We start from the raw sequence: 115,062 nt of genomic DNA, 5'->3' as shown, positions 1-115,062 counted from the left end.
CTTTTTTATATGTATCAAGAAATGATATCGTAAATCTCAATTGCAACCATGTCGATATTATCGAATTGATACACTTGAGGTTTTTCACCTTGTTGATACACTTCTAACTCATACATTTCACTTTTATCGAAAAATTTCACGCTACATTTGCGCTCACCGTTCACTTCAAAATAGCGTTGTGCTACTTCACCGCTTTCAGCTTGTTCTTGTAGACTAACAAGTCGAGTTAAAATTCCTTGGAGTAGAGACATGAAATCTCTCCTTTCTCTGATCTTCCTACCAATAGGTTTTACAGCTATACTCATTCTATCCGTCATAACAGAAAAAATGTTCCACACTCTAGGATAAAGGTTATTGGCCAGAAACTCAACTAAAAATTTGTCGAAATGCGAAGGAAAAAACAGAAAGAACATATTTCCCCTTCTTTATTGCGGTTTTTATATTGGAAGAATATAATAAAAAACAGAAAAAAGGAGGAATTACAATGAAAAAAATTGAGGTTTATACACAACCCGATTGTCCGCCATGTGTTATTGTAAAAGAATTTTTGAAGCATAATAACGTTGCATATGAAGAATTTGACGTAAAAAAAGACGCTGCTGCTCGCAATCGTCTTTTAAACGACTATGATTCTTATTCAACTCCAACAGTCGTAATTGATGGCGAAGTAGTTGCAGGTTTTCAAATTGAAAAGTTACAAAAACTACTCAATATAGAATAGGAATAGGTAAATACCTATTCCTATTCTTATCCCGCTATTTGTAGGTAATAAAACTCCCACCCAAAATTTAGCTACAGCAAAGAAGTTAGATGGAAGAGTAATCCCTCCCACTGATTAAAAGTTTCACTTTATAATTGTTGCAACCTTTTTATTTCAGTTAAAAGTTCCTGACTTTCATGATATCCTGCTAACTTCCATTTATCTTGATCCCTTTTCAATGTTACAATTTGATATTGTCCACTTTTTGTCCGCTCATATACATATAAATTTTTATGTTCTTCATCATACGACATTTTCGTTTCTGAATTAAAAGAAAACGGTGCTTCTTTTGCCGGAAGTAAATATTCACCACTTTGTTTATCACTTCTGCTATTTTCATCTGTAAATACTTGAAGGAAATTATCTGTAAAATACGGTGATAACATCTCTATCATCTTATTCATCGGCAAATTCTTCCCACGAATTGAAAATTGGGTTTCATAGCCTTTTTGTATCGTTGTAAATACTTCTTTCCGATCGACTTCCACTTCCTCTTTTCCTAAAACAGTCGTAACACTATAACCAACTAGAAAGGCAACACATACAAATAGAACAAGCCATATTCCATATTTCCTCATTTTTTCACCTTCCTTTTAAAAGAACTTGTCTTTGTAGTATTCATTGTAACAATGATTATGCAAAGAAAGGACAGGTTTCGTTCGTAAAATCTTTACAACGATAGACAGCATTTTCATCACCATTTTCACTATTACCAATTTATGATAAAAACAAACAAAAAATGCACGAATCTCTTCGTGCATTAAAATAAAACATCTTCTTCATATAAATATTCATAAGATAAATCTATAAATAAAAAGTTGTCATCATCAATCGGGAAAGAAAATGTTCGTACCATTTCTCCCGTTTCAATATCTGCATATAAATCTGAAAGCCTCGCCTTATTCTCAAAACGCATTTTCATGATATTCTCGAGAAAATACGGACGCCAACTCCAGTTCTTCATATAATAATCCGGCATCACAATCCATTCTCCATCTTTTTTCATAACATTTCCTGATTGCTGGAAACCATCTTCATTACAAATAAATATACGAAAACTACACTGTGATACACTTTGACTAAATTGTAATAACCAATCATTTATATCTTCATTCTTTTTTTGTTTTGATAAAACATCGCCAATGCGATCGCGTAACATCTCTGTTAAATTATAAATTTTTTGTAACTTCTTCTTTTCATGCTGAATAAACTGATGACATTCATTACCAAGTCGCTCTTTCAAAACATTCGTTTCAATAAAATCAGGTAAACATTCTTTCAAATAATTACCTTGATAATATCTTCCGCCGTTCTTCCAAGCATATTGCAGTTGATAAAAAGCATCTATTTCTTCATATAACAAAGTTGCACCAATTCTTCTAGCAAGTAATGATAAAGAATATAAAATATCTTGATAAGATTGTAAAAGTGCTGTTTGCCTTAAGTTCGTTAAATCTACTTTTAAAATATCAGGTGCTAACACGCTAATACGCTCTAAATTACTTGTGCCCGTTCCGACTTTATTAATTGAAATTTGAATACCATATGTACGATAATACATAAGCAAATGATTAAATTGCTCTATATCTTCTTTACATTCATGCTCTGTAATCTCTAAAACAATTTGTTTTAAATTTAAACCTTGTTCTTCATACCTCAATAAAAGTTGAAGCAAGCTTTCATCATCATCATTCATTAATACATTAGCATTCCGATGTATAAATAATAATAATTTTTGATCGCTTTCTAAATAACGATTTAAAGCTTTTTCTACTATAATATTATCCGCTTCCAGTTGAAATTCACTTGGAATTGAATCATCGTGAAAGAAAGAAGCTAAACTTTGTATGCCCTCTTCTGTTTGAATACGTCCTACTACTTCGTATCCAATTACAGTATGCTCATCAGCACTAAAAATAGCTTGATAATAAGGAAGGACTTTATCCAAGTTACTCATTACATCTAATGCATCTATCAACGTGCTTCCCTCCCTTTACTTTTCAAAAATTATAACATGATATTTACGGAAAAATAATAAAAAATCCCTTCAGTTTTCCTGAAGGGATTAGAGGGGTAAAATGCTAAGGGGAATTAGCAATTCTACTATGAAGAAAAAAGAGGTCTTAAATATAACGTATATATGACCTCTTGTAAACACTTTTCTTTCATATGTCACAATTCCGTCACATTTAACCATAAAAAATGAATCAAACATTCATTTTTTTATCCCTTTTAAAATGGATATTGATGTAAATGTTGTCCTCCATCCATTGTCATGCAAGTTCCATTTATGTACGCAGCTTCATCTGAACATAAATAATAAGCTAGACCAGCGATTTCTTCTGGCGTACCCAGCCTTCCAAGAGGAACACTTTGTATCGTACGCTTAGCCATTTCTTCTGAAATCCATAATTTATCAGCACCGCCCGTACGTTCAATTGGTCCTGGCGCGATAGCGTTAACTCGTATTCCATATTTACGTCCCCACTCAACAGCGAGCGTCTTCGTCATCGCTAATACTCCTGCCTTCGCTGCAGCCGAATGAATAACTCCTGGACCAGCATCCCATGCATATGTTGCTACCATGTTAATGATATTCCCTTTTATCCCTTTTTCAATCCAATATTTTCCAACAGCATGGCTACAGTAAAATGTACCGTTTAATACAATATTAATGACTGAATTCCAACCATTCACGGATAAATCTTCTGCTGGACAAATAAAGTTTCCAGCTGCATTATTTATTAAAACATCAATTCGACCAAACTTCTCATCAATCTGTTCAATCATTTTCTGAATGTCATCCGTATTTCTTACATCCATTTGTACAGGTAATACTTGCCCTGGAAATTGTTCAATTTCCAACTTCGTTTCCTCTAGTTTTTCCTTCGTACGTCCTGTAATAACAACTCGTGCCCCTTCTTTTGTAAAACGAGTCGCCATTCCTTTTCCCATTCCACTCGATCCACCTGTTATAATAACTACCTTTTCTTTCACATACATCCCCTCCAAAAAATGAATACATATTCATTTTATCACTTTATTTAATAGAAATCTTTATATTTTTAAAGTTTTCTGATATTTTAACGTAAAGAACTTTCTTTTCATTCATTTTTTTTCGTAATCTATACTAATTTTTTATTATGTAAAGTATATTTTTAAATAAACTGAAAGGAGATTTGAGTAGCCTATAAATGGAATAAAAACCTTGAGGTATACTCATATTTTTATGAAGCATATTACAAGAAGAACTTTTTTGAAAATTGGTATGCGTACTTGTCTCTATTCATTTATAACCAGTAGCATCGGATACTACTATGCTAAATATATAGAGCCCCATTTCATTTCTTTTACACAGCACACATTAAAATCACAACTCATCCCAAAAAGTTTTCATGGTATGAAAATTCTTCAATTCAGCGATTTACATCTCGGATACTATTTCTCGCTCCAGCATTTATCTCAAGTTGTTTCTAAAATTAATGCTGTAAATCCAGATATTGTCCTTTTTACTGGAGATCTCATTGATAATTATCAAACGTATACTGACACTCCTTTCGTCGCATCCATTTTAAAAAATATACAAGCCCCCTTTGGTAAATTCGCTATTTATGGTAACCATGATCACGGTGGATATGGAACTGAATACTATGAGCACATCATGCGTGAATCAGAATTTGAACTATTGCTCAATAGTGAAAAAAGAATTCGTCTAATGGATAATAGTGAAATTTCTATTTTCGGTCTCGATGATATACTACTAGGCAAACCAAAAATAGAGAAAACATTACAACATGCACGGCAAAATACTTATAACATCGTTCTTGTTCACGAGCCAGATATCGCACCGCAAATTTCCAAATATCCAATCAACTTGCAACTTTCTGGTCATAGCCATGGCGGACAAGTACAAATCCCTTTTTTAGGAGCTATTATTACACCATCACTCGCCAAAGACTATATTGAAGGCTTCTATACGATGCAGGATTTAACCCTCTATGTCAATCGAGGCCTCGGAAGAACACGTGTTCCATTTCGTTTTATGTCAAAACCTGAAATCACAATTTTTACACTCCAACATTCGTAATAATTCGCCTATTTTCTTACATATCCTTTCTTGTACGCGCTCATCCACGTTTTGTTTACCATATGATAAAAGTGAGTCCAATAAAGGAGGTATGTTCATGTATCCATATTATCAACCAATTCCAGTCCGTTCAGCACCTATTGGTCCAGTAGGCGACTCACGCTTCTTCCCGTTTTTTGGCGTTCCCTTTCTAGCTGGAATTGCTGGTGGATTGCTCGGCGGAGCATTAGCTTTCGGCCCTCGACCATTTTATCCACCTTATCCACCACCTTTCCCGCCGCCAGCACCTTATCCTTGTTACGGTGGACCATGTCAGCAACCATACTATTACTAAGTTAAAATAACGATTCTTTCAAATGTTATTCTCTCAACGAGCCACCTCATTACACGCTTATAATAAAACTATTGTTTCTACCCATCCTTCCATTTTTGGAGCATATGAGTAGAAAAAAGTAAAAACCTCTTATGGACATAAGAGGTTTTTACTTTTTTCATTATTCAGCGTCTGTATTTTGATACGCCATCTTAAACAACTTCACTTGGCTATCAATTTCTTCTGTACTACCATTAATAACATAATAGTAATCACCATCTTTATTTTGTTCACGTGTCTTCACATTATCAGCTAATGTAAGCTGTAAAATCGCCTTAATTCGTGCCTTCATTTCAATATCTAATATCGGGAAAGATATTTCCACTCGCTTCTCCATATTTCGCGTCATCCAATCAGCTGAAGATAAATATATTTTCTCCTCTCCATTATGATGGAAATAATAAATACGGCTATGTTCTAAATATCTTCCCACAACACTAACTACACGAATATTTTCACTTACATTTGGAATACCAGGTCTTAAACAACATGTTCCTCGAACAATGAGCTCTACCTTTACTCCAGCTTGCGATGCTTCGTACATTTTTTTTATTAACGGTTTATCTGTTAATGAATTCATCTTAGCGATAATATATCCATTTCCATATTGTCTATGATAACGGATTTCTTCATCTATTAAATCCATAAACTGCTCTCTTATATCAAATGGAGCAACCGATAAATGATGAAAATGTGGCTTTGTTGTATAACCACTTAAATAATTAAAGAAATTGGTTGCATCAACCCCAAAATCTTTTCTTGATGTAATATATCCAAAATCAGTATATAACTTCGCTGTTGCATCATTATAATTTCCAGTTCCGAGATGTACGAACCTTTCGATTTTTCCGTTTTTTCTTCTTACAACTAACGTAATTTTACTATGAGTTTTCAAGTGACTTACACCGTAAATAACATGACAGCCTGCCTGTTCCAATTCTTTAGCCCAATGAACATTGTTTTCTTCATCAAACCTTGCCTTTAATTCAACTAATACCGTCACTTGTTTTCCCTTTTCAGCCGCTATTTTTAACGCCTGAATAATCGGTGAATCACCACTTACACGATATAACGTTTGTTTAATCGCAAGTACATTCGGATCGTCTGCCGCATCACGGACAAAATCAACTACCGGCTGAAATGATTCAAAAGGATGATGTAATAAAATATCATGCTCAATTGCTTTTTCAAATACATCTTCTTCATCACCTAAATCTTGAGGCGGTTGCGGAATAAGAGCCGGATATACAAGATGTTCATATAAAGGAGCTAGTTTTTTATATAAAGAAAACAAACATGTTAAATCTAATGGACCATCCATTATATATACATCTTCATCTTTTACTTCCAGAACCTCATATAATAACGCTAATACTCTTTCATCAATGTGTTCTTTCCCAACTTCTAAACGAACAGCAGCCCCCCACTTACGCTTTTTTAATTCTTTTTCAATTACCTTTAATAAATCTCTCGCACCTTCTTCATGAATCGTTAAATCTGCATTGCGTGTAATACGGAAACGAGTAACAGATGATACTGTATATCCCGTAAATAATTTATGAGTAAAGCTACTAATTACGTCTTCTAATAAAATAAATTTATGCTTTTGCCCTTCGCTCGGTAAAATTATGAAGCGCTCAAGTAATGAAGGAACTTGTACAATCCCTAACTTCGTCCTGTTTTCTTCTTCCGCTTGCTTCTCATCATATAAAAGAGTAGCCAAATTCAAACTTTTGTTTAATAACATTGGAAATGGGCGATATGCATCAATAGCTACAGGAGTTAACACCGGGAAAATTTGCTCGTCAAAATACTCTTCTATAAATTCTCGCTGCTCTTTCGTCAAATCATTGAATGTTAAACGTTCAATTCCCTCTAACTCAAGCGCTGGTAATACATAATTTTTAAATGTATCATATTGTACTGTCATTAGTGCATGGGCTTTTATCGCAATTTTATTTAATTGCTTTTTTGGTGTTAAGCCAGCTTTATTTTCTGGCTGATTAAATCCAGCACTCACTTGATCCTTTAATCCCGCTACACGTACCATAAAGAATTCATCTAAATTCGAACTAAAAATACTAATGAATTTCAATCTTTCCAAAAGTGGATTATTTCCATCTTGCGCTTCTTGTAGTACACGTTCATTAAATGCTAGCCAGCTTAACTCTCGATTATTGTAATAAGCTGTATCATTTAAATCTACTGCATTCCCCTTCGATAATTCCATTCTCTTCACACTTCCCCTTGAAACTTTTTTACTATAATTTAGTTAATTTCATTTTATCAAATTACAATATTACAAAGTGTAAATTTTTCGTAAAGACATCCGTACAACCTAATGTTTTAATTCAAATAATAAATTAATATTCGTTTTTAATACTCTTTCTAACTGTTTTTTTTGTTTTTCAGCTTGCACTTTTTCTGCTAATGCAGACTGTTCACATAAAACTTTAAACGTTAATCCCTCTTCGCTTTCTGTTATAGATATGGTATCAACAAGCGATCGTTGCCTTACATTTAAAGCAGCTGAAAATTGTAAAACAGCTCCTAATAGGCGGATTTTTTTTTGTTCACTTTTATCAAACCAACCTTCAAATGGAGATAAATGTTGTTTAAATAGCATTTTTGATTTATAAGATGCAATAAGTGCTAACCTCACTCTATCTTTATGCATCATGCCATCAATTGTCTTATTCGCTAATAAATAAAACGTATGTAAACGACTCGCTTCTTCGTCTATATATTTGCCTATATTAAATACTTTCGCTGCTTGATGGAACACTTCCCAGTCTTTTACTGACATAGAAATAAGCCCTATTTCCTCAAGTTGTTTGCAAATTAGTCTTCCATGTTTAATAAGTTGAATAACAAATTCCATGTCCATTTCGTATTCATATGATAGTAAATGCAAACTTTCTTCAACTACGTTCGGATAATATGAAATCCCCAAATCTTTTGTCAACTCTTCATAGAAAACACCTTCTCTTAACCCTTTTCTACTTAATACAAATGCCGGTGCCTCTATAACATTAACAAGTGTATGAAATACTTCAACCGCTGGAATAATCGTATCTGCTCGATCTTTTGCCAATCCTTCCAATTTCTGAAGTTCTATGAACGACAATTTTTCTAATTCCTCTTTTACACTTTCAATATCTTCTTCTTTCATCTTGTATAAATGTAATCCTGCTATAGGATAACATATTAAATTCTGATGGATTTTTACTAAGTTCCTAGCACTACCACCAATTGCAATAAGAGGCAATTTCTTATTGATTAACCATGGTAACGTTCGAAATTGAGACTCTAAATACTGTTGCATTCCCTCTAACTCATCTTTAATAGGAATATCACCTTTAATAAATTGTTGCTTTAAAGAAAGTGCCCCAAAAGGAAAACTATGGTACTCTAAAATCTCTCTATTTCTAAAGTATGTAACTTCCGTACTTCCCCCACCAATATCTACCGTTATTCCTTCTGAAAACGATGTAGAATTCATAACCGCCAAGTATCCGTAACGCGCTTCCTCATACTCTGATAATACTCTAAGAGTAAAGTCTGTTTGTCCTTCAACAAGCTTTTTAATTTCCTCTTGATTCTCCGACTGTCTAATTGTTGCTGTTGCAACACAAAGTACATGATGCAACTGATGGAATCTTGTACTTTCTTGAAATTGAAATAATGTCTGTAATAATACTTCTATTCCCTCTTCATTCAACACACCATCAATTAAGTAATTCCTTAACCTCGCAACAACTTTCGTATTTTCAATCTCTTTATAATAACCTCCATTTTGCTTTTCATAAATAACTAAACGCATTGTATTAGATCCAATATCTATAATGGCATACTGTTGTTTTAATATTTCTTTCAAACTTCTCACTCTTTCATTATCAAATTTCAAAAACATATTCTATTACTATTATACAAAATAGTTGTTTTTTGTAACAATATTGCTTTAATATTGAAAATATATACAATCACTTTTTGCGTATAATAAATACCTATTTTATTTATGGTATAATAATGAAAAATTGAAAGGAGATTCAATATGAAACCTTCACAACCACAATCTCAATTACAAAATCAACATTCTATTAATCGACTAGCTCAATCTATTTTCGTTGTGAATCGTCATGCTAAAGCAGCTACTAATCCTAAATATTTATACTGGTTAAAAAAGACAGCTTTAGAACGTTTGATTGCTGAAAAAAAAGCAATTAAAGAAGGATTACATTTTTCTAGAAACCCACGTTTTAGCCAACAACAATCTGATGTCCTTATACGTTTAGGCGATTATTTTTTCCACATCCCTCCTACGAAAGAAGATTTTCGAATTCTACCGCATCTTGGTCATCTTGAATCCTCCTATCGAAATCCGAAAACAACCTTATCATTAACAGTAGCAAAAAAAACACTTCAAGATTATATTGGTCCTGAAGCATTAAAACAAGAAAAAAAATTAAGTGAACCTGTTCCATGGTATAGTCGTACTTATACAAAAAAATAAAACAGTTTGGCCTACACTTGGCCAAACTGTTTTATTTTTTCTCTTCTTTAATTTTAATATTTGCTTGTTTATAAAAAGCTACTTTTTCTGTATTATAAGACTTTGTGAATTCATTAAATTTATCTTTTTCTGACTCAATATCCTTATAAGACTGATTTACTACTTTTACTTTTTCACTAATATCTTTTAATTTAGTACCTTTATCTTGTAACATTGTATATAACTCTTTTTCTTGTTTTAAAGATTTGTCATAGCTGTCATACATTTTATTAAATGAATCGTGTCGTTTCTCATACGTGCTTTTCACTTTATCAGCTTGATCTTTCAATTTCTTATCTTCAATTTTCTTCACATACTTATCAGCTGACTTCACTTCTTCTTGCGCTTTATTTAAAACTTCTTTTTCTTTTGTAAGCACTTTTTCTCGTTCAGTTGTATTTTTCACTGCTTGATTCAGTTTTTCTTTAACAGTTTGATTATTATCTTTTCCTTCTTGCACAATTTGGTTATATAATTCTTGTCCTTCTTTCTCTAAAGTCTCAAGTTTTTTTGCATCTTCAAACATTGTTTTTTCTTGTTTAGCAGCGTTTTCAAACGCTACATATAATTCTTCTTCTGGTTTCGGACCGAAACAACCGGCTAATAAAATCATTGATAATGCAGTTACAATTGCTAATTTACTATATTTCAACATCTCTTCCTCCTACTTATAAACGACCATCGTGTAATATAAAAAAGTTATAAAATATGTAATTGTTCTATACACTCGCATCTTTTTTACGAAGATCATTAATATTGTTTGTACAAATTATTACTTGATATTACATTCTTCTTTTTGAATTATTTAGCAATTCCATATCCATCTTTAAGTATACTACTTCGTGTTTTTTAAGGCCTGTTCACACTATGTATTACTTTAATGTCCACGGAATTTCACCTCAGTCTTAATAAGACTATAATAATTCACCTGATAAAAGGTGATTACTCCGCTCTCACGTCTATCATTCCCTTTCCAGCTTTTTATCAATTAATCTCTTTGTTCATTTTACACAGTACAATCGATGTCTCGCAACAACTTACAAATATTCTTTTCATTTCCTAAAAAGGAAAAGTGTAGAGCTTGCTTTCCTCTACACTTTTAAAATAAAACACACTGTGCAAATTGCATTGGCATTACCATCATAATTATATGCTTATTTCATATATTTTTAAAGACTTTTATTACAAACGTGGCGTTTTTTGTAATAAAAGTCAAAAAAATGTTACAAACAAAACATCTTCCTATCATATATCTTCAAATCAAAGCTTCACTCATTTTCTTGCAAATTTCTATACTGGTACAATTGATTTTGCGACTTTCTCAACAGTTCTTCAAACGTTTTTCCTTCTACTGGATAGCTAGCTGCTCCAAATAAAAGAGTGACACTGAGTAAATCCCCTTCTATTTCACTTTCAATATTTTTCATTAATCGTTTTGTTATTGTTGATGTTTCATGACCATTATCAATTGCTACAATAACATACTTATTTTCATCCCACTTTGTAACAACATCGCCCTTCCGAATTGTCTTTACAATGGTATTCTCTAATTTTTGTACTAACACTCCCAATTTTTTTTCTTGCAACGTGTCTTTTAATCCTTCCCATTCTTTTACAGAAAGAATGTACACTGTAATATTACGAGAATCTCTTTCAGATAAAGCAGCTACTTTCCCAAAAAAATCAACAACAAAATCGTTGCTTGCCATTCCTCCTACTTCCACATCCATACGCTCGCTCGCTCTTTTATCGTACCAATGTCCAAAATAATAACTTAGTATCATTTGCAATATATAAATAATAAAGACGGTATAAAATGATCGTGAATCTAGTTTTGCAATTACATCCTGAAGTGCAATCCATTCTGTAACTGCCACAGTATTACCAAGCAATAATCCACTAATTTTCCCTTTATGTTTCATACTTTTCCCCCTTTTATACCAATATATGTTTCTATATCAATAATGTTTTTCTACAAAATAAAAAATGTACATATCCAATGTACATTTCCGCTTAAGCTTGTATACCTTTTCTACTCTATTTCATATATATAATATATAACTTTTATAGAAAGGAGTAATCTATATGCTACAAAAAGAGAATCTATCAGATGCTATGCGTTTACTAGCTGGTTTTCTATTATCATTAAAATTATTATTTACCTCTTTCGGCATACACTTTATTACAAACGATCAAATCGACGCTATTGTTAATGTTGTTTCATTTTTATTTATTCTATACTTTGGCTACAAAAATAACTATGTAGGAAAAAAAGGAGTGGAGCAAAAGAAAATACTCAAAAAACACAACCTTCACTAAAAAAGGAACCTTTTGTACAGGTTCCTTTTTATCATTGACGCACAACAACTTCATTTGTTTGCAATGGGCCATATGATACCTCTTTGTCTTGAAATGTATATGTAGCCTGAAAGAATACTTGTTTAAGAGCTTTATCTTTATTAGCTTTTATTTTACAACGTAGTTCCACCTTCTCATTTGGTAACAAATCATCAATTCGCCATCTTACAAGCTGGAATAAAAACTCACTTATCCCCTTATCAACTTTTAAAGAATTAGGAATATAAGCAAAGTAATCTCGAATCATATGACTTACAACAACTCTCGAAATCATTTCTAACCCTTTATTTTCCACTTCAATTCGCATAATAAGTATGTCGTTTACATCATAGGTCAATTCATACGAAAATTGTTCTGTATACATACTACCAATTTGTAATGTAACGGCTATTTGAGGAGGTTCGTTTTCCTTTTTCGATCCGTCAATCCACAATACTGGTTGTAGCGGTATTGAATACTTTCCTGTATCCGAAATTCTTCCCCATATTTTCATAATATATATTCACCTCATTTCAGATGTACCATACACACAATGAATTCCCCAGATTACTAAAGTTTGCTACAAGCAATGTTTAATATTTCTCTTCCTTTTATCCTATTCGACAATATGAAGAAAAAACCATTTTTGATCTATTAACAGAAGGTGTTCTTAATGAAAATTTTTTACAATTTACTTTATGGCAATATTCAGTATGGCTCACTTGCTCTCCACTCATATGAAAGAATATTTTGGCGGAAGAAAAAGTTTGCCTTATAGTCAAATTTGACTATAATATTCTTTATGGCATATTAGTGCACTTATGGAAAAGAAATTAAAATCAACTATACATTTAAATTTTTATCCACTGCACTCAAAACTTAATATAGTTTACTTATTTCTAAAGGAGGGTTATATTTGGAAACTCAACCATTAAAAAAAGACACCAACAAGACAAAATTTGTTGTTGCTGGTTTACTGCTTGGTATATTAATGGCCGCAATGGATAATACAATCGTTGCAACCGCAATGGCAACAATTGTTGGAGACCTAGGAGGATTTGATAAGTTCGTTTGGGTCACATCAGCTTATATGGTAGCAACAATGGCAGGGATGCCTATCTTCGGGAAACTTTCTGATATGTACGGACGGAAACGTTTTTATATTGGGGGCCTCATTCTTTTCTTATTCGGTTCTGCGCTTTGCGGAACAGCTTCAAGTATTGAGCAATTAAGTATTTATAGAGCTATTCAAGGTATCGGTGGTGGTGCCCTTATGCCTATCGCCTTCACAATTATGTATGATATCTTCCCACCAGAAAAACGCGGGAAGATGACAGGACTATTCGGTGCTGTTTTCGGGACATCTAGTGTATTCGGTCCTTTATTAGGTGCTTATATTACAGACTATATAAGTTGGCATTGGGTCTTCTATATCAATATTCCATTAGGACTTATCTCCTTTTTCTTCATTACTAAATACTACAGTGAGTCTCTAGAATTTAGAAAACAAAAAATTGATTGGGCTGGTGCTATTACACTTGTCATAAGTATTGTTTGCTTAATGTTTGCATTAGAACTTGGTGGTAAGGAATATGCCTGGAATTCCACTGTAATTATTGGCTTATTTACAACAGTAGTTATTACGCTTATTATTTTCTTCTTTGTAGAACGAAAAGCAACCGAGCCTATTATTTCGTTTCATCTATTTAAAAAACCTTTATTCGCAGCTAGTCAAGGAGTTGCCTTTTTCTATGGTGCCGCTTTTATTATCTGTACAGTTTATATTCCAATCTTCATTCAAGGCGTTCTTGGAGGTTCCGCCTCTAATGCTGGATTAATTTTAACACCAATGATGGTCGGTTCTGTAATTGGAAGTCAAACAGGAGGACAATTAGCTTCTCGAACAAGCTATCGTAACATTATGATGGTATCTGGTGTCTTCTTCGTTCTTGGTATTTATTTATTAAGTACTTTAACAATGGACACACCTCGTTTACTCGTAACACTATTTATGATTCTCGCTGGGCTTGGTGTTGGCTTCTCATTCTCAGTATTAAGTATGTCCTCTATTCACAAGTTGGAAATGCGGGACCGTGGTTCGGCGACATCAACAAACTCATTCTTCCGATCACTCGGTATGACTCTTGGTGTAACGATTTTCGGTACAATTCAAAATCATATTTTTACAGATAAACTAAACTCTGTATTCCCCCCTGAACTAGCAAAATTAGCTCCAAAAGGCGGAGACACAAGTTTCTTATTATCACCAGGCGCTACCGCCAAAATTCCTGCTGAAATATTAGCGGGTATTAAAGAAGCTCTCGCTACATCTATTGCGAACACATTCTTCTGGGCACTCATCCCGGCTGTACTAAGTATTATTTGTATTTTACTTATGGGAAATGAACGCCTCTTTACAGGTCCTAAAAAGAAAGAAAAACAAAAGCAAGTTAGTTAATATAAAAAAGAAGCGGCATATCCCTTTATGAAAAAGGATATGCCGTTTATAATATGTATAAAGTGAAACTTTAATCAGTGGGGGCATCCCCCCACTGATTATTAGCCCTCACCAATCGGGCTTTTACGGGCAGTTAATGCGGGATAAAGTTTTTATATACAGGAGTTGAGACAGCATGAGCATGAAATTAGTCATTCTCGGCTTGCTACTCGAAGGAGATAAACATCCATATGAAGTGCAGCATATTATGAAAGAACGACAAATGGATTGTTACATTAAATATGCTAAAGGATCACTTTATTACGCCTTCGAGCAATTAGAAAAGCAAGGCGCAATTCATATTACAAATGTAATTAAAGACACAAATCGACCTGACAAAACGATTTTTCATATAACAGAAGAAGGTAAAAAACTATTTCACACTTTACTATTAAAACAATTCGAAGCCAAAAACCAAATATATAAACCTATTTATTCAGCCTTATCTTTCGCTCACTTTAGCAATGATCACGAATTAGTTCCTATTTTAGAAAAAAAGAAAAACGATACTCTTCAATATTTACATACTATGCAAACGATATATGATTGTAATAAAGGAAAGGTTTCACGTGCACAACTATATATTCTGCAAAGTGTAATTGAGCATATTACAGTTGAATTACAATGGCTAAACACCCTCCTTAAAGATGCTATAGCAGGCCGACTTTCAGAAGTTGCTATAGATGAAAATTGAGCTATGAAAGAAGACATCCTACTTCTTTCATAGCTCAATTTCTCTTTTTATACTGTAATATTATTAGTTAATCCAGAATAAAAAGTCATAATAATAAGAAATAAAAACTTTTGAATTTTCTTATTTTAAAACAGTAGACAAAATTCCAAAAATTGTGTTAGAATTTGTTTCAATATCATATCGCTTGTTAAATTCCTTTCAAAAGGAAAATAGGTACACGAAAGTTTCGTTTCGTGTTTAAAAGGGAAGCTTGGTGAAACTCCAACACGGTCCCGCCACTGTAAATGCTGAGATTTCTTTTTAGTGCCACTGTGAAAACGGGAAGGTGAAAGAAATTATATGAAGCATAAGTCAGGAGACCTGCCTGTTTTAACAACACTGATAGATTCACGGATGATGATGAGGTGTTAAAACAAAAAGGAAGGCTTATTTTCTATGCCTTTATACTTTTTGTTATAGGTATTTCCTAGTAAACGGAAGTGCTTACTTTTAATTAGGGAGGAATTTGAAATGGCAATTCAAACAAGTAACTTAGGTTATCCACGTATCGGATTACAACGAGAGTGGAAAAAAACATTAGAAGCTTTTTGGTCCAATAAAATCAATGAAGAACAATTTTTAACAACAATGAAAGAAATCCGCCTTCAACACGTAAAAGTACAGCAAGAAAAAGGGATTGAACTCATTCCAATTGGCGACTTTACATATTACGATCACGTTTTGGATACCGCTTATATGCTAGGATTTATCCCATCACGTTTTTCTGAGTTTACATCTTACCTTGATGTATATTTCGCAATGGCGCGTGGCTCTAAAGATCACGTAGCTTCCGAAATGACAAAATGGTTTAACACAAACTATCATTATATCGTTCCTGAATATGAAGAGGGATTACAAATCTCTTTAAAAGATAATCGTCCACTTCGCTTATACGAAGAGGCAAAACAAGAATTAGGCGTAGATGGCAAACCTGTTATTTTAGGACCATATACTTTTTTGAAATTAGCTAAAGGCTATACACAAGAGCAATTTGCTACTATTTTAAAACAGTTAGTTGCACCATACGTACAACTGCTTTCAGAACTACATGCAGCTGGTGCACCAGCCATTCAAGTTGATGAACCGATTTTTGCTTCTTTAACGAAAGAAGAAGTTCAACAAGCAAAAGAAATTTATGAAGCTATTCGTAAAGAAGTTCCAAATGCGACTCTTCTTTTACAAACATATTTTGATAGCGTAGAAGAAAACTATGAAGAAATTATTACATTCCCGGTATCCGGTATTGGATTAGATTTCATTCATGGTAAAGAAGGTAATTTAAATGCTATTTCAAAATATGGATTCCCAGCTGATAAAACTTTAGCTGTCGGTTGTATAGATGGCCGTAACATTTGGAGAGCTGACCTTGATGAAGTCCTTGAGCTATTTACAACGTTACAAAAACAAGTCCAAACGAAAGATATCATCGTTCAGCCTTCTTGTAGCTTATTGCATACACCAATCGATAAAACAGAAGAAACTCACTTATCGACTGAGCTGTTTGATGCGTTAGCATTTGCAAATCAAAAATTAGAAGAGTTAGTTCTTATTCATTCCGCTCTCACTCAAGGTACAGAAAGCATTAGTAATGAGCTGGAAACATATCGAAACGTACATCATACAATTCGTTCATCTGCTGCACGTAACCGAGAAGATGTCAAAGCAGCACGAACAGCACTAAAAGAAGAAGATTTTTCACGCCCTCTTCCATTTAAAAAACGATACGAATTACAGCAAGTTGCCCTGGAGTTACCGCTATTACCAACAACGACCATTGGTAGCTTCCCGCAAACAACTGAAGTTCGTCAAACGCGAAAAGAATGGCGTAACGGCGTTATTTCAAATGAACAATATGAACAATTTATTGAAAAAGAGACAGAAAAATGGATTCGTTACCAAGAAGAAATTGGTCTTGATGTCCTTGTACATGGTGAATTTGAAAGAACTGACATGGTCGAATATTTTGGTGAGCGCCTTGCTGGTTTCTCATTCACTAAAAACGGTTGGGTACAATCTTACGGTTCCCGCTGCGTAAAACCACCTGTTATTTATGGTGATGTAGCCTTTATTAACGGCATGACTATTAAGGAAACAGTTTATGCACAAAGCTTAACGGAGAAAGTTGTAAAAGGAATGTTAACCGGACCTGTTACAATTTTAAATTGGTCCTTCGTTCGAAATGATATTCCAAGAAAAGAAGTTTCGTATCAAATTGCACTAGCTCTTCGTCACGAAATTGAACTACTTGAATCTTCCGGAATTAGAGTAATCCAAGTCGATGAGCCCGCACTTCGTGAAGGAATGCCACTAAAAGAAAAAGATTGGGATGCTTATATTACATGGGCAGTACAATCCTTCCTTTTAGCAACTTCTTCTGTAGCAAATGAAACACAAATTCATACTCATATGTGTTACAGTAACTTCGAAGATATTGTTGACGCGATTCGCGCATTAGATGCAGATGTAATTTCTATCGAAACATCAAGAAGTCACGGAGAATTTATTGATACTTTAAAACATACAACATATGAAAAAGGCATCGGCCTAGGTGTATATGATATTCATAGCCCACGTGTACCGAGTAAAGATGAAATGTATAAAATCGTAGAACAATCTTTACAAGTATGTGATCCTAAATATTTCTGGATTAATCCTGATTGTGGTTTAAAAACGAGAAGAACAGAAGAAGTTATTCCAGCTTTAGAACATATGGTGCAAGCAGCGAAAGATGCTCGTTCCCTTTTAAAAACAAACGCATAACAAAAATGGGTTATCCTTTTCTCAGGATAACCCATTTTTTATTCTTTACTTTCAAAAAAGAATTCGTATTGTATTTTATATAATTCATCATCCGTTGGCTCTTCAAGAGGAATTGCTTGTAATACAACTGTATACTCACCATTTGGAATAGGTATTTGAAATTTATTAGAAAGAATACTCGTTATAACGATACTTTCATTTTCAACTGTAAAAGGAACCGTAATCGTTCTAACTACTTCTTCTTTTTCAATATGTTTCCCTGGGGTCACTTTCACTTCACAAGTATAATCAGAAAGCGCTTCAAAAATAACAGTTCCATCTGCCTTAGCATAACCTCTTTCAAAATCTTCATCAGTCCAATCTACATAAGGCTGCTCACCGTCATAGTTCATCAACATTAATTGCGAATAAGAAATCGTTAACTCCATAGTTCCCCTTCTCCTTCATTATGAAATATACAACTACTACTTCACTTCAAATTTTACTCGCGTACCATCTGGGTATTTATCTAACTTATTCCCTACCCAAGAGCCTGCTCCGCGGTTATCCGCCGGACTTATATATTCAATATGTGCTCCTTTTCCGCCTTCCTTGCACATCGCCATTGGCCATTCATCACGATCATACCCTTTTTTTGATGGATATGGTGCTAACGACAATTTCCTTCTATCTGCAGCACCACCACGATCGATTGTACAAACTTCTGAATGCCCTTCTTTTATAGCATCCGTAATATGTTTTCCTGTCTCTGGATAACGTTCTTTCGGAAATTCTAACACTTGATCATACGTATTCGTTTTCTTTACACTTGTTTCCTCTGGCACAAGTACTTCATAAACTGCTACTAAAATAGACAGAATTGCGATAATTGAAATGATAATACCTTTTAATTGCTTCATGTATACCTCCATGTTTCTACCAGTTTCTTTTCCTCCGTTATTATAACAAACTTCTTCTGTATATGTTTTCAGACATTATTGCAGCTCTTCTTCGCTATTCCGCCAAAAACTCTCATTTTTCTTCATCTTTTCACTAATGCTGTAGAAAACTAATAACCTTCCGACATTCTTTTTCAAAGGAAGTCCTCATAAAAGATTGAAATGATATATACGATACTTTTTGGGGAGGAAATATTATGGAAGCTACCTATAAAACGAAAGATGTCACGAATAAAACAGGCATCCCAAAACATATAGTTCGCAAATATAGTCAACTGTTAGAGGAACATGGTTATATGATTTCCAAAACAGCTGATGCTCGTATTTATAAGCTGGATGATTTAAAACTATTGAAATCTATTCATGAAAGAGCTGCTACACTGCAAGAAGATATTTCAGAAACGATACCAATTATTTTAAAAGAAAAAGAGGCCCCACCTGTACCAGTTATACAAGATAAACAAGAAATACAACCGAAAGAAAAAGAAGATGGGCGTAACTTTGAGGAGTTCATGTTAAAACTTGAAATGCTCGCTCAATTAAATGAAGCAATTATTCATCAAAATTCTACTCTAATTACACAAAATCGTTTAAAGGATGAGAAACTAGACGAATTGATGCAACAAGTTTATGTAAAAGAAGGCTCTCAAGAAAAAATGCTTCAAGAGTTAGTCGATCACGCCGCTCAAACAGATGCATTGCAAAAAGAAAAGATGGACTTATTAATGAATCATATGTATAAACGAGAATCCAAACAGGAAGAAAAAATGAATAAACTTGTTAGTCAAATTTATAACAAGGATAGTAACCGTGATGCACAGCTTATGCAAGTTATTCGAGAAATTCAAGAAACAAAAAGAATGGTTGCTGCCTCAAAAGAGCAAAGCTTCTTTCAATCATTTAAAAGTTTATTTAGCCGAGCAAAACAAGAAAAAACAAACGAATAAACAATATAAAATAAAAAGTTACCTTCCATCGGTAACTTTTATTCCTTATTTTGTACAGCTGGTAATATAATAATTGCTTCAGTGCCTTTTCCGCTCTCACTCTTATATTCCAATGTACCATTATGCGCTTGTAAAATACTAAATGTTACCATAAGCCCTAATCCTGTTCCTTTTTCTTTTAAAGAATAATATGGTTGCCCCAGCCTTGCTAACTGTTCTTTCGTCATACCAACACCACTATCTTTAACTCTTATTATGATTGTTTCGTCTTTTTGAATAGCTGTTACTTTTAAATATCCTTTATTTCCTTGAATTGCTTCAATACCATTTTTAACAACATTCATAATAGCTTGCTTCAATTTTGTCTTATCACCAATCGTATAAAGACTTTCTGAAATTTCAACTTGTAAATATACACCTTGCATCGCTGCAAATGACGACATAAGAGTGGTCATTTCTATTAATTGGGCTGATAAACAAATGTGTTCTTTTTTCTCAATTTGCGGCCTTGCTAAATTTAAGTAATCTGAAATAATTTGTTCCGCCCGATCCAATTCAGCTAATACGAGACGCATATAATCCTTATTCTTCACATCTTCCGTGCTTTCTAGCAATTGGATAAATCCACGAACAACAGTAAGGGGATTGCGAACTTCATGTGCCACACTTGCTGCTAATTCACTTACAATATTAAGTTTTTCTGATTTTTGCATCTCTGTACGTAGCAATGCATTTTCATTTAAATATTCAGTTAAATACACCTGAAATACCATTGTCATGACCATGATAAGCGAGGCAAATATAAATCCGCTATATATTTGCGAAATATACGGTGTAAATCCTGTTTCCAAAAGAACATTAATCATGCCTAATACTAAAGAAACAAGCACATAAAATGATGAAATCATAAATGCTAAAATTAATTTCTTATCCTTTGAAAAAAGAGACCATTTCTTTGATAAAAATAGCGGAACTATCAATAGAAATATTACTTCTAAAACTGGAAGAAAGCTCATTCCCTTTAGTAACCATTCATATGCAACAAAAATAACCGCTGGGATTAAACCAACAATCCCACCATATAAAAAACCACTGACAATTGGAATGGGGTGAAAGTTATACCCACACACATTGCCAAAACAAATAGAGTATGTCATGGAGAGAATGAGCGTAACGCTAGATAAAAACATAATAAAGTAACGATTTGGCTTCGGAGGCATTTCTTGATAGCGATTTAAACGAATCGCTTCATATAAAAATAGTGGCAAAATTATGATGGCAATTTGAATCAACAAATCACGGATAAGCTCCATAACCTCTCATCCCCTATATGTATTTTGATATGATTATATCATTTTATAGGTGTATTTGTTTTAAAATTTTGATTTTTCTTAACATATTTGTTAATTCTTTGTTAACAGCTCATAATAATTGTTACAGATTTTCGAAATGATTGTAAACCCTGTACCAAATTTCCTTCATGCAGTATACAATGAATACGGATTACAAAGAAAATATAAAAATACTTTTTTAGACGGACAACTATAGCAAAATACAGCATATAATCCATACTATCTATGTTTACAAATAAGTGATCATTACTTTAGTAGGAGGAAGATAAATATGGCGGGTACTACGCTTGTTTTAAAAGAAGAAAATTTGGTTGTTCTAGAAAATGTTGAAAAATCAGTATATGAAGAGTTACAGCATAAAGCGGGAGAAGAAAACTGCACATGTGCTGTGAACGAATCAGTTGTTCACCTTGGCAAGGTATCCTCTGTACTCTGGAATGAAGATGAAATAGATTGGGAATACGGATATTAAAAAGTCGCTTATAGCGGCTTTTTTTCTCTTTTCTCTCTCTTTCTAAATAACATATACAAAGCGTAATCATAGAAAATATGATAAAATGAACTTAATTTTCAAACGGAAGAAAGGGAGATACAATGGAACAATTCATTAACCCTAGAGTGAAGGACATCCAAATTTCTGGAATCCGTCAATTCTCTAACATGATTCAAAACTATGATAATTTGATTTCTTTAACAATTGGACAACCCGATTTCCCTACACCTTCTCTCGTGAAAGAAGCGGCTAAACGGGCTATTACAGAAAACTATACAAGCTATACACATAACGCTGGTTTACTAGAATTACGCAAGGCAGCTTGTAACTTCGTAAAAGATAACTACGATTTACATTATTCACCTGAAAACGAAACCATCGTTACAATCGGTGCTAGCGAAGCAATTGATGTTGCATTCCGAACGATTTTAGAGCCAGGAACAGAAGTAATTTTACCTGCTCCTATTTATCCAGGCTACGAACCTATTATTCGATTATGCGGTGCAACGCCTATTTTTGTAGATGTTCGTGAAACTGGATTTCGTTTAACAGCTGAAGCGCTTAAAAATGCTATTACAGAAAAAACAAGATGTATCGTACTACCGTATCCTTCTAACCCAACTGGTGTAACTTTATCCACCGAAGAATTAAAAGATATTGTAGATGTTTTAAAAGATAAAAATATTTTCGTCCTTTCAGATGAAATTTATAGCGAGCTTGTATATGAACAAAAGCATACATCTATCGCCCATTTCCCAGAAATGCGTGAAAAGACAATTGTCATTAACGGTTTATCTAAATCACATTCTATGACCGGCTGGCGTGTTGGACTTTTATTTGCACCAAGCTATTTAGCAGGACACATATTAAAAGTTCATCAGTACAACGTAACGTGCGCTACTTCAATCGCTCAATACGCTGCAATTGAAGCATTAACAGCGGCTAAAGACGCACCTAAAATGATGCGCCACCAATATAAAAAACGCCGTGATTACGTATATAATAGACTCACTCAAATGGGATTAACAGTTGAAAAGCCAACAGGTGCATTTTATTTATTCCCATATGTTGGTCATTTGACATCTTCATCATTTGATTTTGCACTTAATCTTGTTAAAGAAGCAGGACTAGCTGTAGTTCCTGGAACAGCATTCTCTGAATACGGTGAAGGCTACCTTCGCTTGTCCTATGCGTATAGTATCGAAACTTTAAAAGAAGGCTGCGACCGATTAGAAGCCTTTTTAAAGAAAAAAGCTAAGAGTTAAACTCTTAGCTTTTTTTATGCATAATGATCACAAGTTTGACGTTTTAGTAATTTATGAGGAATAATGATACACTTTGCAGTGGATTCTGCATTCTCTACTTTATCAACTAATGCTTTTGCTGCCTCATATCCTAGCTGATAAATATTCACATCAACTGTTGAAAGTGGAGGGCTTGCAATTTCTGATAATAAAGCATTATTAAAGCTTACAATAGAAACATCCTTCGGTACAACGAATCCTTTTTTAGAAAGAGCACTTAACACACCAAGTCCAATTAAGTCATCCGTTGCCATAATTGCCGTCGGCGGTTCCTGCAGTCCCATTAATTCCTCAACGGCTTGTTGACCACTTTCCCTCGAAAAATCAAAATGTAAAATATATTCTTTTGGTAATACAATGTCTGCTAATTTCAAGGCATCACTCATACCAGCTAAACGATCTCTCGTTACAAGTAAATCTGATCCACCACCAATGAACGCGATTTGCTTATGCCCTAATGAAATTAAATATTCTGCCACTTCTCTTGCAGCTGTATAATTGTCATTATCTACATATGTAATTTCATCTTTTCGATCATATGGTTTTCCTATTAAAACAAACGGGAAATTTTGTTCATGTAAATATTGAATAATCCGATCATTCTCTCTTGAATATAAAAGAATAATGCCACCAATTTGGCGTCCCTGTACCATCTTTACGACACCATTAAAAATTTCTTCTTCCGTTTCACCTGTCGACATGTAAAGCGCATAACCTTCTACGTGTGCAAATGAACTAATCCCTCTTATAACTTCTGGGAAAAATGGATTTTGAAAAGCTTTACTTGCAGAACTTGGCATAACAAGACCAAGTGTCTTCGTCGTTTGGTTCGCAAGATTTCTCGCATTTAAATTGGGATGATACCCTAATTCACTCATCACTTTCCTAACACGGCGCTTTGTCTTTTCACTTATACTTGGATTATCAGCAATTACACGAGAAACTGTTGATGGTGCAACATTCGCTTGCTTCGCCACATCTTTAATTGTAACTGTCATAAAAATCCCCTCCTCTCATTTCTCTGCCATTTTTCATATATTTTATCTCGCACTCATTGCAAGTCATAAACTTTCATTTCTTATATCTTGCAAAACTAATCCTATTCTCCCTCTTCATGTATTGTAAGGGATATAGCTATTTTTTCCTATACTATAATATACTATTTATTTCACTTCTTTTCACATGTGATGTCAAATCTCTTTTCATCTCCCTATAAACTTATTTATAGGGAGATGAAAAGAGAAATGGGACGTAATGTCCCATTTTTCATCCTTTTGTACCTCCAGCTGTTAAACCAGAAATAAAGTATTTTTGTAGTGATAGGAATAAAATTGAAATTGGGATTGCAATTAACACAGAACCCGCTGCAAACGTTGTAAATTCATTACCGAATTTTTTCGCAACCATTTCATATAATCCAACTGCTAAAGTATAATTTTCTGGCGTTCGCAAAATAATACTCGCTAAAATGAAATCTGTAAACGGACCAATGAAAGTAAATAACGCTACAACCGCTACGATTGGCTTTGCAAGTGGCATAATGATTTGCCAAAAAATACGAAAATGTCCTGCTCCATCCATACGAGCTGATTCATCCAGTTCTTTCGGAATCGTATCAAAATACCCTTTCATAAGCCATGTATTCATCGGAATGGCCCCGCCTACATAAATTAAAATTAATGCAAGATGTGTATCAATTAATCCTGTTAATTGAGCTAATACGTATAGAGCAATTAACGCTGCAAAGTTTGGAATCATTTGCAGAATTAAAAATGTTAATAAACCATTTTTTCTTCCAACAAAACGATATCTCGAAAATGCATAAGCAGTAAAGCTAATTGCTAACACTGAGAAAATCATCGTTAAAACACTTACTTTTAATGTGTTTTTATACCATAGTAAGTAATTACTATTCTCTAGATCTAATAACTTACGATAATGATCTAACGTTGCATTTTGTGGAATAATACTTGATCCAGATAAACTATCACCCGGATTAAACGATGAGCCAATAATCCATAATAACGGATAGAAAATGATGGCACACATTACGAAAATAACTAAATAACTTAATGAGAGACGTAACATCTTCTGTCTTTTAATATTCATTTACATCATATCCTCTTCTTGGAATGATTTTGTTCTCTTAAATTGCCATAACGCAACTGTAATAACGATTAACGATAATATCATTGTAAGAGCTGCTGCTTTTCCGTACTGCGCTGAAGTCATCGTTAACTTATAAATCCATGAAATTAAAATATCCGTTCCACCTGCGTCTTGTCCAGCTACAGCAGGACCTCCACCGTTAAATAGATAGATGATACTAAAGTTATTAAAGTTAAACGTATATTGCGTAATTAATATTGGCGCTGTTGCGTATAACACTAGTGGCAATGTAATTTTACGAAACTGTTGCCAAGCTGTCGCTCCATCTACTGTAGCCGCTTCATATAATTCTCCCGGAATCGATTGCAGTATACCTGTTGTCATCGCAAAGATAAACGGGAACCCAAGCCACGTTTGAATCATAATTAAAGCAATCTTCGCCCAAAATGGATCTGTCATCCAAGCAATCTTTTCAATTCCGAATAAAGCTAATACTTGATTGTTAATCGCTCCGAATGTTTCATTAAACATACCAGAGAACACAAGAATAGATACGAATGCTGGAACAGCCCACGGTAAAATAAAGATTGTTCGAATAATCGCCTTTCCTTTAATACCGGGCTGATTTACGATAATCGCTAAGAAAATACCAAGCGCAACTTGTAATGTTGTTGCAACGAATGTCCAAATGACAGTCCAAGAGAATACACTTACAAATGTCTCTCTCCACATCGGTAAAGTGAAAATATCAATAAAGTTTTTAAAGCCCACCCAATCTACTAATTTAGCTGGAGGAGAATGATATAAATCATAGTTTGTAAATCCAATTAAAACTACGAAGATGATTGGAAATACGACAACAAAGATAAGTAGTAGAAAACCTGGTGAAACCATTAAATAAGGAAAACCTTGATCTAACAAATTACGGTATTGCTCTTTTACAGAATTTAACGGTGTTCCGATATCACGTTTCTTTCCATTTTGGTATGCATCATATAAGTTAAATGCATATATGCCGAGTCCAAAAGCGATAACGATAAGGGCCAAGATTCCTTCTACTAATAGAAAGACAGAATGGTCACGTGGAACTTCTGTACCAAGCGTTACAATACCCCATAATCCCATATTTAATAAATCAGCAAAGGCTACAATAAATGAACCTGTTAATACTAGAAAAATAAGACCTTTTACAAATTGTTTATTATACATTTGGCCCACGCCTGGAATGATTGATAACATGGTTGCCATTTTCCTATGCTTAGAATGATTCAACCCATTTGCTGGTTCCATAGATGTTTGCATGTTCCTTCCCCCTTTTTTCTTCCTACATGGAAGGGAGAGAATTCGTGCCTCTCATATTAGAGGCACGAATTTCACCTTATTTTTTCTTGTTATGATTTGCCTCAATATTACCTTTAATTTGTTTCACTGCACTATCAAGCGCCGCTTTTGGTGCCTCTTTATCTGTAACAACTAATTGAAGCGCATCTCCAGCTGGTTTCCAAACTTCTTGCATTTCTGGAATGTTTGGCATTGGAATTCCATTTTCAGATTGCGTTGCAACTGCTTTTGCAGCTTCGTTATCTTTAATAATTGGATCTTCCATTACTGATTTTACTGGAGGAATTTCTTTTGTTTTTTCAAATCGAATTTTTGCGTTTTCTTCATTTGTTACCCACTCAGTGAATTTTGTAGCTAAATCATTTTGTTTAGAGAAACTAGTTACATGCCACCCTTTAACCCCAACGAACGTTTTCATTGGTTGACCATTTGGTAATTTCGGCATTGGAGCAACGCCATAATCAATTCCGTTCTTTTCCATTGCTTGGAACGCCCATGGGCCATTCATGATAGATGCTGCTTTTCCTTCATTGAATAACCCATCAGCAGCAGGCCCACCTGATTCACCGATAATACCTTTCGGGAATAATTTTTCTTTGTACCATTTTTGAAGATATTCAGCACCTTGTACTGCTCCGCTATTATTTAATCCAACATCACTTGCATTTGGCTTTCCATCTTTTTCACCAAATACATAACCGCCCATACCTGCCATGAATGCATTAGCAAAGTAGAAGTTATCTCCTAATGCTAAAAATCCGTACTTGCCATCTTTCGTAAATTCTTTTGAGAAGTTAAACAGCTCGTCCATCGTTTCTGGCGCTTTTGGCATTAGTTTTTTATTGTAAATAAAGACTGGCGTCTCAATTGCTTTTGGTAAACCATATAATTTTCCGTTATATGTCTGTGCTTTTATTGATGAATCAGTAAATTTACTCTTTACAGCATCATCTGCTTTCACTTCAGAAAGTAAACCTTCTGTTACTGCATTTCCGATTTGATCGTGTGGCAATGTTACAACATCTGGTCCAGTCCCCGCTGGCCCATCAAGGCGTAACTTCTTCACTTGATCTGTCATTTGCATTTCAACAACTTTTACTTTTACTTTATATTTTTCCTCAAAGCTTTTCACTGCTGGTTCTAAACCAACACCTTTTTTATCATCTTCCCAAACAAGAAGATCATAATCTTTTTTCGCTTTACTTTCCTCTTTTTTCCCTGAATCTTTCGGTCCACATGCAGATAACATACCAATAGATAATGCTGAAACCGTTAATAATGATAATGCTTTCTTCATCCCAAAAACCTCCCTAAATTGTCTATGTACCTCAGTAACTGAAAACGTTTGCATTTAATAGTTTAATTGAAGCGCAAACAATATCTCAATTTACGAAAACGTTTGCGCTATTTGTCTATCATTATACATTCTTTTATTCATTTTGCAAATATTAATTTAAAAATTATGTCATTATACTCTTTATACATTGACTTTATATGAAATGAATACTACTCTTATAAGCAATATTAAAGCTATGAGAAAGGCAATCGTTTGCAATATAGGCTTTATTATTACACTTAAGGGAATACTATGTATAGAGATATTGAAAGGGGATTTTCTATATGTTTAAAGAAGCCATTTATCATAGGCCGAAAGATAATTATGCATACGCTTATGATGAACAAACAATTCACATCCGAGTACGTACTAAGAGAGATGATGTTCAATGCGCCGATCTTATTTACGGTGATCCTTACGAATGGAAAGACGGGAAATGGATATCATCAAGTACACCCATGAAAAAAACGGGTTCTACTGCATTATTTGATTATTGGTCCATTGCAATCGAACCGAAATTTAAGCGCTTACGTTATGGATTTGAATTAAAATCTGAAACAGACACTCTTATTTATGCAGAGCGAGGATTTTTTTCTAGCATTCCAAATGATGATGTTGGTAACTTTTTCTGTTTTCCATTTATTCATGCAGATGATGTATTCAAAGCACCATCTTGGATTAAAGACACCATTTGGTATCAGATTTTTCCTGAACGATTCGCTAATGGCGATAGTACGCTGAATCCAGAAAACACCCTTCCTTGGGGAAGTGCGAATCCAACTACAACTAATTTTTTCGGAGGAGATTTTGCTGGTGTTATTCAAAACCTTGATTACCTTGTTAACCTTGGCATTTCCGGAATATATTTCACACCTATTTTCAAAGCTCATTCAAACCATAAATATGACACAATTGACTATATGGAAATTGACCCACAATTTGGGACGAAAGAAACTTTTAAAGAGCTCGTTGAAGAATGTCATAAGCACGGTATAAAAGTAATGCTCGATGCTGTGTTTAATCATAGTGGATACTTTTTCGAGAAATTTCAAGACGTACTAGAGAATGGTGAGAAGTCCGCATATAAAGAGTGGTTCCACATTCATGAATTCCCGATTATAACCGAACCACTTCCAAATTATGATACTTTCGCCTTTACACCGTATATGCCTAAATTAAATACAGCTCATCCAGATGTAAAAGAATACTTACTTGAAGTAGGACGTTATTGGGTACGCGAATTCAATATAGATGGCTGGCGCCTTGATGTCGCCAATGAAGTCGATCACAACTTTTGGAGAGAATTCCGAACTGAAATAAAGACACTAAATCCTGAAGTATATATTTTGGGAGAAATTTGGCACGATGCCCTTCCGTGGCTACAAGGCGATCAATTTGATGCTGTCATGAGTTATCCTGTTACAAACGCTCTACTTTCTTACTTTGCTAACGATTCCATTAAAGCAAGTGAATTCACGAAGCAAATTACAGAATCTCTACATTCCTACTCTATGAATGTAAATGAAGCAGCATTTCATTTATTAGACAGCCATGATACTCCAAGAATTTTAACAACATGCAACGGAGATAAAAATAAGTTGAAATTGCTCTATGTATTCCATCTTTCTTTCATCGGCTCTCCTTGTATTTATTACGGGGATGAAATTGGTATGGATGGCGGCATGGACCCTGATTGCCGTAAATGTATGATTTGGGATACTAAAGAACAAGATCATGCATTATTTACCCATATACAAACATTGATTTTATTACGTAAAGAACATAAAGCATTTGGAGGACATGGTACTTTTCAATTCATCGAAACAAATGATGAACATAATTATATTTCTTATACGAAAACATATGAGGATGAAACTATCTTTTTCGTTTTAAACCCTACTAATAGTGAAGTTACAGTTTCACTCCCTCTTCATGTTACTGGTAAGAAAATAATTAACATTTATACAAACGAAGAATTTTCAGCGGAAGCAAGTGTATTACAAGTTACACTTCCTCCATATGGATTCTCCATATTAAAATGGTAATCCAAAAAGCCTTATGCCAAGTTTGAAGTGGCATAAGGCTTTTTCTTATTTCAATTTGAATACTATCGCTTCATACGGACGTAATGGAATGTTATCTATCGATCCGATTTCTACATCGTAATTGTGTATAAATAACTCTGATTCACTATAACCAATATCCTTAGGCATTTCAAATACACTTTCATCCGCAGTAAAGTTTGCAATGACAAGTAGTTTTTCATCTCTATATGTTCTTACATAAGCAAAAATAGAAGGGTCATTATCTAATATTAAATCATATGATCCATATACAACTATTTCATTATTTTTGCGTAGTTCAATTAATTTCTTATAGTAATAAAAAATTGAACCTTCATCTTGAATTGCTTGTTTCACATTAATCTCTTTATAGTTAGGATTTACAGTAATCCAAGGTTCACCTTTTGTAAATCCAGCGTGATTCTGATCATTCCACTGCATCGGAGTTCTAGCATTATCACGGCCCTTTATATAAATAGATTCCATTACTTTTTCTATATCTTCACCATGGTCTATCACTTTTTCTTTATACATATTTAACGTTTCAATATCTCGATATTCATTAATCGACTCAAATCGGACATTCGTCATTCCGATTTCTTCTCCTTGATAAATATATGGCGTTCCTTTCATCATATGAAGAACTGTCGCTAACATTTTTGCTGATTCAATGCGATACATTCCATCATTACCAAAACGAGATACAACGCGAGGCTGATCATGATTATTCCAATAAAGGCTATTCCATCCTGTATGCTCTAATGCTTTTTGCCACTTTGTTAAATTCTCTTTTAAAGTAAGAAGTGAGCATGGTTTTACATCCCACTTTCCACCTTCTCCTGAATCTAAATCCATATGTTCAAATTGGAATACCATTTGCAACTCTTTTCGTTCTTCTCCAGTATACAGTTGGGCTTCTTCTGTCGTTACACCTGGCATCTCACCAACCGTCATAATATCATAATGCGATAATACTTCTTCATGCATTTCATGTAAATATTTATGAATGTTTGGACCGTTCATAAAATGTTTATGACCTGAAACATAACCATCTTCATCTGTTTCAACAGCTGGTAGCCCTTCTTCTTTAGATATAAAATTGATAACATCCATGCGGAATCCATCAATTCCTTTTTCTAACCAAAACTTCATCATCTCATAAACATCTTGTCTTACCTTTTCATTATCCCAGTTTAAATCTGGCTGTTTTTTAGAAAACAGATGTAAATAATATTCATCCGTTATTTCATCATACTGCCATGCAGATCCACTAAAAGCAGCTCCCCAGTTGTTCGGTTCTTTCCCTTCTTTTCCAGGACGCCATATATAGTAATCTCTATATTTATTATCTTTTGATTTACGTGATTCAATAAACCAATTATGTTCATCAGATGTATGATTAACAACTAAATCCATCATCAGTTTCATATTGCGTTCATGCATTTCATGTAATAGCTCATCCCAATCTTCCATTGTTCCGAACTCGTTCATAATTTTACAATAATCGCTTATATCATAACCATTATCATCATTTGGAGATTCATAGACTGGTGATAACCAAATCACATCAATCCCTAATTCTTTTAAGTAATCTAGCTTTGAAATAATCCCTTGAAGATCTCCTATACCATCACCGTTACTATCCATAAAGCTACGAGGATAAATTTGATATACTACGCTTTCTTTCCACCATTGTTTTTCCATTATGCTACCCCATTTCATTCATTTTTCTCTTTTTTAAGGCGCAAACGTTTTCATTAATGAATGATAACAGATTCTATCTCAATTTAAAATAGCGCTTACAATTTTTATTGTTCTTTTTCTAAGAAAACATATGAAAATTACTAATAACTCTCCAATAAATGAAAACGTTTTATTTTTTTATTTATTTTTTGAATCTATTCGTTTATAATGAACTCAAAGAAAACGTTTGCATAATTATTTCTAGGGGGAAATACCATGGCAGAACTTAAATTAGAAAACATTTATAAGATATATGATAATAACGTAACAGCTGTAACTGATTTTAATTTACACATTCAAGATAAAGAATTTATCGTATTTGTCGGTCCTTCTGGATGCGGAAAATCTACAACATTACGAATGGTAGCTGGACTTGAAGATATTTCAAAAGGCGAGTTTTCAATTGATGGTAAACTAATGAATGATGTTCCTCCAAAAGATCGAGATATCGCAATGGTATTCCAAAACTACGCTCTTTATCCACATATGAGTGTATATGATAATATGGCATTTGGATTAAAACTTCGAAAAATACCAAAAGATGAAATCGATCGTCGTGTGAAAGATGCAGCAAAAATTTTAGGACTTGAACAATATTTAGATAGAAAACCGAAAGCATTATCAGGTGGACAGCGCCAACGTGTTGCGTTAGGTAGAGCAATCGTTCGAGATGCAAAAGTTTTCTTAATGGATGAACCATTATCAAACTTAGATGCTAAACTCCGTGTTGCAATGCGCTCAGAAATTTCTAAGCTACATCATCGCCTGGGAACAACAACAATTTATGTAACACATGACCAAACAGAAGCAATGACTATGGCTTCGCGTCTTGTCGTTATGAAGGATGGAAAAATCCAACAAATTGGAACTCCAAAAGAAGTATACGAAACACCAGAAAACATTTTCGTGGGTGGATTTATCGGCTCACCAGCGATGAATTTCTTCCGTGGTAAATTGACTGAAACCGATTTCGTTATAGATAATACTATAAAAATTAAAGTATCTGAAGGAAAAATGAAGATGCTACGTGAACAAGGCTATGTAAATAAGGAAATTGTTTTAGGTATTCGCCCAGAGGACATTCATGATGAACTACTATTTTTAGAAGCTTCGCAATCTACTGCCTTCACAACAAAAATTGAAGTCGCTGAATTATTAGGTGCTGAATCCATTTTATATATGAAACTTGGAAATCAAGATTTTGCAGCACGTGTAGATGCAAGACATACGTTTTCACCTGGTGACCAAATTAAATTAGCATTTGATATGAATAAAGCGCATTTCTTTGATAACCAAACTGAACAACGTATTCGCTAAAAAATTTATCTTTACTATACACATACAAAAAAACCGTCCACATATATTGAGGGCGGTTTTCATTATTATACTAGGGCTTCTACTGTATGAAATGATTGTCCTTTCGTGCTAATAATGCCGAAAATCGGTAAATCACTAAGCACCACTTCTTCTTGCTGTTTCATAAAAGATGACGTTAATTGTTTTATCTCTATCCAAACGTCATTAATACAAAGTACATTGGAATCGTTCTCTTGTTGGCGAGAAAAAATAGAATCTATTTTATATAAACCAGCATTTTGAAAAAGCATATCAATGCGACTGAATGCATTCAAAGTAATGCTAATAACGCGTTGCCAATCTCCTTGCTTTCCCATATCATAGGATACAAAAAGTGCTTCTCCGCCTAGATTCATAATTTCCTCCACTGTTGCTTGTCCACTCTCTTGATCAATGTCCGTCACAATAACTTTTGCGCCTTGTTTAGCCAACAAAAGAGCTGTATTACGTCCAATACCGATGCCACCGCCAGTTACGATAGCAACTTTTCCTGCAAGCTTCATTTTCATTACCCCTTCTATAAGTCTTACCGTCATTCAGTATACTCCTTTATAAGAATAATCTGCAAGCAAGAAAAATCGCTATTTTATTTGTGAACGCTTACTTTTTATCCTTCTTTTTTCTTACTATTACGCTGATCAAAAACTAGACCGATAAAAATGAGAATACCCCAAAAAATTATGCTACCTCCTGTCATTTTAACTTCCCCCTTATTATATAAAGTGAAATTTTACTCAGCTCCAATATAGCTTAATAAAGATATTATTTTTAATCATTATACAATTTCCTTAATTTTCAATCAATTATAAATAGAAATGACATATTTTAGCTTTTCCTTACTGTAAACATTCCCAATATACTTATAAAATCAAAAAGACCCTTTTATATATAAAAAGGTCTTTTTTCATTATACAAGACTTATTACTTTCGTTTTTGTCATTAAATCCTGAAAACCACAATTATCTTTGCGGAACAACATCATATATACATTACATATTAATGGAATTCCTAATAGCAATACGTTCGGTAATAACACTACAAAAAATCTTATAATTAATGTTTGCAACGTTAGCTTTTCACTCTTCAATGAAATTAATTTTATTCTCGTTACCTTTTTACCAAGAGTTACACCGTTCCAAAGAAAGGGTAATACAATAAAATATATCGCCATTAATATGAAAACTACTGCGAAATCATATCTAAAATCACCTAAGCTTATATTAAAGCGCTTAAACATAGCACTATAGTTTCCGGTCATAATAGCTACTACTGCACCATACATAACCGAGATTAAAAACATGTCAATTAGGGAAGCACCTATGCGATTCATTACAAGCGCTGGACGATGCATCTTTAACTTCATTTTATGTCGACTCCTTCATTTCCTTCTTTACCCGTCTCATCGTACCACTTCTAAAAAACATTGTAAACTAGCGTTTCTCTTACTTTTCTTGTACAATTTGTTACAATAGCATTATAAAGGAGGTTCCCATATTGAAAAAATGGATAATCCTATTCGTCGCCTTCCTATTAACTGGTTGTGCAGGAAACACAAGTCACTTAACTTATACGGTTAACGATGAATACGAACTCATACGTACTTCTGGAAATGCATTTGAACTTTTCCCCTCGCAAGATGCTGTATATGCCACACAATACATCCCTGCAAAAATTACAGACATTGCTTGGGATGATAAATACATTATTGCAAAACAAACTGAGGAAAAATCAGATCCAAATAACCCTGACGCAGCAATTGCAAATAGAAAAAGTGAACATTATTGGATTATTGACGTAAAGCACAATAAACGTTTCGGTCCCTACAATGAAAAGCAATTTAATGAACAAAAAGATGCGTTTAAAATTAAGGTGCCTTTTCAAAATGTAGATTTATACATAAAAGAAATAAAAAAACAGTCAGCATAATATTTGAATGCTGACTGTTTTGTCTTACATTATTTTAGTGAGATGTTAAACGTTTGTGGCTCTTTTACAACATCTTGTGTTTCTGAATCTCCTGCAAGTAAATCATCAGTTGTAAACTGAATATCCTTTACCTTGTCTTTTCCATCGTCAAGTATTAAACCAATAATACCATCTCTTGTTTCACCAGGCTTATAGTCTTCTCTTGATACATTTTTTGTACCAACTAACGTATCTTCGTCATATAAAAAGTTTTGAGTGGCTACTTTAAAATGTTGCTTACCATTAATCATAACATCATTCATAGAGAAAAATTGCATATTTTTATTTCCGCTATTCTCCACTTTATATGTAATCTCAACGTAACGAATTGTATTACTAATCTCTGTTCCACTTAGCGATGCATATAATTCTGCATCTTCTTGGCTTACTTTATCCCCTAATCTACGTTTTACTTCTTCAGGAGTTAGTGCCGTGTATACTTTCAATGTATTTTTTGCCTTTTCACTCATTTGTGATAAAGAGATTACTTTCACATCTTGTACGTAAATTTTCATTGGCGCTACTTCAAATGTTTGATTCACAGAATGCATCTGCTCTAACTTGAAAGTACCCCATCCTGTTTCTTTCACTTTTTGTCCTACTTTTTTCAGCTCACGCCCACCATATTCTTTCGTTTCAGGAATAGATTCTTTCTTCTTCGGTTCAGCTTTCTTTTCTTCTTGATGGAAGCAACCACTTAACATAAGAAGAAAACTACATAAAACAAAAATACTTTTCCATGCTTTCATCATTTCATTTCTCCTAACGCTATCATTCATGAATATAAAATTAGTCCCTTGCTTTGTAAACTATAGAAACAATGACAATTCCACAAAATGAACTTGTCAGTCCAGATACTATTATACCTCCAATTTGGAAAATATGAAAATAAGGATCTAAGAACGCATGCACGATAAATATAAAAGCTGTCACAATGATTATAGAAACCCAATACTTTCTTTTTTCTAAAGCTACAATCATATCTTTCCCTGTTTCATCTTTATACTTCCATAGTACGTATAATAGCAATAATAAGCCAACACATGTACTCCCATGTTGCATATATTTATACAATGGAATACTGCGTAATTCAATTTGTAACAATGGTATTTTCATAACGAAATAGCCTGTATTATGAGTAAATGCATCCCAAACGACATGCGTGAGCATACCGAATAATGCAGAATAGCAAAATACAAAGAATTCTTTCCAGGTATGTAGCCCCCACCTCTCATCTATTGCATATGAATAATAACCAGCAAACGGTTTAGGCAAATGCGTTATAAACGGCTTTTTTAAAATGTAATGATATATGTATGCGAGTAGAAATACAAGCGGTAAATTTAAATATAAGAACCCAAGCCATGTATGGCCAATAACACCATAGGGTCTAAAGTGTAAAAAATATTCAAAGTCAGGCGCCATACTACCTAATATAAGAGCCGTTACTGAAATATGTTTAGAATGCTTTTTCGCAAAAGGAAGAACTGCTGCTGGATGTGCAAATGTAAACGGCATACTTTAACTCCTTCTCACATTTTCAATAGAATACCATATATCATAACGAGAGAATGGATCTTCATGCAATATTTATTTTCACATTGGAATATGATAGTTTAAATGATATAATCCACATAAAATATTCAAAAAACAAGAAGGGATTCAGGTGTCATTAACACTTTTATTTGCTGCCTTTTTAAATTCAAAATCCGTTATGAATTGAGGTTTATATATTGATTGACGTACCCTTTTTACAAAATGTCACATTAAAAAAAGAAAATATCCCTAGTTTTTCCGCATATCCTTACTGTTTACCCGCTATTCGAACATTACAGTCACTAGCTTTCCATCCAAATGTAACATTCATTATTGGAGAAAACGGAACAGGTAAATCAACATTACTTGAAGGAATTGCAATTGCGTTAGGTTTTAATGCAGAAGGTGGAACGAAGAATTTCCGCTTTAGCACAAACGATTCACATTCATCTTTACATGAATACCTTCGAATTTCCAAAAGTTTCAATACACCAAACGACGGTTTCTTTCTTCGCGCTGAATCATTTTATAACGTTGCTTCTTATATTGATGAAATAGATGCTATAAAATCTTACGGCGGCGTTTCACTACACGAACAATCTCACGGTGAATCATTCTTTTCCTTATTTATGAACCGTTTTTCAGGACAAGGTTTATACATTTTAGATGAGCCTGAGGCAGCTTTATCACCGATGAGACAACTTTCCATGCTCATTCGAATGCATGAGCTAGCGGAACAAGGTTCACAATTTGTTATTGCGACGCATTCTCCTATTTTAATGGCTTACCCTGAATCTACTATATACTCTTTAACACAAGAGGGAATTCACGAATCCACATTAGAAGAAACTGAGCATTACCAAACGACGAAACTTTTCTTTGAAAATCGCGATCGATTATTCCATCATCTATTTAAGTCGTAAAAAAAGAAGCAGCAATAGCTGCTTCTTTTTTATAGTGCTTCTATAAATAAGGCAACCCCGATACCGCCACCAACGCATAAAGAGGCAATTCCTTTTTCTAAACCACGTCTTTTTAATTCGTGAATTAAACTTACTGTAATACGAGCCCCTGTACAACCAATTGGATGCCCAAGTCCTACGCCACTACCGTTTACGTTCACTTTTTCACGGTCTAAGCCTAACTCTTTCTCTACAGCTAAATATTGAGCCGCGAAAGCTTCATTAATTTCAAGTAAATCTGCATCTTCTAATGACCAATCTACTTTCTCTAATCCTTTTCGGATTGCTGGTGCTGGTCCAATACCCATAATTTTCGGGTCTACTCCAGCTACTGAATATCCAACAATTCTAGCTAACGGTTGTAAGCCTTTTTCTTTCGCTTTTTCTTCGCTCATTAATACTAGAACTGCACTTCCGTCATTCAGGCCAGATGCATTACCTGCAGTTACAGATCCATCTTTACGGAATGCTGGTTTTAACCCTGCTAATTTTTCCGCTGTAATATCTGCACGTGGATGCTCATCCTGCGAAAATACTACTTCTTTTCTACGTTCTTTTATTGTAATAGGAACAATTTGATCGTCAAAATATCCAGACTCGATTGCCTTCAGTGCCAATGTATGACTGCGAAGAGCAACTTCATCTTGTTCCTCTCTTGTAATTTCATATTGTTCAACTAAATTTTCCGCTGTTTCACCCATCATAATATGGTGAATCGGATCTTCTAACACTTCCCACACCGTGTCACGAATTTCTCCGTGCTGTAGACGTTGTCCCCAGCGGTGCTGTTTCAATGCATAAGGGCTCGAACTCATCGCTTCTACTCCACCTGCAACAACAACATCACTTACACCTAATTGGATTTGCATTGCAGCTGACATAATTGCTTGCATACCTGAAGAACATTGACGTTGGATTGTATATCCCGTAACTGTGTCAGGAAATCCTGCCGCTAATGCAGCTGTTCTCGCCGTATTTGCTTCATCAGTTCTTTGAATACAATGACCTAAAATTACTTCATCAACTTCATGTGGTTCTACCCCGCCTCGTTTTACAGCTTCCTGAAGTACAGGAACAGCTAATTCTACTGGCGTTACATTTTTTAGCGCTCCTCCAAAAGTTCCAATTGGCGAACGAACTGCAGCTGTAATAACAACATTATGCATTTTGTACTTGCCCCTCTCTTATGTACCCTAGTAAGTTTTTAGGTGAACTTCCATAAGATGTATATCTATAACTATCATACTATAAACATACTAAAAAATCAAAATATTTCATATAATAAAAATAGAAGGAATTAACCTTCTATTCTGTCAGTGCATATAAAAACTTTTGTAAAATTTTCTCTGTCGTTTCATTCAATTTTGGCAACTTATCTACTGGAAAATATCGGAGTTTCAACCCTTCATGATCGAGCTTTAATTCCCCACTCACATGATGTGCCTGATACAGATGAATGACATTGAAAATTTCATCGCCATTCGGATAACGGAAATATACTTCTTTTCCTGATAGAACACCAAGAAATTGCATTATTTTTGCAGTTAACCCCGTTTCCTCAAATAACTCTCTACGTGCAGTTTCTTCTGTCGTTTCGCCCAGTTCCATCGCCCCACCAGGTACACCCCAATTATATGTATCTGAACGATATTGAAGCAATACTTCTTGATTATCATTTAATATAATGATTGCTGATCCTACGAGAATAAGCGGCCTTGTACCAACGACTTTGCGTAACTCTTCAATATACCCCATATGTAAATCCCCCTTTCCCTAACCTCCCTTATCATAACAAAATTTTTCTCTTTTTGTTCATGTAATTTTAAAGAAAAAAAGAAGCTTTCGCCTCCTTTTTTTCACCTTTATTTCTTAAAACTTTCATATTTTACAGCTTCAAAAGCTTCCTCAATTTCATCATTACGATAATGGACATATGTAAAACGCCCCAATTCTACTAATCTTGCTATTTCCTGTAACGCTTTATGCTGCTCATATGTTTCTTTCAGCTTAATATGTACATAAAACTTCATTAAAGGATGTTCATATAAAGGTTCTCCTACCTCTACATATACATCTTCAACCCCTTGTACAACTCTTACATAACTCGCAAATTGATAAAGTGCTTCTCTGTCTGAAACGATTTTTAATGTATACATATATTCTCCCCCTTTCCTTTACTATATCAAAAAGACGACCACACCATGTTATAGAACTATGAAATTTTTTCGACTTGTCATCTATATATTCAATAAAGAAGGCGTTTATCCATACATGACATCTTTTTCCCACATATATTATAGGAAGAACTTTTTCATTTGAGGTGTTCCTTATGGATCCATACGTCAATATATGTATTTGCATTACTCCCGGCGCCGATATTTCTGATGACCGCATCGCAAAAGATTTAGCTGTTGCAGAATCAATTTGGCACCCCATTACATTTCAAATTCAAGAAGTAATTGTATTAAATGAACTTTTCCGTTTTTTTGACCGTGAAATCAGTTATAGAAATTCCATTCAAAGTCAAGAAAAGTTGGCATCCTTTTTCCAAACATGTGTAAATGAAGCTCCTGAATGCGACCTTTATATTTGTTATATTGGCAGTGATTATTTCAAAGAAACAGCAGTAATTGCCTGCGCTTACTCTTTAGCAAAACAACAGCAACTTACCGGCTATATTGTTTTAACAAATTCGGCTGCCCCTATGAAAAATATATATACGCTCGCTCACGAAATCGGTCATATTTTATTTACAAGACGTGTTCATGGAAAACTTACTCATGCAGATCCTCATTCTCCAACCGGCTCGGAGCACCATCCTTCTCCAACAAATCTTATGTATCCGATAGTCCCTCGTCCAGAAAACGTTCATATTCATTCCTTATTAACTGCAGAACAAAAAGCCCTCTCTTTACAAAGCTCTTTATTACAAAGAAAAAAACAGTAACCCTCATGTTACTGTTTAAAACAATTTATTCCGATCAAAAAACCAAATCCCGGCTGCTAGAAATAAAAATAGACAACTAAATATAAATGTAATCCCTCTAAAAATCCCTATATAATATTTCTTTGGAAATAATTTTTGATATATCCAGAGCAGCCGCTTTTTATTGAACTTCTAGTTCACACTTTTTCTTTCTTCAATTTTTAAAGACCATCTCATTAATCCATATATACTTCCATACATAAGTAAGATCTTTGCAATTCCCCAAAATACATTTCTTTCTTCTAAGTCTTTAAATAAGAACATAATTGCAAGAGGAACAATTAGTACCACAACACCTATCCAACCAAGAACATATACTTCACCAATAAGAAGTAATAAAAATATAGTTACTGCTAATATATATGTCTGCATTGTCGACAATTGTAAAATTGGCGTCCCATACCATTTATTCATAAACATTAATAACACCAATAATAAAATAGGTATCATCACTATTACATAAATAATTCCAAACTCTACTAATTTACTTTTAAAAGAAGAAATTCTAAACGCAACAATCGTTCCAATAATCGTAATAATTAAAACGATTGGATAACCAATTAACTGTACATTTGTTAATGTAAATTGTTGATTCGGATTTCCAAATAAAATATTTGTAAGTAACCAATATCCACCTATCCCAATTATCATTCCTAAGATACTTTTTATACTCCCGCTTTTATCCTTCTCCATCTCTTTCGCTAATTCTTCCGCATACTCTTTTGGTGAATCACCAAATATATCACTTACCGTCTTTCCCTCTTTCTCACCTTCTATTAAATGAAGCTCTGCATCTTCTAGAAAGGCGTCCACATCTTCTTCTTTAATTCCTTTTGTTATTAAATACACTTTCGTATCGATTAAAAACTTTTCCCCTTCTTTAGAAATCTTCATAATAATCCCTCCCTTATTAAACCGCTTCTCTTCTATTCGTCTTCATCATAATTTCAACGAAAATTAAAATAAATAAACTTCCATATAAACATATAATTTGAAATAACATTGGCACGAGATCTTCCGATGTAAATGTTTTAAACACTAACATAATTGAAAGTGGAATGATTAAATATAAATTTTTAAACCATCCTTCAAAATATATATTTATAGCTACTGTGATGATAAAAATCCCACCAGCCACTATATAACTTTGCACTTCGGTGAATGTGAGCATTTTTGTCGGATATATCACATCTAATATCGTAACAGCTCCTAATAAAAACATTGGAGTAATCATAACTAGAGACCACATAGAAAACCATGTTTTTGTAAAGCTTGTTACGAAGGTCATTTTGCGAAGTAGAAAATTAGGACCTATAACAACTAAAATAAATGAAAAACTATAACCGATACACTGAATAAGTGAAATCTGTAACATTCCGTTATTCACTATTAAGATAGAAGCAATAATCCAAAATGATACGATATTCATTACTGTAAAACCAATTTGCTTCCACGTTTCCCATCTATCCTTTTCCATTACCTTTACAAGTTCATTTGCATATTCTTTCGGTGAGCTTCCGAAAATATCTTCTACACTCTTCCCCTTACTCTCACCTTCTATTAAATGCAACTCTGCATCTTCTAAAAAGTTTTCAATATCACTTTCTTTTACACTCTTTGCCGTCAAAAATAATCTCATATCTAATAAAAACTTTCGTGCTTCATTTGATAGCATTATTTTTCCCCCCCTTCCCTTCAAGTAGACGTTCTACACTACTTTGCATCGTTTCCCAGCGATCCATAAATTCATCAAGTGCTTCCTCGCCTTTTTCTGTTAATGTATAATATTTTCTCTTTGGACCAGATGGAGATTCCTTCATTACGCTTGTTATTAGTCCTTCTTTTTGCATTCGTATTAATAACGGATAAATACTTCCCTCACTCGCCATTGTAAAACCATACTTCGCTAGCTTTTCACTCATTTCATAACCGTATATTTCGCCTTCAGAAATAATAGCAAGTAAGCATCCTTCTAAAATCCCTTTCAGCATTTGACTTGTCGACATAATTTAAATCCTCCTACTATCTTGTTTTACAAGATAGATAAGCGTAAGTATCTTGCTTTACAAAATAGTATAGCAAAGACTATTTTGCAAAACAAGATAGCTAACGATATTTTTTCCAAATGTTTGCAGGAATTTCATTGTAGCCTCTCTAAATAGTGCACTATGAAAACTTTATTATGAAGGGATGTTTTTCATCATGGTTACAAATCGAGTTGTCTTTTTAACTGGTGCTGCGAGTGGTATTGGTTATGAAATGGGAAAGGCTTTTGCAAAAGAAGGTGCAAAAGTTGTGATTACCGATCGGCTTGAAGAACGTGCAAAAGAAGCTGCTGAACAATTACAAAATGAAGATTTTCAAGCTATCGGTTTAAAATGTGACGTTACATCTGAAGAGGAAATTACAGCAGCAATTTCTCAAACAGTTGATCATTTCGGTTCATTAGATATATTAATTAACAACGCAGGAATGCAACACGTTTCACCCATTGAAGACTTTCCAACTGAAAAGTTCGAGCTACTAATTCAAATTATGCAAATTGCTCCGTTTATCGCAATTAAGCATGCCTTTCCGATTATGAAACAACAAAAATATGGTCGCATTATTAATGTCGCTTCTATTAACGGCCTTGTCGGGTTTGCTGGAAAAGCTGCCTACAATAGTGCAAAACATGGCGTAATTGGATTAACAAAAGTTGCCGCTTTAGAAGGCGCTACGCATGGTATTACTGTTAATGCCCTTTGCCCTGGTTATGTCGATACCCCTCTTGTACGTAATCAACTACAAGACTTAGCTACTACACGAAATGTACCACTTGAAAATGTTTTAGAAGATGTTATTTATCCACTTGTACCACAAAAACGCTTATTACAAGTACAAGAAATCGCTGATTATGCTATGTTTTTAGCGAGTGAAAAAGCTAAAGGTATAACTGGTCAAGCTGTCATTATCGATGGTGGTTATACTGCTCAATAAAAAATAAAGTTTGCTCAAGAAGAGCAAACTTTATTTTTTATCGCGAGGATCTTCGTACTTTAGTAATTGCCGCGGGAGTTTCTCAATTGCAACAATTACCCCATCTAATTTACTTTCAATACGGTGAAGTAAATATAATGTTACAACAATTGGAAACCCTACATTACCTATCATTCTGATCCATTCTTCCATCTTTCTCTCCTCCTTTCACTATATAAATAAGGAATAATGGACCATTTAGGCATAAAAAAACAAGCTATTAAATTTCAGCTTGTCTTTCAAATAATGTCAGAATTTCTTTTTTATAGTCTCCACGTAAAATCCCTTTCTCAGTAATAATACCTGTAATTAATTCATTCGGCGTTACGTCAAATGCAGGGTTATAAACATTTGTTCCAATTGGTGCTACTTGTTTTCCAAAGATTTTCGTAACTTCTGTTTCATCTCTTTCTTCAATAATAATTTCGGCTCCAGTTTCTTTCGTAACATCAAATGTTGACAGTGGAGCAGCAACGTAAAATGGGATATTAAAGTGCTTTGCTAAAATAGCTAAATTCATTGTCCCTATTTTATTGGCTGTATCTCCATTTGCGACAATTCGATCCGCCCCCACAATAATCGCGTTTATTTCTTTCGTTTGAATAGCATGAGCTGCAGTATTATCTGTAATAAGGGTCACATCAATATTTGCTTGCTTCAATTCCCACGTCGTTAAACGGCCACCTTGTAAAACTGGCCTCGTTTCACACGCATATGCATGTAAACGCACACCTTTCTCTTTTCCAATATAAAAGGGAGCTAATGCAGTTCCATATCTGGCAGTTGCGATACTTCCAGCGTTACAGATTGTTAAAATATTATCGCCATCTTTAAAACATGTTAACGCATATTCCCCAATATTTCGACACACCTTTTCATCTTCCTGTTGAATACGAAGCGCTTCTTCTTCTAATATTTTTTGTGCTTCTTTTATTGTAGTAATCTCTCGAATAGATTCTCTCATACGATCAATTGCCCAAAATAAATTGACTGCCGTTGGGCGTGATGTCCCTAAATAGTTACAGTCTCTATTAAACTTCTTTTGAAATTCTTCGATATGTAAAGTATTATATTTTTTCGCTGCAAGCGCCAAGCCAAATGCAGCTACAATTCCAATTGCAGGCGCTCCGCGTACTTCTAACATTATGATACTTTTCCAAACCTCTTCAATAGTCGTTAATGTTTTGTATTCTGTGCTATGTGGCAATTTCGTTTGATTTAATACCGCAATTGCATCACCTTTCCAACTTACAGATCTCGGAACAGTAACGATTGTACTCATGCTTTTACACCCCTTGAAACTGTCTGTTGAAATAATGTTCGAAACAGTTGAATATCAGCACTTTTAGATTCATATTTTATTAGTTCTTTTCCTAAGGATAGCGCTTGTTTCTTAGCTTGAATTCTTGTTTCTTTATTTTCTATTTCATCTAAATCTGCTACATGAGCTAAACCAATTGTTCTACGAATTAGTTCACATCCGGCAAATCCAACTGCATCAGTAAAGATATTTTGCAAAATAATTGGTAACCATTGTTTTTCTTTCGTATATGCTTCTATACCTTCTCCAATCCATAACTTTGTAAAAGTTTCTACAAAATAACTCCACGTCTTTTCTATATGGAAAAATAGTACACTTCTTTTTTCTTCTTCTCTAGATAAAGCATTTAATAATAGATTTGCAATAAATTGACCTATGTCAAATCCAAATGGGCCATATGTCGCAAATTCTGGATCAATCACTTTCGTTTCAGAAGGTGACGAAAAAATACTACCAGTATGTAAATCACCATGAATAAGAGTTTCTTTTCTTGTTAAGAACTTATATTTATATTGTGCTACTTTTAGTTTTAAAGTTTTATCACTCCAAAGTTCATCAACCACGAGCTGTAAATCTGGCTCATAATCATTTGTATCATAATGTCCAAACGGATCTGTAAACACTAAATCCTCTGTAATTTTACAAAGGTCCGGATTTACAAAGGTACCTTCTAGTACCCTCTTCTCTTCTGACTGTAAACCAAAATCTGAAGTATAAAATAAAACATGTGCTAGAAAACGGCCGATATGCTGGGATAAAAGCGGATATTCTTCTCCGTCTATTAATCCTTTTCTTGTAATTGTTAGTCTTGATAAGTCTTCTATTACCGTTATCGCTAACTCTTCATCATGACTGTACACTACTGGAACATAATCCGGTACATACTGCGCAAAAATTTGTAATGCCTTGCTTTCAATCGTTGCTCTTTTTATAGACAATGGCCAGCTTTCACCAACTACTTTCGCATATGGCAGTGCCTGTTTTATTATAATAGACTTCTCACCATCATCTAATTTGAACACGTAATTTAAGTTTCCATCTCCAATTTCATGACAAATGACATTTGCCTTCGCTTCAAAATAGCCATGATCTTTCGCATATTGTACAGCTGTTATTTCTGTTAATGAATAATATCCCATCGTCTTCTCCCCCTTTTTAAATTCAGAGGTTTTTCTAACACAGAAAAACCTCTTTTCACTAAGAAAGAGGTTTGAAGTTTATCTTCTCCCCTCTTATCTGCCAGAAAGTTTTACTTTCTGCTGGAATTAGCACCGTGCCTTTTGGCGTAATAAACGCCCCATTTCACAATGGTATTACGGTCGGTTGCTGGGCTTCATCGGGCCAAATCCCTCCACCTGCTCTTGATAAGAGTTATATAATTTTTTGAATTTTTAACTTTATGTTGAAGACTATACCAAGAATAAAAATCACTTGTCAACATTTTATTTGTATAATTCTGGACGACGATCCGCAAAAACTGGAATTCCTTTACGTACTTCTTTAATTTTCTCGAATACAAGCTCTCCAAATAAAATTGATTCCTCTTCATTCGCCTCTACTACAACTTCACCCCAAGGATCCACAATTAAAGAATGACCTGCAAACACATTATTCGGATCCTTTCCTGCTCTATTACAAGCAACAACATAACACTGATTTTCAACTGCTCTTGCTTGCAATAGCAAACGCCAATGTGCTAAACGAACTAATGGCCATTCAGCTACAACAAATAATACTTTTGCCCCTTTAACAGTATGGACACGCATCCACTCTGGAAAACGAATATCATAACAAATTGTTCCAGCGCATTCAACATCATCTAGCTTAAATTCGCCCGTACCATTACCAGCTATTAAATATTTATGTTCATCCATAAGCTGAAATAAATGTACTTTACTATATTCATTAACTAGTTCTCCTTCCTTGTTTACAACATACATTGTATTTGTAACACCTTGTTCCGTTTGCTTCGCTATGGAACCACCAACAATATGTACACCATATTGTTTCGACCATTCTTTTAACTTTTCTTTCGTTTCCAATCCATCCCTATCTGCAATTTCAGAAAGTCTTGTTAAATCATATCCTGTTGTCCATAATTCTGGTAAGACGATAACATCTGGCCTTTCCTTCATAGCTTCGCTTATTTTATTTTTAGCATTCTCAATATTTTTTTCTACATCTCCAAAAACAATATCCATTTGAATACATGCGACTTTCATTTTGTCAGCCCCATTCTTATTTTTTCTTTACAAAATATTGGAAAGATTATATCATTTGTCACTAGAATTGTAACAACTTTCAAAAGAGGTGGAAAGTATGAAATTATTTCAACCTTCTGAGATAGTAACATCATTGCCGACACAATTTTTCGCTTCACTTGTTGCAAAAGTTAACAAAGTCGTAGCAGCTGGTCACGATGTTATTAATCTAGGTCAAGGTAATCCAGATCAACCAACACCGCAGCATATCGTAAAAGCTTTACAAGATGCTGCAGAAAAGACCATTCATCATAAATATCCGCCATTTCGCGGACATGAAAGTTTAAAAGAAGCCGTGGCAACATTCTATCAACGTGAATATGATGTAGTAGTAAATCCAAAAACAGAAGTTGCTATTTTGTTTGGCGGAAAGGCTGGATTAGTAGAGTTACCAGTTTGTTTTACAAACCCTGGTGATACTATTCTCGTTCCAGATCCAGGCTATCCAGATTATTTATCAGGAGTTGCTTTAGCAAAAGCACAATTTGAAACAATGCCGCTTATTGCAGAAAATAATTTTTTACCAGATTATACGAAAATCGATGACTCTATTGCCGAGCGTGCAAAATTAATGTTTTTAAACTATCCAAATAATCCGACCGGTGCTACTGCATCAAAAGATTTTTTTGATACAACCATTAACTTTGCTAATGAACATAATATATTAGTTGTTCACGATTTTGCTTACGGCGCTATTGGATTTGATGGTCAAAAGCCCGTGAGTTTCTTACAAGCAGACGGTGCTAAAAATACAGGTATTGAAATTTACACTCTATCGAAAACTTTCAATATGGCTGGATGGCGTATCGCTTTTGCAGTAGGAAATGAAAGTGTCATTGAAACCATTAACTTATTACAAGATCATATGTATGTTAGTATTTTTGGTGCAGTTCAAGATGCTGCCCGCGAAGCACTATTAAGTTCACAGTCTTGCGTAATAGACCTTGTAAATAGTTACGAATCTCGACGAAACGCTCTTATTTCAGCTTGTCACTCAATTGGTTGGAATGTAGACATTCCAACAGGGTCATTCTTTGCATGGCTTCCTGTTCCAAAAGGATATACCTCTGAGCAATTTTCTGATATTTTACTAGAAAAAGCACATGTTGCAGTTGCTCCTGGTGTTGGATTTGGTGAGCATGGCGAAGGATATGTCCGCGTTGGTCTCTTGCATACAGAAGATAGATTACGAGAAGCCATTAATCGAATTGATAATTTGAATTTTTTCAAAAAGTAATTGACAACATAAAAAATATCTGACAAAATTCAGTTATCTTAAAAATTTAAACATTTCTAAATACTTCTTATCAAGAGCAGGTGGAGGGACGAGCCCGACGAAACCCGGCAACCGATCTACAATTGTAGACACGGTGCTAATTCTCGCAGCATTACGCTGACAGATAAGGAGCTGGTTGTAAAAAAACCTCTCCTTAGCTGAGAGGTTTTTTTATTTAACTAGGAGGTTATAACAATGAGCGGAATTATAGCGACATATTTAATTCATGATGATTCACATCACTTAGAAAAAAAGGCGGAACAAATTGCACTCGGTTTAACAATTGGCTCTTGGACTCATTTGCCACATTTATTGCAAGAACAATTAAAGCAGCATAAAGGTAACGTCATTCATGTTGAGGAATTAGCTGAACATGAACATACCAATTCGTATTTACGTAAAAAAGTAAAACGCGGAATTATTAAAATCGAATATCCGCTATTAAACTTCAGTCCAGATTTACCAGCGATTTTAACGACTACATTTGGAAAGCTATCACTTGATGGCGAAGTAAAATTAATTGACTTAACTTTTTCAGACGAGTTAAAAAAATATTTTCCTGGTCCAAAATTCGGGATAGATGGTATTCGAAATCTTTTACAAGTGCATGATCGTCCCCTTTTAATGAGTATTTTTAAAGGAATGATTGGACGAAACATTGGGTATTTAAAAACACAATTACGCGATCAAGCAATTGGTGGTGTAGATATAGTAAAAGATGATGAAATATTATTTGAAAATGCATTAACACCACTTACGAAACGCATTGTATCCGGAAAAGAAGTTTTACAATCTGTCTACGAAACATACGGACATAAAACGTTATATGCCGTAAATTTAACAGGACGAACTTTTGATTTAAAAGAAAATGCAAAACGTGCAGTAGAAGCTGGAGCTGATATTCTATTATTTAACGCATTTGCTTACGGACTAGATGTACTACAATCACTTGCAGAAGATGATGAAATCCCAGTTCCTATTATGGTACATCCTGCTGTAAGTGGTGCTTATTCAGCATCCAAGTTATATGGAGTTTCATCTCCATTATTACTTGGAAAGCTACTACGTTATGCTGGGGCTGACTTTTCATTATTCCCATCTCCATACGGAAGTGTTGCGCTAGAAAAAGAGGAGGCTCTTGCTATCTCAAAATATTTAACTGAAGACGATGCATTTTTCAAGAAGAGCTTTTCTGTTCCGTCTGCTGGTATTCATCCTGGTTTCGTTCCCTTTATTGTACGAGATTTCGGTAAAGATGTTGTTATTAATGCTGGTGGCGGGATACACGGACATCCAAATGGAGCGCAAGGCGGGGGTAAAGCTTTCCGTACTGCAATTGATGCTACTTTGCAAAATAAACCGCTCCATGAAGTAGACGACATAAATTTGCATAGTGCACTACAAATATGGGGAAATCCCTCTCATGAGGTGAAACTATGAGTATTCAAGTATTTTGTGATTTCGATGGCACGATTACAAATAATGATAACATTATGTCCATTATGGAAAAATTCGCACCACCAGAAGCCGAAGAAGTAAAGAATAAAATTTTATCACAAGAACTATCCATTCAAGAAGGTGTTTCTCAATTATTTCAATTAATACCTACTAATCTGCACGATGATATTATTCAATTTTTAATAGAAACTGCTGAAATCCGTAGTGGTTTTCATGAGTTTATACAATTCGTAAAGAAAAATAACATTTCTTTTTACGTGATATCAGGTGGAATGGATTTCTTCGTCTATCCACTCTTACAAGGAATCATTCCAAAAGAGCAAATTTATTGTAATGAAACAGACTTTTCAGCAGAGTTTATTACAGTTAAATGGCCTCATTCTTGTGATGATCATTGCCAAAATCATTGCGGATTATGTAAATCATCATTAATCCGTAAATTAAGTGATACAAATGACTTTCATATTGTAATTGGAGATTCTATTACTGATTTACAAGCCGCGAAACAAGCGGATAAAGTATTCGCTCGCGATTTTCTTATTACAAAGTGTGAAGAAAATCATATTGCTTATACACCGTTTGAAACATTTCAAGATGTGCAAGCTGAATTAAAACTTTTGTTGGAGGTGAAATTATGAAACAACTTTTTCGTCAATGGTATGACTTGAGCGAGATAAAAAAAGAATTAACAACACGAAATTGGTTCCCGGCAACAAGTGGTAATATTTCTATAAAGGTTAGTCATGAACCACTTACTTTTCTTATTACAGCAAGCGGTAAAGATAAAACAAAAACCACTCCAGATGATTTTCTATTAGTAGATCATGTAGGAGTTCCCGTTTTAGAGACTGAATTACGCCCTTCAGCAGAAACAATATTGCATACACACATTTATAACAATACGAATGCCGGGTGTGTACTTCATGTTCATACAACTGATAATAATGTCATCACAAATTTATATAGTGATGCAGTCACACTTCAAAATCAAGAAATTATTAAAGCTCTCGATATTTGGGAAGAAGGTGCAACAATTCAAATTCCTATTATTGAAAACCATGCCCATATCCCAACACTTGGAGAAAACTTCCGAAAGCATATACAAGGAGATTCGGGAGCAATATTGATTCGTAACCACGGTATTACCGTATGGGGCCGAGATAGCTTTGATGCAAAGAAGAGATTAGAAGCTTATGAGTTTCTATTCCAATTTCATATAAAACTATTATCAATTCAAGGAGGCGTTTCTAATGGCGCAAATTCGTATTCATGAAGTAAATACTCGCATTGAAAATGAAGTGGAAGTATCTAAATTTCTACAAAAGGAAGGCGTTTTATATGAGAAATGGAATATTTCTAAACTTCCTACTCATTTAAATGAAAATTATTCTTTAACAGATGAAAACAAAGCTGAAATATTAGCTGTGTTTTCAAAAGAAATTGCTGATGTTTCAGCACGCCGAGGTTATAAAGCGCATGATGTAATTTCACTTTCAAATAGCACACCTAACCTTGACGAACTATTAATTAATTTTCAAAAAGAACACCATCATACTGATGATGAAGTTCGCTTTATTGTTAGTGGTCATGGCATCTTTGCCATTGAAGGAAAAGACGGAACATTCTTTGACGTTGAACTTGAGCCAGGTGATCTCATATCTGTTCCTGAAAATGCAAGACATTATTTTACTTTGCAAGATGATCGCCAAGTTGTAGCTATTCGTATTTTTGTTACAACTGAAGGCTGGGTTCCAATCTATTAAGGTAGTTAGTTGAATAAAAGGACTTGGATCCCCTTTTCCAAACTTTTATTCACTCTACATATATACATCCTCCTATGGAACAGGCTTATTTCATTTTGAAATAAGCCTGATTTTTTATTTACTTGAAAGTACCATTTCATCACAAATTTAACACCTTGATTTTTTCAAGTACATTTTTTGAACATTTATTGAATTTTTTCTGAAAATTCTGTTTTATATGTGATATACTACAATTAACTAAGAAGGAAAAGAATATCGCAAACAGAGGGGGATAATCATGAGCTTACTTATCGCACTTATACTTGGAGTTACATGTGGAGCATTTCCTGTTATTTTAGGAGCTATTATGGAAGAGTTAGAAATTGGTGTTTTAGGATTTGTCGCATCTTGTGTAAGCGCTTTATTATTTGGTTTATTCGGCGCTATTCCTGTTTCAATTCTGTGTGCTTTTTATATAATACGCCATGCTCGTACAAAACAATTTGGTCCTAATCACATCGCACAAATTATCCCGTTCCCGGTTGAACGATGCCGCCGTGCTTCTAACTTATAATTATAAAAATTAAAGATGACTAAATAAATAAAAGTCCTCAAATGAGGACTTTTATTTATTTTCTTCTAGAAATTGAAACAATTCTTGTAGATGTAGGGCATCTTCACCATAGCTAACAGATACATGAAATATACCATCAATCTCAGCTTGCATATAAAGATCCACTCCATCACGATCATATTTCAATGCCAAATAAAACTCCATTTCTTCTAACATCTTTTTTGAGGTTCGAATTACATAATGCCCCTTCTCATCTCTTCCATATTCAAATTCTGGTTCAAAATCATATTTTTGTTTAAAAGCTTCTTTTTGTTTTTCATTGATTTGCATACAAGTAGCTCGCTGTAAAGTATCAATCATCTCATCAAACTTTTGAAAGTCCACCTCGTTTACCCCCTTATATATTTTTTATATAATACTTGTGTTCCACTATTTTCTTCGCCACCCTTAATTAACTCTTCATACAATTCTTTCGCCAAACTTAAGCCTGGAACTGGTAATTGTAATTTTTCTGCTTCCTCTAAAGCAATTTTCATATCTTTCATAAAATGCTTTACATAAAATCCTGGCTCAAAGTCTCCTTTTAACATTCGAGGAGCTAAATTACTTAATGACCAGCTACCTGCTGCCCCTGTTGAAATACTCTCTAACACTTTATCTGGATTCAGTCCAGTCTTCTTCGCGTAAGCAACAGCCTCACATACTCCAATCATATTGGAAGCAATCGCAATTTGATTGCACATTTTTGTATGTTGTCCACTCCCAGCCGGTCCTTGTAATTGAATGTTTGTTCCTAACTTTTCAAGTAAAGGTAAGCATCTATCATATATTTCTTTCTCTCCACCTACCATAATTGCGAGTTTTGCTTCTTTCGCGCCAACATCTCCTCCTGAGACAGGTGCATCTAACGTATATATTTTTTTGCTTTTTGCAACTTTATTAATACGTTTTGCTAAAGTAGGTGTAGATGTCGTAAAGTCAATTGCTATCGTACCTTCTTTTGCATGTTCTATAATTCCTTCTATACCAAAATACACTTCTTCTACATCATGTGGATATCCAACCATTGTCATTACAATATCAACTTGCTTCACTAACTCTTTTGGCGTATCACACCAATGTGCACCATCTTGCACTAAAGAATTTGTTTTTGCCTTCGTTCTATTATATACATATACTTTATGACCATCCTGCATTAAGTGATAAACCATGCTTTTTCCCATTACGCCAATACCAATGAAACCTATTGATAAAGTTTTATGTTCCATTTTCTCATCCCCTTTGTTCTAATAAATCATTTACCATCTTTCGGAACTCTTTATTAAAGTCATCATCCATACTATTTTTCACATTTGAAAATAACATAACAAAAGTTCCTTTTTCTTTATTAAAATTATTGAAAGTGTTCCAACCAGATAATACACCATGATTATGAAAATAATCTGGATATATATAAAAACTAAATGCATATTTCCGTTCCGCTGAAGGTGAAAACATTGTTTGTATACTTTGTTCAGAAAGAAGTTTTCCATTTATAATTGCTTCGTCTAATTTCTTCATATCTCCAACTGTCGTATACATCTCACCACAACCATATAGCCAATCCATGCCTAGCTTTTGTGCTGGTACAAGCTCTTGATTTTTTTTCACATAACCCTTTGTAAAATTTTTATCTCCAGGCACCATATTTCCCATGCCGGATTCATACATATCTGCTTTTACAAATATATTTTCTTTTATGTAATCTCCTAAAGGTTTTTTCGATATATGTTCTATTATATAAGCAAGCACCATATAATTATAATCTGTATATCTCCAACCTGTTCCTGCAGGAAATTCTAAATTTTGACGTCCAATCCAATTAATTAACTGTAAACGGGAAGCAGCATTAACATTGCCTTTTTCGTGTTCAGGTAAACCAGAGGTATGCGTTAATAAATGATATAGCGTAATATTTTTATTCTCTGGAAATGAAGGAATATATTTATTTACATTATCTTGAATATTCAATTTCCCTTGTTCTTGCAACTGTAAAATAGATGTGGCAACCACTGTTTTCGTAATAGAACCGATACGATATTTTGTCTGAGGCGTATTTTCAATTTTATTTTGAACATCAGCATACCCATATCCTTTATTCAAAATAACATGCTCTTTATCTGTTACCAAAACTGTTCCATTGAATTGCTTTCCGACTAAATATTGATCTAATTTTTGAGATATGCTAGCATAATCAATTTGTTGCTCTTCTTTTTCTTCTATATTCCCTTGTACTTCCGATTCAATAGTAGGATTCACTTTAGTTGTTAATACAGTGTTTTCCTTTATATTGGGGCTAACAAGAAAATAGTATACCCCACCGCCAACTATAGCAGACAGTGAAGCCATGACCATTACTTTTTTTATCATATTGATCCTCCATAATTCCTTAGCTAAAAATTGTCCCCCTATTCTATTATCAAACAATAAAAAAAAATCGCAACAATTTGTTGCGAAAAATTACATTTTTTCTTTTCTATACACACATACTTGATTCTTCCCATTTTTTTTCGCTTCATATAATGCAATGTCCGCTCGTTGCATTAATTCTTCTCTTGTAGTTCCTTGTTCATATAACGCAACTCCAAAACTAGCTGTTAACTTTGAAATTCCAGTGAATTGCTTTGTTTCAATGAAGAATCGTAATGACTCCGCAACTTGAAATGCTTCCTTTTCTACTGTATTTGTCACTAATATAATGAATTCTTCTCCTCCCCATCTTGCAAATACATGTTGCTGCTCCACTTTAGATTTCATAAGCTCTGCAAGTTGTATTAATGCCAAATCGCCAAAATCATGACCATATGTGTCATTAACTGTTTTAAAATTATCTATATCAAATAAAATAATTGCTATTTTCTCATCAGTACGTATTACCTTTTCCCATTCTACCTCTAGTATTTGTTGAAACTTTAAACGATTATAAATCTCTGTTAATGAATCTATCATAGCAAGTCTTTCTTGTTCTTGATAGATTTCATCTAATTCTGTAATTTCCGTGCACTTTACAATAAATCTTGATAAATCTTCTGGCAATGGTGTCGCACGTAATAGAAAAGTAGATACTGTCCCTTCATAATTTAACATCTTAATTCTTCTACCGCTTGATAAAGTATCGTCTAGCCATGTTATATCATGCGTCGTCGAGTAGTATCCATTTTCTCTAATAAAATGTTCAGCAAATACTAAATGTTGCTCACGATAGGCAAACAAATTTTCATATCCGAAAAACGTTAAAAAATTTGTATTACAATCAACAATTTCATCATCTTCTACTATAAATAATAAATCATTTTGAAAATCAAACATCGTTTGAAGCAGTTCCTGTTGCAAACTAACTTGCCTTACTAAAGAAAGTTGATACAAACTCTTATTCACTTCTTCTAACACTGCTTGCGGAGTTACAGGGGCTATTACAATATTACGTATTCCTAATGCGAGTACATCTGTAAATTCTTTTGTTATTTGTTGATCCCAAATGACAATAAATGTACTTTGCAAGGTATACATATTCTTTATATATTTTATTTGAGAATAATCTGTTACATACATAATTATAATGTGCGGTTTCGTTCTTTGAAATAATAATTCGCCCTCTTCAAAACTATTTGCTATAAACATACATTTTGGATGAATATTTTCTATCGTTTGTTGATGTTTACATCCATTTTCTATATAAAGGACATTTAACTGCAAATCTTGTAACACATTTTGGAAAACCGTATTCTCTAATAAAAAATGTAGTATGTTCATCACTAGTCTTCACTCACTTCATATATCTTGTTCTACTGAATTCCTCACAAACATTTTTAAAAGACTATTACCCAATAAACTTTAATTTGTGAGAGATACATATTAACAAGCTAATTGAGAATGTTATCTTCCCTTTTCACTCTATAAATTCCTTTTTTAGTGTATGATTATAGGAATTATATCGTTTGTATGAATGCCCTAGCTTATTTCTTAAAACTTGACAATTAAAATAAAGATATTATATTCTTAAATTCGATAACTTACAAAATGTAAGTAATATATATTGCGTTTTCCCGATAATTTTATATGCAATTTGGAGGATATATAATGACAAACGACAACTTTTTTAACGTTCTATATGAACGCACATCTACACGTGCATTCAACCCAAATAAAGAAATCTCATCTACAGAATTACACGAGATTTTAAAAGCCGCAGCACAAGCACCTTCCGCTTGGAACTTACAACACTGGAAATTCCTTGTTTTTCAAGGTGAAGATGTACAAAAACGATTACACCCGATAGCTTATAACCAACAACAAATTCTTGATGCTTCTGCAGTAGTCGCTATTTTAGGTGATTTAGAAGCTTATAAAAATGTTGAGCCAGTATATGGTCCAATTGTAGAACAAGGATTTATGAAAGAAGAAGCAAAAGAACGCTTAGCTAAAAATATTGAATCTGCATATGCTCGTGAACAATTCTCAAGAGATGCTGCCTTTTCAAATGCATCTTTAGCAGCAATGCAACTTATGCTTGCAGCTAAAGCGACTGGTTGGGACACTTGTGCTATTGGTGGCTTTAATCCACAAGCACTGACAGACGAATTTAACGTTTCATCTCGTTACGTTCCAATTATGCTTATTACAATTGGCGAATCAACTTTAAAAGGCCACCCTGCACCACGTATGAGCGTAGAGCAAGTGAGCGAGTGGGCAAAATAATAAAAAACGAAGGTAACTACGTTGCCTTCGTTTTTTTATTTCCTGTCATACTTTTGTAATATTACTACAAATCATTCGACATTTATACTTATGGAAAAGTATATTCTATTCCCTCCTCATAAGTAAACGTGACGTTTCGTGTCGAATTTTGTTAAGGTGTTGAAATATACCCGTGTATTTTTGTTACAATTGTGATACAATGATAACAAATAGATAACAAGAGAGGGATTTTCATTGAGTTCATACGGAAGCTTTATCGCACTTTTATGCTACATAGTAACTGTACTGCTTCTATATTTTATTGGTGATGCCGCAAACATCTCCATTTTACAATTCCCAAAAGAAGAAGCATTCCAATTAGAATCAGAAAAACATACTGCACGATCCATTGTACCACTACTCCTAGCTCTTCCTGTATATATCATCGTTTTATATAAAAGTAAAAAAGTGTAAAGGCTACCCATTTCATTTATTTCGGTGGTTTTTACATTTTTTTGTTATATTACCCCTATTTTAAACATCATTCCATACTAAACACCCAGCTAGTCATTTAAAATGAGAAAATCCCCTAGAAAAAATTCCACTCTCTGTCCAGTCACTTACTACCGAACTTACATAGATTATAAGTGTGAAGGGGGTGATGAGGATTATGTTTGGATCATTTGGATGCTGTGATAACTTTAGAGACTGTCATCATCATGAAAGAGAGCGCGACCATCGTGAGAAGGAGAGAGAGGTTAAGCCACAACAACCAGCTGTATGTAACGTACTTGCTAGCATTTCAGTTGGAACAGAGCTTTCTCTATTAAGCGTTAAAGGTGTTGGATCTTTCAACAATGTAATTTTTGAAGGTTTCTGTAACGGTGTTGCTCTTTTCTCTGCTTTAGCTCGTAATAACAATGACAAAGACAATAAAGATAACAACAAAGATGATAAGCACAATCAAAACCGAAATACTTTTACTGGTATTTTACGTGTATGCCCATCTGATATCGTTGCTATCGCTATCTAATTCTGTACCTTATCCTCTAGTAAGAAAATAAGATTTACTTTTCTCATAGAAAAAACCTGAGACCGATTTCAATCGACTCAGGTTTTTTTATTACTTATATGCTTTTAACTAGTTCAACAACTTCTTCAGCAGTTGACATCATTAATGCTTTTTCTGCTAATGTTTCCATTTCTGTTTTTGACAACTTGCTTAGTTGTGTTCTTGCAGGAAGAATAGATGTTGCACTCATACTGAACTCATCTAAACCTAATCCTAATAATAATGGAATAGCAAGTGAATCGCCCGCCATCTCACCACACATACCAGCCCATTTGCCTTCTTTATGAGCAGCATCGATAACCATTTTTACAAGACGTAAAATAGATGGGTTATATGGTTGGTATAAGTAAGATACTTGTTCGTTCATACGGTCTGCAGCCATTGTGTATTGGATTAAATCATTTGTTCCAATAGAGAAGAAGTCAACTTCTTTCGCAAATTGATCTGCTAATACTGCTGAAGCTGGGATTTCAACCATCATACCAACTTCAATAGAATCAGAAACAGTTGTACCCGCTTCTACAAGTTTCGCTTTCTCTTCTAATAAAATTGCTTTCGCTTGACGGAACTCATCAAGAGTTGCAATCATTGGGAACATAATTTTTAAGTTACCGTATACGCTAGCACGAAGTAATGCACGAAGTTGTGTACGGAACACATCTTGCTCATCAAGACATAAGCGAATTGCACGGTATCCTAAGAATGGGTTCATTTCTTTTGGTAAATGTAAGTATGGAAGCTCTTTATCTCCACCGATATCAAGTGTACGAACAACGACTGGTTGACCCTCTTTTACACCTTCAAGAACTGCTTTATACGCTTCGAACTGCTCTTCTTCTGTTGGAAGATTGTCACGGCCCATGTATAAGAATTCTGTACGGTATAAGCCAACGCCTTCTCCGCCATTATCGATAATACCTTGTACATCATTTGGTGTTCCGATATTTGCAACAAGCTCAACGTGATGTCCGTCACTTGTTACAGTAGCTTGGTCTTTTAATTTTGCCCATTCAGCTTTTTGCTCTTCAAATTTCGCTTTCTTTTCTTCAAACGAACGAAGAGTTTCTTCTGATGGGTTTACAATTACTTCTCCATCTAAACCGTCAATGATAACGATATCGCCGTTTTGGATTTTTTCCATAACAACTTTCGTACCAACAACAGCTGGAATTTCCATAGAACGAGCCATAATTGCAGAGTGAGATGTACGTCCACCGATATCAGTAGTAAAACCTTTTGCATACTTACGGTTTAACTGAGCTGTATCAGATGGTGTTAAATCTTCAGCAATGATAATTACCTCTTCAGAAATTGTACCAGGATTTGAGAAGTTAATTCCTAGTAAATGTGCAAGAACGCGTTTTGTTACGTCACGAATGTCCGCAGCACGTTCTTTCATATATTCGTTATCCATGTTTTCAAACATAGAAATAAACATTGATGCAACTTCATCCATTGCAAATTCAGCATTTACTTTTTCGCTATTTACTTTATCTTTTACTGGGTTTACTAGTTCTGGATCATTTAACACTAATAAATGTGCTTCAAAGATCGCAGCTTTGTCAGCACCTAGTTCAGCAAATGCGTGGTCTTTAATAGCTTCTAATTCAGTTTTTGCTTTCTCAAGCGCAGCGTCTAAGCGTGCAATTTCTGCAGCTTCGTTTGTAATTGATTTCTTTTCGATGTTAAATTCAGGATTTTCAAGTCTGAAAGCCTTTGCAATAGCAATCCCACTTGATGCAGCGATCCCTTGAATATTAAGAGTCATTATTCTCCTAATCCTTCGTTTTTCATAGTTTCTTCGATAGCTGCTAGTGCTTGAGCTGCATCATCACCATTTGCAGTGATTTTAATTTCTGCGTTTTGTTGAATGCCTAAAGACATAACGCCCATGATTGATTTTAAATTAACGTTCTTTCCGTTATACTCTAAGTTAATGTCAGAACCGAATTTGCTTGCAGTGTTTACAAGTAGAGTTGCTGGACGAGCATGAATTCCTGAGTCGCTAGTTACTTTAAAGATTTTTTCCATGATAATTTATCTCCTTTAAATTACAGTATTTTTTAGTTGTATAGACGTGAGTACTACACCATCTATTGTATATAATAGGCGATGTTCGGTCAACCACATCGCCTATTATAATTATAAACATTTTGCGTCAAATTCCTACTGAATGTCAATAATAGCGGTTTCGCCCTTCTTAACATTTCCATCTTTTTTCAATTCGACTTGTTGCCCTTGTTGTAAGTTTGTAAAGACAATTGGTGTAATGATAGATGGTGCATTTTCTTTTACAAATGCAAGATCTACTTTTAATAATGGTTGGCCTTGTTTCACCTTGTCGCCTTGTGCTACAAGCGCTTCAAAACCTTCACCATTTAATTTTACAGTATCAATACCAAAGTGGATTAAAATTTCTTTTCCGCCTTCAGATTGAATACCAATTGCATGTTTTGTAGGGAATACATTGACAATCTCACCATTAACTGGAGAAACTACTGTTCCTTCAGTTGGCTCAATTGCAAATCCATCTCCCATCATTTTTCCTGAGAATACTTGGTCAGGCACTTCTGTAATCGGTAAGATTTTCCCTTCAATTGGTGATACAATTGTTTCATTTTCATCAACTTTTTGAGGAGTTTCTTCCACTTTTACAGGTTCTTCTTTTTCAACATGAGGTGTACGGCCTGACATAATATCATGAATTTGTGATTTTAATGTGTCAGATTTCGGTCCGAAAATAGCTTGAATGTTATTTCCAACTTCAAGTACACCAGCTGCTCCAAGTTCTTTTAAGCGGTCTTTGTTTACATTCTTTTGTTCGTTAACTTGAACACGTAAACGAGTAATACAAGCATCTAAAGAAGCAATGTTTTCTTTACCACCAAGTGCTACTAATACTTCACGAGGAAGTTCGCCTGCTTCTGCTTTTCCTGCGCCGTCATTTGCATTTGCCACTTCACGACCAGGTGTTTTTAGATTCCATTTACGAATTGCAAAGCGGAATCCGAAGTAGTAAATAACTGCTAGTACAAGACCAACAATAATTACCCACCACCATGCTGTACGGCCTGGTAGTACACCGAATAATAGGAAGTCAATTAAACCACCAGAGAATGTCATACCAATTTTAACACCTAAAATTTGCATTGTCATAAATGATAGACCAGCAAATACAGCGTGAATTCCGAATAATACTGGCGCTACGAATAAGAATGAAAATTCAAGTGGCTCTGTAATACCTGTTAAGAAAGATGTTAATGCTGCAGAACCTAAAATACCTGCTGCTAATTTTTTATTTTCTGGACGTGCTTCATGGTACATTGCTAAAGCTGCTGCTGGAAGACCAAACATCATGAACGGATACTTACCAGTTGTAAATGTACCTGCTGTTAATTCTACACCGTCTTTTAACTGTGCCATAAAGATTTTTTGGTCACCACGGATTAATTCGCCAGCTGCATTTGTATACTGACCGAATTCGAACCAGAACGGTGAATAGAAAATGTGATGTAATCCAAATGGAATTAATGAACGTTCAATTAAACCGAATATAAATGCTGCGATTGTTCTATTTGCATCAATCATTTGATGTGAGAACGTGTTTAAGCCACCTTGAATGTATGGCCAAATGAAGCACATGATAATACCTACTATTAAAGAGAATGTTGCAGTTGCAATCGGTACGAAACGCTTACCTGCAAAGAAACCTAAGTATGATGGTAATTCAATGTTGAAGTATTTATTATAGCAATATGCCGCTACTATCCCGACGATAATACCACCAAATACTCCTGTTTGTAGCGTTGGAATACCTAATACGTTTGCATACGCTGGATCTGCAAATCCAATTTTTACTGGGTCTGCTCCAGAACTTGTTACTTTCACTAGCTTATCTACTTCTAAGAACACACTCATCGTTTTGTTCATAATTAAGTAGCCGACGAATGCTGCTAAACCAGCTACTCCGTCTCCACCAGCTAAACCAATTGCTACCCCAACTGCGAATAATAATGCAAGGTTAGCGAAAATAATATCACCAGATTGTTCCATAATTTTTGCAACCATTACGAACCAATCTGCTTTTAAAGCAGGAATAACATTTGTTAACTGTGGATTTTGAAATGCATTACCAAATCCAAGTAAAATACCTGCCGCCGGTAAAATCGCTACTGGAAGCATTAACGCTTTCCCGACTTTTTGAAGAACACCAAAGATCTTCTTAAACATGGAAACCCTTCCTCTCTTATCTATATTGATACCTTCCGACAAACGCCAAAAAGACATGAGGAAAAAAAGATAGAACGATAGCTATACAAAGGGTAGTATATCCCTTTCTCTAGCTTACATTCCTTACTTTTCTCCACTCATGCCTGATCGAATCAGTAACACGTGTCAAAAATAGGTTTACGTATAAGTTCACTATAATTAAGGCAAACGTTTTCGTTACTCACCTTAATGTGTTTGTCGAAATTTGTATAACTTTGCAATAGTTATTATACATAACTATTGTAAGCGATTCAATCATTTTTTTTAACGTTTTCATTTTAGACAAAAATATATAACTTTTTACACATGCTCTGCCTTTACTAAGCGTTGCAAGTGCATCGTTAAATAAATACTTTCAGCTTCATATACAGGTAGTTGCAACTCTTTTTGCATGACCTTAACTAGCTTCCAAGCCAAGTTATAGCAAACTGGATACTCGGCCTTTAATAAATCAGCAAAACTTTGTGATTCCTCTACTTTTTCTCCTTTTTTCACCCTCTCAATAGCATATTGAAGATGACGAATAAGACGTAAATAATGAATGCTCTCTTGATCTAATGTAATTTGTAAGTTTGTCTCAATTAAAGATACAAGTTGTGCAATGAGACGGGAGTTTTGATTAACTGAAGATAAATCAGAATTTGTAAGCGAACTGTAAATGTGAAGTGCAATAAAACCAATTTCTCCTTCAGGCAATGCAATTTGCAAACGAGAATTTAAAAGTTCTACAACACCTTCCGCAATTTCATATTCCTCTGGATAGAGCATTTTTGTTTCAACTAAAAAAGGGTTATCAATTGTAAGTCCTTGTTTTAACCTTTTAATCGCAAATGAAATATGATCTGTTAACGCAATATGAATATGTTCATTTAGTGGAGATTTCGCTTTCCCTTGAATGTACAGCATAATATCGTTCATCAATTCAATTAATTTTTCACTAATATGCGGCACTAATAATTTGTACTGTTCACGATCACGTTCATTTTTTAAGACAAACATTTTTTCGATTTGTTCTTGCTCCAAGACATCTTTCGCTTTTTTCCCAAATCCAATTCCTTTACCAATCACTACTACTTCCTCGTGTTCCGGATGGCTAGCAATGATGACATTATTATTTAAAACTTTTTTAATTTCTAGATAATTACTCATATAACACCACCCTCGTACTTAAATAGCCTACTTTTATGTTACAGAATATTCTTCTTTGTCGTCAATGTAAAACATCTGCCATTTAATAAAAATTCATTTTTTAGACATGTTTATATATGATGCGTATAATGTAAGAGCAACTGTACATAGAAAGGGGATAACAGCATGATTAAAATGTTTGTAAGTGATATCGATGGTACAATGATGCAACACGGAGGTCTTATTGACGAACAAGATGTTGCGGCACTGCGCAGCCTTGCCGAGCAAAATGTTATTCTTTGCTTCGCTTCCGGAAGACTTGATAATGAAATTGCAGACTTAATGAAAGCTGTAAATACAAATTTTCATCGTATTAGTGTAAATGGTGTTTTTGTATATACACATGAAAATAAACAACTATTATCTGCAACTTTTGATTCCAGCATACTTCCCGATTTGTTAGCTATGACGAATGAAGATCCTTATTTCCGTTATGTAAGTGATGAACATAATTATTACATTGAAGAGAAAACACCTTTTATTCAAGAACTTGAACAACAGGTAACTATGACTTCTGTTGAAGAACCAAACTTACTACAGAAAATTGATGATACAATTTTCCCAAATAAAATTTCTGTCGGTGGAACAAAGGAGAACTTACAACTCCTTCAGAAAAAAATTGATGAAAAATTCCACGGGAAAGTTAGTACTTTCATCTCTGCAGAACAATGTTTAGATGTAATGCCACCAAATGTTAGTAAAGGCTCTGCCATTTCTGTTTTATTAAATGAGTTTCAAATAAAACCTGAGGAAATTGCTTGTATAGGGGATTCTTATAATGACATTCCTATGTTTTCTTTAACTCCTCACAGTTTTGCTATGTCGCAAGCAGATGATGCAGTAAAAAATCACGCTCACTATGTAGTAAATCACGTCAAAGATGCTGTTAACCACGTAATTACTCATAATAAAAATACGACTCATTCCTTATAAGGATGAGTCGTATTTTTATTTCTTTACATGTTAACCATTTTCAATTCCACTGTACTTCACAAACTGAAATATACTATTTGTTACGTGCGATATTCGTAATAAATTTATAACGATCTCCACGATAAATACATTTCACGTACTCTAGCGGTACCTCACCTTCTGAATATGACCATTGACGCATGACAAGTACAGGCGCCTTTTTAGGAATATGCAGATGTTCAGCTTCATTTTCCGTCGCAACGGAAGCTTCAATTGACTGAGTAGCGCTAACAAGTTTAAAGCCCAGTTTTTTCTCTAAATGTTCATATAAAGATTGTTGCAATATCTCTTCGTTAATATCTTTTACAAGAGCTGGCGACAAATATGTCGTCTCAAAAGCAATCGGTTCATCATCAGCTAAGCGAATACGCCTCACTTCATAAACCGATTCCCCCTCCTGTATTCTTAACCGGTCTGCTATTTTAGCAGTAGCTGGAACTAGGCGGAAACTAAGTAATTGACTACTTGGATTCATTCCACGAGAAATCATGTCTTCTGTGAATCCCGTCATTCCTTGCAACTTTTGTTCCACTTTCGGAAGTTGGACAAATGTTCCAATTCCACGCTTCCGATATAAATAGCCTTGTTCCACTAAATTATTAATCGCCTGTCTGATTGTCATACGACTCACTTCGAACTTATCACAAAGTTCATTCTCAGATGGGATTTTATCTCCCGGCTTCCATTCGCCGTCCTCAATTAGCTGTTTCACCCACTCTTGAATCTGATAATAGATCGGAAATGGTGAATACTTGTCGATGTTCATCAGCAATCGCCTCACTGCATAAAGATAGAGCTTCTTGATCAGCGATTACGGTTACATTCGGATGACGTTGTAAAACTGTAGCCGGACACTCTTCACTATATTCACCTTGCAATAATTCTTTAACAGCTTCTGCCTTTTTAGAACCCATCGCAACAAGTAGAACTTGTTTCGCTTTCATAATGCTTCCAATTCCCATTGTAATCGCATGAGTTGGCACATCTTCTTCTTTTTCGAAGAAGCGAAGGTTTGCTTGGCGTGTAGATTCTGTTAATTCAACAATGTTTGTTGGAGAATTAAACGGTGTTCCTGGCTCATTAAATCCGATGTGACCGTTTTCACCGATTCCAAGAATCTGTAGGTCAACTGGGTTAGCAGCTAGAATGCTCTCGTAACGTTTGCACTCTTCCTCTAAATCACTTGCCATCCCGTTTGGTACATAAGTTTGTTTAAATGGAAGATGATCAAACAACTGTTCTTGCATGAAATAGTGATAGCTGTTTTTATCTTCATGTGGTAAATTTACGTACTCATCTAAGTTTACAGTGGTTACACGGCTTGTATCAAGTTTATTTTTTCGTATTTCTGCATAAATACCTAATGGAGAGCTTCCTGTAGCCATTCCTAATGTTGGATTTTCTTTTGTTTTTACAACTTCTTCAATTAATTTATAACCTGCTTCTGCTAATTCTTCTGGAGTTTTTACAACAAGAATATTCATTTAATTACTTCCCTTCCTTCATATGAATTCCTAAACGAACCGTATCATATACATGTAAATCTTCATTCATCACAACAAAGTCTGCATCTTTTCCTACCGCTAATGCACCTTTATTATTTAATCCAAACTCTTCTGCTTGGTTAACTGATGTCATCAGTACTGCATCTTCGATTGAACAACCTGTAAATTCAATTACATTTCGGAAAGCTTGATCCATTTTTAGGATACTACCAGCTAACGTTCCATCTTCTAATCGAGCACTACCATCTTTTACATGTACTGGCTGTCCGCCAAGCTCATATAATCCATCTTCAAGACCTTTTGCACGCATTGCGTCAGTAATAACACTTACTTTTTTCGGTCCTTTTAACTTATATGCTAATTTCACCATATCAGGGTGAATATGAATACCATCTGTAATTACTTCAACCATTACATCTGGATTTAATAACACATGACCAACAACTCCTGGTTCACGGTGATGTAATCCACGCATTTGATTGTATAAATGTGTCGCATGTGTAATCTTTCTATTTTTTAGTTGTGCATCAATTGCATCTGTATGCCCCATTGTGCCAACTACACCAGTTTCAGCAAGATATTGTTCAAACTCTAATGCTCCCTCTTCTTCTGGTGCATATGTTACTAATTTAATTAAATTCCCACTTTCTTCTTGCCATTGTTTAAATTGCTCAATATTTGCAGGAACGATATGTTCAAGTGGTTGTGCACCTGCACGTTTCTTTGAAACATAAGGTCCTTCTAAGTGAATATATTCGAAATGCGCTCCTTTTTCTTTTGCTTCTTTCGCAGCAGTTAGCGCTGCTTCAATTGCCTCTGGAGCTTGTGTCATTGTTGTTGGGAAGTAAGTTGTAACCCCTTCTTTTAACATTTCTTTACCTAGAGTTACTAACCCATCGCTATTTGCATCCATCGCATCAATATCGTATCCACCATGAATATGAACATCGATCATACCTGGAATTACAATCTTCCCTGTAGCATCAAAAACAGTTTCATTTTCTTGTGGTACATATTGAGCCATCAAACCAATTTCTTTAATGGTTTCTGCGTAACGAATAAATCCGTTTTCCACTATTTCTTGACCTGTGTAAATTTTGGCATTGATGACAATTTGCGTTTTCATTTTCATCGATCCTTTCCCATGAAATACCTACTTGTTATTATTACCTTATTCGCCTAGTTCCATCTTAATATATGCACGAGTAGTTGTCTATACATTCTAATGAAATTTCCTTTTTATTCAACAGAAAAGGAAATTTCTTACGTCCCTTATAATTATAATATATATTATTCATTTTTCCAAAAAGGGACAGTATCCACCCCTAATATAGAAATCACTTCAACAATGGCATTAACCCGCTAGATTTTAACATAACATGTTCACCATCTGTTTCTATTTCTACTGTACGTTTATTTGTTCTATATACCATTATACCGTGCCTTTTCAAGCGCTTTACTACACTTTGATGAGGATGTCCATACGGATTACTACTCCCGTACGACAGAATAGCAAACTGCGGTTCCACTTTTTTTATAAACGTTTCACTTGTTGAAGTATATGAGCCGTGATGCCCCACTTTCAAAACATCTGCATGCACATCAAATTGTTTTAATATTTCATTTTCTGTCCGTACATCCGCGTCACCCATTAATAAAAAATCCGCTTTTCCATATCGTACCTTTAAAACAATTGAGGATTCATTATTTTCATCTTTTGATTTCCCGTTGTTTAATACTTGTATAGAAACATGTGGATCCAGCGGTATATATTGTCCTTCCTTTACTGAAACGAAAGGTATCCCTCTTTTTTTAATATTATTCCGATACGTATGATAAGTAAGAGAACTATATGTTTTTCCACTATCTAATATAAGCGATACCGGCATTTGCTCTACAATTGGAATTAACCCCCCTATATGATCCATATCGGGATGCGTACTGACAATTACATCTAAATGATTAATCCCTTTCTCAATTAATTTCTGAATAATAACCTCTCCTGCTTCATAAGGTCCTCCATCAATTAACATTGTTTGTCCATTTGGCATTATAATAAGTGTTGCGTCACCTTGCCCCACTTTTAAAAAGCTCACTTTCATTTTACTAAGATGTTGCCGATGCATATGTAAAGGAGACGTAGTATGAATAGACATCATATACCTTTTAGCTGATGCGCTATTTAAAGAAAAACATAATAAAACAGAAGCTAATAATAGAATAATCCGCATACCTCTCATAACTCGTCTCCTTTTTTCATTTAGTATGGCACTGTAAATAATTGATATACAAAAAAAGCTTAGCAAAATGCTAAGCTTTTATTTCGATATCTCTTGTAAGGAACCGAAGAATAAATCAGCTTCATTCATTTGTTCATTCTCTTCAGAAAGCGGTGGTAAATCATCTAATGTTTTCAATCCAAATGTGTCCAAAAATTCTTTTGTTGTTCCATATAAAATAGGCCGCCCTGGTCCTTCTGCTCTTCCCATTTCTTTTATAAGTAAATGGGAAACCAACGTTTGTAACGCCTTATCGGTTTTAACTCCTCTAATCTCTTCCATCTCAGTCCTTGTGATTGGTTGACGATATGCAACAATCGCTAACGTTTCGAGGGCAGCTTGCGAAAGCGAAGCAGCTGTTGGTGTATCCATTAATTTTTGATAATATGAAGCATGTTCTTTCTTTGTAGCAAAACGATATACTTTTGCATACTGTACAATTTGCAAACCACGGTTTGCACCTTCACATTCTTGTTGCATTTCTTCTAAAATATTAATTACTTCATTCATTTCAATTTCAAGAACTTTCGCTATTTGTTCTGGATAAATCCCTTCATCACCAGAAACAAATAAAAGGCCTTCAATAATTGACTTTTGTTCTTTCCTATCCATTTCACGAGCTCCTTCCTTCTATTTTTCCATAAAAATACACATCAAAAAACCGAATCACAATCAATGCGTTCGGTTCAATACTTTTTCTCTTGTTCCAAACGATACATTAAAACATAGCATGAGATAAAATGTTTCTATCCCATTTTCACATACTTGCTCTATGCAGATTTATTAGAGCTTGATACGAAAATTTCATCAAAATTATGTTCTTGCTCAATTGTGATTTGTTGATTTTTCATAAGTTCCAGAACTGCTAAAAATGTTACAACCATTATTTCACGTTCATCATCAACAAACAAATCATAAAAACTTTGGCGACCACCCTTTATTTTTAACTGCTTTAAAATATCAGTCATTCGTTGTTCAATTGGTATTTCTTGACGAGTAATACGTGTTGTTACAGGTTTTTTTGCCTTTTTACGGCGCATTAATTTTTGAAATGCTGCTAGCATATCATATAACGTAACATCAAGAGGTAAACTTGTCTCCTCTTCTTGTTCCAACGATGTAAAGTCAATTGGCGGACGTGTATATAGCTGTGCTCTTTCTTGTTCTCTTTCTTTTAACTCAGTAGCAACTTGCTTATATTTCTTATATTCAATTAACCTCTCCATCAATTCTTGACGAGGATCATCTATAAAATCATCACCGTTATCAAGTACATCTTCTTCATGTTTCGGCAACAACATCTTACTTTTAATTTGTAATAACGTTGCGGCCATTACTAAATACTCACTTGCAACATCTAATTGAAGTTCTTTCATCGTATGCACATAAGATAAATATTGCTCTGTAATATCTGCTACAGGAATATTATATATATCAATTTCATAACGATGTATTAAATGTAACAATAGATCCAAAGGCCCTTCAAAAGCCTCTACTTTAAAATTATATTGCACAAAGCATCCCACCACATTTTTTCTATAACAACATAAGTATAGAGCATACTCATGTTCTATCCAACCTTTTTAAGAAATTTAATTAAAAATAGACCAATGCCTATGTCATCATGCGCACCACTTCATATGATAACAGTGTAGTAAGAACAATGTAGGAGGTCAAAAAACTATGGGTCACGTTGATTGTGGTTTTAGCGGTGGGTTCGCATTACTTGTTGTACTGTTTATTTTACTAATTATTGTAGGAGCAGCTTGCTTCTGCTAATATGAACAATAACGGCTAGGGGGAAACCTCCTAGTCGTTTATTGTTCATATTTCTATGATACACTTATATGTATAACCGTTAGATAGGGGCGAAAAAACATGTATCCTACCGAATACATACAATTTTTAATTCATTTCCATGGAGATTATGACTATTTTGAATGTCACGAAATACTAGAAGAGTACTGGAAGACAAAACCAAGAGGTAATCGAGATCATTACTTAGTTGGTCTCATTCAAATTGCAGTTTCTTTATACCACCAAAGACGTGCTAACTGGAATGGTTCCACAAAAATGATGAAAAGCGCAATCACAATTTTAGAAAAAAGCGGTGTGCCTTTACAACGTTTAGGAATTAATCAAGTACAACTTCTTTCCTTGCTCAATGAAAGATTGCAATCTATCCATAAAAAAGAACGTTTTGTACCTTTATTTTTACCCTTATCAGATCCATTGTTAGAGAAGCAGTGCATAGAGTTATGTCAAAAACAAAACCTCTCTTGGAAAGACTTGAATGCTATCCCAGGTGAATATATTATAAACAAGCACACTTTGCGTGATCGCACAGAGGTCATTACTGAACGATACGAACAATTACAAAAAAGAAAGCAGAGATAATAAACTACTTATCTCTGCTTTCACGAATGTATATTTTGTTCTAGCCCTTTACATTTTTCGCAAAAACTTGCCGTTTGCTCATTTCCGCAAATTGTAAACTCAAGAAATTTACTCTTTAACTCTTGAACCATCTTCGTCCCAATCCCCACATGACGGTGAGACGGGTTCACACTCAAATGCTGAATTTCTAATACATGATTCTCTTTTTTTACAATCCCCATTATTCCAACAAAATCTTCATTTTCTTTCCACAAATACAATTGCCAATCATCTTTTGCTTCATATTCTTTCATTGTCAATTGTAATGTTTTCACATCTTTTTCAGTTGGCATAAACGAAAGAAGCCCCATTGCAATTTTTTCATAACTTTTTTTAAAACGAATTAACATAACCCTTATCCCTTCTTACAAAAGTTACAAACTAGTAATCCCCTCAATCACTCTTTTCATATCACATTCATTTTACAATATTTTCAACAGAGTGAGAAGAGTCTAAAACAACTTGATAATCATACAAAGCGAAAAGAAGAAAGTCAAATCTATGTTTCAGCACTATTCCTTTAATAAATAGAGTTAAAAAAAGAAAATTTTATATGGAATGGAAAGAAACATATCATTCAACATCACTTCATTCATAGTTACTCTAAAGCAGCACAATTCTAGCAAAATTAATATAACAAAAAATATTTGTTGAAACATATAATGTAATGTAATGTATTCTATGTAATTTGTTAAAGGTTTGTTCTCACAAGCAATATATTTTAGCAACAACACTACTTGTATGATGAGCTGTAGAAGAAGTACTCGATTTCATTAAAAATAAAAAAGAGAGCAAAAGCTCTCTTTTTCCTTACCTTATTCTTCCCAAACTTTAACTTCTTTCATTACATCGCCTTGACGCATTTTTAATACTGTTTCAATACCGCTTGTTGCTTTACCGAATACAGTATGAACACCATCTAAATGTGGCTGTGGCTCATGAACGATAAAGAATTGGCTACCGCCTGTGTTACGGCCAGCGTGAGCCATAGAAAGTGATCCTACAAGGTGTCTATGAGGGTTTCCATCAGTTTCACATGGAATAGAGTAACCTGGGCCACCTGCACCTGTACCTGTTGGGTCTCCACCTTGGCTTACGAAGCCAGGAATAACACGGTGGAATGTAACACCGTCATAAAATCCTTGCTCTGCTAATTTTTTAAAGTTTTCTACTGTTTTTGGTGCTTCTTCTGGGAAAAATTCCAAGTCGATTTTTTCACCGTTTTCCATTAATATGTATCCTAAAGTTTTCATACGTATATGTCTCCTTTCAACTATCTCAGCACTATATTACCACATTCATGACTAGAAACAAAAAGAATCCGACAATCTAGATACTTCTTTTTTGAAATGTGGAAAAAGTCAGGTGACAAATAAGAAATATATACTATAATAACTTTGTTGCCCGAAAATTTTAGAAAGAGAAAGGGAGCGATTTTTCGTGAAAACGAAATTACTAGCTCTGCTATTAGCTGTAACGGTATTTATGATGCCAACAGCTTCGTTTGCAGACATCATCGAGGGAGAATCAATTGTTACATTAGGAGAGAACTTATCTGAACAACAAAAACAAGATCTGTTAAAAGAAATGAAAGCACCGAAAGATGCTACAATTATTACTGTATCTAATGCGGAAGAACATAAATTTCTAGAAGGCATTGTTCCAAAAGCACAAATTGGTACGAGAGCAATTTCTTCTTCTATGATTACATACACAAAACCAGGATCTGGTCTTATTGTACGATCAAAGAACATTAACTGGGTAACAGATGCAATGTACACTAACGCTTTGATTACAGCAGGTGTAAAAGATGCAGAAATTCAAATTACTGCACCTTTTAAAGTTTCAGGAACTGCAGCTTTAACTGGATTAATGAAAGCATACGAAACTGCGTCCAATAAACAAATTCCTGAAGAAGTTAAAAAAGTAGCGAATGAAGAAATGGTACAAACAGCCCAGCTTGGTGATAAAATTGGTGAAGAAAAAGCAGTTCAACTTGTTGCAAAAATTAAAGAAGAAATTGCAAAAGAACAGCCAAAAACAACAGAAGATTTACGTTCATTAATTAAAAAAATCGCTGATCAACTCGGCATTACATTGACAGATGAACAGTTAGATAACTTAGTATCGTTATTTGATAAAATGAAAAATCTTAATATTGATTGGAATCAAGTTGGTAGTCAATTAAACAAAGCAAAAGAACACGTTTCTGCCTTCTTAGGTTCTGAAGAAGGACAAAGTTTTCTAGATAAAGTGAAAGATTTCTTCTCAAGTATCATTGATTTTGTTAAATCTTTATTCAAGTAAAAAGAAGCCCGTCAGTGACGGGCTTCTTTTTTATACAAGTAACGGTAATTTCATAACAGCCTCTTCAACCGAACGCACTATATGATTTGCTTTCTCCTTTACATATGGATGGGCATGATGAAGAGTAAATGAATGCGGGGTTACTTCAAACATAGAAATATCATTGAAAGAATCTCCAATACAAGCAACTTCATTTGCTTCAATTTGCAAATGGTCCATTAATCGCTTTAGAGCACTCCCCTTACTCACCCCTCTTGGCATAATATCAACATAGCGTTTACCTGATATAAAAACTTCCGCTTCGCCTTGAAACGTATTTCGTAGCTCTTGATCTAACGTTACAATTTTCTCTTCTTCTCCAAAAACAAACAATTTTGCAGGGTGTACAGTCTTACCAAACTCTTCTTCTAACGCTTCAATTTCAGCAATATGCACGCCCATATACGCTTCAAAATTATGGTGATGTTCATTCTTCCTTTTTGTATATCGCTGCTCATTTCCACAAACAATATCCGCTAGTCCTTTTTTATGTATATATCGATATATTTCCTGGGCAACCGTATTTTCAAAACTCGATTCATGAAATAAATTCCCATCCGGAAGTAACATTGTCGCTCCATTTAAGCCAGTTGTGTAATATGGGAATGAAAACCTTTTTACAACTTCATCAATTCTGTGTGTAAAACGGCCAGAGGCAAAACAAATATTTGTCCCTTTCTCAGCTAACCAACACAGCGCACGTTCATCTTCTTTTTGCATATGATTCACATCGTAAACGAGCGTGTCATCTAAATCACTTACAAATAATTTAATCATGTCCTCTTCCCCTTCCATACACAATATCTACTCTAAGTGTACACAAAAAATGTTTGATTTTTGTTAAAAAATAATAAATTTTTGCTAAAAAAAAATAAACGGGTGTATAATCCCGTTTATTTTTGTCTTTTTACATTTTGAGGTCTTACAATACTTGGTCGTACTTTTAAACTAGACATCGTTGGACGGAGTAAAATTTTTGTTAACGCGCCCCAATCAAATGGTAAAAACGGCCATAAATAAGGTGTTTGTAAACTTTTTATAGACGTTAAAAATAAAATTAATATCGTCATACCAATTACAAATCCCATCTCCTGAAAGAGACCTGTCAAAATAATAACAAACAATTTTCCAACCTTATTTCCGAGTCCTAATTCATAACTCGGTGTTGCATATGCACCGATCATAGAAACCGCAACATACAAAATAACTTCTGGTACAAACAAACCTACATCGATTGCTATTTGACCAATTAATATGGCGGAAATTAATCCTGCTGCAGACGATAACGGCGTTGGAGTATGAATGGCTGCCATCCTTAAAAATTCAAGTCCGACCTCTGCCATTATTACCTGTAATAAAATTGGTAAATGCGTCATCTTAGTCGGTCCGATGAAAGCAAGATTTTCTGGTAAAAGAGTTGGGTCAAATACAAACACTAACCAAAACGGTAGTAAAAATAAGGAGAATAAGACACCTAAAAAGCGTACCCAGCGTAAAAATGTCCCGACAGCCGGATTTTGTCTAAACTCTTCTGCATGCTGTAAGTGGTGGAAATATGTTGTTGGAGTAATCATAGCACTCGGTGATGTATCTACTAGTACTAACACATGTCCTTCTAATAAATGATTTGCTGCTACATCTGGTCTTTCTGTATATCGAATAAGTGGGAATGGGTTATAGCTTTGCTTTACAACAAATTCTTCCACTGTTTTATCAGCCATCGTAATTCCATCGACATCGATGTTATTTAATTCTTGTTTTATAATCTTAACTAAATCCGGATTTGCAACATCTTGTACATACGTAATACAAATATCCGTTTGCGATCTATCTCCTACTCTAATCATTTCATTTCGAAGACGTGGGTCACGTATTCTTCTACGAATTAACGCTGTATTTACAACGATATTTTCAACAAACCCATCCCTTGCACCACGTACAACCTTTTCTGTATCTGGTTCTGTCGGAGTCCGCCCTGGATAACTACGAACATCTATTGCGAACGCTTCCGTTTCACCTTCCACAAATATAACGATGAGTCCTGATAATACTTGGAGCATTACCTCATCCATCGTTTTCACTTTACTTACTTGTTGATGAATTAAACGATTCTCTAGAAGCTTCACTGTATCTTCTTCTACATCCCTTATTTCATTTGTATCCACCGCTTCTTCTAAAATAGGGATAATATAATTCGTATCACAGAGTCCATTTACAAACAACACACCAATTTCTTTATTTAAAATTTGAAATTTACGAATGCCAACATCGTATGTAACACCCAGTCCAGCTGTTTGCTTTAAGTAATTTTCATTATCACTTATGAAAGATGAAATTGGGATATCCACTTTTTTAGGCTTCGTCATAAAATCCACTCCTTTCCAAAATTAATTGAATTGCTTTTTTTGTAATTGGTGATCCTCTCTCCCATTCATCATTTCCACACATCTTACCAATATCACCAATTCCAACGATGACAGGAACATTCAAATCGTCTAAACAATAAATTGTATCTCCGCTAATTCTGCCAATTTCACCATCTGGAAGTCCAAATTTATCCACACCATATTCGGTTAAGTTCCCGTTCCGATCTACATTTACATCTACGCGTGCCCATTCCCAATGATGCGTATTAGACGCTACTGCTAAAATGCCAAGCACATCAATTTGTTTATGGGTAGCCACATATTTTAAAGCCTTTTCACCAGATCCTTCTCCAATAAATCCACTGTCATCAAACATGACAAATACAGGGTCATATGGCGTTTGCATAATAAGCTCAACAACTTTTTTCCCTGTCAATTTGGTTGGATTACTTTGTGATGCTGAAATACACCTACCCCCAAATTCCTTCGTTAAAAGCTCAATTGTCCGCTTTGCATATTCATCTCCATCTGTGACCAAAACAACCCTTCGTCTCATTTGATTTATCCTTTCGGTTTACATATAAGTGCTATAAAAAATGAAAACAATATCGCTGCGGAAATGCCCGCAGACGTTAAACTAAACATGCCAATACCAATTCCTAAATATCCATGTTTTTCTGCTGCATGCATTGCTCCGTGCAATAGTGAATGTCCAAAACTTGTAATAGGGACTGTGGCTCCAGCACCTGCAAACTTTATTAGTTTATCGTACAAGCCAAATCCATCTAATATTGCTCCGATGACTACAAAAGTTGCCATTAAATGAGCTGGTGTTAACTTTGCGAAATCTAACAATAGTTGCCCAATTACACAAATAGCTCCACCTACAAGAAATGCGTATATAAAGTCCACAATTCACTCTCCTTTAACTCTCTCAAATACAACACCATGTGCAATTGTTGGAATCGTCTCTTTCTGTTGCATCATCATCGGGCTTAATAATGCACCAGTCGCAACGACAAAAATTCGTTGTAAATTCCCTTTTTGCATCTCGTGTAATAAATGACCATATGTGACAACCGCTGAACAAGCGCAACCACTACCACCTGCAAACACTTCTTCTTGACTTGATTCATAAATCATCAATCCACAATCATTGTATATATGCCCAAGATCATAACCTTCCTCAAGTAAAAGTTGTTTCGCAATCGGCGTCCCAACAGCTGATAAATCACCCGTAACAATCAAATCATAGTCATTAGCACTTCTTCTCAAATCTTCAAAATGCTGTTGAATTGTATGAGCTGCTGCTGGAGCCATCGCTGCCCCCATGTCCAAAGGATTTGTGATTCCTAAATCTTGCACTTTTCCGATTGTAGCCGCCGTAATTTTAATTGCACTTTTTTCATTACTAATTAATATAGATCCTGCACCAGTCACAGTTGAATTTGCTGTCCCTGGCTTTTGTCCACCGTACTCTGTTGGATAGCGAAATTGTCTTTCAGCCGTTGCATTATGACTACTTACTGTAGCTAAGACACGATTTGCAAATCCACCGTCTATAAAAGCTGAGCCAACTGCTAAAGTCTCCATAGACGTCGCACAAGCGCTAAACATTCCTAAAAAAGGAATACCCCACTTACGCGCAACATAATTCGCTGTCACTGTTTGATTTAATAAATCTCCCGCTAAAAAGAAATCAATTTGCGATGTTTTTATATTCCCTTTTTGCACTGCTTGTTGAATTGAGTCCGACATTAATCTGCGTTCGGCGAGCTCCCAATTTTCCTCTCCACAATGTAAGTCATCATATGAAATATCAAATTTTTTTCCAAGAGGGCCCTCAGCTTCTTTCGGACCGACAGCAGTGCCCGTTGCATTTACATATATATCATTTTGAAATACCCACGTTTGTTTTCCGGTCAACCTCATACTAGCCCCTCCTTTAAGACATAAAAATTTTAAAGGTATACCTTATTAACCCAATGATATATGCACCAACAACTCCAAATACAATCACACTTCCTGCCAATTTAAACATATTTGTAGCAATCCCTAGAACAACCCCTTCGCTCTTATGTTCTAAGGCAGCGCTCGCCATAGAATTTGCAAATCCTGTTACCGGTACCGCTGATCCTGCTCCAGCAAATTGACCGATTTTATCATATACACCACATCCTGTTAAAATCGCTGATACTAAAACAAGAGTTGCAACAGTTGGGTTTCCTGCCTCTTGTTCACTGAAGTGAAAATAATGTATATACAATTTCATCAATACTTCTCCAACTGTGCAAATGAGTCCACCTACAAGAAATGCTTTGATACAATTTAGTAAATAGTTTGGCTTTGGATGATACTTCTTCACTTTATTTATGTAATCATCCTTCAATTTCTGACTTGTCATTTATATACTGCCTCCTACCTTACGAAATAAATCCAGTGAAACAACGACCCTATTACTTTCCCAAGTACAAGAGCAACGAGTAAAACAATAATCTTCCCCTCTACCCCTACTCGTTTCGCTAAAATAGGTAGAACATTTAACACCTCTGTTAATGCCGCAGCAAGCATTCCGATGAACGTGCCACAAAATATCCCTAATATAACGAGCCAATATTGCGACGTTTGAAATGTAATATTTTTCAAACTGCACCAAGCCCCTGTTAACGTACCTGCAATGACCGCCCACTCAAAATATTGAATATGCTTTCCACTTCTCGTTAATTGAGCTAAACGGGGGATTATACCAAGTACAGCTAAAAATGCGACATATCCGCTACCTACCGCAATCCCTCCAGCTAAACCAATTAAAATAACAAATCCAGACTCAATCATCGGTAAGTTGTTTCATATTATCCTTGTTTTCATTAACGATTACATATTGATCAAGTGACTGTTGGTATTGAAACATCTCAACTTCTAGCGGACTTGGCTCTTCATTAATTCGTTTTTGAAATACATGATTAAAGAATAAAACCATTCCTAAGCCAAGGCCTAAAGAATAAGGAATTTGAAATAAAAGTGGTTGCGCATTAAATTCTCCAGTAATCATGTAATATAACCGTTGATGTACTTGTTGCATACTTACATCTTCATGGAAATAAATGATCGCAAGGGCCGCTCCAATGAAAAGTAACAACCATACAAGTCCGAAAAAAATTGGTTGTGCCTTCTTTTTTTCATATATAATTTCAACAAGAGTTTGTCCAGAACCGAGTAAATTAATTTGTACATGAGATGCTTTCTGTTGAATAATCTCAATTACTTTCATAACATCAATTACAACATGAGTCTTATCATGCACTGTTATTTTGTAAACTATCTCATTTTGTAACAACTCAACTACGGAAGAATCTCCGGCAAGTTGAGCAACATCACCCAGCTTTACTTCATAAGTAGGAGAAACTTTTAAACGATTGCGCATTTTAATATAAATCGTTTGTTCCAACTTTCATTCACCCCTTCACTCTTCCTCGTAGTTGTAGTATGGTTATTGAATTTTTTTCTAATACAATTTTTTCATAAAAAAACATCTGCACCATTTCGGTACAGATGTTTTTACTTATGCCTTTTTCTTAAATAAGTTTGCAATACTTAATGCAAGCCCTCCCCAAATGACTACGATTCCAATAACCATCATCATAATCGCTGATCCACTCATTATGAAACACCTCGATCTTTCCATTCTTTTTCAAGCTTTGCAGAATCCGAATGTATTTGTGCATCCCATTTCTTTAGACTAATAATTAGCGCAACAATAAGGAAGGCTACTGCTATCGACCAACCATACGTTACAACAAACTCAGTCGGATAATCTCCGTAGTTCTTTTTAATATTTTGGATTGTACCATCAATTAGCATATACCCTAACATAAGCGGAGTAATAACGAGTAAACTCACTCTCCAAAACGTTCCTAATTTAATGTCAGATACAAAGTTTGCATGATTTTGATAAACTGGTAAACGACGTAAAATGAGCCCTATCGTCACTACTTCCGCAAGTGCAATTGTAATTAATCCGAAATTATTAGCGAAATAGTCGACAACATCTAAGAACATAAGCCCACCACGTGTTGCAAAAGCAAGAGAAACTAACACGAGAAGGGTTCCCATAATTCCAATGGTTTTTTCCCGACTTAAACTGAATTTTTCAGACACAGCAGCAAAGCATACTTCCGCGAGTGAAATAAGTGATGTGATTCCAGCAACCGTTAACGATAAGAAAAATAATACACCAAACAACGGTGACATCGGTAATTCATTAATAATTTGCGGAAACACTACGAACGCAAGCCCAACGCCAGCACTTGCTACTTTATCAACCGGTACTCCCATATTATTTGCCATAAACCCAAGAGCTGCAAAGACCCCAATACCTGCTAATAATTCAAATCCTGAGTTTGCAAATCCAGTAATAAAGGCATTATTTGTTGTATCCGAGTTTTTCGGTAAATAACTAGAATAAGTAATCATAATTCCAAATGCTAAAGATAAACTAAAGAATATTTGACCATAAGCAGCAAGCCATACTTTCCCATCAAAAATACGACTCCAATCTGGTTTAAAGAATGCATCTAGTCCTTGCATAGCACCTTCCATCGTCACTGCACGAACGACGATAATAAGGAACATAACAACTAATAAAGGAATAAATATACGGTTAACCACTTCGATTCCTTTTTTAACTCCTTTAAATGCAACGCCAAGCACAATAATCCAAACGAGAGCTAACGGAATTAATACTTCCGGTACAAGTCCTCCAAATTGTCCTGGCTTATCTGCAACATGTAAGTACTCTTTAAATAAAAATGATTGCGTGTCTTTTCCCCATGCTCCAGTAATTGCAAAGTATGTATACGATATAGACCAAGCAATAATCACTGCATAATATGTTGAAACGATAAATGTTACGCACATTTGCCACCATCCAATAAATTCGGCACGCGGGCTAATACGGAAAAATGTAAGTGGTGCTGAACCACGATGACGATGACCAAGGGCAAACTCAAACGCTAACAATGAAATACCAGTCGTTAATAATGCAAATAAGTACGGTAAAAAGAATGCTCCTCCTCCATTTTCATACGCTGTATAAGGAAAACGCCATATGTTTCCTAATCCAACGGCAGATCCGACCGCTGCGAAAATAAATCCAGCTCTCGTTCCCCATTGTTGCCTCGTTTCCATGTTTCCTTCCCCCTTTATGACAAGTTCATACTTGGATTATATTTTAAATTGACTAAATTATCAATAAATTCTGTTAATTTTTTCGAAAATTAACATCTCTCTCCTATTAACGGCATAAAAAAATCGAATAGACAATTATTCGTCTATTCGATCTTTCATCTGTTTTAATATTTTCTTTTCAAGTCTTGAAACTTGTACTTGTGAAATGCCTATGCGCTCTGCTACTTCTGACTGTGTTTGATCTTTATAGTAACGCAAGTATACAATTAAGCGCTCTCGTTCATCTAGTTCTCTAATCGCTTCTTTTAAAGCAATTTTATCGAACCATTTCGTTTCAGATTGATCTGCAATTTGATCTAAAATAGTGATTGGATCGCCGTCGTTTTCATATACAGTTTCATGTATAGATGAAGGAGCACGGCTCGCTTCTTGCGCTAGAACAACTTCCTCTGGCGTTAGTTCTAGTGCCTCTGCCACTTCATTAATCGTTGGAGCCCTTCCGAACTCTTTCGAAAGCTCATCTCTCATCTTTCGAATTTTGTTCCCTGTTTCTTTTAAAGACCTACTAACTTTCACTGATCCATCATCACGTAAAAAACGTTGTATCTCTCCAATAATCATGGGAACTGCATATGTTGAAAATTTCACGTCGAAAGATAAATCAAATTTATCTACCGATTTTAAGAGCCCAATACATCCAATTTGAAATAGATCGTCTGGTTCGTATCCTCGATTAAGAAACCGCTGTACAACCGACCAAACAAGACGCATATTACTTTGAACGATTGTATCTCTTGCCTGTTGATCTCCATCTTGACTTTTTTGAATTAACGCTTTTAGCTCGTGGTCCTTTAACTGAGGTTTCTTCTTCTCATTTTTGACCTCTATGTCCATAGGCTATTCTCCTTAATTGCATAGAGCGTTACTATTTGATAAGTATTTTGTCAAATGGATTGTTGTCCCGAAAGATTCGTTTGAAATAACTTCTACTTCATCCATAAAATTTTCCATGATAGTAAATCCCATTCCGGAACGCTCTAATTCAGGTTTAGTTGTAAAAAGGGGTTGTCTCGCTTCATCTAAGTTAAAGATTCCAATCCCTTCATCTCGAATCGTGAGTTTCACCATTGCTTCTTCCAAAATTACAGAAATATAAACAATACCTTCTGCATTTCCTTCGTATCCATGAATAATTGCATTTGTAACCGCTTCTGACACAACTGTTTTAATCTCCGTTAATTCTTCCATCGTTGGATCTAGTTGTGCAATGAAAGCCGCCACTGTAACGCGAGCGAACGATTCATTTTGACTTAATGCTGAAAATTGAAGGTTCATTTCATTTCTCATCTATGCCACCCCCAACGTCGCGAGCGCGTGCGCTTCACTTTCTTCTAAGCGAACGATTTTGAATAAGCCCGACATTTCAAATAAACGCTTAACAGGCGGTGAAATTGCACAAACAACCATTTCTCCACCTAATCCCTTTACGTGTTTATATCGGCCTAATATAACACCTAGACCAGAACTATCCATAAACGATAAGTTCTCTAGGCTCAAAACAATATGATGAACACCATGTGTCTCAATCATATCTGTTACTTTCGTTCGCAACTCTTCAGCCGTATGATGATCTAATTCACCCTCTAGTCTCACACATAGGACGTCACGTTTCACTTCTAATTGCATGGAAAGACTCACACGATTTCCTCCTTATGCTCAAACTTTACTTTTTCACATACATAAAGATTTTCGTGATACAAAATAAGAATCCTTCCTGCTGACAAAAGAAGAACTATTTCGTCATAAAGTGAAACCTTTCAGCATTATTCACTTACATACGAATAGAAAAGCGGCAAAATATTTGCCGCTATTTTGATGTTGAAAACATCCCAAAACTTCTTTTAAATAACTCCCACCAGCTCGCTGCAGCAACATCTTCTTTTGCTACAATTGTTTGTTTTAATAAAACATCTTTATCTTTTTTAATAACAAGTGTACCAAGCGCGTCACCTTTTTTAATCGGTGCTTTTACTTTCTTTTCAGCAATTACTTCTTGTTTTACCTTGTCCATATTCTCGCCCTTCTTCATAAGAAGAGAAACATTATCTGATGCAACTAAATCTACTTTTTCTTTTTTCCCTTTCCCTACTTGAACTGTCTTAATTTTTTCGCCGCGCGTATACAATTTCTTTGTCGTATATTGTCCAAATGCATAGTCAAGAAGCTTCGTCACTTGGTTGTTCCGTTCTTTTGATGTTGGTGCTCCCATGACAACTGAAATGACACGCATGCCATTTTTTTGAGCCGATGCTGTTAAACAATATTTCGCTTCTGTCGTAAAACCTGTTTTTACTCCATCTACGCCAGGATAAAAACGTACTAGCTTATTCGTATTAACGAGCCAAAACTTTTTATCCGTATCTTCACGTAAATAATCTTCGTACTTACCTGTGTATTTACGAATAAGTGGATACTTCATCAATTCTCTCGCCATTATAGCCATATCATTTGCTGTGGAATAATGGTCTTTAGCCGGAAGACCTGTCGGGTTTTGAAAATGTGTATTTTTCAGCCCTAGATCTTTCGCCTTTTTGTTCATCATATTTACAAATCCTTCTTCTGAACCTGCGATATGCTCGGCTACTGCAACAGATGCGTCATTTCCAGATGCAATTGCAATACCCTTTAACATCTCATTTAGAGTCATCTCTTCCCCAGGTTCTAAAAAGATTTGCGATCCACCCATTGAAGCTGCATGTTCGCTCGCTCTAACTTTATCGGTCAGTTTTAGTTTTCCTTTTTCAACTTGTTCCATAATTAAAAGCATTGTCATAATCTTTGTCATACTAGCAGGTGGTAATTTTTCATTTGGGTTTTTATCAAATAAAACTTTACCTGTATCTTGCTCAATTACGATTGCTGACGACGCTTGTTCCGCTAACTTCGGTGTTGTTTCTTCTGTTTTCTCCTGCTTCGTTTTCTCAGATTGTGCGAAACTCACTGAAGTTCCAGAAAGCAATAACATGAAACAAACAAGTATTCCAAAAACTCGCTTCATGACTAACCCTCCATTCTATATCAGACCTATTTTTTCCAATTTACCCTTTTTTAATACCAAATTTTTCTAACATTTTCAGTTGACAAACACATTCATCCCCTATATTGTATTAATTGTATTACACGAAGTAGTACACTTAATACATATGAGGAAGGAGACATTGCTCTTGCATATTCAACTTGATCCAAGAAGCAACACTCCGATATGGGAACAAATTGTTCAAAATATAAAAGAACTCGTATTGAAAAACATGTTGGCTCCAAGTGATAAACTTCCTTCTGTACGCGAACTCGCTTCTTTACTCGTTATAAATCCAAATACAGTGAGTAAAGCGTATCAAGAGTTAGAGCGACAAGGAATTATTGAAACGTTACGAGGAAAAGGAACATTTGTATCTCAATCGATTACCCCAACATTAGACGAAAGGAAAATCGCTATGGTTGAAAAGCAATTTCATCAATTACTATTAGAAGCCTCTTATCTTGGTGTTACGAAAGATAAAATTCATGATTGGATAGATTCATACTATAAAGAGATTGGAGGGAATGCGGATGTTGAAAGTGACAAAATTGAAGAAAACAATTGATAATCAAACAATTTTAGACGATGTTTCTTTCACATTGCAAAGGGGGAGTATCATCGGATTACTCGGAAGAAACGGCGCGGGAAAAACAACTTTATTGCGAACGATGGTCGGTATTTTAGACCCAGACGAGGGAACTGTTACATATGAAGATACAAACATTCATCAGTTTCCTGAAATAAAGCAAAAAATTGTATATGTTCCTGATTCTACTAATATACTGAACGGCTATACGATAAAAGAAATCGTAAAGTTTTATAAAGAAGTTTATACCGCATTTAATGAAGCATATTTCTATGAACTATTAGAACGTTTTAACTTACCAAACAAACGAATTCGTAGTTATTCAAAAGGAATGAAAGCACTGCTTGCCATCATTTTAGCTGTTGCTGCACAGGCAGAATATATTATTTTAGATGAACCAACAAACGGGCTGGATCCTATCGTTAAAAGACAGATTTTACAGTTTCTCGTTGGAGAAGTTGCAGAAAAAGAAATTACCATTTTCATCTCCACTCACCATTTAGATGAAGTAGAACAAATTGCAGATACAATCATTATGTTAAAAGGACATACCGTATCTTCTATTACATCATTAGACGATGCAAAATCACAATTTGCTAAAATCCAAGTAGCCTATGAACGCTCATTACCTCAAAAACTAGAAAACTTAAGCAATATTAAAATATTAAACCAAACGGGAAAAGTATATACAATCTTAATTGAGGGAAATGTGGCAGCTACATTAGAAAAGTTTCATAAAGAACAGCCACTGCTCATTGAAGAATTAGCCATGTCGCTCGAAGATATTTTTATCACAACGTTTGAGGAGGATTCGCATGTTTCATAAAGCTTTATGGATAAGGCAATGGAAGCAAGGAAAATATATAATTCTATTATTTTGGTTAATTAGTTTATATCAACTACCTTATAAATATTATCAAGAAGCGCAAATGCAGCTAAAACAATCAAAAATGAAGTTTGATGACTATGCATATTACTACTCCTACTATTTTCATGCATCTGATGGTGCCGTCCTCTTTCAAGGATTTACTCTTATTGCACTTGCTTGTCTTTTAATTGGGTGGGAACGTAACAATCAATCAACTGATTTTCTCTTCTCGATGCCTTTTAAACGAAAAGATATTTTTTTAACAAAATGGTGGCTTGGTGTTTTGAATATTATTACAGTGCAAATTGTTTGCTGGCTTAGTATGTACGGAATAAAGAACATGTCGTTTCACAATGAGTATCAAATCTTTACTCCGTTCTATAGTTACTTTCTATATGCTACGGTTGTACTTATCGCTATTTATACATTCACCTTATTTATCGGAACCATTACTGGACATATATTCTCTCAAAGTAGTTTAACTATCATTCTATTATTTTTACCATACGGTTTTGGATTGTTAATTTCCGGATTCATTTATTCCCATACACAATGGTCTTTAGATGCAATGGGAGAAATAGAGCAACGTACTCATGAGTACTTACAACATATAGATATCATTTCACCATTAGAATCTTTTTCTATTACTTATGATTACCACCCGATAGAAACATTTGATAACTATGGCAATAAACTTTCTAGTGTACCACAGGACAATCCAATGGAGCATACTTTTGTACCTTCTCCTTGGACACTATTAACACCATTTGCTTACATCATTATCTTTTTATCAATGGCAACCTTTCTATACACACGTACACCAAACGAACAAAACGGAAAAATACTATTGTTTCCTAACTTGCAAAAATGGTTCATGATTTGCACTGTTCTATGCTTCGGACTGCTTGGCGGTAGAATATTAGGTGGACGAGATGCACTTCTGTCTTATTATGTTGGATTTTTCCTATTCGCTATCATAAGTTACTTCATTTTTACACGTCTATTAAAATTGAAGTTTGCTTTTGGAGGGAAATAAACATACATTAAGATGATGAATACATGTTTCAAAAAGCATTATAGATGTGAAACTATAAACACGGAACAATGGCATTAAGAGAAGCTGACAAAAGAAAGATGTTATGAATTATTTAACTCTTATATGAACTAAATAAAAAGGCATTGCACAAGAGCAATGCTTTTTATTTTATATGTCCCTATCTAAATAAAGAGGTTATTTCACATTCTCTCTCCTATCCCCATACACCATCTCTTCTTTCATCCCAAATCCATCACCATTTTGCACAATTTGCTCTGTCGGTGCAACTATACTTTCGGCAATTTTCCATTCCCCACGCTCTTTCACGAATACTTGTAGAAAATAGTTCATGCCATCTAGTTGATATGCATTTTGTTTTTTCACATTATAGTGAATCGCAATGTAGTACACTTGAATATTTTCTTTTCCTATTTTTGATACGTATTGCGATAATCTCGGTATATAGAGGGCCGCTTTCTGAAAAGATAGTTGCTTCGCTTTAACAAGCGATGAACTTGTTACATTACGTAATGTGTCCTGATTACGAATATTATCGCTATGGTGGAATAATACTGCGTTTTGCATAGAACGAACCCATAATTTCGAATATAAAACTGTATTATCGTTTTCAATATACTTCACTTCTTTTCGCACCACTTGGATAGGCGTATCTGCGTACGTGAATGTTTGAAAATAGAAAAAACCACCAAATAAAATGGTAAGTGCAGCAATATGTTTCATAATCTTTCCTCCGATCTTTTAATTAAAGTATCGGATTTTCAAAATATTTTTATTCAAAAGAAAAAGGATAGGAATGCTTTCGCTTCCTATCCTCATTTATTATAATACGCGGCCAAATAGTTCTAAGACCATTTCTATTTCTTGGTCGCTCCAACCTTTAAATCTCTCTTTATAATATTCTTTACGCACAGCTTCAAGTTTTTCAGTTACTTCTCTTCCGTGCTCTGTAATTTCTAAGTACACGATTCGACGATCTGAATTAGAACGTTTTCTTTCTACTAATCCTTTTCGTACGAGACGATCTGTAACAGCTGTAATATGACTGGAGGTTACGTTTACTTCACTCGCAATTTGCGAAGCCATCTGTGGACTCTTTAAAAATAACGCACGTAATACAGAAAATTCATTATATGGCATATGTTCTGCAAAACGTGTATTAATATCATTTTGTAATAAACGTATCATTTTTCGAAATGATGCAGATAAATCTAAAATCAGCGTTTCTCTTTTTTCGTTCAATAGCCTCGTCCCTTTTTTATCATATTTACACATATTATAATCTATAAATACCTATGTTGTATATGCTTTCTTTCCTCAACATTCTCATTTATGTAACTTTTTTCATATAAATTTCTTTTTTGTTCACACATATACATATAAAAAGGATGGTGATGGAAAATGCAGGGTGGAATGAATCCTTATTTACACAACGTACGCACTGCTAATACTGGTAAAGAAGCTACTATTACTGTACAAGGCGAAGGCATTGTCAAAGCAAAACCGAATGTTGTTATATTAACGCTTGGCATTCGAACAGATGATAAAAATGTAAAACAGGCTCAAGAAGAAAATGCAGTGCAATCCAAACAATTGCTGGATGCACTTAAACAGCTTGGTATTGCCGATAAAGATATAGAAACGATTTCTTATACGATCACTCCTCAATACGAATATGTAAATGATAAAGCATTGCTACAAGGATACCGCGTGGAGCATTTGTATGAAATTACCGTTTTAAATGTACAAAAAGCTGGGGAAGTATATGATATAGCCGTTTCAAATGGCGCAAATGTAGCAAAAGGTTTACGTTTCCGAGTATCTCATCCAAATAAATATTATGAGCAAGCTCTCATTCAAGCTCTGCACCAAGCAGTAGAAAAAGCTCGTGCTATTGCGAGTACATATAATTTAAATATTAATCCTGTTCCCCTCTCATTCGTTGAAGAATCTGCCCAATTACCAAGGGAGGTTACGTCTTATGCTACTTTACATGCACAAGCAGCCCCGCCCATTCAATCGGGTGAATTAGAAATCATTTCATCCATACGGGCTATTTTTACGTATTTATAACGAATTCTCTTTATAAGTAAACGTTATCATTTTACTTGTTGTAAAAACATGATGTTCTGATATAATAAAGAACGGTGAGCTCTTACAAAAGAGATATCACGGGTGGGAGAGGGATATGAAAAAGAAGGTTTAACATGAAAGGAATACTTGAAAGAACATTTAAATTAGGTTTACACGAAACATCACCAAAACAAGAAGTTTTAGCTGGAGTTACGTCATTTTTCACAATCGTATATATTATGATTGTAAATGCGTCAATCTTATCAGATGCTGGCATTCCTCTTGAAGCTGGAATTTTAGCAACTGTTTTTAGTTCATTTGTCGGATGTCTACTCATGGCATTTTGGGCAAATGCACCTGCTATTCTTGTCCCGGGTATGGGTGTAAATGCATTCTTTACGTACACAGCTGTGCATACGCTTGGACTAACTTGGCAAGAAGCATTGGCTGCTGTCTTTATCTCTGGTATTATTTTTGCAATTGCCGCTTTTACACCAATCGCTCGCGTGCTATCAGTATCAATTCCAAAGTCATTAAAGGAAGCGATTACTGTCGGCATCGGATTATTTTTAGCGTTTATCGGATTGCAAAAAGGTGGTTTAGTCGTTTCGAACCCAAATACTGCTGTGGCAATGGGGAAATTAAGTAATCCTGTCGTTCTTGCGACATTACTTACTCTTATCATTGCACTTGTATTATTTATTCGCAACGTACGTGGAAACTTTTTATGGACGATTGCAATAGGAACTGGTATCGCATGGCTATTTGGTCTTGTGGATACGAGTCAAGTGGGAAATAGTTCATTCTCATTCGCTAATTACGGTGATGTGTTTGGAGCTATGTCATTTGAGAAACTTTCTTCCTTACCATTTTGGATTGCAACATTCTCTTTAAGCATGGTGCTTATTTTTGAGAATATGGGACTTCTGCACGGTTTATTAGAAGATGATCGTAAATTCCCACGTGCTTACCAAGCCAATGCAATTTCAGCAATGACATGTGGTCTATTTGGCACAAGTCCTACCGTTTCAACAGTAGAAAGTGCCGCAGGTATTACTGCAGGTGGTAAGACAGGTCTGACGTCTATCGTTACTGGGTTGCTATTCTTTGCATCACTGTTTGCTCTTCCATTTGTCAAATTAATTCCTGATAGTGCCATTGCACCAATCTTAATTATTATTGGCGGTCTAATGATTACAAGCATTCAACAAATTCCTCTGAATGACTTTTCAGAAGGATTTCCAGCATTCTTAATTATCGTTATGATCCCGCTCACATATAGTATCGCTGATGGCATTGCGTTCGGATTTATTGCTTACCCTATCTTAAAAGTTGCTCTTGGAAAGCGTAAAGAAGTCGCACCATCTATGTATATCATTACATGCTTATTCTTAGCTATGTTTGTATTACATGCTATTGGTTAAGAAAAAACACCGAGGAAATCCTCGGTGTTTTTTTACTTAAACCATCCTTTTTTATAAAACCAGGCCATCATTCCCCCGCCAATTAGTGCCATGATAAGTAGACAAATAAAATAACTATATTGTCCACCAAGCTCTGGCATATGCGTAAAGTTCATTCCATATACTCCCGCAATAAATGTTAATGGCATGAAAATAGTCGAGAATACAGTTAATGTTTTCATAATGTTATTCATATGATGTGAGTTTAATGAAAAATAACTATCCCTAATATCTGCTGTTAACTCTCGGCTTGCCTCAATCATTTCTGTTAGTTTAAGCAAATGATCATGTATATCTTTAAAGTAAATTTCATGATCGCTTATACCGTAAAAACGAGTCGAATTTAAAATACGATATAATAAATCACGCATCGGAATGATTGTACGCCTTAGCTTTGATAAATCTGCACGTATATCAAATACCTCTTCTAATACACTTCCTGCTGTCTCCCCCGTTAAATTATCATCAATTGCATTTAAATGATCCTCAATGTAATATACAGGCGCAAAATAGTCATCTACAATTTGGTCGATAATTGTATGAGCTACGTGTAAAGGACTATTTTTAATACGCTTCTTTTCTCCAAGTGTTTTCCATACTCTTTCGATTGCATTGTTATGAGAAAAGTGGAAAGAAACAATATAACGATCACTAATAAATAAATCGATTTCGTGCGGTTCTAGTCCATCTTCCCCAAATGCATGAAGAACTAAAAAGTTATATCCATCGTAAAAATCAACTTTTGGCCTCTGTACATATTCTATACAGTCTTCAATTGCAAGGGGATGGAACTTAAAATGGTCTTGCAGAATATATGTATACTCTTCTTTCGTTGGCTTATATAAATCTAGCCAATACCATACAATATGGTCTTTCTTTGTTTCTTCTAGAGAAACATCATATAATACTTCATCTGTTTTTGTTACTGCACAAATTCTAATCATAATTTCACCCATTATTATTATAAACAAAAAATAGTAAAAAAAGCCAAGGAGAAATCTCCTCAGCTTTTTTTATTACTTCGTTACGATACCGTGTACTAAAGTTGGTGCATCTACGTGTTCTTTAGAGATCTTCATGTTCTCATAAATTTTCGCTTTTACATCTTCAACATTTTCGCGGTTTGCGTAAATTGTAACAAGAGATTCACCTTGCTTCACGCTATCGCCTACTTTTTTGCGCAGCATTAGACCAACTGCTAAATCAATTTCAGACTCTTTCGTTGCACGTCCTGCTCCTAAAAGCATTGCTGCTGTTCCTATTTCGTCTGCAACGATTTCTGATACATATCCGTCTTCTTTCGCTTCCACTTCAATTTTAAATTGTGCTTGTGGCAATTTAGAAGGGTCATCAACAACAGATGCGTCGCCGCCTTGCGCTGATAAGAACGTTTTAAATGATTCTAGCGCTTTTCCGTTGTTCATTACTTCAATTAGCTTTTCACGTGCATCTTCTAAAGATGAAGCTTGTCCAGCAAGGTACACCATTTGACTTCCAAGTGTTAAACATAGCTCTTCTAAATCTTTCGGCCCTTTACCTTGTAATGTATCAATTGCTTCTTGAACTTCTAATGCGTTACCGATAGCTTCACCGAGTGGTTGACTCATATCAGAAATAACTGCCATCGTATTACGACCAACGTTATTACCGATGCGTACCATTGCTTCTGCTAAACGTTTTGCATCTTCATCCGTTTTCATAAATGCACCTGCCCCAGTTTTTACATCAAGAACAATTGCATCTGCACCAGCAGCAATTTTTTTACTCATAATCGAACTTGCAATAAGCGGAATTGAGTTTACTGTTGCTGTTACATCACGAAGTGCATATAGCTTTTTATCAGCAGGTGTTAAGTTACCACTTTGGCCGATAACAGCGATTTTATTTTCATTTACAAGACGCATGAATTCATCGTTTTCAATTTCCACATGGAATCCTGGAACTGCTTCTAATTTATCAATTGTACCACCAGTATGTCCTAAGCCGCGTCCAGACATTTTCGCTACTGGTACATCTAAAGCAGCTACTAATGGACCTAATACAAGTGTCGTTGTATCACCAACACCACCTGTTGAATGCTTATCTACTTTTACACCTTCAATAGCTGATAAGTCGATTGTATCACCGCTATTTACCATTGCCATCGTTAAATCCGCACGCTCTTGATCGTTCATATCTTGGAAGAAAATTGCCATTGCAAGTGAACTTACTTGATAATCAGGAATATTACCATTCGTATATCCTTCAACAATAAAGTTAATTTCTTCTGTCGTTAATGCATGTCCGTCACGTTTTTTTGCAATTAGGTCCACCATTCTCATTGTGAAGTCACCCCTTCATTTGTTTTACGATTGCTTTTACTAATGCTAAGAAGTTAGCTTTAACACGTTCTGTCGTTTCAATTACTTCATCGTGGTGAAGTGGTTGATCTAAAATACCAGCTGCCATATTTGAAATACAAGAAATACCTAATACTTTCATACCAGCATGACGCGCTACAATTACTTCAGGTACTGTTGACATACCAACTGCATCTCCGCCAAGTGTACGAAGCATACGAATTTCAGCAGGTGTTTCATATACAGGACCTGTCATTCCTACGTATACACCTTCTTGTACTTTAATATTTAAGTCTGCTGCAACTTGTTTCGCCATTTCGCGAAGTTCTACTGTATATGATGTAGACATATCAGGGAAACGTACGCCCATTTCAGAATCATTTGGTCCGATTAATGGATTCGTACCCATGAAGTTAATGTGATCTGAAATTAACATAAGATCGCCTGGCTCAAATGATGTATTTACACCACCAGCTGCGTTTGTTACAACTACTGTTTCTACACCTAGTTCTTTCATAACACGAACTGGGAATGTTACTTTTTGCATGTCGTATCCTTCATAGAAGTGGAAACGTCCTTGCATTGCTACTACTGTTACACCTTGAAGTGTACCAAATACTAGTTGACCTGCATGGCCTTCTACAGTTGATACTGGGAATTCAGGGATTTCACTGTAAGGTACTGTTACTGCGTTCTCAATTTCGTCTGCTAATACACCTAGTCCTGACCCAAGGATTAGTCCTACTTGTGGTGTCTCTTGAAATTTCTCTTTTAAGTATGAAGCTGATTTTGTAATAAGTTCACGATTCATTTGTTTATCCCCCTATTTCTTTAGCTCGTTTAAGAAGCTTGTTCCGTATTCTGGCATTTTCACACCGAAGTTTTCTGCTACTGTTGCACCAATATCAGCAAATGTTTGACGAAGTGGTAACTCTTGTCCGCCTTCTTTCATGCTTGGGCTATATGCTAATAATGGTACATATTCACGTGTATGGTCAGTACCAGGGTGAATTGGATCATTACCGTGGTCTGCTGTAATTAATAATAGATCATCTTCTTTTAGTTTTGCGAATACTTCTGGAAGACGTGCATCATATTCTTGCAGAGCTTCTCCGTATCCTTGTGGATCACGGCGGTGGCCGAATAATGCATCAAAGTCAACTAAGTTTAAGAAGCTAAGACCTGTAAAGTCCATATTTAATGTATCTACAAGCTTATCCATTCCATCCATGTTAGACTTCGTACGAAGTGATTCAGTTACCCCTTCACCATCATAGATATCAGAGATTTTACCGATAGCAATTACATCGTAGTCACTATCTTTTAATTCATTCATTACTGTACGGCCGAATGGTTTTAATGCATAGTCATGACGGTTTGGTGTACGTGTAAAGTTTCCAGGTTCACCAACGAATGGACGAGCAATAACACGACCTACCATGTATTTCTCATCTAATGTTAATTCACGTGCAATTTTACAGATTTTATATAACTCATCAAGTGGCACTACTTCTTCGTGTGCTGCAATTTGCAATACGCTATCAGCAGAAGTATAAACGATTAAAGAGCCTGTTTCCATTTGCTCTTGACCAAGTTCATCAAGAATCTCAGTTCCAGAAGCTGGCTTATTACCGATAATTTTACGGCCTGTTTTTTCTTCTAATTCATCAAGTAATTCTTTCGGGAATCCTTCCGGGAACACTTGGAATGGTGTATCAATGTAAAGGCCCATGATTTCCCAGTGACCTGTCATTGTATCTTTACCAGTAGATTTCTCTTGCATTTTTGTGTAATATCCAAGTGGTTTCTCTACTTTAGAGATACCTTTCATTTCTCGAATGTTACCAAGACCTAATTTCACCATGTTAGGCATTTGTAACCCATTCATATGTTCAGCAATGTGACCAATTGTGTCAGATCCTAGATCACCAAATTGCTCAGCATCTGGTGCTTCACCGATTCCCACAGAGTCCATTACGACTAGGAATATACGTTTATATTTATTCATAACTGCGACCTCCTATAAGTTCAGTTCTACTTCTTGTAGTATGTTCAAAACGCTATAAAGTGAAACTGTTATCCAAAAGAATTCTCATTGTCAAACAGTACTTCTTTAAATCATTTTCTAACCTATTTCGTTTACTTGAAACGATTCAAAAACATTTCTAGTTTTTTCTAAGTCAGATGTCAGACATCTGATACTGATATCATAACATGTTTACGCTTTCTTTTTAATACATTTTCGTAGAATTTCTCATTTTCTTCACACTTCTATTGTAATCCATTCTGCAACGAAGTGCTAATTTTTTTATGATTTATTTCTTCATATTAAAAATAAAAAGTAGCTCTAAAGAGCTACTTTTTATTTTACTTCTACCGTTTCTTCTTTATGTTCATGCAATTCGCCTTTTCTTACATGTACTTTCACTTTGTAAGCACCGTTCTCTTTGAAAGTATGTTTCGTTTCATACTCTCCTTTATTCCCTTCTTTCGCTGGAATAAATTCGTGTTTTTCAACACCATCTTTCCAAATCTCTAGTTGTACTTCAGCACCAGTTAATGCTTCTTCTTTTTGCTTCAAATGAACTTTCATTGTAGATTCAGCATTTGCCTTTATGTCTCCAGCCATAAGATGGATCATTGTGTCACTTTTATGATCTCCATGTCCTGCACTGTGATCACTATTTTCTTTTTTCGCATCTTCTACTTTCGCATTTCCTACAGCAACTTTTACTTCTGGCATAACGTGCATTTCACGTGCATTTGTGTGAGCGATAATATGGTATACTCCATCCGTTTCGAATGTTTTCTCGACTGCATAAACACCTTTCCCTTTATGCTTACCATCTAACATCTCGTGTTTTTCGTCGCCATCTTTCCAAATTTCAAACTTTACATCATCAGCATCCGTTACTTTTTCTTTTCCTTGTGTAACAAGTGCTTGTACTTCTGTTTTTTCACCTGGTTTAATTTCTTTCGGATTTGTTTGGACTGCTACTTTTACAGCTTCAAGTTTCTGTTCTTTTTTCGGCTCTTCTTTGTTTGTATTACAGCCAGCCAATGCTAGCATCGCGATAAATAAAGTCATAATCAGTTTTTTCATCATCATTTCCTCCTTTATACTTTATTTAGTATAGAGGAAATACATTGTAATATTCCAGTCTTCTGCTGAAAACAATATACGAAATGTTTGTGAAGTTTCTGTGAAACAGTCTTCCCCTCTTAATCTATAAAAAAAGAGCATAGTAACTATGCTCTCGGATGAAACTGTTTATATACATCTTTTAATCTAGTTTTTGAAACGTGCGTATAGATTTGAGTCGTTGAAATATCTGCATGTCCAAGCATTTCTTGTACAGCACGTAAATCTGCTCCATTTTCTAATAAGTGCGTAGCAAACGAGTGACGCAACGTATGAGGTGTAAGCTCTTTTTCAATATTTGCTTCTTTCGCTAATCGTTTTAATATTTTCCAAAATCCTTGTCTTGATAATCGATTACCATGATGGTTTAAAAAGAGTGCATCTACTACTTTTTTCCCCATTAATTCTCTTCTTCCTTTTTCAATATACTTTTGAATCGCTTCCGTTGCTAAACTTCCTAGTGGAATAATTCTTTCTTTATTCCCTTTCCCTATGCAACGAACAAATCCCATCGTTAAATGTACATCTTCTAAATTGAGTGCAATCAATTCTGAAACACGAAGTCCTGTCGCATACAGTAACTCTAGCATCGCCTTATCACGAATCCCAAAAGCACTTGTCATTTTTGGTGTTTGAAGTAACGCCTCTACTTCATCAACTGATAATACTTTTGGTAATTTCCGTTCCCCTTGTGGCGTTTCAATATGTACGGATGGGTCGTGTTCTACCGCTCGTTCACGCAGTAAAAATTGGTGGAACGAACGAATTGATGCGATATGACGCGCCAATGTTTTCGAAGATTTTCCGTTCTCTTTTAAATACTGCAAAAAGTTAACAATGTGTAAACGGGTCACTTCATGAAAAGTTTTCGTCTGTTCCACATTTTGCAAATACTTTATGTAGCTTTTTAAATCCCGTTCATAAGATACTACTGTATTCTTTGCTAATCCTTTTTCGACAACCATATAATGAATAAAATCTTTTAATTGATCTTCCACTCTACACTACTCCCCATTTTCATAGAAAAACATCATTCTATTTACGAAAGCATCCTTTGCCGGTTCTTCATTCCCTGATACTTTTTCTACAGTCTCTTCTTTAGGTTTTTCATAACGATGATAGCTTTCATATTCTTCATTTATCCATAGTATAGCGAAATAAAACAAAATCGTACAACTTGTAAATAATAAAAATACTTTTATTCCATCAAAAGTTAATTTTAAAGCTCGGCGCATTGTAAATTCCTCCAAAATATAAGTTATTACAACATATGCCAAGCTTTCACCTATTTATACCTTATTCAAATAAAAAACCTCTTCCTAGATAAATAGGAAAAGGTTATTTTTCATCCGTTTCATTTTCTTGACAATTTTTACAAATCCCATGGAATGTTAAACGATGATCTTTCACCTTAAAGCTCCAGTCTCGTTCTACTTTCCTTTCCACTTCACCAAGTAAATCTTCTTGTATTTCTTGTACAGCACCACATTGTGTACAAATCAAATGATGGTGGAAACGCTGCGCACCTTCTTGGCGTAAGTCATAGCGTGAAACACCGTCTCCGAAGTTAATCTTATCGACAACTTTTAACTCAGATAATAGTTCTAAAGTTCGATAGACGGTTGCTAATCCGATCTCTGGCGACTTTTCTTTTACAAGGAGGTAAACATCTTCTGCGCTTAAATGATCTTCTTCATTTTCTAGCAGCACACGAACTGTTGCTTCACGTTGCGGTGTTAATTTGTAGCTCGCTGCATGTAATTGCTTCTTAATTCGTTCAATTCTTTCTTCCATTCGGTACTACTCCCTCCTCGCCACTCTTACACCATTATATCAGAAGAAGGGCTTCTGTCAAAAGAAAAAACAATAAAAACAAATTGATAATTATTCTCAAAAAGTATTTATTTTTTATTAATAGCCTCAACGACTTCTTTCATTAAAACTGGTGATGCGTAAGCCTCCACACTAGAAGCAAGTGCTAACACCACTCCAATTACGAGAAAGAAGCATGTATAACGGATTAATAATGGTAATAGTGGTTCGGTTATTTTTCTAATAAATTGATGCCTAATCATCCGTAAAGAAAAACTTGCAGCAATGGTTGTCATAACGAGAAAGACTGGAATGATAATTAAATTTTGTGGCAAAACAGATACAAATGCTAATAATAGTCCATTCCATCCATGCTGACTTACTAAAAAACCAACTGTAAATCCGACGACAACTCCTTTTACAAATAATAAAATAAAAATAAGTGGTAATCCAATAATTGAAATTCCTAAAATCCAAATAAATCCGATGTATTTTAATTGCGAAAAGTAACTTTCTCGAAACATTTCGCCCGCAATGGCAAATTCTCCTTTAGAGACTTGTCCAAAAAAACGTTGTAAATAAAATGATAAATCTTGTTTTTGATTGATTTGTAAACTATTCACAAGAATGGCTCCGAATATTACTCCCATCAATAATAAAACAGCGTTAAATATATATAATGAAGAGTTTTCCTGTATGTGAGACATTACACGGTCTTGCCAATTTTTTCGCCACATTTTTCTTCCCTCCGTTCACGCTCTTATTAAAAATGTATGAAAGAAAGAAAAAAGTATGACGAATTAGCATTGAAATTCCGCTCTACTTTGCTAAACTAAAAAGTAGAGAATAGGAGGGATTTCTCTTGAAACCATTATTATTAGATTTTCCAACATTATTTCAAACTGAACGCTTGCAAGTTCGTAAACCATTTCCAGGTGATGGTGCCGAAGTATATGAAGCAATCCAAGCTTCTCTAGAAGACTTAGTACCGTGGATACCAATTAACGCTGAAACAGAAGAGAGTGCTGAAGAAATTGTTCGCGAAGCTCACGGACAGTTTTTACTTCGTGAAACACTTGATTTTCACTTATATGATAAAGTATCTGGTACATTCATCGGAGCAATTACACTAAAGCCTGAAAACTGGGATATTCCAAAGTTTTCACTTCACTTCTGGCTACATAGTGCCTATACAAAACAAGGCTATATGACCGAAGCTGTTAAAGGTGCGATTCAGTTCGCCTTTGATAAACTAGGCGCTAGAAGAATTGAAATTCGTACTGATGCAACAAATATAAATGCATGTAGCTTAGCAGAACGTCTAGAATTCATTCTAGAAGGTACAATGGAAAATGATTTCCTAGCACCAGATGGTAGCTTACGTGATGCACGTGTATATGCAAAAATCAATTAAAAAACACTCGCCTTTGGCGAGTGTTTATCTTTGTAGTTGTAAATATTGTACTGCAAACATCGTCTTCGCATCATGAATACGAAGATCTTTCATAAGAGTAATCGCTTCTTCTAACGATACTTCCATTAATTCCACAAACTCATCTTCATCTAACTCAGCTTTATTTTCTTTTTTTGTCAAACCTGTCGCTTTATATACATATAAAATTTCATCTGCGAATCCTGGAGATGTATAGAAAGAAGTAATGAGCTCCATATTTTCACATACATATCCTGTTTCCTCTTCTAATTCACGAACTGCTGTCACCTCAGGTTTTTCACCGGGTTCTAACTTGCCGGCTGGAATTTCTATAATCGCCTTTTCAAGCGCTTTACGATACTGCTCAACAAGTACCATTTTCCCCTCATCAGTAATAGCAATAATAGCAACTGCACCAGGGTGATTTACAATTTCACGTTTACTCATTGCTCCATTTGGTAATACTACATCATCAACACGAACTTTTATAACTCTACCATCAAAAATTGGCTCAGTTTTTACTGTTCTCTCTGCAAGATTACTCATACTACTTCATCTCCCTGTTCTATTTCCTATTCTTTCCTCATACATTTTACCACATTGAAAGGAGCGTGATAGAAATGAAAGTTTATATTTTAACAAATCGCGTCACTTTAGTCGGAAAAGCATGGCAAATTCGCCATAAGCTAAAACAATATGGCAAAGAGTATACAACTGTACAAGAGTGGATTACAGCAAATAAAAAGTAAACGTTTGTCAACCTCTTTTCCCTTTCGTACAATAAAGGTAAGGAGGTTGAACTATGAAAAAACGTCAATTAGGAAACTCAGATTTATTTGTGACAGAAATGGGACTTGGCTGTATGTCTCTCGGTACATCTGAAACAGAAGCCCTGCGTATTATCGATGGAGCAATCGATTTAGGAATCAATTTTTTTGATACAGCAGATTTATATGATTACGGATTAAACGAAGAATTTGTTGGAAAAGCATTAAAAGGAAAACGAAACCAAATTGTTCTTACAACAAAGGTTGGAAATCGATGGACAGAAGAAAAAAACGGCTGGTCCTGGGATCCTTCTAAGAATTACATAAAGGCTGAAGTGAAAGAAAGTTTACGTAGACTTCAAACTGATTATATTGATCTTTATCAACTTCACGGCGGAACGATTGAAGATCCTATAGATGAAACAATTGAAGCCTTTGAAGAATTAAAAAAAGAAGGTATCGTTCGCCATTACGGTATTTCTTCTATACGTCCAAATGTCATCCGTGAATATGCACAACGTTCAAATATCGTTAGTGTACTAATGGAATATAGCCTTTTAAATCGTCGTCCAGAAGAATGGTTCCCCCTTCTGAATGAACACCAAATTAGCGTCATTGCCCGCGGGCCACTTGCAAAAGGAATTTTAACTGACAACAATGCAAGAAAAATAGAAAGAGTAAAGGAAAAGGATTATCTCTCTTATTCTTACGATGAATTACATACAACTCTAGCGAGTGTAAAAGAAACGATTGGAGAGCGCTCTTTAACAGGAACAGCTATTCAATATTGCTTACATAATAAGACTGTTGCAGCTGTTATACCTGGTGCAAGCTCTATTCAACAATTACAAGAAAATGTACAGGCTAGTAAACAAACACAGTTAACAACAGAAGAATATATACAGCTTCAGCAAATCGCTAAATGTGATACCTACGCTTTACATCGTTAAAAAGACGCTACCAGTATGGTAGCGTCTTTTTATAACGTATCATATTTATCAGGATTCGTTCCTACATGTAAATTACGATTTAACGTATTAATTTGAGTCATCTCTTCTTCCGTTAGTGAAAAGTCAAAGATAGAAAAATTCTCCTGAATGCGAGATGGTGTAACAGATTTAGGAATGGTCACAATCCCGCTTTGAATATCCCACCTTAATATAACTTGCGCAGGTGTTTTTTCATATTTAGTAGCAATGGCCTGAATAATCGGGTGCTGAAATACTTCTCCGCCTCTCATTAATGGACTCCATGCTTCCATTTGAATTTGCTCACCTTGACAGAAATTACGCAACTCAAATTGCGTCAACATCGGATGAAGTTCCACTTGGTTTACCATCGGCTTTATTTTGCAATTAGGTAATAGCAGTTCTAAATGATGTTTATGGAAATTCGAAACACCAATCGCGCGCACTTTACCTTCTTCATACAATTTCTCCAAAGCTCGGTACGTATCAACATACTTCCCTCTTACCGGCCAATGTATTAAATATAAATCTACATAGTCCATTTGTAATTTTTTCAAACTCTTTTCAAACGCCTCAAGTGTTTCCTCGTATCCTTGATCGTCGTTCCAAACTTTTGTTGTAATAAAGATGTCTTCTCTCGGAATTCCTGATTCACGAACCGCTTCTCCGACACCGCTTTCATTTTCATATACAGTTGCTGTATCAATCGAACGGTATCCAACTTCTAACGCTGTTTTTACTGCTTGTTTTACTTCGTCGCCTTCTTTCGCTTTATAAACGCCTAAACCAATCATCGGCATTTTTACGCCATTATGAAGTGTAGTTGTTGGAATGTGCACAGTCGTCTCCCTTTCATTATTACATTTTTTATAAGCCACTACTTTATTTGAACAAGATTCAACCAAAAAGTCAAAACATATGTACAGTTTACATAATAAATTTATACATATTCAAAAATAATGCGAACTCATTCATTCACGTTATTTTCTATCCATTTCTTCGCTTTTTCATCAACATTACGTTCAAACTCAGTTTTCCCTTCTGAATATAACGCACCATCATATGTATACTTTTCAGCTAATTCTTTCTTTAAAGTTGCATATGCCTCAGCTTCTTCACAATGAGCCATCATATAATCACGAAATGCTAAATGCCTTACTATCTCTGGATTTCCTTTTTCAAACACGTGTAAATGATACGAGCGTTTTTCTTCAGTTCCATGAATAAAATACCGGCGTCTTGGAATACCATTTTCCCCTTTTACGATGTAACCAAGCTCTATAAATCGTTCATTCCACCTATCTACTCTATCGATACTCTCTACTTCCATAATCATATCTATAATTGGTTTAGCTGCCAGTCCTGGCACTGACGTACTTCCAATATGATGAATTTTCACTGTTTCTGGCATCGCAGATTTTAATCTTTCAGCCTCTATTTGAAACTTTTCACCCCAATGATTTTCATGCGGAACAACTACAATTTTTCTCATTCTAACTCCCCTTTTCTTACAAGCTCGTCAAAAAAATGATCAGCGTTATTTCACTGATCATTTTCGTTATTATTTAAAGTCTTTCCAAGTAAGGTTACTTTCACTTAACAGTTCTTCAAATGATTTATTCTTTTCACGTTCTTTTTGTTCTTGACGCTTTCTTTCCAGTTCTGCTGCCTCTTTTTTCTCTTCTCTCACTTGCAATTCTTTCTTCTTACTCTTTAATTGCTGCATAAGTGAATCGTTTAATTGATCACCTAATGTAAGAGATTCTTTCTTTGGTTGATTCACTTGCGATTGTCTTTGCATTTGTCTTTGTTTCTTTTTCTTCATGCTGCTCACCTTTTACTTTTTTCTCCATTATAGTAGATACACCATGAAATCGACAACAAAAAAGGGACGTTACTCTATTATTCACTTTTTGTAAATATGTTAATTTTTCGAAAAAACTAAATTTTTATATAGATATAATCCTATGAATCTATTAAAATTATGTCGTATGATGTCAGATTATAAAAAAAGGAGAATTATATTATGTGGAAAAAAATCATTCCTGCTGTTGCCGTTTTAAGCACCATTACTTTTTCAACCGTATTCGCCGCTCCCCCATCTCAGAATCCAGCTGAACAAAACCGCTACATAGACGTACAAATGCTTGGTATTAATGATTTCCATGGACAACTAGATACTGTTAAAAAAATCAATAATAAAGAAGCTGGTGGCGCTGATTACTTAGCTACTTATTTAAAAGAACATAAAAAACAAAACCCTAATACACTTCTCGTACATGCTGGTGATATCGTCGGAGCTAGTCCACCAGTTTCAGCATTATTACAAGATGAACCGACGATTGAATTTTTAAATGACTTAAAATTTGATGTCGGTACAATCGGGAACCATGAATTTGATGAAGGCATTGATGAAATGAAACGCCTCATTTACGGTGGATATCATGAAAAAACAGGGAATTTCAAAGGTGCTAACTTCCCCTATGTAGCTGCTAACTTCTATAACAAATCAACTGGCCGCTTATTTTTACCACCATTTACTATAAAAATGGTAGATGGTGTTCCTGTAGGATTCATTGGGGTTGTTACAACTGATACACCAAATGTCGTTATGCCTACGATGCTTAAAAATGTACAAATTACTGATGAAGTAGAAGCAATTAATAAATCAACACAACAATTAAAACGCCTCGGCGTTAAATCTATCGTCGTTCTTGCTCATGTCGGTGGAACAACCGATGAGTCTGGGATAACAAATGGCGATCTTACTCGAATTGCAAATGAAACAGACTCAGAAGTTGATGTTATTTTCGGTGGACATAGTCATACGTATGTAAATGGTACAGTAAATAATAAACTAATTGTCCAAGCAAATTCATACGGAACGGCTTTCTCAGACGTGGATGTAACAATTGATCGTAAAACAAAGGATATTGTAAAGAAAAAAGCTGAAGTTGTTACAACGTATCATGAAGGTGTAGAACCTGATAAACAAGTAAAGAAAAAACTAGATCAATATAAAGAAAAAATCGCACCACTTGTAAATGAAGTAGTCGGAAAATCTACAGCACCTATCGACCGTAAACAAAATGATGCTGGTGAATCCACTCTTGGAAATTTAGTTGCCGATGCTCAGCGTCAAACGATGCAAACCCAAATCGCCCTCATGAATCCTGGTGGCATTCGTAATGACTTAGATGCTGGTGATATTACGTGGGGTGAGTTATACGGCATTCAACCTTTTGGAAATCAATTGATTAAAGTAGATTTAACAGGTCAAGACATTGGCGATATTTTAAATCAGCAATGGCAAAAAGGAACAACAAGAATGCTTCAAATTTCAGGTATTCAATATACGTGGGATGCAAATAAACCAAACGGTGAAAAAGTTACAAATATACGTTTAACAAACGGAGAAGAATTATCTCCATCTACAACGTATAGCGTAGTTGCAAATGCCTTCTTAGCTTCTGGCGGTGACGGATTTGTATCATTTAAAAATGGTAAAAATGCAGAAACTGGTCCAAACGACTTTGAAGCGTTAGTCGATTACGTAAAACAATTAAAAGAACCCATTCAGCCAGTTATTGATGGAAGAATTCAAAAAGTAAATTAAGTGTTTCTCTAATAATAAATTTCATTTTTCACACCATAAAGGATTTGTACTGATCCTCTATTTTATACGTAATATACATCATAAAAAGGATACTCGTTCTTCCAATGAACATAGTATCCTTTTCTTTAGTTATCAAAATGTGATGCTTTGTCAACTTCATATTGCTGTAAAAATTGTTGCAACGCTTCTTCTACAAGTTTAGATTTTTGAATTCCTTTCGATTCTGATATAAGGTCCAATCTTGCTAATATTTCTGTATTAATAGAAAAGGTTCGTCTCTTTTTCTCTGTACTTTTACTCACAATTGGTGCAATTACTTCTTCTCTTTTTCTTAATAACTCATAAATGCTTTGTAATTGCTCATAAATTAATAATTGATAATCTGTTTTCTCATATTGAAGGGCGGTCGCTTCTTGGAGTTGTAAGTGACGTGGTTCTTCTCCATCTCCTACAAAAATACGTTTCTTCTGCTCTCCATCATATTCATATCCAATCAATCTTAATTTCTTCGATAATGTATACGGGCTTATTTCAAGACGCTTTGCTATAATAGCGATGGATTCCCGTCTATTTAAACCATCTATAATTTCTCCAATCGTCACAATTTCCCTCCTCCCGTGTTGAAATGACACTAGTATGGTATGTTACAATGATTTTCTAACAGTATATGCAAAATGAATAGCCTGTGCGATTCATACGATTTCACAAAAGGAGGTTTTCAATATGCTTTTTCGTAGCTACACCCCTCAGTTCTATAACGAAAACAAACAACTCATTCCTAATAGTATCGCTACGATAGAAAGCGTTATGATTAATAATCGAAAACAAACTCTCCTTATGCGTGGGCAAAACGTAGAGCAGCCTATTTTATTATGCTGTCACGGCGGACCTGGGATGGCACAAATCGGATTTATTCGCCATTTTCAAAAAGAATTAGAGAAGCAATTTATTGTTATTAATTGGGATCAGCGCGGGGCTGGTAAATCCTTTTCAATGAAAGATTTCGGAGCAAATTTCACAATCGAACAATTCGTTTCCGATGCAAAAGAAGTGATTCAATATGTACTTAAAAGGTTCAACAAACAAAAACTATTTCTCGCTGGTCATTCTTGGGGAAGTATTATTGGGCTTAACATAGCACATCAATATCCAAAGTATATCCAGGCTTACATCGGTATTGGGCAAATTGTACATATGAAACAAAATGAAGAATTGCTATATCAACATTTAATTCATTCTGCCAAAAAACATGATCATAAAAAAGCATTAGCTTCCCTTTTAAAATTAGGCAAACCACCATTTTTAGATACGAGACGTCTCATTATTCAAAGAAAGTGGCTTGGCACATTTGGAGGCGCAATCCAAAACGGATCTTCCTTCTCTTTCATACGAAAAGGTTTCTTTTCTCCTGAGTATACGCTATTAGATTGGTTCAAGTTTCTCGCAGGAAATTTAAAATCTGGCGTTTTATGGGAAGAAATGCTGACAATCGATTTCTTTTCTTCTATCTCAAGTTTATCTATTCCAGTTTATTTTTGTTCTGGTCGCTATGATTATCAAACTCCTTATGCACTCGTTCAGGAATATTGCGATATTATTGAAGCGCCTATAAAAAAGATGATCTGGTTCCCAAATTCAGCACATTCTCCTGATTTAGAAGAACCAGAATTATTCGCCAATTCTTTGCAATCAATTAAACAAGAGCTAGCTTTTCAGCATTAGTAACAAAAGGCTCTTTTACATTTCATAGAAAACATTTTATAATAATATGTCGCAAGTATGTATAAACATAGCAAAATGTTTCATATTTACTTGTCTTAACAGAATAAAAATTTAGGGAGATTACATTTATTATGAACGCTGTACTCGTCGCAGTAGCAATTATGCTATTGCTTAGTTTGTTACGTGTCCAGGTCATTGTCGCCATCATTGTTGGAGCTTTAACAGGCGGAATTATCGGCGGACTCGGTATCTCAGAAACAATTAACACTTTTACAACTGGTCTTGGAAACAGTGCTCCAATCGCTTTAAGTTATGCAATGCTTGGTGGTTTCGCTATTTCCCTTTCCAAAACAGGACTTCCAGATGCTATGATTCAAACTGCATTAAAATGGATTGGCAATGAACAAGACACGAAAAAACAAGTTTATTCTAAAATACTTATTTTATTCATTATTTTAACGATGGCTTGTTTCTCACAAAATGTGATTCCTGTTCACATTGCTTTCATCCCCATCTTAATTCCAGCACTTTTAAAAGTATTAAATGAGCTGAAAGTGGATCGCAGACTTGTCACATGTATTATTACATTTGGATTGATTACTCCTTATATGTGGATCCCTGCAGGGTTCGGAAAAATTTATCATGACGTATTACAAACCAACGCTGCGCAAAGCGGCCTTACATTCGATGTCACACTTATTCCAAAAGCAATGACTATTCCAGCAATCGGTATGATTATTGGATTATGTGTAGCGGTATTCATTACGTACCGAAAACCTCGTACGTATGAAACAGAACAAATTCATACTACCGAAAATGAAATCGTTCCCTATACAAAACGTAGCATTACTTTCGGGTTATTATCTATCATTGCTACATTAACTGTTCAATTAACTACAGAATCAATGATTTTCGGTGCTTTAGCAGGTATTATCGTCTTATCAGTTAGTGGCAGTCTACCACTTAAAGAAGCAGATGCGATATTAACAAGCGGAATGCGTATGATGTCCTTTATTGGCTTTGTTATGATCGCTGCCGCTGGATTCGGCGCTGTTCTTCGAAAAACAGGACATGTTGAATCTCTGGTGCAAACGAGTGCACATATAATCGGAAATAACAAACCACTCGCTGCATTTCTTATGCTCGTTATTGGACTTCTCGTCACGATGGGAATTGGTTCATCCTTTTCAACCATCCCTATCTTAACAACCATTTTTGTACCTCTTTGCATTCAGCTTGGATTTAGTCCAATGGCCACAATTGCAATTATCGGTACAGCCGGAGCGCTAGGTGACGCAGGATCTCCAGCATCGGATAGTACCCTTGGACCAACATCCGGTTTAAATGCTGATGGTCAGCACCATCATATATGGGATACATGTGTACCCACTTTTCTACATTACAATATACCGTTACTTATATTTGGCTTTATTGCCGCAATTACATTATAAAAAGGTGCGTATAAAACGCACCTTTTACTTTTTTATTTTTCCTTTTAATTGTTGAAAAGCTACTTTTCCGTTATCTTTGACACTGCTTTCAATTGTCGATAGTGATGAACCTATCCATTCACACTCTATGCTCCCATTCGGTCCAACAATTTTTAATTTATTTGGTATATGTATATTTAGAAATCTCGCTGACCGAATTAACTCAATAGCAATCTGATCACTTGAGGCTACAATTCCATCTATATACGGATTGTTTTGCAATAATGTAATAAATTGTTTATTTGTATACCCTTGTACACATTCTTCTCGATAAGAGATTCCTTCATCCCAAACAGCGTCTAAAAACCCTGCTATATGATTTTCCATTTCTTCACTTTCTTCTCCCTCACCGAAATATGCAAGAAAGTGACACCCTTTCTCTTTTAATAAAGAAACAGCTCTCTGTCCACTTTCATAATAATTTCCATGTGATTGTTGCTCATCAATCACAACAAACGGAAATGGAATTTCTCCTATACTTTTAAAAACTGCTCTTGTCAAAATAACACCTGCAATATTATTTTGCTTCAGCATATGTATGTATCTATCTTTATTCTCTATATTACAAATAATGATTTGATAGCCTTCTTTATATGCTATTTCCTCAATACAATGTAGCAAAGTGATGTTTGATGGGTTACTTAAATTATCTACAAGTAATGCAATTATCGTTGAATTCTCTTTAAATAGTGGCTTCGCTGCACTGTTTGGCCTATAACGTAATTCTTCAATTGCTTCCTTTACTTGTTTTACTGTGTCCTCATGAACGTATCCTTTTTCATTAATAACTCGTGAAACGGTTGCGACTGAAACACCTGCCAATTTTGCAACATCACGTATAGTTGCCACATCGTCACCCCTTAATATGGTAATAGATTACAATTTTACGGTAACCTAAATTACACTCACCGTCAAGATTAATGACTTATATTTCTGAAAATTGTTACATCATTTCACTAAACGATACTCCAACTGAATTTCATGTAAAATTGGGATATTATCATATCCAATACGTGGAATTTCTTTCTTTATTTTTCGTGCCTCCTCTACCGCATTCACATATAAATTAGTCATTACAAAATTACGTTTTTGGTAAAATCGTAACGCATTCATATTATCATTTGTTGTAATAAGCCAGACCTGGCTGCACCGTTCTTCTTCTGCAACTTGTAATACACAATCCACAAGTTTCGTCCCTATTCCTTTTCTTTCTTCAAAGCTATCCAGCGATACAATTTCGCACATATTTCCGCTCACTTCATACGTTACAATTCCGATTATTCTGTCATCTAAGAGCGCAACAAAACCTGGCAACTCTTCTAACTGATGTCCCTTACCACGTGAAATCATCAATGAACTTCCCCAGTTCTCACACATGAACATTCGGATTGTTTCTTTCATCGCTGACGTAATTTTTTGTATATGCAGCATTTCCTATTTCTCCCCTTTTATATCATTGTGATACAATATAAGTGTATCACATGTAACGGTATTTGGAGGATGAGGTAAAGTATGAAACGTTTTTTTGCAGCATTGTTTACTATACTAGGTGCAATAACTGCCCTTGGGATTTTCTTTACAAATAAAGTGATGTACTTAAAGAAAAAAACAGAGGAAGAAGTACTCGAAAGAGAAACGAAAAAACATTTTCGTATAGAGGATTTTGATGCTCTTCATAAAGAAGAAATTCATATCCCTTCTCAATTCGGATACGACCTTCACGGATATTACATTCCTGCTGGTCACTCCAATAAGTTTATGGTTTTTTGCCACGGTGTAACTGTAAATAAAATAAACTCTGTAAAATATGCAAACTTATTCTTAAAAAGGGGATATAACGTCCTCATTTACGATCATCGTCGTCATGGTAAAACTGGCGGAAAAACAACAAGCTATGGATACTATGAAAAACATGATTTAAAATCCGTAGTTGACTGGCTAAAAAACCGTTTTGGCACCAATATTACACTTGGTATTCATGGTGAATCTATGGGAGCTGCAACACTTCTTCAATACGCAGGACTTTTAGAAGATGGTGCTGATTTCTATATTGCAGATTGTCCTTTCTCTGATTTTCACGGACAATTACAGCACCGTTTAAAGGTTGAATTCCATTTACCAAAATGGCCTTTATTACCTTTAGCAAACGCATTTTTGAAAGTTCGTGACGGTTATACAATTCGTGAAGTTTCACCAATCGACTGTATAAAAAATATTAACAATCCCGTTCTCTTTATTCATAGTAAAGATGACGACTATATTTTAGCTGATATGACAAAAGCGTTATATGAAGCGAAAGAAAATAATAAACAACTTTATATTGCAGAACACGGTGCACACGCTTGCTCTTATAACGAAAATAAAGAAGAATACGAAGCAGCCGTCGATCAATTTTTAAACACCTATGTGAAAGAAACAAAAAACAGGCTTGCATAAGCCTGTTTTTTATTGCGCTAAAACGTCTGTAACTTGTTCCATATTTTCAGAAATCCATTGCATTGCATCATCTAACGTTGGGAATTCTGTCGTTTGAAATGTTACTTCATCTTGAAGTAACCAAACATCCTTTGCCTCTTGCCCTACACCTGCAATGGACCAATGTAACAAACTATATGGATGATTATCATTCAAAAATGATGCCCACGTGCGCTCATTTGCAATATTTCGTAATGTATGTAATTGTTTATCCATCTCTCGTCACCTTACTCTAGTCAGTTATGAAAACTATTATAACACTCTCTTCTTTCTCAAACAAAGTGCTCTTTTTTCCCCGCTATTTGCGGGCAGTAAAACTCTCACCTCAAAATTCGGCTGAAACAAAGAAGTTAGGTGGGAGATTAACTGCCCCTAAAAGCCCGATTGGTTCAACTAATAATTAGTGGGGGATGCCTTCCCCACTAATTAAAGTTTCACTTTATATTGCCAAGCACTTCCCTTGATTATATGATGAAATTAAGCGTTTGGGAAGGAGGGATAACGTTGGCAAAAGTACAAATTAAAGTAAATGATAATGGCTCTTTTCGCGTTACAGGGGACGTGGAATTAGTCGACTCACAAGGGAATGTATTCCCAGCAAAACCGGCATTTTCTTTATGCCGTTGTGGTTTATCAAAAAATATGCCTTATTGCGACGCTTCGCATAAAGGTAAATTCGAGTCTGTTGTTAGAGCACCAGAGGCAGAATAATTTTACATGTGACATGCACATTTTTTTGTGCATGTTTTTTCTTTTTAGCAACTCCGTTATATCCCTTCTCCTTACAACATTTCTAATACTTTTATTTCCATTCCAGCCTGCATATATTTTCACACAATTCTTCACATTCGAATATTTTTTACTAGCCTTTTATTTTTTTTGTGCTATAATTTGAGCAAACAGCATCCTTCGGGGTCGGGTGAAATTCCCAACCGGCGGTGATGAAGTGAAAACTTCTAAGTCCGTGACCCGTTTTCAACTCGAAAACGGTGGATCTAGTGAAACTCTAGGGCCGACAGTATAGTCTGGATGGGAGAAGGATATGTTTCTAGTTTTTTATATAGTGAATACACTTTTATTTCAGTATGCATATTTTTAAAGATTCATTTTGATTCTTTATATATGTTTAATTTTCTATACTTATTTTTTATACTGAAATAAAAAGAGACAACTAGCGTTTAAAAATTCGATATTTTGCTAGGTTTTTTCCTTATGCAGAAATATCAATTATCGTTAGGTTTCTTTCCTATGCTTTCGTATTCAAACTATATTTCTAGAAATCACGTCTCCCAAACCCCAAGGATATTAAATCCTTGGGGTTTTTTGATTTTTTTAGGAGAGGTGAAGAAAATGACAGATCAAGAATATATGAGGATTGCCCTGCAGTTAGCAGAAGGGACATCAGGACAAACAAGTCCGAATCCTATGGTTGGTGCTGTTGTTGTAAAAGATGGAAACATCGTTGGTATGGGCGCTCATTTACGAGCTGGTGAAGAACACGCAGAAGTTCATGCCCTTCAAATGGCTGGTCAGAACGCCAAAGACGCTACCGTTTATGTAACACTGGAACCGTGTAGCCACTTTGGAAAAACACCACCTTGCTGTGAATTGCTCATTGAAAAAGGAGTTAAGCGTGTTGTAATTGCTACTCTCGATTGTAATCCGCTCGTTTCTGGTAACGGAAAAAGAAGATTAGAGGAAGCTAGAATTGAAGTAACTACCGGTATTCTTGAAGCAGAAGCGCTTTTATTAAATCGCTACTTTTTTCACTACATGAAAACGAAACGCCCTTTTGTAACAATCAAAACAGCAATGAGCTTAGATGGAAAAATAGCAACTGTAACTGGTGAAAGTAAGTGGATTACAGGTGAAGAAGCACGTGCTGATGTTCACCAATATCGCCATACACATGATGCAATTCTTGTTGGAGTGAATACAGTTATAGCTGATAATCCTCATTTAACAACAAGAATTCCAAATGGTGGGAAACATCCTATTCGCGTTGTTTTAGATACCCATTTACGAACGCCACCATCTTCTCATGTTATAACAGATGGTTTAGCACCGACATGGATTATTGTCGGTAAGGATGTAAAGAAAGCGAAGATATCTTCTTATGAATCTAAAAATATAGCTATATTCCAAATGGAAACGAAGTATATAGAAATCGAGGACCTTCTTTCCTTTCTTGGAGAGAAACAAATTCTTTCTCTATTCGTTGAAGGTGGCCAATCAATTCATGCAAGTTTCTTAAAAACAAATAATTTTAATGAAATTGTAACCTATATAAGCCCGAAATTAATTGGTGGGAAAGATGCTCCTACTTTATTTGGAGGAAATGGTTTTTCAAAATTACAAGATGCGCTTTCCTTGAAAATTCAAGAGATGAAACAAATTGGTGATGATATAAAAATCGTTGCGAATGCCCGAAACGAGGTGACGAAATGTTTACAGGAATTGTAGAAGAATTAGGAACGATAGCAAACATGCAACAAAGCGGAGAAGCGATGAAATTAACGATTCATGCAAAGAAAATTTTATCAGATGTTCACTTAGGTGATAGTATCGCGGTTAACGGTATTTGCTTAACTGTAACAAGCTTTACAACTACTTCATTTACAGTTGATGCAATGCCTGAAACGATGCAGTCGACATCACTTCGCATGCTTAAACCGCACTCTAAAGTAAATTTAGAGCGAGCAATGGCTGCAAACGGACGATTCGGTGGACATTTCGTTTCAGGACATATTGATGGCATCGGAACGATTTTAAATAAAAAACAACATTACAATGCCGTCTATTACAAAATAGCAATTTCTGATGAACTGCTGCACTATTGTTTGCAGAAAGGGTCCATTGCTGTTGATGGAACGAGTTTAACGATATTTGATATAGACGAATCTTCCATAACGATTTCACTCATCCCGCACACAGTAAGCGAGTCTGTCATTGGAGAAAAAAATGCCGGAGATATCGTAAACATTGAGTGTGACATGATTGGTAAATATATCGAACGCTTTATTACTAAACCTACAAAACGAGTAGGTTCAATGACTGAAAGCTTTTTACAAGAAAACGGATTTCTATAAGGGGGAAGAACAATGTTTCATCGTATTGAAGAAGCTCTAGAAGATTTAAAACAAGGTAAAGTCGTTATCGTATGTGATGATGAAAACCGAGAAAATGAAGGCGATTTTATTGCTTTAGCAGAGTACATTACACCAGAAACAATTAATTTTATGATTACACATGGCCGTGGTCTCGTTTGTGTACCGATTACAGCAGGGTACGCAGAACGTCTACAATTAGAACCAATGGTATCTCATAATACAGATTCACATCATACTGCGTTTACAGTGAGCATTGACCATGTTTCTACAACAACAGGGATTAGCGCTCACGAACGTGCAACTACGATACAAGAATTGTTAAACCCTGCATCAAAAGGCACTGATTTCAATCGACCTGGACATATCTTTCCATTAATTGCGAAAGAAGGCGGTGTCCTGCGTCGTGCAGGTCATACAGAAGCTGCTGTTGATTTAGCAAAGCTATGCGGTGCCGAACCAGCTGGAGTTATTTGCGAGATTATAAATGAGGACGGCACGATGGCACGTGTACCTGATTTAATAGAATGCGCAAAACAATTTGATATAAAAATGATTACAATAGAAGATTTAATTGCTTACCGCCGCCATCATGAAACACTTGTGACGAGAGAAGTGGAAATTACATTACCTACAGATTTCGGTACTTTCCACGCAATTGGCTATTCTAACTCATTAGATACGAAAGAACATATCGCACTTGTAAAAGGTGATATTTCAACAGGTGAACCGGTACTTGTACGTGTTCATTCTGAATGCTTAACAGGAGATGTATTCGGTTCACATCGCTGCGATTGCGGACCACAACTCCATGCAGCACTTGCTCAAATTGAGCGTGAAGGAAAAGGTGTTCTTCTTTATATGAGACAAGAAGGAAGAGGCATTGGGCTTCTTAATAAGCTTCGTGCTTATAAATTACAAGAAGAAGGATTCGATACTGTAGAAGCAAATGAAAAACTCGGCTTCCCTGCTGATCTTCGTGATTACGGTATCGGTGCTCAAATATTAAAAGATTTAGGTTTACAAAGTTTACGATTATTAACGAATAACCCAAGAAAAATTGCTGGCTTACAAGGTTATGATTTAGAAGTAGTCGAGCGTGTACCGTTGCAAATGCCGGCAAAAGAAGAGAATAAATCGTATTTACAAACGAAAGTAAACAAATTAGGACACTTACTAAACTTATAATTAAAGGAGAGATTTATTATGGTATTCGAAGGTCATTTAGTTGGTACAGGATTAAAAGTTGGAGTTGTTGTTGGACGTTTTAACGAATTTATTACAAGTAAGTTACTTGGCGGCGCTTTAGACGGATTAAAGCGTCACGGTGTAGAAGAAAATGATATTGATGTTGCTTGGGTTCCTGGTGCATTTGAGATTCCTTTAATCGCTAAAAAGATGGCTAGTAGCGGAAAGTATGATGCTGTTATTACATTAGGTACTGTAATCCGAGGTGCTACAACTCACTACGATTACGTTTGTAATGAAGTAGCAAAAGGTGTTGCGTCATTATCACTACAAATGGACATCCCAGTTATTTTCGGCGTATTAACGACAGAAACAATTGAACAAGCGATTGAACGCGCAGGTACGAAAGCTGGTAATAAAGGATATGAATCAGCTGTTGCTGCAATTGAAATGGCTCACTTATCAAAACAATGGGCATAAAAAAAGAGGCTGCGGCCTCTTTTTATTTTTTTACCTTTTTTTGTACATCTTTTATTAATTCATTCATCGTTTTTCCTTCTGTTTTTATATGAAGAGCTTGTGCTGTTCTCCATACATTCTCTCTTTTTTTCGCTTCTTCTATAATAGTAATTTCTTTTCTAACTTCCTTTAAATCTTTTCCTTCCGTTTTCAATCCAAAATGTTCAGCTTTCGTTCGAAAGTGTTGTTCGATTCTTTGTTGCATCTCTTTTTGTTCAGGATTTTCAGCAGCCTTAACTGGATCAGAACTTATTGCTTTTATTAAAATTAAACAAGTCATAATCGCTAATATGTATTTGTACATGTAAAATCCTCCAACCCAATATAAATTACATATTTACTATGTACAACTAGGGCTTGGAAAATTCGTCCACAAAAATTCTTTTTTTCGTTCAAAAACCAATAGCATCAAGCGTTTACAACTATTTATTACATTTTATTTACAAAAAAAGCAAACCCTTTTACAAGTTTGCTTTTTCATCTATCCTATAATGCACATTCTTCAATCTCAAATCCTAAATCTGCAATCATACCCCAGTCCGCAGTCGGCTCTTGTCCAGCTGTCGTTAAGTAGTCCCCGACAAAAATAGAATTTGCTGCAAATAAACCGATTGGCTGTACAGAACGTAAATTGATTTCACGTCCTCCTGAAATACGAATTTCTTTTGTTGGGTTTACAAAACGCATCATTGCCAGTACTTTTAAACATTCTACTGGTTTTAACTCTTTTTGCCCTTCAAGAGGTGTCCCCTTTACAGCAACAAGGAAATTACAAGGGATAGAATCTGCATCTATACGTTGTAATTCAAATGCAATTTCAGCACGCTCTTCAATTGTTTCTCCCAT

The 115,062-nt window shown here is 35.0% G+C and carries 130 protein-coding genes, 1 pseudogene and 4 riboswitches (1 of these 135 only partly in view); of the genes and pseudogenes, 47 read left to right on the top strand and 84 right to left on the bottom strand.

Annotation, left to right across the window (positions count from 1 at the left end):
• Positions 1-14 precede the first annotated feature (14 nt).
• Complete coding sequence (locus tag ACTFRH_RS16625) at positions 15-251, bottom strand: YkuJ family protein (RefSeq protein WP_000055151.1); 237 nt, start codon at positions 249-251, stop codon at positions 15-17.
• Between the two features lie 233 nt (positions 252-484).
• On the opposite strand from ACTFRH_RS16625, the gene ACTFRH_RS16620 reads away from it, so the two are divergent.
• Positions 485-721 (top strand): glutaredoxin family protein, encoded by a 237-nt coding sequence (locus ACTFRH_RS16620; protein ID WP_000717872.1) that lies wholly within the window; start codon positions 485-487, stop codon positions 719-721.
• A 128-nt stretch (positions 722-849) separates the two neighbouring features.
• Here the strand turns inward: ACTFRH_RS16620 and ACTFRH_RS16615 are convergent, their stop codons facing one another.
• The 3 genes from ACTFRH_RS16615 to fadH all read right to left on the bottom strand — a co-directional run bounded on the left by ACTFRH_RS16615 (position 850) and on the right by fadH (position 3,757).
• Complete coding sequence (locus tag ACTFRH_RS16615; RefSeq protein ID WP_001233807.1) at positions 850-1,338, bottom strand: DUF3993 domain-containing protein; 489 nt, start codon at positions 1,336-1,338, stop codon at positions 850-852.
• Positions 1,339-1,520: 182 nt separating this feature from the next.
• A complete protein-coding gene (locus ACTFRH_RS16610; protein ID WP_000564306.1) occupies positions 1,521-2,738 on the bottom strand; it encodes an EAL domain-containing protein in 1,218 nt (405 codons plus the stop codon).
• A gap of 254 nt (positions 2,739-2,992) precedes the next feature.
• Positions 2,993-3,757 (bottom strand): 2,4-dienoyl-CoA reductase, encoded by a 765-nt coding sequence (fadH, locus tag ACTFRH_RS16605; protein ID WP_000660917.1) that lies wholly within the window; start codon positions 3,755-3,757, stop codon positions 2,993-2,995.
• Between the two features lie 232 nt (positions 3,758-3,989).
• Here fadH and ACTFRH_RS16600 point away from each other — a divergent pair, with 232 nt between their 5' ends.
• Together ACTFRH_RS16600 and ACTFRH_RS16595 are read left to right on the top strand one after the other, a co-directional pair.
• Positions 3,990-4,847, top strand: coding sequence for a metallophosphoesterase (locus tag ACTFRH_RS16600; protein WP_002164159.1), 858 nt, complete (start codon positions 3,990-3,992; stop codon positions 4,845-4,847).
• A 97-nt stretch (positions 4,848-4,944) separates the two neighbouring features.
• Entirely contained in the window at positions 4,945-5,181 is a 237-nt protein-coding gene (locus ACTFRH_RS16595; RefSeq protein WP_000283738.1) for a hypothetical protein, read from the top strand.
• A 160-nt stretch (positions 5,182-5,341) separates the two neighbouring features.
• Here ACTFRH_RS16595 and ACTFRH_RS16590 read toward each other — a convergent pair whose 3' ends face one another.
• Positions 5,342-7,450, bottom strand: a complete 2,109-nt coding sequence (locus tag ACTFRH_RS16590) for a polyphosphate kinase (protein ID WP_000423549.1) — start codon at positions 7,448-7,450, stop codon at positions 5,342-5,344.
• Positions 7,451-7,558: 108 nt separating this feature from the next.
• The gene (gene ppx, locus ACTFRH_RS16585; protein ID WP_003302605.1) at positions 7,559-9,133 is read right to left on the bottom strand and encodes an exopolyphosphatase; all 1,575 of its coding nucleotides are present in this window, start codon (positions 9,131-9,133) and stop codon (positions 7,559-7,561) included.
• Positions 9,134-9,274: 141 nt separating this feature from the next.
• On the opposite strand from ppx, the gene ACTFRH_RS16580 reads away from it, so the two are divergent.
• Positions 9,275-9,733, top strand: a complete 459-nt coding sequence (locus ACTFRH_RS16580; RefSeq protein ID WP_000804864.1) for a YkyB family protein — start codon at positions 9,275-9,277, stop codon at positions 9,731-9,733.
• 31 nt (positions 9,734-9,764) lie between these two features.
• On the opposite strand, the gene ACTFRH_RS16575 is transcribed toward ACTFRH_RS16580, so the two are convergent.
• On the bottom strand, positions 9,765-10,427 hold the full coding sequence (locus ACTFRH_RS16575; RefSeq protein WP_000922485.1) for a YkyA family protein: 663 nt from the start codon (positions 10,425-10,427) through the stop codon (positions 9,765-9,767).
• Positions 10,428-11,040: 613 nt separating this feature from the next.
• Positions 11,041-11,694 (bottom strand): diguanylate cyclase domain-containing protein, encoded by a 654-nt coding sequence (locus tag ACTFRH_RS16570; RefSeq protein ID WP_000680819.1) that lies wholly within the window; start codon positions 11,692-11,694, stop codon positions 11,041-11,043.
• A 163-nt stretch (positions 11,695-11,857) separates the two neighbouring features.
• Here ACTFRH_RS16570 and ACTFRH_RS16565 point away from each other — a divergent pair, with 163 nt between their 5' ends.
• Complete coding sequence (locus ACTFRH_RS16565) at positions 11,858-12,091, top strand: SPP1 phage holin family protein (protein ID WP_000939449.1); 234 nt, start codon at positions 11,858-11,860, stop codon at positions 12,089-12,091.
• A 31-nt stretch (positions 12,092-12,122) separates the two neighbouring features.
• Here ACTFRH_RS16565 and ACTFRH_RS16560 read toward each other — a convergent pair whose 3' ends face one another.
• Positions 12,123-12,623 (bottom strand): hypothetical protein, encoded by a 501-nt coding sequence (locus ACTFRH_RS16560; protein ID WP_000708124.1) that lies wholly within the window; start codon positions 12,621-12,623, stop codon positions 12,123-12,125.
• A gap of 402 nt (positions 12,624-13,025) precedes the next feature.
• On the opposite strand from ACTFRH_RS16560, the gene ACTFRH_RS16555 reads away from it, so the two are divergent.
• The 3 genes from ACTFRH_RS16555 to metE all read left to right on the top strand — a co-directional run bounded on the left by ACTFRH_RS16555 (position 13,026) and on the right by metE (position 18,099).
• The gene (locus tag ACTFRH_RS16555) at positions 13,026-14,567 is read left to right on the top strand and encodes an MDR family MFS transporter (RefSeq protein ID WP_000449907.1); all 1,542 of its coding nucleotides are present in this window, start codon (positions 13,026-13,028) and stop codon (positions 14,565-14,567) included.
• Between the two features lie 175 nt (positions 14,568-14,742).
• Entirely contained in the window at positions 14,743-15,300 is a 558-nt protein-coding gene (locus ACTFRH_RS16550) for a PadR family transcriptional regulator (RefSeq protein ID WP_000062058.1), read from the top strand.
• A gap of 194 nt (positions 15,301-15,494) precedes the next feature.
• Positions 15,495-15,682, top strand: a riboswitch (cobalamin riboswitch).
• A 128-nt stretch (positions 15,683-15,810) separates the two neighbouring features.
• A complete protein-coding gene (gene metE, locus ACTFRH_RS16545; protein WP_001007627.1) occupies positions 15,811-18,099 on the top strand; it encodes a 5-methyltetrahydropteroyltriglutamate--homocysteine S-methyltransferase in 2,289 nt (762 codons plus the stop codon).
• Positions 18,100-18,137: 38 nt separating this feature from the next.
• Here the strand turns inward: metE and comJ are convergent, their stop codons facing one another.
• Both comJ and nucA read right to left on the bottom strand, forming a co-directional pair.
• Positions 18,138-18,527 carry a competence protein ComJ gene (gene comJ / locus ACTFRH_RS16540; RefSeq protein ID WP_000424030.1) on the bottom strand — a complete coding sequence of 130 codons (390 nt, stop codon included), beginning with the start codon at positions 18,525-18,527 and terminating at the stop codon, positions 18,138-18,140.
• A gap of 36 nt (positions 18,528-18,563) precedes the next feature.
• Positions 18,564-18,998 (bottom strand): DNA-entry nuclease, encoded by a 435-nt coding sequence (nucA, locus tag ACTFRH_RS16535; RefSeq protein ID WP_000811494.1) that lies wholly within the window; start codon positions 18,996-18,998, stop codon positions 18,564-18,566.
• 236 nt (positions 18,999-19,234) lie between these two features.
• Between nucA and ACTFRH_RS16530 the strand changes: the two genes are divergently transcribed.
• Entirely contained in the window at positions 19,235-19,984 is a 750-nt protein-coding gene (locus ACTFRH_RS16530) for a DUF3967 domain-containing protein (RefSeq protein WP_000388466.1), read from the top strand.
• Positions 19,985-20,022: 38 nt separating this feature from the next.
• Here the strand turns inward: ACTFRH_RS16530 and kinB are convergent, their stop codons facing one another.
• Positions 20,023-21,297, bottom strand: a complete 1,275-nt coding sequence (gene kinB / locus ACTFRH_RS16525; protein WP_000420360.1) for a sporulation sensor histidine kinase KinB — start codon at positions 21,295-21,297, stop codon at positions 20,023-20,025.
• A gap of 310 nt (positions 21,298-21,607) precedes the next feature.
• On the opposite strand from kinB, the gene ACTFRH_RS16520 reads away from it, so the two are divergent.
• Both ACTFRH_RS16520 and ACTFRH_RS16515 read left to right on the top strand, forming a co-directional pair.
• Positions 21,608-21,808, top strand: coding sequence for a hypothetical protein (locus ACTFRH_RS16520; protein WP_000929280.1), 201 nt, complete (start codon positions 21,608-21,610; stop codon positions 21,806-21,808).
• A 122-nt stretch (positions 21,809-21,930) separates the two neighbouring features.
• Positions 21,931-23,094, top strand: coding sequence for an aminotransferase A (locus ACTFRH_RS16515; protein WP_000434579.1), 1,164 nt, complete (start codon positions 21,931-21,933; stop codon positions 23,092-23,094).
• 14 nt (positions 23,095-23,108) lie between these two features.
• Here ACTFRH_RS16515 and malR read toward each other — a convergent pair whose 3' ends face one another.
• The 4 genes from malR to ACTFRH_RS16495 form a co-directional block, all read right to left on the bottom strand.
• Positions 23,109-24,131, bottom strand: a complete 1,023-nt coding sequence (gene malR, locus ACTFRH_RS16510) for a maltose operon transcriptional repressor MalR (RefSeq protein ID WP_000219050.1) — start codon at positions 24,129-24,131, stop codon at positions 23,109-23,111.
• Positions 24,132-24,399: 268 nt separating this feature from the next.
• Positions 24,400-25,242 carry a maltosaccharide ABC transporter permease MalD gene (malD, locus tag ACTFRH_RS16505; RefSeq protein ID WP_001022608.1) on the bottom strand — a complete coding sequence of 281 codons (843 nt, stop codon included), beginning with the start codon at positions 25,240-25,242 and terminating at the stop codon, positions 24,400-24,402.
• Positions 25,243-26,544 (bottom strand): maltosaccharide ABC transporter permease MalC, encoded by a 1,302-nt coding sequence (malC, locus tag ACTFRH_RS16500; protein WP_001194994.1) that lies wholly within the window; start codon positions 26,542-26,544, stop codon positions 25,243-25,245.
• A gap of 76 nt (positions 26,545-26,620) precedes the next feature.
• Positions 26,621-27,880 (bottom strand): extracellular solute-binding protein, encoded by a 1,260-nt coding sequence (locus ACTFRH_RS16495; protein ID WP_000709921.1) that lies wholly within the window; start codon positions 27,878-27,880, stop codon positions 26,621-26,623.
• A 323-nt stretch (positions 27,881-28,203) separates the two neighbouring features.
• Here ACTFRH_RS16495 and ACTFRH_RS16490 point away from each other — a divergent pair, with 323 nt between their 5' ends.
• Complete coding sequence (locus ACTFRH_RS16490) at positions 28,204-29,964, top strand: alpha-glycosidase (protein WP_000471789.1); 1,761 nt, start codon at positions 28,204-28,206, stop codon at positions 29,962-29,964.
• Positions 29,965-30,009: 45 nt separating this feature from the next.
• Here the strand turns inward: ACTFRH_RS16490 and ACTFRH_RS16485 are convergent, their stop codons facing one another.
• Complete coding sequence (locus ACTFRH_RS16485; RefSeq protein ID WP_003302590.1) at positions 30,010-31,686, bottom strand: glycoside hydrolase family 13 protein; 1,677 nt, start codon at positions 31,684-31,686, stop codon at positions 30,010-30,012.
• A gap of 255 nt (positions 31,687-31,941) precedes the next feature.
• Here ACTFRH_RS16485 and ACTFRH_RS16480 point away from each other — a divergent pair, with 255 nt between their 5' ends.
• Positions 31,942-33,042: an ABC transporter ATP-binding protein gene (locus tag ACTFRH_RS16480; protein ID WP_000818931.1), complete on the top strand. Its 1,101-nt coding sequence runs from the start codon at positions 31,942-31,944 to the stop codon at positions 33,040-33,042.
• Positions 33,043-33,107: 65 nt separating this feature from the next.
• Here the strand turns inward: ACTFRH_RS16480 and ACTFRH_RS16475 are convergent, their stop codons facing one another.
• From ACTFRH_RS16475 to ACTFRH_RS16465, 3 genes are all read right to left on the bottom strand, one after another.
• Entirely contained in the window at positions 33,108-33,617 is a 510-nt protein-coding gene (locus tag ACTFRH_RS16475; RefSeq protein ID WP_000218410.1) for an SDR family NAD(P)-dependent oxidoreductase, read from the bottom strand.
• Between the two features lie 71 nt (positions 33,618-33,688).
• On the bottom strand, positions 33,689-33,778 hold the full coding sequence (locus ACTFRH_RS16470) for a hypothetical protein (protein ID WP_000145637.1): 90 nt from the start codon (positions 33,776-33,778) through the stop codon (positions 33,689-33,691).
• A gap of 210 nt (positions 33,779-33,988) precedes the next feature.
• Positions 33,989-34,444: an RDD family protein gene (locus ACTFRH_RS16465; protein WP_000769083.1), complete on the bottom strand. Its 456-nt coding sequence runs from the start codon at positions 34,442-34,444 to the stop codon at positions 33,989-33,991.
• A gap of 131 nt (positions 34,445-34,575) precedes the next feature.
• Between ACTFRH_RS16465 and ACTFRH_RS16460 the strand changes: the two genes are divergently transcribed.
• The gene (locus ACTFRH_RS16460) at positions 34,576-35,007 is read left to right on the top strand and encodes a DUF3997 domain-containing protein (protein ID WP_000758790.1); all 432 of its coding nucleotides are present in this window, start codon (positions 34,576-34,578) and stop codon (positions 35,005-35,007) included.
• A gap of 29 nt (positions 35,008-35,036) precedes the next feature.
• On the opposite strand, the gene ACTFRH_RS16455 is transcribed toward ACTFRH_RS16460, so the two are convergent.
• Both ACTFRH_RS16455 and ACTFRH_RS16450 read right to left on the bottom strand, forming a co-directional pair.
• The gene (locus ACTFRH_RS16455) at positions 35,037-35,798 is read right to left on the bottom strand and encodes a hypothetical protein (protein ID WP_000973901.1); all 762 of its coding nucleotides are present in this window, start codon (positions 35,796-35,798) and stop codon (positions 35,037-35,039) included.
• A gap of 37 nt (positions 35,799-35,835) precedes the next feature.
• Positions 35,836-36,564, bottom strand: coding sequence for a DUF4184 family protein (locus ACTFRH_RS16450; protein ID WP_001116858.1), 729 nt, complete (start codon positions 36,562-36,564; stop codon positions 35,836-35,838).
• Positions 36,565-36,779: 215 nt separating this feature from the next.
• Between ACTFRH_RS16450 and ACTFRH_RS16445 the strand changes: the two genes are divergently transcribed.
• Positions 36,780-37,505, top strand: coding sequence for an AAA family ATPase (locus ACTFRH_RS16445; protein WP_000568002.1), 726 nt, complete (start codon positions 36,780-36,782; stop codon positions 37,503-37,505).
• 29 nt (positions 37,506-37,534) lie between these two features.
• On the opposite strand, the gene ACTFRH_RS16440 is transcribed toward ACTFRH_RS16445, so the two are convergent.
• From ACTFRH_RS16440 to ACTFRH_RS16430, 3 genes are all read right to left on the bottom strand, one after another.
• Positions 37,535-38,710, bottom strand: a complete 1,176-nt coding sequence (locus ACTFRH_RS16440) for an acetyl-CoA C-acetyltransferase (protein WP_000552079.1) — start codon at positions 38,708-38,710, stop codon at positions 37,535-37,537.
• 139 nt (positions 38,711-38,849) lie between these two features.
• On the bottom strand, positions 38,850-39,299 hold the full coding sequence (locus ACTFRH_RS16435; protein ID WP_002164161.1) for an NUDIX hydrolase: 450 nt from the start codon (positions 39,297-39,299) through the stop codon (positions 38,850-38,852).
• A 107-nt stretch (positions 39,300-39,406) separates the two neighbouring features.
• On the bottom strand, positions 39,407-39,700 hold the full coding sequence (locus ACTFRH_RS16430; protein WP_000288330.1) for a DUF3928 family protein: 294 nt from the start codon (positions 39,698-39,700) through the stop codon (positions 39,407-39,409).
• 173 nt (positions 39,701-39,873) lie between these two features.
• Here ACTFRH_RS16430 and ACTFRH_RS16425 point away from each other — a divergent pair, with 173 nt between their 5' ends.
• Entirely contained in the window at positions 39,874-40,491 is a 618-nt protein-coding gene (locus tag ACTFRH_RS16425) for an ImmA/IrrE family metallo-endopeptidase (RefSeq protein WP_000371610.1), read from the top strand.
• Positions 40,492-40,506: 15 nt separating this feature from the next.
• Here the strand turns inward: ACTFRH_RS16425 and ACTFRH_RS16420 are convergent.
• The 4 genes and pseudogenes from ACTFRH_RS16420 to ACTFRH_RS16405 form a co-directional block, all read right to left on the bottom strand.
• Positions 40,507-40,650, bottom strand: a pseudogene (locus tag ACTFRH_RS16420) (DNA-binding protein); the annotation flags it as partial.
• A gap of 12 nt (positions 40,651-40,662) precedes the next feature.
• Positions 40,663-41,424, bottom strand: a complete 762-nt coding sequence (locus tag ACTFRH_RS16415; RefSeq protein ID WP_000703258.1) for a DUF1129 domain-containing protein — start codon at positions 41,422-41,424, stop codon at positions 40,663-40,665.
• Positions 41,425-41,440: 16 nt separating this feature from the next.
• Positions 41,441-42,205 (bottom strand): DUF1129 domain-containing protein, encoded by a 765-nt coding sequence (locus ACTFRH_RS16410; protein WP_000950438.1) that lies wholly within the window; start codon positions 42,203-42,205, stop codon positions 41,441-41,443.
• Positions 42,192-42,536, bottom strand: a complete 345-nt coding sequence (locus ACTFRH_RS16405) for a PadR family transcriptional regulator (RefSeq protein WP_000107980.1) — start codon at positions 42,534-42,536, stop codon at positions 42,192-42,194. Before ACTFRH_RS16405 ends, ACTFRH_RS16410 begins: the two co-directional genes overlap by 14 nt.
• 196 nt (positions 42,537-42,732) lie before the next feature.
• Here ACTFRH_RS16405 and ACTFRH_RS16400 point away from each other — a divergent pair, with 196 nt between their 5' ends.
• Positions 42,733-43,509 carry a 3-hydroxybutyrate dehydrogenase gene (locus tag ACTFRH_RS16400; protein WP_000258425.1) on the top strand — a complete coding sequence of 259 codons (777 nt, stop codon included), beginning with the start codon at positions 42,733-42,735 and terminating at the stop codon, positions 43,507-43,509.
• 30 nt (positions 43,510-43,539) lie between these two features.
• Here ACTFRH_RS16400 and ACTFRH_RS16395 read toward each other — a convergent pair whose 3' ends face one another.
• The 4 genes from ACTFRH_RS16395 to ACTFRH_RS16380 all read right to left on the bottom strand — a co-directional run bounded on the left by ACTFRH_RS16395 (position 43,540) and on the right by ACTFRH_RS16380 (position 47,091).
• Complete coding sequence (locus tag ACTFRH_RS16395) at positions 43,540-43,701, bottom strand: YvrJ family protein (protein WP_000393344.1); 162 nt, start codon at positions 43,699-43,701, stop codon at positions 43,540-43,542.
• Between the two features lie 67 nt (positions 43,702-43,768).
• Complete coding sequence (gene mtnA, locus ACTFRH_RS16390) at positions 43,769-44,830, bottom strand: S-methyl-5-thioribose-1-phosphate isomerase (protein WP_000104606.1); 1,062 nt, start codon at positions 44,828-44,830, stop codon at positions 43,769-43,771.
• Entirely contained in the window at positions 44,827-46,008 is a 1,182-nt protein-coding gene (gene mtnK / locus ACTFRH_RS16385; protein ID WP_000542669.1) for an S-methyl-5-thioribose kinase, read from the bottom strand. The genes mtnA and mtnK overlap by 4 nt, the downstream gene beginning before the upstream one ends.
• A 90-nt stretch (positions 46,009-46,098) precedes the next feature.
• A riboswitch (SAM riboswitch) is annotated at positions 46,099-46,240 on the bottom strand.
• Positions 46,241-46,311: 71 nt separating this feature from the next.
• Complete coding sequence (locus ACTFRH_RS16380; RefSeq protein WP_002164162.1) at positions 46,312-47,091, bottom strand: carbon-nitrogen family hydrolase; 780 nt, start codon at positions 47,089-47,091, stop codon at positions 46,312-46,314.
• Between the two features lie 97 nt (positions 47,092-47,188).
• Here ACTFRH_RS16380 and ACTFRH_RS16375 point away from each other — a divergent pair, with 97 nt between their 5' ends.
• The 6 genes from ACTFRH_RS16375 to ACTFRH_RS16350 all read left to right on the top strand — a co-directional run bounded on the left by ACTFRH_RS16375 (position 47,189) and on the right by ACTFRH_RS16350 (position 52,180).
• Positions 47,189-48,367 (top strand): pyridoxal phosphate-dependent aminotransferase, encoded by a 1,179-nt coding sequence (locus ACTFRH_RS16375; RefSeq protein WP_000765530.1) that lies wholly within the window; start codon positions 47,189-47,191, stop codon positions 48,365-48,367.
• A gap of 64 nt (positions 48,368-48,431) precedes the next feature.
• Positions 48,432-48,537: riboswitch (SAM riboswitch) on the top strand.
• 64 nt (positions 48,538-48,601) lie between these two features.
• On the top strand, positions 48,602-49,846 hold the full coding sequence (gene mtnW, locus ACTFRH_RS16370; RefSeq protein ID WP_000014171.1) for a 2,3-diketo-5-methylthiopentyl-1-phosphate enolase: 1,245 nt from the start codon (positions 48,602-48,604) through the stop codon (positions 49,844-49,846).
• On the top strand, positions 49,843-50,502 hold the full coding sequence (locus ACTFRH_RS16365) for a 2-hydroxy-3-keto-5-methylthiopentenyl-1-phosphate phosphatase (protein ID WP_000027464.1): 660 nt from the start codon (positions 49,843-49,845) through the stop codon (positions 50,500-50,502). The genes mtnW and ACTFRH_RS16365 overlap by 4 nt, the downstream gene beginning before the upstream one ends.
• Complete coding sequence (locus tag ACTFRH_RS16360) at positions 50,499-51,137, top strand: methylthioribulose 1-phosphate dehydratase (RefSeq protein ID WP_000811342.1); 639 nt, start codon at positions 50,499-50,501, stop codon at positions 51,135-51,137. Before ACTFRH_RS16365 ends, ACTFRH_RS16360 begins: the two co-directional genes overlap by 4 nt.
• Positions 51,115-51,627, top strand: a complete 513-nt coding sequence (locus ACTFRH_RS16355) for a 1,2-dihydroxy-3-keto-5-methylthiopentene dioxygenase (RefSeq protein ID WP_000057326.1) — start codon at positions 51,115-51,117, stop codon at positions 51,625-51,627. Before ACTFRH_RS16360 ends, ACTFRH_RS16355 begins: the two co-directional genes overlap by 23 nt.
• Positions 51,628-51,904: 277 nt before the next feature.
• The gene (locus tag ACTFRH_RS16350) at positions 51,905-52,180 is read left to right on the top strand and encodes a hypothetical protein (RefSeq protein ID WP_000054659.1); all 276 of its coding nucleotides are present in this window, start codon (positions 51,905-51,907) and stop codon (positions 52,178-52,180) included.
• Positions 52,181-52,231: 51 nt separating this feature from the next.
• Here the strand turns inward: ACTFRH_RS16350 and ACTFRH_RS16345 are convergent, their stop codons facing one another.
• The 4 genes from ACTFRH_RS16345 to ACTFRH_RS16330 form a co-directional block, all read right to left on the bottom strand.
• Positions 52,232-52,564, bottom strand: coding sequence for a DUF3909 family protein (locus ACTFRH_RS16345; RefSeq protein ID WP_000347327.1), 333 nt, complete (start codon positions 52,562-52,564; stop codon positions 52,232-52,234).
• Between the two features lie 5 nt (positions 52,565-52,569).
• Entirely contained in the window at positions 52,570-53,448 is an 879-nt protein-coding gene (locus ACTFRH_RS16340; RefSeq protein WP_000400438.1) for an NAD(P)-dependent oxidoreductase, read from the bottom strand.
• A gap of 4 nt (positions 53,449-53,452) precedes the next feature.
• Positions 53,453-54,589, bottom strand: a complete 1,137-nt coding sequence (locus tag ACTFRH_RS16335) for a serine hydrolase (protein WP_000592901.1) — start codon at positions 54,587-54,589, stop codon at positions 53,453-53,455.
• A 90-nt stretch (positions 54,590-54,679) separates the two neighbouring features.
• The gene (locus ACTFRH_RS16330; protein WP_001023183.1) at positions 54,680-55,972 is read right to left on the bottom strand and encodes a GGDEF domain-containing protein; all 1,293 of its coding nucleotides are present in this window, start codon (positions 55,970-55,972) and stop codon (positions 54,680-54,682) included.
• A 327-nt stretch (positions 55,973-56,299) separates the two neighbouring features.
• Between ACTFRH_RS16330 and ACTFRH_RS16325 the strand changes: the two genes are divergently transcribed.
• The 3 genes from ACTFRH_RS16325 (at position 56,300) to ACTFRH_RS16315 (ending at position 57,929) form a co-directional block, all read left to right on the top strand.
• A complete protein-coding gene (locus ACTFRH_RS16325; RefSeq protein ID WP_000180389.1) occupies positions 56,300-56,917 on the top strand; it encodes a nitroreductase family protein in 618 nt (205 codons plus the stop codon).
• Between the two features lie 234 nt (positions 56,918-57,151).
• Positions 57,152-57,370 carry a hypothetical protein gene (locus ACTFRH_RS16320; RefSeq protein ID WP_000100485.1) on the top strand — a complete coding sequence of 73 codons (219 nt, stop codon included), beginning with the start codon at positions 57,152-57,154 and terminating at the stop codon, positions 57,368-57,370.
• 196 nt (positions 57,371-57,566) lie between these two features.
• The gene (locus ACTFRH_RS16315; protein WP_000468026.1) at positions 57,567-57,929 is read left to right on the top strand and encodes a DUF3915 domain-containing protein; all 363 of its coding nucleotides are present in this window, start codon (positions 57,567-57,569) and stop codon (positions 57,927-57,929) included.
• Positions 57,930-58,023: 94 nt separating this feature from the next.
• Here the strand turns inward: ACTFRH_RS16315 and ptsP are convergent, their stop codons facing one another.
• The 4 genes from ptsP to glcT all read right to left on the bottom strand — a co-directional run bounded on the left by ptsP (position 58,024) and on the right by glcT (position 63,386).
• A complete protein-coding gene (gene ptsP / locus ACTFRH_RS16310; RefSeq protein ID WP_000174208.1) occupies positions 58,024-59,736 on the bottom strand; it encodes a phosphoenolpyruvate--protein phosphotransferase in 1,713 nt (570 codons plus the stop codon).
• On the bottom strand, positions 59,736-59,999 hold the full coding sequence (gene ptsH, locus ACTFRH_RS16305; protein WP_000411080.1) for a phosphocarrier protein HPr: 264 nt from the start codon (positions 59,997-59,999) through the stop codon (positions 59,736-59,738). The genes ptsP and ptsH overlap by 1 nt, the downstream gene beginning before the upstream one ends.
• 135 nt (positions 60,000-60,134) lie before the next feature.
• A complete protein-coding gene (gene ptsG, locus ACTFRH_RS16300; RefSeq protein WP_000473174.1) occupies positions 60,135-62,198 on the bottom strand; it encodes a PTS glucose transporter subunit IIABC in 2,064 nt (687 codons plus the stop codon).
• A 339-nt stretch (positions 62,199-62,537) separates the two neighbouring features.
• Entirely contained in the window at positions 62,538-63,386 is an 849-nt protein-coding gene (glcT, locus tag ACTFRH_RS16295; RefSeq protein ID WP_000073857.1) for a glucose PTS transporter transcription antiterminator GlcT, read from the bottom strand.
• Positions 63,387-63,551: 165 nt separating this feature from the next.
• On the opposite strand from glcT, the gene ACTFRH_RS16290 reads away from it, so the two are divergent.
• On the top strand, positions 63,552-64,358 hold the full coding sequence (locus ACTFRH_RS16290; RefSeq protein ID WP_000594242.1) for a Cof-type HAD-IIB family hydrolase: 807 nt from the start codon (positions 63,552-63,554) through the stop codon (positions 64,356-64,358).
• 73 nt (positions 64,359-64,431) lie between these two features.
• Here ACTFRH_RS16290 and phnF read toward each other — a convergent pair whose 3' ends face one another.
• The 6 genes from phnF to scpA form a co-directional block, all read right to left on the bottom strand.
• Positions 64,432-65,163 carry a phosphonate metabolism transcriptional regulator PhnF gene (gene phnF, locus ACTFRH_RS16285; RefSeq protein WP_021727649.1) on the bottom strand — a complete coding sequence of 244 codons (732 nt, stop codon included), beginning with the start codon at positions 65,161-65,163 and terminating at the stop codon, positions 64,432-64,434.
• Positions 65,093-65,881 (bottom strand): glucosamine-6-phosphate deaminase, encoded by a 789-nt coding sequence (gene nagB / locus ACTFRH_RS16280; protein ID WP_001024201.1) that lies wholly within the window; start codon positions 65,879-65,881, stop codon positions 65,093-65,095. The genes phnF and nagB overlap by 71 nt, the downstream gene beginning before the upstream one ends.
• 4 nt (positions 65,882-65,885) lie before the next feature.
• A complete protein-coding gene (gene nagA / locus ACTFRH_RS16275; protein WP_002164164.1) occupies positions 65,886-67,028 on the bottom strand; it encodes an N-acetylglucosamine-6-phosphate deacetylase in 1,143 nt (380 codons plus the stop codon).
• 211 nt (positions 67,029-67,239) lie between these two features.
• The gene (locus ACTFRH_RS16270) at positions 67,240-68,142 is read right to left on the bottom strand and encodes a ComEC/Rec2 family competence protein (protein WP_001214823.1); all 903 of its coding nucleotides are present in this window, start codon (positions 68,140-68,142) and stop codon (positions 67,240-67,242) included.
• Between the two features lie 78 nt (positions 68,143-68,220).
• Positions 68,221-68,793, bottom strand: coding sequence for a segregation/condensation protein ScpB (gene scpB, locus ACTFRH_RS16265; RefSeq protein WP_000375172.1), 573 nt, complete (start codon positions 68,791-68,793; stop codon positions 68,221-68,223).
• Positions 68,794-68,951: 158 nt separating this feature from the next.
• On the bottom strand, positions 68,952-69,695 hold the full coding sequence (gene scpA / locus ACTFRH_RS16260) for a segregation/condensation protein A (protein WP_001199748.1): 744 nt from the start codon (positions 69,693-69,695) through the stop codon (positions 68,952-68,954).
• 169 nt (positions 69,696-69,864) lie between these two features.
• Here scpA and ACTFRH_RS16255 point away from each other — a divergent pair, with 169 nt between their 5' ends.
• Together ACTFRH_RS16255 and ACTFRH_RS16250 are read left to right on the top strand one after the other, a co-directional pair.
• Positions 69,865-69,960: a YjcZ family sporulation protein gene (locus tag ACTFRH_RS16255; protein ID WP_000510194.1), complete on the top strand. Its 96-nt coding sequence runs from the start codon at positions 69,865-69,867 to the stop codon at positions 69,958-69,960.
• A gap of 99 nt (positions 69,961-70,059) precedes the next feature.
• Positions 70,060-70,578, top strand: a complete 519-nt coding sequence (locus tag ACTFRH_RS16250; protein WP_000283592.1) for a DUF309 domain-containing protein — start codon at positions 70,060-70,062, stop codon at positions 70,576-70,578.
• 20 nt (positions 70,579-70,598) lie between these two features.
• Here the strand turns inward: ACTFRH_RS16250 and ribT are convergent, their stop codons facing one another.
• Positions 70,599-70,967: a GNAT family N-acetyltransferase RibT gene (gene ribT, locus ACTFRH_RS16245; protein WP_000908399.1), complete on the bottom strand. Its 369-nt coding sequence runs from the start codon at positions 70,965-70,967 to the stop codon at positions 70,599-70,601.
• Between the two features lie 465 nt (positions 70,968-71,432).
• Positions 71,433-71,870, bottom strand: a complete 438-nt coding sequence (locus ACTFRH_RS16240; protein ID WP_000853782.1) for a peptidylprolyl isomerase — start codon at positions 71,868-71,870, stop codon at positions 71,433-71,435.
• Between the two features lie 187 nt (positions 71,871-72,057).
• Here ACTFRH_RS16240 and ACTFRH_RS16235 point away from each other — a divergent pair, with 187 nt between their 5' ends.
• On the top strand, positions 72,058-72,924 hold the full coding sequence (locus tag ACTFRH_RS16235; RefSeq protein ID WP_000850515.1) for a DUF1002 domain-containing protein: 867 nt from the start codon (positions 72,058-72,060) through the stop codon (positions 72,922-72,924).
• A gap of 30 nt (positions 72,925-72,954) precedes the next feature.
• On the opposite strand, the gene ACTFRH_RS16230 is transcribed toward ACTFRH_RS16235, so the two are convergent.
• From ACTFRH_RS16230 to dacF, 14 genes are all read right to left on the bottom strand, one after another.
• A complete protein-coding gene (locus ACTFRH_RS16230) occupies positions 72,955-73,758 on the bottom strand; it encodes a Cof-type HAD-IIB family hydrolase (protein WP_002164165.1) in 804 nt (267 codons plus the stop codon).
• A 98-nt stretch (positions 73,759-73,856) separates the two neighbouring features.
• The gene (spoVAF, locus tag ACTFRH_RS16225) at positions 73,857-75,329 is read right to left on the bottom strand and encodes a spore germination protein SpoVAF (RefSeq protein WP_000165589.1); all 1,473 of its coding nucleotides are present in this window, start codon (positions 75,327-75,329) and stop codon (positions 73,857-73,859) included.
• The gene (locus ACTFRH_RS16220) at positions 75,316-75,885 is read right to left on the bottom strand and encodes a stage V sporulation protein AE (protein WP_001254412.1); all 570 of its coding nucleotides are present in this window, start codon (positions 75,883-75,885) and stop codon (positions 75,316-75,318) included. The genes spoVAF and ACTFRH_RS16220 overlap by 14 nt, the downstream gene beginning before the upstream one ends.
• Positions 75,886-75,890: 5 nt before the next feature.
• A complete protein-coding gene (spoVAE, locus tag ACTFRH_RS16215; RefSeq protein ID WP_000345907.1) occupies positions 75,891-76,241 on the bottom strand; it encodes a stage V sporulation protein AE in 351 nt (116 codons plus the stop codon).
• Positions 76,242-76,244: 3 nt separating this feature from the next.
• On the bottom strand, positions 76,245-77,261 hold the full coding sequence (spoVAD, locus tag ACTFRH_RS16210; RefSeq protein WP_001241160.1) for a stage V sporulation protein AD: 1,017 nt from the start codon (positions 77,259-77,261) through the stop codon (positions 76,245-76,247).
• A gap of 13 nt (positions 77,262-77,274) precedes the next feature.
• Positions 77,275-77,733: a stage V sporulation protein AC gene (gene spoVAC, locus ACTFRH_RS16205; protein WP_000203814.1), complete on the bottom strand. Its 459-nt coding sequence runs from the start codon at positions 77,731-77,733 to the stop codon at positions 77,275-77,277.
• Between the two features lie 14 nt (positions 77,734-77,747).
• Positions 77,748-78,164, bottom strand: coding sequence for a stage V sporulation protein SpoVAB (spoVAB, locus tag ACTFRH_RS16200; RefSeq protein WP_000572937.1), 417 nt, complete (start codon positions 78,162-78,164; stop codon positions 77,748-77,750).
• Positions 78,157-78,777, bottom strand: a complete 621-nt coding sequence (locus ACTFRH_RS16195) for a stage V sporulation protein AA (RefSeq protein ID WP_000438370.1) — start codon at positions 78,775-78,777, stop codon at positions 78,157-78,159. Before ACTFRH_RS16195 ends, spoVAB begins: the two co-directional genes overlap by 8 nt.
• A 114-nt stretch (positions 78,778-78,891) precedes the next feature.
• Positions 78,892-78,990 carry a methionine/alanine import family NSS transporter small subunit gene (locus ACTFRH_RS16190; protein WP_000016826.1) on the bottom strand — a complete coding sequence of 33 codons (99 nt, stop codon included), beginning with the start codon at positions 78,988-78,990 and terminating at the stop codon, positions 78,892-78,894.
• Positions 78,990-80,516 carry a sodium-dependent transporter gene (locus ACTFRH_RS16185; protein ID WP_000450085.1) on the bottom strand — a complete coding sequence of 509 codons (1,527 nt, stop codon included), beginning with the start codon at positions 80,514-80,516 and terminating at the stop codon, positions 78,990-78,992. The genes ACTFRH_RS16190 and ACTFRH_RS16185 overlap by 1 nt, the downstream gene beginning before the upstream one ends.
• A 135-nt stretch (positions 80,517-80,651) precedes the next feature.
• Complete coding sequence (gene sigF, locus ACTFRH_RS16180) at positions 80,652-81,410, bottom strand: RNA polymerase sporulation sigma factor SigF (protein WP_000350729.1); 759 nt, start codon at positions 81,408-81,410, stop codon at positions 80,652-80,654.
• A gap of 12 nt (positions 81,411-81,422) precedes the next feature.
• Positions 81,423-81,863 carry an anti-sigma F factor gene (gene spoIIAB, locus ACTFRH_RS16175; protein WP_001243398.1) on the bottom strand — a complete coding sequence of 147 codons (441 nt, stop codon included), beginning with the start codon at positions 81,861-81,863 and terminating at the stop codon, positions 81,423-81,425.
• The gene (spoIIAA, locus tag ACTFRH_RS16170) at positions 81,864-82,214 is read right to left on the bottom strand and encodes an anti-sigma F factor antagonist (protein WP_000059135.1); all 351 of its coding nucleotides are present in this window, start codon (positions 82,212-82,214) and stop codon (positions 81,864-81,866) included.
• A 169-nt stretch (positions 82,215-82,383) separates the two neighbouring features.
• Entirely contained in the window at positions 82,384-83,574 is a 1,191-nt protein-coding gene (gene dacF / locus ACTFRH_RS16165; RefSeq protein ID WP_000831991.1) for a serine-type D-Ala-D-Ala carboxypeptidase DacF, read from the bottom strand.
• Positions 83,575-83,740: 166 nt separating this feature from the next.
• On the opposite strand from dacF, the gene ACTFRH_RS16160 reads away from it, so the two are divergent.
• From ACTFRH_RS16160 to ACTFRH_RS16150, 3 genes are read left to right on the top strand one after another with little or no spacing between them, the layout of a single operon-like run.
• The gene (locus ACTFRH_RS16160; RefSeq protein WP_000548035.1) at positions 83,741-84,160 is read left to right on the top strand and encodes a GntR family transcriptional regulator; all 420 of its coding nucleotides are present in this window, start codon (positions 83,741-83,743) and stop codon (positions 84,158-84,160) included.
• Positions 84,126-85,007: an ABC transporter ATP-binding protein gene (locus ACTFRH_RS16155; RefSeq protein WP_000922097.1), complete on the top strand. Its 882-nt coding sequence runs from the start codon at positions 84,126-84,128 to the stop codon at positions 85,005-85,007. Before ACTFRH_RS16160 ends, ACTFRH_RS16155 begins: the two co-directional genes overlap by 35 nt.
• The gene (locus ACTFRH_RS16150) at positions 84,997-86,085 is read left to right on the top strand and encodes an ABC transporter permease subunit (protein WP_000468498.1); all 1,089 of its coding nucleotides are present in this window, start codon (positions 84,997-84,999) and stop codon (positions 86,083-86,085) included. The genes ACTFRH_RS16155 and ACTFRH_RS16150 overlap by 11 nt, the downstream gene beginning before the upstream one ends.
• Before the next feature lie 195 nt (positions 86,086-86,280).
• Here the strand turns inward: ACTFRH_RS16150 and ACTFRH_RS16145 are convergent, their stop codons facing one another.
• Positions 86,281-86,826 carry a hypothetical protein gene (locus ACTFRH_RS16145; RefSeq protein ID WP_000680385.1) on the bottom strand — a complete coding sequence of 182 codons (546 nt, stop codon included), beginning with the start codon at positions 86,824-86,826 and terminating at the stop codon, positions 86,281-86,283.
• Positions 86,827-86,925: 99 nt separating this feature from the next.
• The gene (locus tag ACTFRH_RS16140) at positions 86,926-87,345 is read right to left on the bottom strand and encodes a MarR family winged helix-turn-helix transcriptional regulator (RefSeq protein ID WP_001003305.1); all 420 of its coding nucleotides are present in this window, start codon (positions 87,343-87,345) and stop codon (positions 86,926-86,928) included.
• A gap of 159 nt (positions 87,346-87,504) precedes the next feature.
• On the opposite strand from ACTFRH_RS16140, the gene ACTFRH_RS16135 reads away from it, so the two are divergent.
• Both ACTFRH_RS16135 and ACTFRH_RS16130 read left to right on the top strand, forming a co-directional pair.
• Positions 87,505-88,176 (top strand): SIMPL domain-containing protein, encoded by a 672-nt coding sequence (locus ACTFRH_RS16135; RefSeq protein WP_001161437.1) that lies wholly within the window; start codon positions 87,505-87,507, stop codon positions 88,174-88,176.
• A gap of 134 nt (positions 88,177-88,310) precedes the next feature.
• Positions 88,311-89,600, top strand: a complete 1,290-nt coding sequence (locus ACTFRH_RS16130; RefSeq protein ID WP_000676239.1) for an NCS2 family permease — start codon at positions 88,311-88,313, stop codon at positions 89,598-89,600.
• Positions 89,601-89,632: 32 nt separating this feature from the next.
• On the opposite strand, the gene corA is transcribed toward ACTFRH_RS16130, so the two are convergent.
• The 9 genes from corA to spoIIM all read right to left on the bottom strand — a co-directional run bounded on the left by corA (position 89,633) and on the right by spoIIM (position 97,639).
• Positions 89,633-90,595 carry a magnesium/cobalt transporter CorA gene (corA, locus tag ACTFRH_RS16125; RefSeq protein ID WP_002000765.1) on the bottom strand — a complete coding sequence of 321 codons (963 nt, stop codon included), beginning with the start codon at positions 90,593-90,595 and terminating at the stop codon, positions 89,633-89,635.
• Positions 90,596-90,655: 60 nt separating this feature from the next.
• The gene (locus ACTFRH_RS16120) at positions 90,656-91,960 is read right to left on the bottom strand and encodes a pyrimidine-nucleoside phosphorylase (RefSeq protein WP_001243086.1); all 1,305 of its coding nucleotides are present in this window, start codon (positions 91,958-91,960) and stop codon (positions 90,656-90,658) included.
• A 7-nt stretch (positions 91,961-91,967) separates the two neighbouring features.
• Complete coding sequence (locus ACTFRH_RS16115; RefSeq protein WP_001078446.1) at positions 91,968-92,789, bottom strand: purine-nucleoside phosphorylase; 822 nt, start codon at positions 92,787-92,789, stop codon at positions 91,968-91,970.
• 12 nt (positions 92,790-92,801) lie between these two features.
• Entirely contained in the window at positions 92,802-93,986 is a 1,185-nt protein-coding gene (gene deoB / locus ACTFRH_RS16110) for a phosphopentomutase (protein WP_001046079.1), read from the bottom strand.
• A gap of 354 nt (positions 93,987-94,340) precedes the next feature.
• On the bottom strand, positions 94,341-95,081 hold the full coding sequence (locus ACTFRH_RS16105; protein WP_000733670.1) for a FixH family protein: 741 nt from the start codon (positions 95,079-95,081) through the stop codon (positions 94,341-94,343).
• Positions 95,082-95,227: 146 nt separating this feature from the next.
• Positions 95,228-96,118, bottom strand: coding sequence for a site-specific tyrosine recombinase XerD (gene xerD, locus ACTFRH_RS16100; protein ID WP_000390078.1), 891 nt, complete (start codon positions 96,116-96,118; stop codon positions 95,228-95,230).
• Between the two features lie 6 nt (positions 96,119-96,124).
• A complete protein-coding gene (locus tag ACTFRH_RS16095; protein ID WP_001250432.1) occupies positions 96,125-96,355 on the bottom strand; it encodes a YqzK family protein in 231 nt (76 codons plus the stop codon).
• 103 nt (positions 96,356-96,458) lie between these two features.
• Positions 96,459-96,914 carry a ferric iron uptake transcriptional regulator gene (gene fur / locus ACTFRH_RS16090; RefSeq protein ID WP_000392657.1) on the bottom strand — a complete coding sequence of 152 codons (456 nt, stop codon included), beginning with the start codon at positions 96,912-96,914 and terminating at the stop codon, positions 96,459-96,461.
• 107 nt (positions 96,915-97,021) lie between these two features.
• A complete protein-coding gene (spoIIM, locus tag ACTFRH_RS16085) occupies positions 97,022-97,639 on the bottom strand; it encodes a stage II sporulation protein M (protein WP_013142149.1) in 618 nt (205 codons plus the stop codon).
• Positions 97,640-97,794: 155 nt separating this feature from the next.
• Here spoIIM and ACTFRH_RS16080 point away from each other — a divergent pair, with 155 nt between their 5' ends.
• Complete coding sequence (locus ACTFRH_RS16080) at positions 97,795-98,346, top strand: GNAT family N-acetyltransferase (protein WP_000803479.1); 552 nt, start codon at positions 97,795-97,797, stop codon at positions 98,344-98,346.
• A gap of 24 nt (positions 98,347-98,370) precedes the next feature.
• Here the strand turns inward: ACTFRH_RS16080 and ACTFRH_RS16075 are convergent, their stop codons facing one another.
• Entirely contained in the window at positions 98,371-98,910 is a 540-nt protein-coding gene (locus tag ACTFRH_RS16075) for an NUDIX hydrolase (RefSeq protein ID WP_000067044.1), read from the bottom strand.
• A gap of 74 nt (positions 98,911-98,984) precedes the next feature.
• On the opposite strand from ACTFRH_RS16075, the gene mciZ reads away from it, so the two are divergent.
• Together mciZ and lolS are read left to right on the top strand one after the other, a co-directional pair.
• Positions 98,985-99,113: a Z-ring formation inhibitor MciZ gene (gene mciZ / locus ACTFRH_RS16070; protein WP_000870306.1), complete on the top strand. Its 129-nt coding sequence runs from the start codon at positions 98,985-98,987 to the stop codon at positions 99,111-99,113.
• A 53-nt stretch (positions 99,114-99,166) separates the two neighbouring features.
• Positions 99,167-100,081 carry an aldo/keto reductase gene (gene lolS, locus ACTFRH_RS16065; protein ID WP_000747201.1) on the top strand — a complete coding sequence of 305 codons (915 nt, stop codon included), beginning with the start codon at positions 99,167-99,169 and terminating at the stop codon, positions 100,079-100,081.
• A 29-nt stretch (positions 100,082-100,110) separates the two neighbouring features.
• Here lolS and ACTFRH_RS16060 read toward each other — a convergent pair whose 3' ends face one another.
• The 3 genes from ACTFRH_RS16060 to ACTFRH_RS16050 form a co-directional block, all read right to left on the bottom strand.
• Complete coding sequence (locus ACTFRH_RS16060) at positions 100,111-100,938, bottom strand: aldo/keto reductase (RefSeq protein WP_000548004.1); 828 nt, start codon at positions 100,936-100,938, stop codon at positions 100,111-100,113.
• 128 nt (positions 100,939-101,066) lie between these two features.
• The gene (locus tag ACTFRH_RS16055) at positions 101,067-101,591 is read right to left on the bottom strand and encodes a GrpB family protein (protein ID WP_001227166.1); all 525 of its coding nucleotides are present in this window, start codon (positions 101,589-101,591) and stop codon (positions 101,067-101,069) included.
• A gap of 69 nt (positions 101,592-101,660) precedes the next feature.
• A complete protein-coding gene (locus ACTFRH_RS16050) occupies positions 101,661-101,924 on the bottom strand; it encodes a YqkE family protein (RefSeq protein WP_000727559.1) in 264 nt (87 codons plus the stop codon).
• A 201-nt stretch (positions 101,925-102,125) separates the two neighbouring features.
• Here ACTFRH_RS16050 and ACTFRH_RS16045 point away from each other — a divergent pair, with 201 nt between their 5' ends.
• Positions 102,126-103,715, top strand: coding sequence for a bifunctional metallophosphatase/5'-nucleotidase (locus tag ACTFRH_RS16045; protein ID WP_000265580.1), 1,590 nt, complete (start codon positions 102,126-102,128; stop codon positions 103,713-103,715).
• A 125-nt stretch (positions 103,716-103,840) separates the two neighbouring features.
• Here ACTFRH_RS16045 and ACTFRH_RS16040 read toward each other — a convergent pair whose 3' ends face one another.
• Positions 103,841-104,317 (bottom strand): ribbon-helix-helix domain-containing protein, encoded by a 477-nt coding sequence (locus ACTFRH_RS16040; RefSeq protein ID WP_000151930.1) that lies wholly within the window; start codon positions 104,315-104,317, stop codon positions 103,841-103,843.
• Between the two features lie 121 nt (positions 104,318-104,438).
• On the opposite strand from ACTFRH_RS16040, the gene ACTFRH_RS16035 reads away from it, so the two are divergent.
• Both ACTFRH_RS16035 and ACTFRH_RS16030 read left to right on the top strand, forming a co-directional pair.
• Positions 104,439-105,437: an alpha/beta fold hydrolase gene (locus ACTFRH_RS16035; protein ID WP_000898976.1), complete on the top strand. Its 999-nt coding sequence runs from the start codon at positions 104,439-104,441 to the stop codon at positions 105,435-105,437.
• 131 nt (positions 105,438-105,568) lie between these two features.
• Entirely contained in the window at positions 105,569-106,888 is a 1,320-nt protein-coding gene (locus ACTFRH_RS16030) for a Na+/H+ antiporter family protein (protein ID WP_000994810.1), read from the top strand.
• Positions 106,889-106,912: 24 nt separating this feature from the next.
• Here ACTFRH_RS16030 and ACTFRH_RS16025 read toward each other — a convergent pair whose 3' ends face one another.
• Positions 106,913-107,776 (bottom strand): LacI family DNA-binding transcriptional regulator, encoded by an 864-nt coding sequence (locus ACTFRH_RS16025; RefSeq protein WP_000201352.1) that lies wholly within the window; start codon positions 107,774-107,776, stop codon positions 106,913-106,915.
• Between the two features lie 99 nt (positions 107,777-107,875).
• Positions 107,876-108,358: a GNAT family N-acetyltransferase gene (locus ACTFRH_RS16020; protein ID WP_000902443.1), complete on the bottom strand. Its 483-nt coding sequence runs from the start codon at positions 108,356-108,358 to the stop codon at positions 107,876-107,878.
• A gap of 81 nt (positions 108,359-108,439) precedes the next feature.
• Here ACTFRH_RS16020 and ACTFRH_RS16015 point away from each other — a divergent pair, with 81 nt between their 5' ends.
• A complete protein-coding gene (locus ACTFRH_RS16015; RefSeq protein WP_000819229.1) occupies positions 108,440-109,363 on the top strand; it encodes an alpha/beta hydrolase in 924 nt (307 codons plus the stop codon).
• A 9-nt stretch (positions 109,364-109,372) separates the two neighbouring features.
• Here ACTFRH_RS16015 and ACTFRH_RS16010 read toward each other — a convergent pair whose 3' ends face one another.
• On the bottom strand, positions 109,373-109,618 hold the full coding sequence (locus tag ACTFRH_RS16010; protein ID WP_000360793.1) for a DUF2552 family protein: 246 nt from the start codon (positions 109,616-109,618) through the stop codon (positions 109,373-109,375).
• Positions 109,619-109,906: 288 nt separating this feature from the next.
• On the opposite strand from ACTFRH_RS16010, the gene ACTFRH_RS16005 reads away from it, so the two are divergent.
• The 5 genes from ACTFRH_RS16005 to ribH all read left to right on the top strand — a co-directional run bounded on the left by ACTFRH_RS16005 (position 109,907) and on the right by ribH (position 114,177).
• Entirely contained in the window at positions 109,907-110,113 is a 207-nt protein-coding gene (locus ACTFRH_RS16005; RefSeq protein WP_001151582.1) for a CDGSH iron-sulfur domain-containing protein, read from the top strand.
• A 190-nt stretch (positions 110,114-110,303) separates the two neighbouring features.
• A riboswitch (FMN riboswitch) is annotated at positions 110,304-110,447 on the top strand.
• 305 nt (positions 110,448-110,752) lie between these two features.
• On the top strand, positions 110,753-111,865 hold the full coding sequence (gene ribD / locus ACTFRH_RS16000) for a bifunctional diaminohydroxyphosphoribosylaminopyrimidine deaminase/5-amino-6-(5-phosphoribosylamino)uracil reductase RibD (RefSeq protein WP_000131982.1): 1,113 nt from the start codon (positions 110,753-110,755) through the stop codon (positions 111,863-111,865).
• A complete protein-coding gene (gene ribE, locus ACTFRH_RS15995; RefSeq protein ID WP_000493906.1) occupies positions 111,847-112,491 on the top strand; it encodes a riboflavin synthase subunit alpha in 645 nt (214 codons plus the stop codon). The genes ribD and ribE overlap by 19 nt, the downstream gene beginning before the upstream one ends.
• A gap of 12 nt (positions 112,492-112,503) precedes the next feature.
• A complete protein-coding gene (ribBA, locus tag ACTFRH_RS15990; RefSeq protein ID WP_000468985.1) occupies positions 112,504-113,697 on the top strand; it encodes a bifunctional 3,4-dihydroxy-2-butanone 4-phosphate synthase/GTP cyclohydrolase II in 1,194 nt (397 codons plus the stop codon).
• Positions 113,698-113,715: 18 nt separating this feature from the next.
• Entirely contained in the window at positions 113,716-114,177 is a 462-nt protein-coding gene (ribH, locus tag ACTFRH_RS15985; protein ID WP_000230895.1) for a 6,7-dimethyl-8-ribityllumazine synthase, read from the top strand.
• A 22-nt stretch (positions 114,178-114,199) separates the two neighbouring features.
• On the opposite strand, the gene ACTFRH_RS15980 is transcribed toward ribH, so the two are convergent.
• Entirely contained in the window at positions 114,200-114,520 is a 321-nt protein-coding gene (locus ACTFRH_RS15980) for a hypothetical protein (RefSeq protein WP_000280032.1), read from the bottom strand.
• Between the two features lie 182 nt (positions 114,521-114,702).
• Positions 114,703-115,062 carry the end of a biotin synthase gene (gene bioB, locus ACTFRH_RS15975; protein ID WP_000815835.1) on the bottom strand. The gene runs 639 nt beyond the window's last position, so 360 of the gene's 999 nt are visible here — the last part of the coding sequence; the start codon falls outside the window, past its right edge; its stop codon occupies positions 114,703-114,705.

This window comes from Bacillus cereus group sp. MYBK216-1 (assembly GCF_051916495.1).
Lineage (GTDB): Bacteria > Bacillota > Bacilli > Bacillales > Bacillaceae_G > Bacillus_A > Bacillus_A thuringiensis_K.
This window is presented reverse-complemented; position numbering and strand designations above follow the sequence as displayed.

Coding starts and splice junctions, on each gene's coding strand:
- ACTFRH_RS16625 (WP_000055151.1), bottom strand. CDS start 251: ATGTCTCTACTCCAAGGAATTTTAACTCGACTTGTTAGTCTACAAGAA.
- ACTFRH_RS16620 (WP_000717872.1), top strand. CDS start 485: ATGAAAAAAATTGAGGTTTATACACAACCCGATTGTCCGCCATGTGTT.
- ACTFRH_RS16615 (WP_001233807.1), bottom strand. CDS start 1,338: ATGAGGAAATATGGAATATGGCTTGTTCTATTTGTATGTGTTGCCTTT.
- ACTFRH_RS16600 (WP_002164159.1), top strand. CDS start 3,990: ATGAAGCATATTACAAGAAGAACTTTTTTGAAAATTGGTATGCGTACT.
- ACTFRH_RS16595 (WP_000283738.1), top strand. CDS start 4,945: ATGTATCCATATTATCAACCAATTCCAGTCCGTTCAGCACCTATTGGT.
- ACTFRH_RS16590 (WP_000423549.1), bottom strand. CDS start 7,450: ATGGAATTATCGAAGGGGAATGCAGTAGATTTAAATGATACAGCTTAT.
- ppx (WP_003302605.1), bottom strand. CDS start 9,133: ATGTTTTTGAAATTTGATAATGAAAGAGTGAGAAGTTTGAAAGAAATA.
- ACTFRH_RS16580 (WP_000804864.1), top strand. CDS start 9,275: ATGAAACCTTCACAACCACAATCTCAATTACAAAATCAACATTCTATT.
- ACTFRH_RS16575 (WP_000922485.1), bottom strand. CDS start 10,427: ATGTTGAAATATAGTAAATTAGCAATTGTAACTGCATTATCAATGATT.
- ACTFRH_RS16570 (WP_000680819.1), bottom strand. CDS start 11,694: ATGAAACATAAAGGGAAAATTAGTGGATTATTGCTTGGTAATACTGTG.
- ACTFRH_RS16565 (WP_000939449.1), top strand. CDS start 11,858: ATGCTACAAAAAGAGAATCTATCAGATGCTATGCGTTTACTAGCTGGT.
- ACTFRH_RS16560 (WP_000708124.1), bottom strand. CDS start 12,623: ATGAAAATATGGGGAAGAATTTCGGATACAGGAAAGTATTCAATACCG.
- ACTFRH_RS16550 (WP_000062058.1), top strand. CDS start 14,743: ATGAGCATGAAATTAGTCATTCTCGGCTTGCTACTCGAAGGAGATAAA.
- metE (WP_001007627.1), top strand. CDS start 15,811: ATGGCAATTCAAACAAGTAACTTAGGTTATCCACGTATCGGATTACAA.
- comJ (WP_000424030.1), bottom strand. CDS start 18,527: ATGGAGTTAACGATTTCTTATTCGCAATTAATGTTGATGAACTATGAC.
- nucA (WP_000811494.1), bottom strand. CDS start 18,998: ATGAAGCAATTAAAAGGTATTATCATTTCAATTATCGCAATTCTGTCT.
- ACTFRH_RS16530 (WP_000388466.1), top strand. CDS start 19,235: ATGGAAGCTACCTATAAAACGAAAGATGTCACGAATAAAACAGGCATC.
- kinB (WP_000420360.1), bottom strand. CDS start 21,297: ATGGAGCTTATCCGTGATTTGTTGATTCAAATTGCCATCATAATTTTG.
- ACTFRH_RS16520 (WP_000929280.1), top strand. CDS start 21,608: ATGGCGGGTACTACGCTTGTTTTAAAAGAAGAAAATTTGGTTGTTCTA.
- ACTFRH_RS16515 (WP_000434579.1), top strand. CDS start 21,931: ATGGAACAATTCATTAACCCTAGAGTGAAGGACATCCAAATTTCTGGA.
- malR (WP_000219050.1), bottom strand. CDS start 24,131: ATGACAGTTACAATTAAAGATGTGGCGAAGCAAGCGAATGTTGCACCA.
- malD (WP_001022608.1), bottom strand. CDS start 25,242: ATGAATATTAAAAGACAGAAGATGTTACGTCTCTCATTAAGTTATTTA.
- malC (WP_001194994.1), bottom strand. CDS start 26,544: ATGCAAACATCTATGGAACCAGCAAATGGGTTGAATCATTCTAAGCAT.
- ACTFRH_RS16495 (WP_000709921.1), bottom strand. CDS start 27,880: ATGAAGAAAGCATTATCATTATTAACGGTTTCAGCATTATCTATTGGT.
- ACTFRH_RS16490 (WP_000471789.1), top strand. CDS start 28,204: ATGTTTAAAGAAGCCATTTATCATAGGCCGAAAGATAATTATGCATAC.
- ACTFRH_RS16485 (WP_003302590.1), bottom strand. CDS start 31,686: ATGGAAAAACAATGGTGGAAAGAAAGCGTAGTATATCAAATTTATCCT.
- ACTFRH_RS16480 (WP_000818931.1), top strand. CDS start 31,942: ATGGCAGAACTTAAATTAGAAAACATTTATAAGATATATGATAATAAC.
- ACTFRH_RS16475 (WP_000218410.1), bottom strand. CDS start 33,617: ATGACGGTAAGACTTATAGAAGGGGTAATGAAAATGAAGCTTGCAGGA.
- ACTFRH_RS16470 (WP_000145637.1), bottom strand. CDS start 33,778: ATGACAGGAGGTAGCATAATTTTTTGGGGTATTCTCATTTTTATCGGT.
- ACTFRH_RS16465 (WP_000769083.1), bottom strand. CDS start 34,444: ATGAAGTTAAAGATGCATCGTCCAGCGCTTGTAATGAATCGCATAGGT.
- ACTFRH_RS16455 (WP_000973901.1), bottom strand. CDS start 35,798: ATGATGAAAGCATGGAAAAGTATTTTTGTTTTATGTAGTTTTCTTCTT.
- ACTFRH_RS16450 (WP_001116858.1), bottom strand. CDS start 36,564: ATGCCGTTTACATTTGCACATCCAGCAGCAGTTCTTCCTTTTGCGAAA.
- ACTFRH_RS16440 (WP_000552079.1), bottom strand. CDS start 38,710: ATGCATAATGTTGTTATTACAGCTGCAGTTCGTTCGCCAATTGGAACT.
- ACTFRH_RS16435 (WP_002164161.1), bottom strand. CDS start 39,299: ATGGGGTATATTGAAGAGTTACGCAAAGTCGTTGGTACAAGGCCGCTT.
- ACTFRH_RS16430 (WP_000288330.1), bottom strand. CDS start 39,700: ATGTATACATTAAAAATCGTTTCAGACAGAGAAGCACTTTATCAATTT.
- ACTFRH_RS16425 (WP_000371610.1), top strand. CDS start 39,874: ATGGATCCATACGTCAATATATGTATTTGCATTACTCCCGGCGCCGAT.
- ACTFRH_RS16415 (WP_000703258.1), bottom strand. CDS start 41,424: ATGAAGATTTCTAAAGAAGGGGAAAAGTTTTTAATCGATACGAAAGTG.
- ACTFRH_RS16410 (WP_000950438.1), bottom strand. CDS start 42,205: ATGCTATCAAATGAAGCACGAAAGTTTTTATTAGATATGAGATTATTT.
- ACTFRH_RS16405 (WP_000107980.1), bottom strand. CDS start 42,536: ATGTCGACAAGTCAAATGCTGAAAGGGATTTTAGAAGGATGCTTACTT.
- ACTFRH_RS16400 (WP_000258425.1), top strand. CDS start 42,733: ATGGTTACAAATCGAGTTGTCTTTTTAACTGGTGCTGCGAGTGGTATT.
- ACTFRH_RS16395 (WP_000393344.1), bottom strand. CDS start 43,701: ATGGAAGAATGGATCAGAATGATAGGTAATGTAGGGTTTCCAATTGTT.
- mtnA (WP_000104606.1), bottom strand. CDS start 44,830: ATGAGTACAATCGTTACTGTTCCGAGATCTGTAAGTTGGAAAGGTGAT.
- mtnK (WP_000542669.1), bottom strand. CDS start 46,008: ATGGGATATTATTCATTAACAGAAATAACAGCTGTACAATATGCGAAA.
- ACTFRH_RS16380 (WP_002164162.1), bottom strand. CDS start 47,091: ATGAAAGTCGCATGTATTCAAATGGATATTGTTTTTGGAGATGTAGAA.
- ACTFRH_RS16375 (WP_000765530.1), top strand. CDS start 47,189: ATGAAATTATTTCAACCTTCTGAGATAGTAACATCATTGCCGACACAA.
- mtnW (WP_000014171.1), top strand. CDS start 48,602: ATGAGCGGAATTATAGCGACATATTTAATTCATGATGATTCACATCAC.
- ACTFRH_RS16365 (WP_000027464.1), top strand. CDS start 49,843: ATGAGTATTCAAGTATTTTGTGATTTCGATGGCACGATTACAAATAAT.
- ACTFRH_RS16360 (WP_000811342.1), top strand. CDS start 50,499: ATGAAACAACTTTTTCGTCAATGGTATGACTTGAGCGAGATAAAAAAA.
- ACTFRH_RS16355 (WP_000057326.1), top strand. CDS start 51,115: ATGGCGCAAATTCGTATTCATGAAGTAAATACTCGCATTGAAAATGAA.
- ACTFRH_RS16350 (WP_000054659.1), top strand. CDS start 51,905: ATGAGCTTACTTATCGCACTTATACTTGGAGTTACATGTGGAGCATTT.
- ACTFRH_RS16340 (WP_000400438.1), bottom strand. CDS start 53,448: ATGGAACATAAAACTTTATCAATAGGTTTCATTGGTATTGGCGTAATG.
- ACTFRH_RS16335 (WP_000592901.1), bottom strand. CDS start 54,589: ATGATAAAAAAAGTAATGGTCATGGCTTCACTGTCTGCTATAGTTGGC.
- ACTFRH_RS16330 (WP_001023183.1), bottom strand. CDS start 55,972: ATGAACATACTACATTTTTTATTAGAGAATACGGTTTTCCAAAATGTG.
- ACTFRH_RS16325 (WP_000180389.1), top strand. CDS start 56,300: ATGACAAACGACAACTTTTTTAACGTTCTATATGAACGCACATCTACA.
- ACTFRH_RS16315 (WP_000468026.1), top strand. CDS start 57,567: ATGTTTGGATCATTTGGATGCTGTGATAACTTTAGAGACTGTCATCAT.
- ptsP (WP_000174208.1), bottom strand. CDS start 59,736: ATGACTCTTAATATTCAAGGGATCGCTGCATCAAGTGGGATTGCTATT.
- ptsH (WP_000411080.1), bottom strand. CDS start 59,999: ATGGAAAAAATCTTTAAAGTAACTAGCGACTCAGGAATTCATGCTCGT.
- ptsG (WP_000473174.1), bottom strand. CDS start 62,198: ATGTTTAAGAAGATCTTTGGTGTTCTTCAAAAAGTCGGGAAAGCGTTA.
- glcT (WP_000073857.1), bottom strand. CDS start 63,386: ATGAGTAATTATCTAGAAATTAAAAAAGTTTTAAATAATAATGTCATC.
- ACTFRH_RS16290 (WP_000594242.1), top strand. CDS start 63,552: ATGATTAAAATGTTTGTAAGTGATATCGATGGTACAATGATGCAACAC.
- phnF (WP_021727649.1), bottom strand. CDS start 65,163: ATGAACATCGACAAGTATTCACCATTTCCGATCTATTATCAGATTCAA.
- nagB (WP_001024201.1), bottom strand. CDS start 65,881: ATGAATATTCTTGTTGTAAAAACTCCAGAAGAATTAGCAGAAGCAGGT.
- nagA (WP_002164164.1), bottom strand. CDS start 67,028: ATGAAAACGCAAATTGTCATCAATGCCAAAATTTACACAGGTCAAGAA.
- ACTFRH_RS16270 (WP_001214823.1), bottom strand. CDS start 68,142: ATGAGAGGTATGCGGATTATTCTATTATTAGCTTCTGTTTTATTATGT.
- scpB (WP_000375172.1), bottom strand. CDS start 68,793: ATGGATAGGAAAGAACAAAAGTCAATTATTGAAGGCCTTTTATTTGTT.
- ACTFRH_RS16255 (WP_000510194.1), top strand. CDS start 69,865: ATGGGTCACGTTGATTGTGGTTTTAGCGGTGGGTTCGCATTACTTGTT.
- ACTFRH_RS16250 (WP_000283592.1), top strand. CDS start 70,060: ATGTATCCTACCGAATACATACAATTTTTAATTCATTTCCATGGAGAT.
- ribT (WP_000908399.1), bottom strand. CDS start 70,967: ATGTTAATTCGTTTTAAAAAAAGTTATGAAAAAATTGCAATGGGGCTT.
- ACTFRH_RS16240 (WP_000853782.1), bottom strand. CDS start 71,870: ATGAAAACTTTAGGATACATATTAATGGAAAACGGTGAAAAAATCGAC.
- ACTFRH_RS16230 (WP_002164165.1), bottom strand. CDS start 73,758: ATGGAAGGGGAAGAGGACATGATTAAATTATTTGTAAGTGATTTAGAT.
- spoVAF (WP_000165589.1), bottom strand. CDS start 75,329: ATGACGAAGCCTAAAAAAGTGGATATCCCAATTTCATCTTTCATAAGT.
- ACTFRH_RS16220 (WP_001254412.1), bottom strand. CDS start 75,885: ATGAGACGAAGGGTTGTTTTGGTCACAGATGGAGATGAATATGCAAAG.
- spoVAD (WP_001241160.1), bottom strand. CDS start 77,261: ATGAGGTTGACCGGAAAACAAACGTGGGTATTTCAAAATGATATATAT.
- spoVAC (WP_000203814.1), bottom strand. CDS start 77,733: ATGACAAGTCAGAAATTGAAGGATGATTACATAAATAAAGTGAAGAAG.
- spoVAB (WP_000572937.1), bottom strand. CDS start 78,164: ATGATTGAGTCTGGATTTGTTATTTTAATTGGTTTAGCTGGAGGGATT.
- ACTFRH_RS16190 (WP_000016826.1), bottom strand. CDS start 78,990: ATGAGTGGATCAGCGATTATGATGATGGTTATTGGAATCGTAGTCATT.
- ACTFRH_RS16185 (WP_000450085.1), bottom strand. CDS start 80,516: ATGGAAACGAGGCAACAATGGGGAACGAGAGCTGGATTTATTTTCGCA.
- sigF (WP_000350729.1), bottom strand. CDS start 81,410: ATGGACATAGAGGTCAAAAATGAGAAGAAGAAACCTCAGTTAAAGGAC.
- spoIIAB (WP_001243398.1), bottom strand. CDS start 81,863: ATGAGAAATGAAATGAACCTTCAATTTTCAGCATTAAGTCAAAATGAA.
- dacF (WP_000831991.1), bottom strand. CDS start 83,574: ATGAAGCGAGTTTTTGGAATACTTGTTTGTTTCATGTTATTGCTTTCT.
- ACTFRH_RS16155 (WP_000922097.1), top strand. CDS start 84,126: ATGTTGAAAGTGACAAAATTGAAGAAAACAATTGATAATCAAACAATT.
- ACTFRH_RS16150 (WP_000468498.1), top strand. CDS start 84,997: ATGTTTCATAAAGCTTTATGGATAAGGCAATGGAAGCAAGGAAAATAT.
- ACTFRH_RS16145 (WP_000680385.1), bottom strand. CDS start 86,826: ATGAAACATATTGCTGCACTTACCATTTTATTTGGTGGTTTTTTCTAT.
- ACTFRH_RS16135 (WP_001161437.1), top strand. CDS start 87,505: ATGCAGGGTGGAATGAATCCTTATTTACACAACGTACGCACTGCTAAT.
- ACTFRH_RS16130 (WP_000676239.1), top strand. CDS start 88,311: ATGAAAGGAATACTTGAAAGAACATTTAAATTAGGTTTACACGAAACA.
- corA (WP_002000765.1), bottom strand. CDS start 90,595: ATGGGTGAAATTATGATTAGAATTTGTGCAGTAACAAAAACAGATGAA.
- ACTFRH_RS16120 (WP_001243086.1), bottom strand. CDS start 91,960: ATGAGAATGGTGGACCTAATTGCAAAAAAACGTGACGGACATGCATTA.
- ACTFRH_RS16115 (WP_001078446.1), bottom strand. CDS start 92,789: ATGAATCGTGAACTTATTACAAAATCAGCTTCATACTTAAAAGAGAAA.
- deoB (WP_001046079.1), bottom strand. CDS start 93,986: ATGAATAAATATAAACGTATATTCCTAGTCGTAATGGACTCTGTGGGA.
- ACTFRH_RS16105 (WP_000733670.1), bottom strand. CDS start 95,081: ATGAAAAAACTGATTATGACTTTATTTATCGCGATGCTAGCATTGGCT.
- ACTFRH_RS16095 (WP_001250432.1), bottom strand. CDS start 96,355: ATGCGCCGAGCTTTAAAATTAACTTTTGATGGAATAAAAGTATTTTTA.
- fur (WP_000392657.1), bottom strand. CDS start 96,914: ATGGAAGAAAGAATTGAACGAATTAAGAAGCAATTACATGCAGCGAGC.
- spoIIM (WP_013142149.1), bottom strand. CDS start 97,639: ATGTCTCACATACAGGAAAACTCTTCATTATATATATTTAACGCTGTT.
- ACTFRH_RS16075 (WP_000067044.1), bottom strand. CDS start 98,910: ATGAGTAATCTTGCAGAGAGAACAGTAAAAACTGAGCCAATTTTTGAT.
- mciZ (WP_000870306.1), top strand. CDS start 98,985: ATGAAAGTTTATATTTTAACAAATCGCGTCACTTTAGTCGGAAAAGCA.
- lolS (WP_000747201.1), top strand. CDS start 99,167: ATGAAAAAACGTCAATTAGGAAACTCAGATTTATTTGTGACAGAAATG.
- ACTFRH_RS16055 (WP_001227166.1), bottom strand. CDS start 101,591: ATGAGAAAAATTGTAGTTGTTCCGCATGAAAATCATTGGGGTGAAAAG.
- ACTFRH_RS16050 (WP_000727559.1), bottom strand. CDS start 101,924: ATGAAGAAAAAGAAACAAAGACAAATGCAAAGACAATCGCAAGTGAAT.
- ACTFRH_RS16045 (WP_000265580.1), top strand. CDS start 102,126: ATGTGGAAAAAAATCATTCCTGCTGTTGCCGTTTTAAGCACCATTACT.
- ACTFRH_RS16035 (WP_000898976.1), top strand. CDS start 104,439: ATGCTTTTTCGTAGCTACACCCCTCAGTTCTATAACGAAAACAAACAA.
- ACTFRH_RS16030 (WP_000994810.1), top strand. CDS start 105,569: ATGAACGCTGTACTCGTCGCAGTAGCAATTATGCTATTGCTTAGTTTG.
- ACTFRH_RS16020 (WP_000902443.1), bottom strand. CDS start 108,358: ATGCTGCATATACAAAAAATTACGTCAGCGATGAAAGAAACAATCCGA.
- ACTFRH_RS16015 (WP_000819229.1), top strand. CDS start 108,440: ATGAAACGTTTTTTTGCAGCATTGTTTACTATACTAGGTGCAATAACT.
- ACTFRH_RS16010 (WP_000360793.1), bottom strand. CDS start 109,618: ATGGATAAACAATTACATACATTACGAAATATTGCAAATGAGCGCACG.
- ribD (WP_000131982.1), top strand. CDS start 110,753: ATGACAGATCAAGAATATATGAGGATTGCCCTGCAGTTAGCAGAAGGG.
- ribE (WP_000493906.1), top strand. CDS start 111,847: ATGTTTACAGGAATTGTAGAAGAATTAGGAACGATAGCAAACATGCAA.
- ribBA (WP_000468985.1), top strand. CDS start 112,504: ATGTTTCATCGTATTGAAGAAGCTCTAGAAGATTTAAAACAAGGTAAA.
- ribH (WP_000230895.1), top strand. CDS start 113,716: ATGGTATTCGAAGGTCATTTAGTTGGTACAGGATTAAAAGTTGGAGTT.
- ACTFRH_RS15980 (WP_000280032.1), bottom strand. CDS start 114,520: ATGTACAAATACATATTAGCGATTATGACTTGTTTAATTTTAATAAAA.